99 protein-coding genes, 1 tRNA gene and 1 pseudogene are annotated in these 114,787 nt (G+C 70.0%); 42 read left to right on the top strand and 59 right to left on the bottom strand.

The window, feature by feature from the left end; genetic code table 11:
• Positions 1–85 precede the first annotated feature (85 nt).
• From ACFV6E_RS14575 to ACFV6E_RS14475, 21 genes are all read right to left on the bottom strand, one after another.
• Positions 86–901, bottom strand: a complete 816-nt coding sequence (locus ACFV6E_RS14575; RefSeq protein WP_385173714.1) for a F0F1 ATP synthase subunit delta — start codon at positions 899–901, stop codon at positions 86–88.
• Positions 898–1,446: a F0F1 ATP synthase subunit B gene (locus tag ACFV6E_RS14570; RefSeq protein ID WP_385173711.1), complete on the bottom strand. Its 549-nt coding sequence runs from the start codon at positions 1,444–1,446 to the stop codon at positions 898–900. Before ACFV6E_RS14570 ends, ACFV6E_RS14575 begins: the two co-directional genes overlap by 4 nt.
• Before the next feature lie 38 nt (positions 1,447–1,484).
• The gene (atpE, locus tag ACFV6E_RS14565) at positions 1,485–1,727 is read right to left on the bottom strand and encodes an ATP synthase F0 subunit C (protein WP_385173708.1); all 243 of its coding nucleotides are present in this window, start codon (positions 1,725–1,727) and stop codon (positions 1,485–1,487) included.
• A gap of 81 nt (positions 1,728–1,808) precedes the next feature.
• Positions 1,809–2,579: a F0F1 ATP synthase subunit A gene (gene atpB / locus ACFV6E_RS14560; RefSeq protein ID WP_385173735.1), complete on the bottom strand. Its 771-nt coding sequence runs from the start codon at positions 2,577–2,579 to the stop codon at positions 1,809–1,811.
• A gap of 273 nt (positions 2,580–2,852) precedes the next feature.
• A complete protein-coding gene (locus ACFV6E_RS14555; protein WP_385173705.1) occupies positions 2,853–3,296 on the bottom strand; it encodes a hypothetical protein in 444 nt (147 codons plus the stop codon).
• A gap of 285 nt (positions 3,297–3,581) precedes the next feature.
• The gene (locus ACFV6E_RS14550; RefSeq protein ID WP_385173702.1) at positions 3,582–4,931 is read right to left on the bottom strand and encodes an MraY family glycosyltransferase; all 1,350 of its coding nucleotides are present in this window, start codon (positions 4,929–4,931) and stop codon (positions 3,582–3,584) included.
• 119 nt (positions 4,932–5,050) lie between these two features.
• Positions 5,051–6,298 (bottom strand): serine hydroxymethyltransferase, encoded by a 1,248-nt coding sequence (glyA, locus tag ACFV6E_RS14545; RefSeq protein WP_385461777.1) that lies wholly within the window; start codon positions 6,296–6,298, stop codon positions 5,051–5,053.
• Between the two features lie 91 nt (positions 6,299–6,389).
• Positions 6,390–7,064 (bottom strand): protein-tyrosine-phosphatase, encoded by a 675-nt coding sequence (locus tag ACFV6E_RS14540; protein ID WP_385173696.1) that lies wholly within the window; start codon positions 7,062–7,064, stop codon positions 6,390–6,392.
• Positions 7,061–7,708: an L-threonylcarbamoyladenylate synthase gene (locus ACFV6E_RS14535; protein ID WP_385173693.1), complete on the bottom strand. Its 648-nt coding sequence runs from the start codon at positions 7,706–7,708 to the stop codon at positions 7,061–7,063. Before ACFV6E_RS14535 ends, ACFV6E_RS14540 begins: the two co-directional genes overlap by 4 nt.
• Before the next feature lie 56 nt (positions 7,709–7,764).
• Complete coding sequence (prmC, locus tag ACFV6E_RS14530) at positions 7,765–8,610, bottom strand: peptide chain release factor N(5)-glutamine methyltransferase (RefSeq protein WP_385173690.1); 846 nt, start codon at positions 8,608–8,610, stop codon at positions 7,765–7,767.
• A 49-nt stretch (positions 8,611–8,659) separates the two neighbouring features.
• Positions 8,660–9,736, bottom strand: coding sequence for a peptide chain release factor 1 (gene prfA / locus ACFV6E_RS14525; protein ID WP_385173687.1), 1,077 nt, complete (start codon positions 9,734–9,736; stop codon positions 8,660–8,662).
• Between the two features lie 175 nt (positions 9,737–9,911).
• Positions 9,912–10,133, bottom strand: a complete 222-nt coding sequence (gene rpmE / locus ACFV6E_RS14520) for a 50S ribosomal protein L31 (protein WP_385173684.1) — start codon at positions 10,131–10,133, stop codon at positions 9,912–9,914.
• A gap of 158 nt (positions 10,134–10,291) precedes the next feature.
• Positions 10,292–11,413 carry an LCP family protein gene (locus ACFV6E_RS14515; RefSeq protein ID WP_385173681.1) on the bottom strand — a complete coding sequence of 374 codons (1,122 nt, stop codon included), beginning with the start codon at positions 11,411–11,413 and terminating at the stop codon, positions 10,292–10,294.
• A gap of 221 nt (positions 11,414–11,634) precedes the next feature.
• Positions 11,635–13,428, bottom strand: coding sequence for a trypsin-like serine protease (locus ACFV6E_RS14510; protein WP_385461774.1), 1,794 nt, complete (start codon positions 13,426–13,428; stop codon positions 11,635–11,637).
• Positions 13,429–13,670: 242 nt separating this feature from the next.
• The gene (gene rho / locus ACFV6E_RS14505) at positions 13,671–15,710 is read right to left on the bottom strand and encodes a transcription termination factor Rho (RefSeq protein WP_385461771.1); all 2,040 of its coding nucleotides are present in this window, start codon (positions 15,708–15,710) and stop codon (positions 13,671–13,673) included.
• Positions 15,711–16,102: 392 nt separating this feature from the next.
• Positions 16,103–17,035, bottom strand: coding sequence for a homoserine kinase (gene thrB / locus ACFV6E_RS14500; RefSeq protein WP_385461768.1), 933 nt, complete (start codon positions 17,033–17,035; stop codon positions 16,103–16,105).
• Positions 17,036–17,349: 314 nt separating this feature from the next.
• Positions 17,350–18,408: a threonine synthase gene (thrC, locus tag ACFV6E_RS14495; RefSeq protein WP_385165773.1), complete on the bottom strand. Its 1,059-nt coding sequence runs from the start codon at positions 18,406–18,408 to the stop codon at positions 17,350–17,352.
• A gap of 6 nt (positions 18,409–18,414) precedes the next feature.
• Positions 18,415–19,716, bottom strand: coding sequence for a homoserine dehydrogenase (locus ACFV6E_RS14490; RefSeq protein ID WP_385165771.1), 1,302 nt, complete (start codon positions 19,714–19,716; stop codon positions 18,415–18,417).
• A 149-nt stretch (positions 19,717–19,865) separates the two neighbouring features.
• Positions 19,866–21,257 carry a diaminopimelate decarboxylase gene (gene lysA / locus ACFV6E_RS14485; RefSeq protein ID WP_385461765.1) on the bottom strand — a complete coding sequence of 464 codons (1,392 nt, stop codon included), beginning with the start codon at positions 21,255–21,257 and terminating at the stop codon, positions 19,866–19,868.
• A gap of 94 nt (positions 21,258–21,351) precedes the next feature.
• Positions 21,352–22,440, bottom strand: a complete 1,089-nt coding sequence (gene nrtL / locus ACFV6E_RS14480; RefSeq protein ID WP_385461762.1) for an ArgS-related anticodon-binding protein NrtL — start codon at positions 22,438–22,440, stop codon at positions 21,352–21,354.
• 87 nt (positions 22,441–22,527) lie between these two features.
• Complete coding sequence (locus tag ACFV6E_RS14475) at positions 22,528–23,118, bottom strand: response regulator (RefSeq protein WP_385461758.1); 591 nt, start codon at positions 23,116–23,118, stop codon at positions 22,528–22,530.
• A gap of 298 nt (positions 23,119–23,416) precedes the next feature.
• Here ACFV6E_RS14475 and ACFV6E_RS14470 point away from each other — a divergent pair.
• The 3 genes from ACFV6E_RS14470 to ACFV6E_RS14460 all read left to right on the top strand — a co-directional run bounded on the left by ACFV6E_RS14470 (position 23,417) and on the right by ACFV6E_RS14460 (position 28,718).
• Positions 23,417–23,488, top strand: a tRNA-Arg gene (locus ACFV6E_RS14470).
• A gap of 851 nt (positions 23,489–24,339) precedes the next feature.
• Positions 24,340–25,722 (top strand): IS1380 family transposase, encoded by a 1,383-nt coding sequence (locus ACFV6E_RS14465; protein ID WP_385461756.1) that lies wholly within the window; start codon positions 24,340–24,342, stop codon positions 25,720–25,722.
• A gap of 356 nt (positions 25,723–26,078) precedes the next feature.
• Positions 26,079–28,718 carry an NB-ARC domain-containing protein gene (locus ACFV6E_RS14460; RefSeq protein ID WP_385461753.1) on the top strand — a complete coding sequence of 880 codons (2,640 nt, stop codon included), beginning with the start codon at positions 26,079–26,081 and terminating at the stop codon, positions 28,716–28,718.
• A gap of 607 nt (positions 28,719–29,325) precedes the next feature.
• On the opposite strand, the gene ACFV6E_RS14455 is transcribed toward ACFV6E_RS14460, so the two are convergent.
• The 7 genes from ACFV6E_RS14455 to ACFV6E_RS14425 all read right to left on the bottom strand — a co-directional run bounded on the left by ACFV6E_RS14455 (position 29,326) and on the right by ACFV6E_RS14425 (position 36,395).
• Complete coding sequence (locus ACFV6E_RS14455; RefSeq protein ID WP_385461750.1) at positions 29,326–30,351, bottom strand: IS630 family transposase; 1,026 nt, start codon at positions 30,349–30,351, stop codon at positions 29,326–29,328.
• A gap of 494 nt (positions 30,352–30,845) precedes the next feature.
• Positions 30,846–31,802: a BsuBI/PstI family type II restriction endonuclease gene (locus ACFV6E_RS14450; RefSeq protein WP_385461747.1), complete on the bottom strand. Its 957-nt coding sequence runs from the start codon at positions 31,800–31,802 to the stop codon at positions 30,846–30,848.
• Complete coding sequence (locus tag ACFV6E_RS14445) at positions 31,799–33,259, bottom strand: class I SAM-dependent DNA methyltransferase (RefSeq protein ID WP_385461744.1); 1,461 nt, start codon at positions 33,257–33,259, stop codon at positions 31,799–31,801. The genes ACFV6E_RS14450 and ACFV6E_RS14445 overlap by 4 nt, the downstream gene beginning before the upstream one ends.
• Positions 33,260–33,433: 174 nt before the next feature.
• Positions 33,434–34,456 (bottom strand): hypothetical protein, encoded by a 1,023-nt coding sequence (locus ACFV6E_RS14440; RefSeq protein WP_385461741.1) that lies wholly within the window; start codon positions 34,454–34,456, stop codon positions 33,434–33,436.
• A gap of 637 nt (positions 34,457–35,093) precedes the next feature.
• A complete protein-coding gene (locus ACFV6E_RS14435) occupies positions 35,094–35,396 on the bottom strand; it encodes a hypothetical protein (RefSeq protein ID WP_385461738.1) in 303 nt (100 codons plus the stop codon).
• A complete protein-coding gene (locus tag ACFV6E_RS14430; RefSeq protein ID WP_385461735.1) occupies positions 35,393–35,686 on the bottom strand; it encodes a hypothetical protein in 294 nt (97 codons plus the stop codon). Before ACFV6E_RS14430 ends, ACFV6E_RS14435 begins: the two co-directional genes overlap by 4 nt.
• Positions 35,687–35,762: 76 nt before the next feature.
• Positions 35,763–36,395 (bottom strand): ATP-binding protein, encoded by a 633-nt coding sequence (locus tag ACFV6E_RS14425; RefSeq protein ID WP_385461732.1) that lies wholly within the window; start codon positions 36,393–36,395, stop codon positions 35,763–35,765.
• Positions 36,396–36,583: 188 nt separating this feature from the next.
• Between ACFV6E_RS14425 and ACFV6E_RS14420 the strand changes: the two genes are divergently transcribed.
• From ACFV6E_RS14420 to ACFV6E_RS14405, 4 genes are all read left to right on the top strand, one after another.
• Entirely contained in the window at positions 36,584–37,456 is an 873-nt protein-coding gene (locus tag ACFV6E_RS14420; protein ID WP_385461729.1) for a helix-turn-helix domain-containing protein, read from the top strand.
• Positions 37,453–37,674 (top strand): DUF397 domain-containing protein, encoded by a 222-nt coding sequence (locus ACFV6E_RS14415; protein WP_385461726.1) that lies wholly within the window; start codon positions 37,453–37,455, stop codon positions 37,672–37,674. Before ACFV6E_RS14420 ends, ACFV6E_RS14415 begins: the two co-directional genes overlap by 4 nt.
• A 106-nt stretch (positions 37,675–37,780) precedes the next feature.
• Positions 37,781–37,969, top strand: a complete 189-nt coding sequence (locus ACFV6E_RS14410) for a hypothetical protein (protein ID WP_385461723.1) — start codon at positions 37,781–37,783, stop codon at positions 37,967–37,969.
• A 47-nt stretch (positions 37,970–38,016) separates the two neighbouring features.
• Positions 38,017–38,715, top strand: a complete 699-nt coding sequence (locus tag ACFV6E_RS14405) for a hypothetical protein (RefSeq protein ID WP_385461720.1) — start codon at positions 38,017–38,019, stop codon at positions 38,713–38,715.
• A 148-nt stretch (positions 38,716–38,863) separates the two neighbouring features.
• On the opposite strand, the gene ACFV6E_RS14400 is transcribed toward ACFV6E_RS14405, so the two are convergent.
• Positions 38,864–39,220: a hypothetical protein gene (locus ACFV6E_RS14400; protein WP_385461717.1), complete on the bottom strand. Its 357-nt coding sequence runs from the start codon at positions 39,218–39,220 to the stop codon at positions 38,864–38,866.
• A 482-nt stretch (positions 39,221–39,702) separates the two neighbouring features.
• On the opposite strand from ACFV6E_RS14400, the gene ACFV6E_RS14395 reads away from it, so the two are divergent.
• From ACFV6E_RS14395 to ACFV6E_RS14370, 6 genes are read left to right on the top strand one after another with little or no spacing between them, the layout of a single operon-like run.
• A complete protein-coding gene (locus ACFV6E_RS14395) occupies positions 39,703–40,152 on the top strand; it encodes a DUF6507 family protein (RefSeq protein ID WP_385461714.1) in 450 nt (149 codons plus the stop codon).
• The gene (locus ACFV6E_RS14390; protein WP_385461711.1) at positions 40,149–42,530 is read left to right on the top strand and encodes a hypothetical protein; all 2,382 of its coding nucleotides are present in this window, start codon (positions 40,149–40,151) and stop codon (positions 42,528–42,530) included. The genes ACFV6E_RS14395 and ACFV6E_RS14390 overlap by 4 nt, the downstream gene beginning before the upstream one ends.
• Positions 42,527–43,543, top strand: a complete 1,017-nt coding sequence (locus ACFV6E_RS14385; RefSeq protein ID WP_385461708.1) for a hypothetical protein — start codon at positions 42,527–42,529, stop codon at positions 43,541–43,543. Before ACFV6E_RS14390 ends, ACFV6E_RS14385 begins: the two co-directional genes overlap by 4 nt.
• Positions 43,544–43,558: 15 nt before the next feature.
• A complete protein-coding gene (locus tag ACFV6E_RS14380; protein ID WP_385461705.1) occupies positions 43,559–44,437 on the top strand; it encodes a pentapeptide repeat-containing protein in 879 nt (292 codons plus the stop codon).
• 10 nt (positions 44,438–44,447) lie between these two features.
• Positions 44,448–45,863, top strand: coding sequence for a DUF6177 family protein (locus tag ACFV6E_RS14375; RefSeq protein ID WP_385461839.1), 1,416 nt, complete (start codon positions 44,448–44,450; stop codon positions 45,861–45,863).
• 34 nt (positions 45,864–45,897) lie between these two features.
• The gene (locus ACFV6E_RS14370) at positions 45,898–46,278 is read left to right on the top strand and encodes a VOC family protein (protein WP_385461702.1); all 381 of its coding nucleotides are present in this window, start codon (positions 45,898–45,900) and stop codon (positions 46,276–46,278) included.
• 35 nt (positions 46,279–46,313) lie between these two features.
• Here the strand turns inward: ACFV6E_RS14370 and ACFV6E_RS14365 are convergent, their stop codons facing one another.
• On the bottom strand, positions 46,314–46,865 hold the full coding sequence (locus ACFV6E_RS14365; protein ID WP_385461699.1) for a VOC family protein: 552 nt from the start codon (positions 46,863–46,865) through the stop codon (positions 46,314–46,316).
• Between the two features lie 91 nt (positions 46,866–46,956).
• A complete protein-coding gene (locus tag ACFV6E_RS14360; protein WP_385461696.1) occupies positions 46,957–48,009 on the bottom strand; it encodes a Ku protein in 1,053 nt (350 codons plus the stop codon).
• Between the two features lie 102 nt (positions 48,010–48,111).
• Here ACFV6E_RS14360 and ligD point away from each other — a divergent pair, with 102 nt between their 5' ends.
• Positions 48,112–48,993, top strand: coding sequence for a non-homologous end-joining DNA ligase (ligD, locus tag ACFV6E_RS14355; protein WP_385165740.1), 882 nt, complete (start codon positions 48,112–48,114; stop codon positions 48,991–48,993).
• 45 nt (positions 48,994–49,038) lie between these two features.
• On the opposite strand, the gene ACFV6E_RS14350 is transcribed toward ligD, so the two are convergent.
• Positions 49,039–49,842, bottom strand: coding sequence for a nuclease-related domain-containing protein (locus tag ACFV6E_RS14350; RefSeq protein ID WP_385461693.1), 804 nt, complete (start codon positions 49,840–49,842; stop codon positions 49,039–49,041).
• A gap of 116 nt (positions 49,843–49,958) precedes the next feature.
• On the opposite strand from ACFV6E_RS14350, the gene ACFV6E_RS14345 reads away from it, so the two are divergent.
• The 5 genes from ACFV6E_RS14345 (at position 49,959) to ACFV6E_RS14325 (ending at position 54,957) form a co-directional block, all read left to right on the top strand.
• Positions 49,959–50,465: a protein phosphatase gene (locus tag ACFV6E_RS14345; RefSeq protein ID WP_385461690.1), complete on the top strand. Its 507-nt coding sequence runs from the start codon at positions 49,959–49,961 to the stop codon at positions 50,463–50,465.
• A 204-nt stretch (positions 50,466–50,669) separates the two neighbouring features.
• Positions 50,670–51,143, top strand: a complete 474-nt coding sequence (locus tag ACFV6E_RS14340) for an SH3 domain-containing protein (protein WP_385165735.1) — start codon at positions 50,670–50,672, stop codon at positions 51,141–51,143.
• Between the two features lie 119 nt (positions 51,144–51,262).
• Entirely contained in the window at positions 51,263–52,648 is a 1,386-nt protein-coding gene (locus ACFV6E_RS14335; RefSeq protein ID WP_385461687.1) for an FtsW/RodA/SpoVE family cell cycle protein, read from the top strand.
• Between the two features lie 139 nt (positions 52,649–52,787).
• Positions 52,788–54,257 (top strand): penicillin-binding transpeptidase domain-containing protein, encoded by a 1,470-nt coding sequence (locus tag ACFV6E_RS14330; protein ID WP_385461684.1) that lies wholly within the window; start codon positions 52,788–52,790, stop codon positions 54,255–54,257.
• Positions 54,258–54,423: 166 nt separating this feature from the next.
• A complete protein-coding gene (locus ACFV6E_RS14325) occupies positions 54,424–54,957 on the top strand; it encodes a DUF3291 domain-containing protein (protein ID WP_385461681.1) in 534 nt (177 codons plus the stop codon).
• A 122-nt stretch (positions 54,958–55,079) separates the two neighbouring features.
• On the opposite strand, the gene ACFV6E_RS14320 is transcribed toward ACFV6E_RS14325, so the two are convergent.
• Positions 55,080–56,186 (bottom strand): ferritin-like domain-containing protein, encoded by a 1,107-nt coding sequence (locus ACFV6E_RS14320; RefSeq protein ID WP_385461678.1) that lies wholly within the window; start codon positions 56,184–56,186, stop codon positions 55,080–55,082.
• A gap of 137 nt (positions 56,187–56,323) precedes the next feature.
• Here ACFV6E_RS14320 and ACFV6E_RS14315 point away from each other — a divergent pair, with 137 nt between their 5' ends.
• The 4 genes and pseudogenes from ACFV6E_RS14315 to ACFV6E_RS14300 all read left to right on the top strand — a co-directional run bounded on the left by ACFV6E_RS14315 (position 56,324) and on the right by ACFV6E_RS14300 (position 59,931).
• Positions 56,324–57,253, top strand: a complete 930-nt coding sequence (locus tag ACFV6E_RS14315; RefSeq protein ID WP_385165727.1) for a diiron oxygenase — start codon at positions 56,324–56,326, stop codon at positions 57,251–57,253.
• A 76-nt stretch (positions 57,254–57,329) separates the two neighbouring features.
• Complete coding sequence (locus ACFV6E_RS14310) at positions 57,330–58,055, top strand: TetR/AcrR family transcriptional regulator (RefSeq protein ID WP_385165726.1); 726 nt, start codon at positions 57,330–57,332, stop codon at positions 58,053–58,055.
• Between the two features lie 50 nt (positions 58,056–58,105).
• Positions 58,106–58,396: pseudogene (locus ACFV6E_RS14305) on the top strand (hypothetical protein); the annotation flags it as partial.
• A 245-nt stretch (positions 58,397–58,641) separates the two neighbouring features.
• Positions 58,642–59,931: a C40 family peptidase gene (locus tag ACFV6E_RS14300; RefSeq protein ID WP_385461836.1), complete on the top strand. Its 1,290-nt coding sequence runs from the start codon at positions 58,642–58,644 to the stop codon at positions 59,929–59,931.
• Here the strand turns inward: ACFV6E_RS14300 and ACFV6E_RS14295 are convergent.
• The 5 genes from ACFV6E_RS14295 to ACFV6E_RS14275 all read right to left on the bottom strand — a co-directional run bounded on the left by ACFV6E_RS14295 (position 59,841) and on the right by ACFV6E_RS14275 (position 66,304).
• Positions 59,841–61,139 carry a styrene monooxygenase/indole monooxygenase family protein gene (locus ACFV6E_RS14295; RefSeq protein WP_385461675.1) on the bottom strand — a complete coding sequence of 433 codons (1,299 nt, stop codon included), beginning with the start codon at positions 61,137–61,139 and terminating at the stop codon, positions 59,841–59,843. The genes ACFV6E_RS14300 and ACFV6E_RS14295 overlap by 91 nt on opposite strands.
• A gap of 72 nt (positions 61,140–61,211) precedes the next feature.
• On the bottom strand, positions 61,212–61,835 hold the full coding sequence (locus ACFV6E_RS14290; protein ID WP_385461833.1) for an ATP/GTP-binding protein: 624 nt from the start codon (positions 61,833–61,835) through the stop codon (positions 61,212–61,214).
• A 70-nt stretch (positions 61,836–61,905) separates the two neighbouring features.
• The gene (locus tag ACFV6E_RS14285; RefSeq protein WP_385165722.1) at positions 61,906–62,334 is read right to left on the bottom strand and encodes a DUF742 domain-containing protein; all 429 of its coding nucleotides are present in this window, start codon (positions 62,332–62,334) and stop codon (positions 61,906–61,908) included.
• Positions 62,331–62,828: a roadblock/LC7 domain-containing protein gene (locus tag ACFV6E_RS14280; protein WP_385165720.1), complete on the bottom strand. Its 498-nt coding sequence runs from the start codon at positions 62,826–62,828 to the stop codon at positions 62,331–62,333. The genes ACFV6E_RS14285 and ACFV6E_RS14280 overlap by 4 nt, the downstream gene beginning before the upstream one ends.
• Positions 62,825–66,304 carry a nitrate- and nitrite sensing domain-containing protein gene (locus tag ACFV6E_RS14275; RefSeq protein ID WP_385461672.1) on the bottom strand — a complete coding sequence of 1,160 codons (3,480 nt, stop codon included), beginning with the start codon at positions 66,302–66,304 and terminating at the stop codon, positions 62,825–62,827. Before ACFV6E_RS14275 ends, ACFV6E_RS14280 begins: the two co-directional genes overlap by 4 nt.
• A gap of 377 nt (positions 66,305–66,681) precedes the next feature.
• On the opposite strand from ACFV6E_RS14275, the gene ACFV6E_RS14270 reads away from it, so the two are divergent.
• Complete coding sequence (locus ACFV6E_RS14270) at positions 66,682–67,470, top strand: protein phosphatase 2C domain-containing protein (RefSeq protein ID WP_385461669.1); 789 nt, start codon at positions 66,682–66,684, stop codon at positions 67,468–67,470.
• 26 nt (positions 67,471–67,496) lie between these two features.
• Here the strand turns inward: ACFV6E_RS14270 and ACFV6E_RS14265 are convergent, their stop codons facing one another.
• Entirely contained in the window at positions 67,497–67,991 is a 495-nt protein-coding gene (locus ACFV6E_RS14265) for a MarR family winged helix-turn-helix transcriptional regulator (RefSeq protein WP_385165714.1), read from the bottom strand.
• 252 nt (positions 67,992–68,243) lie between these two features.
• Here ACFV6E_RS14265 and ACFV6E_RS14260 point away from each other — a divergent pair, with 252 nt between their 5' ends.
• Positions 68,244–69,083, top strand: a complete 840-nt coding sequence (locus tag ACFV6E_RS14260; RefSeq protein WP_385461666.1) for a lysozyme — start codon at positions 68,244–68,246, stop codon at positions 69,081–69,083.
• Between the two features lie 117 nt (positions 69,084–69,200).
• Here the strand turns inward: ACFV6E_RS14260 and lon are convergent, their stop codons facing one another.
• Positions 69,201–71,645, bottom strand: a complete 2,445-nt coding sequence (lon, locus tag ACFV6E_RS14255) for an endopeptidase La (protein WP_385165711.1) — start codon at positions 71,643–71,645, stop codon at positions 69,201–69,203.
• 202 nt (positions 71,646–71,847) lie between these two features.
• Here lon and ACFV6E_RS14250 point away from each other — a divergent pair, with 202 nt between their 5' ends.
• The 4 genes from ACFV6E_RS14250 to ACFV6E_RS14235 are packed head-to-tail and all read left to right on the top strand — an operon-like array spanning position 71,848 to position 76,838.
• Positions 71,848–72,615 carry a TnsA-like heteromeric transposase endonuclease subunit gene (locus tag ACFV6E_RS14250; protein ID WP_385461663.1) on the top strand — a complete coding sequence of 256 codons (768 nt, stop codon included), beginning with the start codon at positions 71,848–71,850 and terminating at the stop codon, positions 72,613–72,615.
• A complete protein-coding gene (locus ACFV6E_RS14245) occupies positions 72,605–74,632 on the top strand; it encodes an integrase (protein ID WP_385461660.1) in 2,028 nt (675 codons plus the stop codon). Before ACFV6E_RS14250 ends, ACFV6E_RS14245 begins: the two co-directional genes overlap by 11 nt.
• On the top strand, positions 74,629–75,699 hold the full coding sequence (locus ACFV6E_RS14240) for a TniB family NTP-binding protein (RefSeq protein ID WP_385461656.1): 1,071 nt from the start codon (positions 74,629–74,631) through the stop codon (positions 75,697–75,699). The genes ACFV6E_RS14245 and ACFV6E_RS14240 overlap by 4 nt, the downstream gene beginning before the upstream one ends.
• Positions 75,699–76,838 carry a hypothetical protein gene (locus ACFV6E_RS14235; RefSeq protein WP_385461654.1) on the top strand — a complete coding sequence of 380 codons (1,140 nt, stop codon included), beginning with the start codon at positions 75,699–75,701 and terminating at the stop codon, positions 76,836–76,838. Before ACFV6E_RS14240 ends, ACFV6E_RS14235 begins: the two co-directional genes overlap by 1 nt.
• A gap of 259 nt (positions 76,839–77,097) precedes the next feature.
• On the opposite strand, the gene ACFV6E_RS14230 is transcribed toward ACFV6E_RS14235, so the two are convergent.
• From ACFV6E_RS14230 to ACFV6E_RS14190, 9 genes are all read right to left on the bottom strand, one after another.
• Positions 77,098–78,003 carry a pyrophosphatase gene (locus ACFV6E_RS14230; RefSeq protein WP_385461651.1) on the bottom strand — a complete coding sequence of 302 codons (906 nt, stop codon included), beginning with the start codon at positions 78,001–78,003 and terminating at the stop codon, positions 77,098–77,100.
• A 40-nt stretch (positions 78,004–78,043) separates the two neighbouring features.
• A complete protein-coding gene (locus ACFV6E_RS14225) occupies positions 78,044–78,643 on the bottom strand; it encodes a C1 family peptidase (RefSeq protein ID WP_385461648.1) in 600 nt (199 codons plus the stop codon).
• Between the two features lie 146 nt (positions 78,644–78,789).
• Positions 78,790–80,031, bottom strand: a complete 1,242-nt coding sequence (locus tag ACFV6E_RS14220) for an ImmA/IrrE family metallo-endopeptidase (protein ID WP_385461645.1) — start codon at positions 80,029–80,031, stop codon at positions 78,790–78,792.
• Positions 80,028–80,474 carry a helix-turn-helix domain-containing protein gene (locus ACFV6E_RS14215; RefSeq protein WP_351562842.1) on the bottom strand — a complete coding sequence of 149 codons (447 nt, stop codon included), beginning with the start codon at positions 80,472–80,474 and terminating at the stop codon, positions 80,028–80,030. The genes ACFV6E_RS14220 and ACFV6E_RS14215 overlap by 4 nt, the downstream gene beginning before the upstream one ends.
• Complete coding sequence (locus ACFV6E_RS14210) at positions 80,467–80,856, bottom strand: holo-ACP synthase (protein ID WP_385461642.1); 390 nt, start codon at positions 80,854–80,856, stop codon at positions 80,467–80,469. The genes ACFV6E_RS14215 and ACFV6E_RS14210 overlap by 8 nt, the downstream gene beginning before the upstream one ends.
• 1 nt (position 80,857) lies before the next feature.
• A complete protein-coding gene (locus ACFV6E_RS14205) occupies positions 80,858–81,733 on the bottom strand; it encodes a hypothetical protein (protein WP_385461639.1) in 876 nt (291 codons plus the stop codon).
• The gene (locus ACFV6E_RS14200) at positions 81,730–82,008 is read right to left on the bottom strand and encodes a hypothetical protein (protein WP_280855225.1); all 279 of its coding nucleotides are present in this window, start codon (positions 82,006–82,008) and stop codon (positions 81,730–81,732) included. The genes ACFV6E_RS14205 and ACFV6E_RS14200 overlap by 4 nt, the downstream gene beginning before the upstream one ends.
• 237 nt (positions 82,009–82,245) lie before the next feature.
• Positions 82,246–82,812, bottom strand: coding sequence for a dTMP kinase (locus tag ACFV6E_RS14195; protein WP_385461636.1), 567 nt, complete (start codon positions 82,810–82,812; stop codon positions 82,246–82,248).
• A gap of 65 nt (positions 82,813–82,877) precedes the next feature.
• Entirely contained in the window at positions 82,878–83,948 is a 1,071-nt protein-coding gene (locus ACFV6E_RS14190) for a nucleotide kinase domain-containing protein (RefSeq protein ID WP_385461633.1), read from the bottom strand.
• 59 nt (positions 83,949–84,007) lie between these two features.
• On the opposite strand from ACFV6E_RS14190, the gene ACFV6E_RS14185 reads away from it, so the two are divergent.
• Positions 84,008–84,391, top strand: coding sequence for a hypothetical protein (locus ACFV6E_RS14185; protein WP_385461630.1), 384 nt, complete (start codon positions 84,008–84,010; stop codon positions 84,389–84,391).
• 296 nt (positions 84,392–84,687) lie between these two features.
• On the opposite strand, the gene ACFV6E_RS14180 is transcribed toward ACFV6E_RS14185, so the two are convergent.
• A complete protein-coding gene (locus tag ACFV6E_RS14180) occupies positions 84,688–85,383 on the bottom strand; it encodes a TetR/AcrR family transcriptional regulator (RefSeq protein WP_385165709.1) in 696 nt (231 codons plus the stop codon).
• A 338-nt stretch (positions 85,384–85,721) separates the two neighbouring features.
• Between ACFV6E_RS14180 and ACFV6E_RS14175 the strand changes: the two genes are divergently transcribed.
• The 6 genes from ACFV6E_RS14175 to ACFV6E_RS14150 all read left to right on the top strand — a co-directional run bounded on the left by ACFV6E_RS14175 (position 85,722) and on the right by ACFV6E_RS14150 (position 95,888).
• On the top strand, positions 85,722–87,035 hold the full coding sequence (locus ACFV6E_RS14175) for an MFS transporter (RefSeq protein ID WP_385165707.1): 1,314 nt from the start codon (positions 85,722–85,724) through the stop codon (positions 87,033–87,035).
• A 54-nt stretch (positions 87,036–87,089) separates the two neighbouring features.
• Positions 87,090–88,862, top strand: a complete 1,773-nt coding sequence (locus ACFV6E_RS14170) for a glycoside hydrolase family 3 protein (protein ID WP_385461627.1) — start codon at positions 87,090–87,092, stop codon at positions 88,860–88,862.
• A 199-nt stretch (positions 88,863–89,061) separates the two neighbouring features.
• Positions 89,062–89,748, top strand: coding sequence for a spermidine synthase (locus ACFV6E_RS14165; RefSeq protein WP_385461624.1), 687 nt, complete (start codon positions 89,062–89,064; stop codon positions 89,746–89,748).
• Between the two features lie 112 nt (positions 89,749–89,860).
• Positions 89,861–90,598, top strand: a complete 738-nt coding sequence (locus tag ACFV6E_RS14160; protein WP_385461621.1) for a response regulator transcription factor — start codon at positions 89,861–89,863, stop codon at positions 90,596–90,598.
• 96 nt (positions 90,599–90,694) lie between these two features.
• Entirely contained in the window at positions 90,695–91,798 is a 1,104-nt protein-coding gene (locus tag ACFV6E_RS14155; protein WP_385172247.1) for an ATP-binding protein, read from the top strand.
• A 280-nt stretch (positions 91,799–92,078) separates the two neighbouring features.
• Positions 92,079–95,888: a multifunctional oxoglutarate decarboxylase/oxoglutarate dehydrogenase thiamine pyrophosphate-binding subunit/dihydrolipoyllysine-residue succinyltransferase subunit gene (locus tag ACFV6E_RS14150; protein WP_385172245.1), complete on the top strand. Its 3,810-nt coding sequence runs from the start codon at positions 92,079–92,081 to the stop codon at positions 95,886–95,888.
• A gap of 69 nt (positions 95,889–95,957) precedes the next feature.
• On the opposite strand, the gene ACFV6E_RS14145 is transcribed toward ACFV6E_RS14150, so the two are convergent.
• From ACFV6E_RS14145 to ACFV6E_RS14130, 4 genes are read right to left on the bottom strand one after another with little or no spacing between them, the layout of a single operon-like run.
• Positions 95,958–100,274 (bottom strand): SAV_2336 N-terminal domain-related protein, encoded by a 4,317-nt coding sequence (locus ACFV6E_RS14145; protein ID WP_385461618.1) that lies wholly within the window; start codon positions 100,272–100,274, stop codon positions 95,958–95,960.
• On the bottom strand, positions 100,274–101,329 hold the full coding sequence (locus tag ACFV6E_RS14140) for an AAA family ATPase (RefSeq protein ID WP_385172240.1): 1,056 nt from the start codon (positions 101,327–101,329) through the stop codon (positions 100,274–100,276). Before ACFV6E_RS14140 ends, ACFV6E_RS14145 begins: the two co-directional genes overlap by 1 nt.
• Positions 101,326–103,281, bottom strand: coding sequence for a trypsin-like peptidase domain-containing protein (locus ACFV6E_RS14135; RefSeq protein WP_385461615.1), 1,956 nt, complete (start codon positions 103,279–103,281; stop codon positions 101,326–101,328). The genes ACFV6E_RS14140 and ACFV6E_RS14135 overlap by 4 nt, the downstream gene beginning before the upstream one ends.
• Entirely contained in the window at positions 103,278–103,679 is a 402-nt protein-coding gene (locus tag ACFV6E_RS14130) for a CU044_2847 family protein (RefSeq protein WP_385461612.1), read from the bottom strand. Before ACFV6E_RS14130 ends, ACFV6E_RS14135 begins: the two co-directional genes overlap by 4 nt.
• A gap of 216 nt (positions 103,680–103,895) precedes the next feature.
• Here ACFV6E_RS14130 and ACFV6E_RS14125 point away from each other — a divergent pair, with 216 nt between their 5' ends.
• Entirely contained in the window at positions 103,896–104,078 is a 183-nt protein-coding gene (locus ACFV6E_RS14125) for a DUF6104 family protein (protein ID WP_003961784.1), read from the top strand.
• A 90-nt stretch (positions 104,079–104,168) separates the two neighbouring features.
• Here the strand turns inward: ACFV6E_RS14125 and ACFV6E_RS14120 are convergent, their stop codons facing one another.
• Positions 104,169–105,125: a hypothetical protein gene (locus ACFV6E_RS14120; protein ID WP_385461609.1), complete on the bottom strand. Its 957-nt coding sequence runs from the start codon at positions 105,123–105,125 to the stop codon at positions 104,169–104,171.
• Positions 105,126–105,421: 296 nt separating this feature from the next.
• Here ACFV6E_RS14120 and ACFV6E_RS14115 point away from each other — a divergent pair, with 296 nt between their 5' ends.
• Together ACFV6E_RS14115 and ACFV6E_RS14110 are read left to right on the top strand one after the other, a co-directional pair.
• The gene (locus ACFV6E_RS14115; RefSeq protein ID WP_385461606.1) at positions 105,422–106,414 is read left to right on the top strand and encodes a DUF4097 family beta strand repeat-containing protein; all 993 of its coding nucleotides are present in this window, start codon (positions 105,422–105,424) and stop codon (positions 106,412–106,414) included.
• A gap of 1 nt (position 106,415) precedes the next feature.
• The gene (locus ACFV6E_RS14110) at positions 106,416–107,507 is read left to right on the top strand and encodes a helix-turn-helix transcriptional regulator (protein WP_385461603.1); all 1,092 of its coding nucleotides are present in this window, start codon (positions 106,416–106,418) and stop codon (positions 107,505–107,507) included.
• A 178-nt stretch (positions 107,508–107,685) separates the two neighbouring features.
• On the opposite strand, the gene ACFV6E_RS14105 is transcribed toward ACFV6E_RS14110, so the two are convergent.
• The 4 genes from ACFV6E_RS14105 to ACFV6E_RS14090 all read right to left on the bottom strand — a co-directional run bounded on the left by ACFV6E_RS14105 (position 107,686) and on the right by ACFV6E_RS14090 (position 111,481).
• Entirely contained in the window at positions 107,686–108,276 is a 591-nt protein-coding gene (locus ACFV6E_RS14105) for a Clp protease N-terminal domain-containing protein (RefSeq protein ID WP_385461600.1), read from the bottom strand.
• Entirely contained in the window at positions 108,276–108,485 is a 210-nt protein-coding gene (locus tag ACFV6E_RS14100; protein WP_010984411.1) for a helix-turn-helix domain-containing protein, read from the bottom strand. Before ACFV6E_RS14100 ends, ACFV6E_RS14105 begins: the two co-directional genes overlap by 1 nt.
• 140 nt (positions 108,486–108,625) lie before the next feature.
• Positions 108,626–109,591 (bottom strand): zinc-binding dehydrogenase, encoded by a 966-nt coding sequence (locus ACFV6E_RS14095; RefSeq protein WP_385461597.1) that lies wholly within the window; start codon positions 109,589–109,591, stop codon positions 108,626–108,628.
• 666 nt (positions 109,592–110,257) lie between these two features.
• A complete protein-coding gene (locus tag ACFV6E_RS14090; RefSeq protein WP_385461594.1) occupies positions 110,258–111,481 on the bottom strand; it encodes an NADP-dependent malic enzyme in 1,224 nt (407 codons plus the stop codon).
• A 544-nt stretch (positions 111,482–112,025) separates the two neighbouring features.
• Between ACFV6E_RS14090 and ACFV6E_RS14085 the strand changes: the two genes are divergently transcribed.
• The 3 genes from ACFV6E_RS14085 to ACFV6E_RS14075 are packed head-to-tail and all read left to right on the top strand — an operon-like array spanning position 112,026 to position 114,736.
• Positions 112,026–112,988, top strand: a complete 963-nt coding sequence (locus ACFV6E_RS14085; protein ID WP_385172220.1) for an ABC transporter substrate-binding protein — start codon at positions 112,026–112,028, stop codon at positions 112,986–112,988.
• Positions 112,989–113,021: 33 nt separating this feature from the next.
• Entirely contained in the window at positions 113,022–113,978 is a 957-nt protein-coding gene (locus tag ACFV6E_RS14080) for an amino acid ABC transporter permease (RefSeq protein WP_385172217.1), read from the top strand.
• Positions 113,975–114,736, top strand: coding sequence for an amino acid ABC transporter ATP-binding protein (locus ACFV6E_RS14075; RefSeq protein ID WP_385172216.1), 762 nt, complete (start codon positions 113,975–113,977; stop codon positions 114,734–114,736). The genes ACFV6E_RS14080 and ACFV6E_RS14075 overlap by 4 nt, the downstream gene beginning before the upstream one ends.
• The last annotated feature ends 51 nt before the right edge of the window (positions 114,737–114,787 follow it).

The following is a 114,787-nucleotide window of genomic DNA, read 5'->3' as shown; positions in this document are numbered from 1 at the left end:
GCGGCTTCGCCGCGGGCCCCCAGGAATCCTCTGCACGGCCCAACCAGGGCCGTAGGTACTAGGTGTTACGCGTATTGAGTTGCTGCTAGCCGGCCATGCGGCGGGCGGCCTCGTCGAGCCGGTCCGCGATGGAGCCGTTGATGACCTCTTCGCCCACCTGCACCCGGATCCCGCCGACGACGTCGGGGTCCACGTCCAGGTTGAGGTGCATGCGGCGGCCGTAGAGCTTCGCCAGAGCGTCGCCGAGGCGCTGCTTCTGTCCGTCGCTCAGCGGCACCGCCGAGGTGACGACGGCGACCATGCGGTCCCGGCGGTCGGCGGCGAGCTTGGACAGGGACTCGAGTCCCGTCTCCAGGCTACGACCACGCGGCGCGGTCACAAGGCGCGTCACCAGGCGCTCGGTCGTCACGTCGGCCCGGCCGCCGAGCAGGCGGTGGACCAGCGCGGCCTTGACCGTCGCGTCGGCCGTGCGGCTGGTCAGCGCGGCGCGCAGCTCGGTGGAGGAGGAGATGATTCGGCCGAGCCGGAACAGTTCGTCCTCGACGTCGTCGAGCTTGCCGGACTTCTGCGCGGCGGTGAGGTCCGCCACGTTCGCCAGCACCTCGAGGGCGTCCACCAGGTCACGCGGCTGCGACCAGCGGGAGCGGACCAGGCCCGCCACCAGGTCGGTGCTCTCGCCGCCGACCTGTCCGCCGAGCAGGCGCCTGGCCAGCTCGGCCTTGGCCTCGCCGGGCTGCGCCGGGTCGGTGAGGACCCGACGCAACGACACCTCGCGGTCGAGCAGCGCGGTGACGGCGGCCAGCTCGTCGGCGAGCTGCGCCGCGTTCACGGACGTGGCGTCCGTCAGCGCGTCGAGACGCTCACGTGCGGCTGCCAGGGCCTCGCGGCTCGCTCCGTTCATCGCGCGGCCTCGGCCTTCTCCTCGAGCTCATCGAGGAAACGGTCGATCGTGCGGCTCTGCCGGGCGTGGTCCTCGAGGGACTCGCCGACGAGCTTGCCGGCCAGGTCGGTGGCGAGCTTGCCGACGTCCTGACGCAGCGCGGACGCGGCGGCCTTGCGGTCGGCCTCGAGCTGCGAGTGGCCGGCGGCGATGATCTCCTCGCGCTGCCGCTGGCCTTCCGCACGCATCTCGGCGATCAGCGCGGCACCCTGCTCCTGCGCCTCCTGGCGCAGACGCGCGGCCTCGTGCCGGGCCTCGGCGAGCTGAGCCTTGTACTGCTCGAGCACGCTCTGGGCCTCGACCTTCATGGCGTCGGCCTCTTCGATACCGCCCTCGATCGCCGCGCGCCGCTCGTCCAGAACCTTGTTGATGTTCGGGAGGAGCTTCTTCCAGAAGAAGAAGAACACGATGGCGAAGGCGATGGTGCCGACGAGCAGCTCGGGACCCGGCGGGATGAGCGGGTTCTGCTCTTCCTCGGCCGCCAGCTGTACCAGGTTGGCGATCACATCAGTGCCTTTCGTCGTTTCGTGTCAGTAAGGAGTGACTACTTACCGAACACGAACGGCATAACGATGCCGATGAGGGCGAGCGCCTCACAGAAGGCGAAGCCCAGGATCTGGTTGGCGCGGATCAGACCGGCGGCCTCGGGCTGACGGGCCAGGGCCTGGGTGCCGTTGCCGAAGATGATGCCGACGCCGATGCCGGGGCCGATGGCCGCGAGGCCGTAACCGATGGAGCCGACGGAGCCGTGGACGGTCTCAGCAGCGAGGGTCTGGAGAGCGGACATGCCGGTTCTTCCTTCTCTTTCATGGACCGGTGGGGGTTGGCCACCGGACGTCTCGGGGTGTGCGGGCGGGTGGTACTCGGCTCAGTGGTGCTCGGCGATAGCACCCTGAATGTAGGTGCAGGCCAGCAGTACGAAGACGTACGCCTGGACGGCCTGCACGAAAAGCTCGAAGAGGATCATGGCCATCGTCATGACGAACGAGACACCGGCCGCCGGGATCATCCAGCTGTTCAGCAGGTACCAGGAGGCGACAGTGAACATCACCAGCATCAGGTGACCGGCGAACATGTTGGCGAAGAGCCGCACCGCGTGCGTGAAGGGGCGGACGAACAGGTTCGAGAAGAACTCGATGACCATGACGAGCGGCAGCACGGCGCCGAGCGACTTGTCGTAGCCGGTGATGTTCTTGAAGAAGCCGACGAAGCCCTGGCGCTTGAAGGTGAGGCCGACCCAGAGGATCCAGACGAGTGCGGCGAGCACGGCCGGGAAGGCGATGACCGAGGACACCGGGAACTGGGCCAGCGGGATCACGGACCAGATGTTCATGATCCAGATGAAGAAGAAGAGGGAGACCATGAGCGGCACCCACTTCTCGCCCTCGCGCTTGCCGAGCGTCTCGTAGACGATGCCGCGGCGTACGAAGTCGTAGCCGGCCTCGCCGACCATCTGGAGCTTGCCCGGGATCACCTTGGCCTTGCCGAAGGCCGCCCAGAAGAAGGCGATGACGAGGACAGTGGTGATGAGCGCGAGCAGCATCACCTTGTTGAACTCGAATCCCCCCACCGTGGCCATCGGCTTGAAGAGGAACGAGTGCAGGCCCGGAGCCGGAAAGCCACACCCGTTGTCGGCCATGATCCGACAGCTCCAGTCAAAGGCGAGCTGGGTCTGGTCAGCACTCACCGCGGGCTCCTTCGGCGTGACGCATAGGTACGGCAACCTCGTTGTGTCGGCGCGGCGCGCAGCCGCGGGTCGGCACCGGACTGGTGTTTCGGATGTGGGGGCGGCTGTCGGGCATCAAGCCTCGCGATTGAGCAGGCGTCAGCTCAGATGCCCGCGCCCGCGATGCCGCAGTTGGCACCGGACGATAGCAGGATCTCTCACACGTCTTTATCCCGGCCCTACCCCTCACGACGAGGACCCGGACTTCTCGGACTTCTCGCTCTTGCCGGAGCCGGGTTCGGGATCGACGTAGAAGAGTTTTCGCTTCATGTGCGCCCGGGCCTGCGCCGCCATCCACACGACGGTCGCGATGACCAGCGAGAGGGCGAACGCCTTCGGGTTGAAGAACGAGGTGTTCTTGAAGAGCGCAACGAAGATCAGGAGCAGCAGGAGCTGGGCGACGTAGAGCAGCAGCCCCATGGCCTGGAACAGGTGCGGGAGCGACCTGGCCGTCCACTGCAGGACGTAGAGGCCGATTCCCATGAAGAGGATGGCCAGCACCGCGCCGACGGCCGCGCCGATCGCGCCCTTGCCACCCGCGACCCCGGCGCTGACGGCGGTGACGAGCACGCCGACAGCCGCTGTGGGGACAGCGGTCTGCAAGAGGTTCCGGGCGTCAGAGGACGGCATGGCGGCAACTCCGCTTACTCAAGGGGGCAGGGTGTCGTCATGGACGAGCGTAGTCCCGGGTCGAGAGAGAACCTCACGCCAAGGAACGTCCGTAGCACGGTCCTTCGGCTCTGTCCCGGGGTTCTCGTGAACCGTATCACAAACTATTTGATGCGGTCTTTACCTAGTTGGTGTGCTCGCTGTCACACATGAGAGTTAATCCGCGCGTCTGTGCAAGAACCGCGCCCGTTTGTCTGGTATTAGGGCGCTTTGCGGTCGCGGCTCTTGCCGCTTTCTTACTTTGGATCAGTGCGGGCTGCGCGCACCGCGGCGACCCGTCGGCCGCGCGCCGGAGCCAACTGCCGTGGCCCCGTTGGCTCCTGAGACGCCTGAGACTCCTGCGGCGACAGGGGTGCGGCGCTCCGCTTCGCTCTCCGCGTACGCCTCGGACGACGGCGCCTCCTCCCCGGCCGGACCGGAGACGACCGCGCGCCGGCGGTAGCGCGGCGGCACGAAGCGTTCGGCCCAGCGCGGGGCGCGCGGCGTGAAGCGCGGCAGCAGGAGCAGTACGAGGCCGACCGCGCTGAGCGCCGCGACGCCGAGCACGATCCACATGGACGCCGAGTTCACCGAGTAGGCGAGCGCGCCGAAGGCGATCAGCGCCGACCAGAAGTACATGATCAGCACGGACCTGCTGTGCGAGTGGCCGATCTCCAGCAGCCGGTGGTGCAGATGGCCGCGGTCGGCGGCGAACGGCGACTGGCCGCGCCAGGTGCGCCGCACGATGGCGAGGACCAGGTCGGCGGCCGGGATGGCGATGATGGTCAGCGGCATCAGCAGCGGGATGTACACGGGCACCATCTGGTGCACGGTGTTGCGCTCGGACCCGGAGAACAGCTGCATCGCGTCGGGGTCGATCTGCCCCGTGACGGAGATCGCGCCCGCGGCCAGCACCAGGCCGATCAGCATCGACCCGGAGTCACCCATGAAGATCCGCGCGGGGTGCATGTTGTGCGGCAGGAAGCCCAGGCACATGCCCATCAGGACGGCCGCGAACAGCGTGGCCGGGGCGGCCGCCTCGATGCCGTAGCTGAACCAGATGCGGTACGTGTACAGGAAGAACGCCGCGGACGCGATGCACACCATGCCGGCGGCCAGACCGTCGAGACCGTCGACGAAGTTCACCGCGTTGATGGTGATGACGACCAGCGCGACCGTCAGCAGGGTGCCCTGCCACTGGGTCAGCGCCACATTGCCCACGCCCGGGATCGGCAGCCACAGGATCGTCAGACCCTGCATGACCATGACGCCGGCGGCGATCATCTGCCCGCCCAGCTTGATCAGCGCGTCGATCTCGAACTTGTCGTCGAGGACACCGATCAGCCAGATCAGCGCCGCTCCGGAGAGCAGGGCTCTGGGCTCGTTGGAGTCGACGAAGACCTCGTTCAGGTTCTCCAGGTGGTCGGCGGTCAGCAGACCCGCGCACAGACCGAAGAACATCGCGATCCCGCCGAGCCGCGGAGTGGGTTCCCGGTGCACGTCGCGCGCCCGGATCTCCGGCATGGCTCCGGCCACGATCGCGAATTTCCGTACCGGCCCTGTCAGCAGATACGTCACCGCGGCCGTGATGCAGAGCGTCAGCAGGTATTCACGCACGGGCTTCCCCACAGGTCTCGCTGGCCATCACAGCCCCACACACTAGCTTCGCGCGCATACGAGTGGAGACTGCCGGGTAGCGACGATGGTTGCACGTGTGCCTGTACACGCGTCCCCGCCTACCCCTGTCTAGCCGGGTAGGGCGGAAATCTGCCGGTCAGCTCCCGCACATCTTCACGCACCTGCTTCGTCTGACTCCCCTGCGCCAGAACCTCCGCGAGCAGCGCGGCGATCCGCTCCATCTCCGGCTCGCCCATGCCCTGCGTGGTGACGGCGGCCGTGCCCAGGCGCAGCCCGCGGGCGTCCCCGTGCGGCAGCGCGCAGGCGTCCATGACCAGGCCCGCGGCGGCCAGCCGGCCCCGGGCGGCGCGGCCCTCGACGCCGAACGGCGCCGGATCGACGGTCAGCAGATGGGTGTCGGTGCCGCCCGTGGTGACGACGAGCCCGCGCGCCCGCAGCTGTGCGGCCAGCGCCCTGGCGTTGGCGACCACCTGACGGGCGTACGCGCGAAAGCCCGGTGTCGCCGCCTCGCCGAACGCGACGGCCTTCGCGGCGATGGTGTGCATCTGGGCGCCGCCCTGGGTGAACGGGAAGACCGCCCGGTCGACGCGCTCGGCCAGTTCGCTCCCGCACAGCAGCATCCCGCCGCGCGGCCCGCGCAGCACCTTGTGGGTGGTGGCGCAGACGACGTCGGCGTACGGCACCGGGCTGGGCGCCGCTCCCCCGGCGACCAGGCCGATCGGATGGGCGGCGTCGGCGATGAGGTACGCGCCCACCTCGTCGGCGATCTCCCGGAAGGCCGCGTGGTCGATGTGGCGCGGATAGGAGATGGAACCGCACACCACGGCCTTCGGACGGTGCGTACGGGCCAGGGTGCGGACCTGGTCGTAATCGATGAGCCCGGTCTCCGCGTCCACCCCGTAGCCGACGAAGTCGAACCAGCGGCCGGAGAAGTTCGCGGGCGAGCCGTGCGTGAGGTGGCCGCCGAACGGCAGGCCCATGGCGAGCACGGTGTCGCCGGGCCGCAGCAGCGCGGCGTACGCGGCGAGGACCGCGGAGGAGCCCGAGTGGGACTGCACATTGGCGTGCTCGGCGCCGAAGAGGGCCCTGGCGCGGTCGACGGCGGCGCGCTCGGCGAGGTCGACCAGTTCGCAGCCGCCGTGGTGGCGGGCGCCGGGATAGCCCTCGGCGTACTTGTTGGCGAGCGGTGAGCCGAGGGCGGCGAGCACGGCGGGCGAGGTGAAGTTCTCGGCGGCGATGAGCTGGAGCGTCGTCGACTGCCGGTCGAGCTCCCCGAACAGGATCTCGGCGAGCTCGGGGTCCTGGCGCCGCAGGACGTCCGCTTCGCGGGTGGATGTGACCGGCATGGTGGACTCCGGACCTCGGCGGGTGCGCTGAGTCCAATGTAGGACCGGGGCCGGTGGGGCGCCCGGTGCCGGGTCCGGGCGTGCAGCCCGGTCAGGTGCGGGCGGGAACCCCCGTGAGCGCCGTGACGACCGGGTCCAGGGCCTGGTGGATCTCGTCGCCCACCGAGCGGAAGAACGGCAGCGGGGCGCCGTAGGGGTCGTACACCTCGTCCGCCTCGGCGGTGGGCGCGAGGAGCCAGCCACGCAGCGCGGCCGCGGCGCGCACCAGGGCCCGGGCGCGGGCGACCACCCCGTCCTCCAGCGGCGGCAGCGTCGCCGGGTCTATGGCCCGCACCAGCCGGGTGAACTCCTTCAGCGTGAAGGTGCGCAGGCCCGCCGAGTGGCCCATGGAGATGACCTGGGCGCGGTGGTCACGGGTGGCGGTCAGCACCAGGTCGGCCCGGATGACGTGCTCGTCGAGCAGTTCGCGCCCGGTGAAGCCCGAGGGGTCCGCGCCGAAGTCCGCGAGCACGGTCTCGGCGTTGGTCTCCATGGGGGCGCCCTCGTGGCCCCAGGTGCCCGCGCTCTCCACGATCAGTCCGCCCCACAGGGGGTCGCCGAGCCGGTCCGCCACGGCATGGCGGGTCAGCCGCTCGGTGATCGGCGAGCGGCACACGTTGCCGGTGCTGACGTGGAGGATGCGGAAGGATCCCGGAGGCTCCTCGGAGAAGTCGTCGGCGCCCGTGATCCCCGTACCTATGCCACGCCCCGCGTTGGGGGCTGTCAATTCGCCACCTCGAGGTCGGGTACGACCTTGCGGAGCTCCTCGGCGGACAGGGCGCCCTGGCGCAGCAGCACGGGCACCTTGCCGGTCACGTCGACGATCGAGGAGGGGACGATGCCCGGGGTGGGGCCGCCGTCCAGGTAGACCGAGATGGAGTCGCCGAGCATCTGCTGGGCGGCGTCGCAGGTCTCGGGCGAGGGGTGGCCCGTGAGGTTCGCCGAGGAGACGGCCATCGGCCCGACCTCGGTGAGCAGCTCGATGGCGACCGGGTGCAGCGGCATGCGCACGGCGACGGTGCCCCGGGTGTCGCCCAGATCCCACTGGAGGGACGGCTGGTGCTTGGCGACGAGCGTCAGGGCGCCCGGCCAGAACGCGTCGACCAGCTCCCAGGCCATCTCGGAGAAGTCCGTGACCAGGCCGTGCAGCGTGTTCGGGGAGCCGATGAGGACGGGGCTCGGCATGTTGCGGCCCCGGCCCTTGGCTTCGAGGAGGTCGCCGACGGCCTCCGAGCTGAAGGCGTCGGCGCCGATGCCGTAGACGGTGTCGGTGGGCAGCACCACGAGCTCGCCACGGCGGACGGCGGACGCGGCCTCACGCAGACCGGTCGTGCGGTCGGTCGCGTCGTTGGTGTCGTATCGCCGTGCCATTTAGCGAGCCTCCTCGTACACGTACTGCTGGATTGAAGTGCCCTGGATGCGCGCGGTCACGGCATCGCCTTGCGGGCGGTCGCGAAGCGCGGCCGGTTGTTGAGGTCGGGGTGGTCGGCAGCGTCCGCCCAGCCCCGTTCCTCGGTGAAGATCCACGGCACCTGGCCGCCCTGCGTGTCGGCGTGCTCGATGACGACGACGCCGCCGGGCCGCAGCAGCCGGTGCGCGGTGCGTTCTATGCCGCGGATGAGGTCGAGTCCGTCCTCGCCGGAGAACAGGGCGAGTTCCGGATCGTAGTCCCGGGCCTCCGGAGCGACGTACTCCCATTCGGTGAGCGGGATGTACGGCGGGTTGGAGATGACCAGATCGACCTGGCCGTCGAGGTCCGGGAAGGCCGCCAGGGCGTCTCCCTGGCGCAGCTCCACCCTGGACCCCTCGACGTTCTTGCGCGTCCACCTCAGGGCGTCCTCGGACAGCTCCACGGCGTGCACGCGGGAGCGCGGGACCTCCTGGGCGAGGGCGAGCGCGATGGCGCCCGAGCCGGTGCACAGGTCGACGATCAGGGGTTCCACGACGTCCATGGCGCGCACGGCGTCTATGGCCCAGCCGACGACGGACTCGGTCTCCGGACGGGGCACGAAGACGCCGGGACCGACCTGGAGCTCCAGGTAGCGGAAGTAGGCGTGCCCGGTGATGTGCTGGAGCGGTTCGCGGGCCTCGCGGCGCGCGGTCACCTCCCAGTAGCGGGCGTCGAAGTCCGAGTCCTTGACCGTGTGCAGCTGACCCCGTTTCACGCCGTGCACGAAGGCGGCGAGCTCCTCCGCGTCGTTGCGCGGCGAGGGCACGCCGGCGTCGGCCAGCCGCTGGGTGGCCTGGGCCACTTCCGCGAGCAGCAGGTTCACGCTGGTCCTCCGGGGCTGAGCTGGGTCGGGAGCCTTCGGGGTACGGGCTTTACGCCGCGGCGAGCTTCGCGGCCGAGTCGGCGTCCACGCAGGCCTGGATCACGGCGTCGAGGTCGCCGTCGAGCACCTGGTCCAGGTTGTACGCCTTGAAGCCGACGCGGTGGTCCGAGATGCGGTTCTCCGGGAAGTTGTACGTGCGGATCTTCTCGGAGCGGTCGACGGTGCGGACCTGGCTGCGGCGGGCGTCCGCGGCCTCCCGCTCCGCCTCCTCCTGGGCCGCCGCGAGCAGCCTGGAGCGCAGGATACGCATCGCCTGCTCCTTGTTCTGGAGCTGGCTCTTCTCGTTCTGGCAGGAGGCGACGACACCGGTCGGGAGGTGCGTGATGCGCACCGCGGAGTCGGTGGTGTTCACCGACTGGCCGCCGGGTCCGCTGGAGCGGTAGACGTCGATGCGCAGGTCGTTGGCGTGGATCTCGACGTCGACCTCCTCGGCCTCGGGCGTGACGAGCACACCGGCCGCGGAGGTGTGGATGCGGCCCTGCGACTCGGTGGAGGGCACCCGCTGCACGCGGTGCACGCCGCCCTCGTACTTCATCCGCGCCCAGACGCCCTGCCCGGGTTCGGTGGCGCCCTGGCCGCCCTTGGTCTTCACGGCGACCTGGACGTCCTTGTAGCCGCCGAGCTCGGACTCGGTGGAGTCGATGATCTCGGTCTTCCAGCCGACGCGCTCGGCGTAGCGCAGGTACATGCGCAGCAGGTCGCCGGCGAACAGGGCGGACTCGTCGCCGCCCGCGCCCGCCTTGATCTCCAGGATCACGTCCTTGTCGTCGCTGGGGTCGCGCGGGACCAGCAGCAGGCGCAGCTTCTCGGTGAGCTCGTCCCGCTGGATCTCCAGGTCCTTGACCTCGGCGGCGAAGTCGGGCTCTTCGGCGGCGAGCTCCTTCGCCGTCTCGATGTCGTCCCCGGTCTGCTTCCAGGTGCGGTACGTCGCGACGATCGGGGTCAGCTCCGCGTAGCGCTTGTTCAGCTTGCGCGCGTTGGCCTGGTCGGCGTGGACCGACGGGTCGGCGAGCTTCTTCTCCAGGTCGGCGTGCTCGCCGATGAGTTCCTCGACCGCCTCGAACATCTCCGGCTCCAATGGGCTGTCCCCCGCTCGGCCCGAGCGCGGGGACGTAGGTACGGCATAGGGGGTCCCCCTGCCCGCGGGGGTACCGGGGACCTGGGGGGTAGGGGCTGCACCGCAAAGCGCCGGTCCCGGTGCCCCCGTGCTCGGGGGACCGGAGACCGGCGCTCGGGGCTCGCTACTTGTTGGCAGCGGCAGCCTTGCCGAAGCGGGCCTCGAAGCGGGCCACACGGCCACCGGTGTCGAGGATCTTCTGCTTGCCCGTGTAGAACGGGTGGCACTCGGAGCAGACCTCGGCACGGATGGTGCCGCTGTTGATCGTGCTACGGGTGGTGAACGACGCGCCACAGGTGCAGCTGACCTGCGTCTCGACGTACTCGGGGTGGATGTCGCGCTTCAAGGTGTCTCCTAGTTCCGGGAGGGCGCCGGGTCGCCGCCGCGGGATGCGGGAGCGTGAACCGGAGCCGACGTACCAGTCTGCCAGGACTGGGCGCATCCCCCAAAACCGGGGGGCGGGACGATCTATTCCCGGCTCTTTCCGACGTGCGCCCCGGCCGGTCAGCCGGAGCCGACGACGCCCTTGGCGTCACCGCTCGCGGTGCCCTCGGTGGCCGACTTCGGGACCGCCCGGTCGTTCTTCAGGGCGTCCCAGACCTGCTGCGCCTTGGTCTCGTCGACGAGGACTCTGTTGGCGTTCGCGGAGTCGTACTGCACCGGCATCGTCACCATCGTCATCTTCGAGGAGCTGATGCCCTTCAGGCCGCTCGCGAAGGAGGCGAGGGACTTGACCGAGCCCAGCTCGGAGTCGGTGGTGACGGTCCTGGTGGCGGTGTCGGCGAGGTCGTACAGCTTCTTCGGGCTGGTCAGCACGCCGATGTCCTTGACCTGGTCGACCAGGGCCTTCATGAACGCCTGCTGGAGCTGGATGCGGCCGAGGTCGGAGCCGTCGCCGACGCCGTGCCGGGTGCGCACCAGGCCGAGCGCCTGCTCGCCGTCGAGGGTGTGCGGGCCGGCCTTCAGGTTCAGGTGGCTGTCGGGGTCGGAGATGTCCTCGGTGGTGGTGACGTCGACGCCGCCGAGGTCGTCGATGAGCTTCTGGAAGCCGCTGAAGTCGACCTCGATGTAGTGGTCCATGCGCACGCCGCTCATGGTCTCGACCGTCTTCACGGCGCAGGCGGCGCCGCCGGTGGAGTACGCGGAGTTGAACATGACACCGGAGGCGGCGTCGTGCACGGTGCCGTCGGTGTCGGTGCACTCGGGCCGGTCCACGAGGGTGTCGCGCGGTATGGAGACCACGCTCGCCTTCTTGTGGCCCTTGTATATGTGCAGCACCATCGCCGTGTCCGAGCGGGCGGAGCCGTCGTCGCTGCCGCCGCCGAGCTTCTTGTTGCCGCCCGAGCGGGAGTCGGAGCCGAGGACCAGGATGTCCTGGGAGCCGTTGTCGACGTTCAGGGGCCGGTCGTCGCCGAGCGCCTGGTTGATGTCGACGCTGCTGATGTTGCCGTTGAGCTTCAGGTACAGGTATCCGACGCCCGTACCGCCCAGGACGACGATGCCCGCCGCCGTCCAGGCCGCGACGAGCAGGCCCTTGCGTCCCTTGCCGCGGGCCTTGCGGCGGCGTCCCTTGCCGCGGTGGCGCGGGCCGGTGGTGCCGGGGTCCGGCGTGCTCTCGGCAGGCATGTGCTCCTCAGTCCTCGTACGGTCTGTTACCCCCTGTTTTCAGGGCCAGGCCCGTTCCCCCGCGACGGCCGACCGAAGGAGAGTGCATCTCTTCATGGTCGCTCGTACCGTCAGACGGGGAAACCCGGGAAAGGGTTGCACAACGCAGCGTGCCCACCGCGTACGGCGGTGGGCACGCTGCGTGACGGCCGAGGCGCGGTCGCCCGCGCCCACCTGCGTCTTTAGCCGAGAATGTCGTACTGCTGGTAACCCGTACCGATCTTGACCGGTGTGGCGAAGATCTCGCTGGTCGCCTTGCCGGTGCCCTTGTACAGGTAGAGCGTGCCGCCGGGGGTGCGGGCCAGGAAGTCGGCCTTGCCGTCGCCGGTCACGTCGCCCGGGGCGTCGAAGGCGTTGTAGCCGCTCCAGGTGCGGACCTTGACGCGCTTGGCGAAGGCCCCGCTGCCGGCTTTGCCGGTGCCCTTGTACAGGTAGATGTACGAGCCGCTCTTGCTGCGGGCGATGAGGTCGGCGCGGCCGTCCCCGGTGAAGTCGCCGTGGCCGCGCAGCGAGTTGTACGTGTTCCAGCCCGAGCCGACCTTGACCCGGGACGAGAAGGAACCGGTGCCCTTGCCGGGGTAGATCCACAGCACGCCGGACTTGTCGACCGAGAGCAGATCGGGCAGGGCGTCGCCGGTGACATCACCGGGGGTGACGATGCGCGTGCGGGTCTTCCAGTCGTCGAAGATCTTCTTGGTCGCCCAGGAGCCGCTCGCGGGCACGTAGTGCGTCCAGAAGACGTCGCCGTCGGAGCTGCGCCGGTACACCAGGTCCTGGTAGCCGTCACGGTTCAGGTCGGTCTGGAGGACGGAGTTGACGCCCTTCCAGCTTCCCCAGGACTGCCGCGTGGCGAACGAGGTGCCCTTGGAGTCCATCGAGTAGCCGATGTCGTTGCTGTCCTTGCGCAGCCACAGGTCGGCCTTGCCGTCACCGCTGATGTCGGTGTCGTCGACGCGCGGGTAGGTCACGCCCGCGTAGCTGGTGACCTTCGAGAAGACGCTGTACGTGCCCGCCTCGACGCAGTCCTCGACGCCCCAGGAGACGACGCCGACGATGCGGTTGCCGACGATCAGCGGGCCGCCGGAGTCGCCGTTGCAGGTCGCGGTGGTGCCGCTGTCGCTGCCGGACGCCGGGTCGCCCGCGCACACCATGTGCCCCTTGACGAAGTACGAGCCCCACGCACCGGAGCAGGTGCTGTCCGACTGGATCGGAAGGGTGGCCTTCTTCAGCGTCTCGGAGATGTCCTCGCTGGTGGAGCTGGTGCGGCCCCAGCCGTACACGGTGGCCTTGGTACCGGCCTTGTACGAGGTGGTGTCGCCCGACGCCGTCATCGCGATGGGCTTGGCGGTGACGGGGTTCGGCAGCGTCAGGACGGCGATGTCGTTGTCGATCGTCGACGCCTTGTACGACGGGTTGTCCCACTGGCGCCAGACGCCGGAGACGGTGCCGCCGTGCAGGTCGTCACCGGTCGCGAGGATCGACGTGCCGGTGACGACGGCGCCGTTGGCGTACCAGTCGTAGCCGTCGACGCAGTGCGCGGCGGTGAGGATCTTCGTCGGTGAGATGACCGCGCCGCCGCAGAAGAAGCCGGTGTCGTCGGTCTCGGCGCTGGTGCCCTTGTCGTCGTAGTACCAGAGCTGGGCCATCCACGGTGCCGTGGAGATGGTGGTCGTCGTACCACCGATGATCTTCGGGTCGATGCGCGAGGCGGCCGTGGTGCCCGTCGCACCTGTCGTACCCGCCGTACCCGTCGTACCCGTCGTGGCGGCGCTGAGCGAGGCCTTCTTGCCCGTCGTCCGCCCCGCGGTGTCGTCACCGGCGGCGGCGCCCGCGACGCGCGCCTTCAGCTCGGCGAGCGTCGGCGCGGTCTTGGCCGGCTGCCGGGTCGGTGTCGGCAGCGCGGTGGCCGCGTCCGCGGTCGACACCAGCAGCGCCCCGGCGACGGCGGCCGCCAGCGAGGCCGCGGCGACGGGCACGGCTATGCGTATCCGGCGTCTGTGCCGGCCGCTGCCAGACAGTTCGGTACCCACTCAAGTCCCCCCACGAGTCAAGAGTCGAGAGGCCGAGGGCGCGCGCCGGTCACAGAACGAACACGGGGCATCCATACCCTCGGCACAGATCAGAGGCCGTGATCGTACCCTGCTTTGTACACAACAAAGGGCCGCCCCCGTCACTCGCGTGTCGGGGGCGGCCCTCAGTGGTGCCTGTGGTACTGACCTCAGTCGTTGCCGTTGCCCGGCGACGGCGTCGTCTTCTGGATCTGGAGCAGGAACTCGGCGTTCGACTTCGTCTGCTTCATCTTGTCGAGCAGCAGCTCGATGGCCTGCTGCTGGTCGAGCGCGTGCAGCACCCGGCGCAGCTTCCAGACGATGGCCAGCTCCTCGCCGCCGAGCAGGATCTCCTCCTTGCGCGTACCGGACGCGTCGACGTCGACGGCCGGGAAGATGCGCTTGTCGGCGAGCTTGCGGTCGAGCTTGAGCTCCATGTTGCCGGTGCCCTTGAACTCCTCGAAGATCACCTCGTCCATGCGGGACCCGGTGTCGACGAGCGCGGTGGCGAGAATGGTCAGCGAACCGCCGTCCTCGATGTTGCGCGCGGCGCCGAAGAAGCGCTTGGGCGGGTACAGCGCCGTGGAGTCGACACCACCGGACAGGATGCGGCCGGAGGCCGGGGCGGCGAGGTTGTACGCACGGCCCAGACGCGTGATCGAGTCGAGCAGCACGACCACGTCGTGGCCCAGCTCCACCAGGCGCTTCGCGCGCTCGATGGCCAGCTCGGCGACGGTGGTGTGGTCCTCGGCCGGGCGGTCGAAGGTCGAGGAGATGACCTCGCCCTTGACCGACCGCTGCATGTCGGTGACCTCTTCCGGACGCTCGTCGACCAGGACGACCATCAGGTGGCACTCGGGGTTGTTGTGCGTGATCGCGTTGGCGACCGCCTGCATGATCATGGTCTTGCCGGTCTTCGGCGGGGCCACGATCAGACCGCGCTGGCCCTTGCCGATCGGCGACACGAGGTCGATGATCCGCGTGGTCAGCACGCCCGGGTCGGTCTCCAGACGGAGCCGGTCCTGCGGGTACAGCGGCGTCAGCTTGTTGAACTCCGGGCGGCCGCGGCCGTGTTCGGGCGCCATGCCGTTGACGGAGTCCAGCCGCACCAGCGCGTTGAACTTCTCGCGGCGCTCGCCCTCCTTGGGCTGGCGCACCGCACCGGTGACGTGGTCGCCCTTGCGCAGGCCGTTCTTGCGGACCTGGGCGAGCGAGACGTACACGTCGTTCGGGCCCGGGAGGTAGCCCGAGGTGCGGATGAACGCGTAGTTGTCGAGGATGTCGAGGATGCCCGCGACGGGGATCAGGACATCGTCGTCGGCGAGCTGCGGCTCGTTCGCGAAGTCCTCGCGGCCACGGCGGCCACGGCGGTCGCGGTAGCGCCCGCGGCGGCCACGACGGCCGCCCGACTCGTCGTCGAAGTCGTCCTGCGGGCCGTTGTCGCGCTGCCGGTCCTGCCGGTCCTGCCGGCCGCCGCCCTGCTGCTGACGGTCCTGACGGTCCTGCCGCTGCTGGCCACCGCCCTGGCCGCCCTGCTGGTCGTCGCCCTTGCCGCGGCCACCACGGTCACCGCGGTCACCGCGGTCGCGTCCGCCGCGGTCCCGGTCGCGGTCACGCCGGTCACGCCGGCCCTGACGGCCCTCGGAGGAGCCGTCGCCGTCGCCGCGCGACTCGACCAACGCCTCGGCCTTGGGCTCGCCCTTCGCCTCGGCTGCGACCGTCTCGGGGCTGCCCGCCTCGGCGGTGGCCCGGCGCCGGCGACGCTCGCCCGCGGGCGCCTCGTCGTTGGCCGGCTGGCCGGGGATGTCGATCTGCTGCTGGGCGACGGCCTTCTCGGCGGCCTTCTCGGCCTTGTCAGCGGGCTTCTCGGCGGCCTTCGCGGCCGGCGCGGCCTCCTCGCCCGTACGGGCCTTGGAGGTGGCCCGGCGCTTGGGCTTGGTCTCGGCGGCGTCGGCGGTCTTCGCCGGGGCACCCCCTCCGGCCTGCGCCTCCTTGATGACCTCGATCAGCTGGCTCTTGCGCATACGCGCGGTGCCCCTGATTCCGAGGCCGGATGCGACCTGCTGCAGCTCGGCCAGCACCATGCCCTCGAGGCCGGTACCACGGCGCCGCCGGGAGCCGGCACCGGTGGCAGGCGCGGAGGCGTCCGTGGCGGGCGCGGCAGCGGTCTCCTCGACACGTGCGCCCATCAGATCGGTGGTGTCGCTCACGAAGGGTCCTTCCCTGGAGCGGACGTCGGCCTGTCTGGCTCGGCGACCGGTTGTGCTGTCCGGCTTTGGTCCTGTCTTGAGTGGACCGTGCCGGGGCGGTGGTCCGCCAAAGCGGCGGAAGAGATTTCTGGTGATGGCGCTGCCCCGAACCCGCGGCACTGTCGTGCCTGTGTCACTCGGCTCGGTCACGCCGGTTCCGGAGCGTGCTCGGCAAACCGCTCAGTGCCGTCGCACGGGGTGCGATACACAGGGTGGCTTGGGAGGCTCCCGGAAGAATGGTTGTCCCGGACGGGGACACGAAGCACCTCGCCATGGCGGGGTCGGGTGCAGACTTGAGGTTAACACTACCGGATCCAACAAACATTCCCCCTCTCGAAATCCGGCAACCGTGGCTACTGATCGACGCTCACCGGCGCGAGCGGCAGCACGCAGGCCCCCTGTGCGTCGAGGTCGAGCCGGTTGGCGGCCCAGCCCTCGCCCGCCAGGTGGGCGACCTTGTCCGCGCTGGCCTCGTCGGCCAGCGCCAGCACCGTCGGTCCGGCGCCGGAGATCACCGCGGACACGCCGTCGGCCCGCAGCCGCTCCACCAGGGCCGCGCTCTCCGGCATCGCCGGCGCGCGGTAGTCCTGGTGCAGACGGTCCTCGGTGGCGGGCAGCAGCAGCTCGGGGCGCCTGGTCAGGGCCTCGACGAGCAGTGCGGCGCGGCCCGCGTTGGCGGCGGCGTCGACGTGCGGCACGGTGCGCGGCAGCAGGCCGCGCGCGGTCTCGGTGAGGACCGGCCTGCCCGGCACGAAGACCACCGGAACGACGGAATCGGCGGGATCCATCCTGATCGCCCGCGCGGCGCCGCTCTCCATCCAGGACAGGGTGAAACCGCCGAGGAGACAGGCGGCGACGTTGTCGGGGTGGCCCTCGATCTCGGTGGCGAGCTCCAGCAGCGCCGTGTCGTCGAGCCGGGTGTCACCGCCTATGGTCACCGCGCGCGCCGCGACGATGCCGGCGCAGATGGCGGCGGAGGAGGAGCCGAGGCCGCGGCCGTGCGGGATGCGGTTGGCGCAGACGATCTCGAGGCCGCGCGGCTGTCCGCCCAGCAGGTCGAAGGCGGTGCGCAGGGAGCGTACGAGCAGGTGGTTCTCGTCGCGCGGAAGGGTCTCGCTGCCCTCGCCCGCGATGTCGATGTGCAGCCCTGAGTCGGCCACCCGGACGACCACGTCGTCGTAAAGCCCCAGTGACAGGCCGAGGGCGTCGAAGCCCGGGCCGAGGTTGGCACTGGTGGCGGGGACGCGCACCCGGACGGCGGCGGCACGGAACGCTGGACCGGCCATCGCTTGATGACTCTCCTTGAGCTGCGATTTCTGCGAGATTTCCAAGAACTGCGAGGTTTCCGAGAACTGCAAGACCTGCCCGACGTATCTGCTCGACGTGCGGAATGCCCGCAGGTCGCTACGACGGCGCAGCACCGCGGCATATGCGGCGGGCGGGTTCACTACAGCCTATCGAAGGAAGGTTCTGTGGCGACATAGGGCGCACAGGAGGCGCACGATGCGTGTCGTAGGCCCCCTGTGCACCCACTGTCGGGTGCGCCCGCGGTTGACCGCGTCCGACCGGATCCGCCCAGGTGACGGGCGGATCCGACGGCTTACGCCAGGCCCAGCCGCTCGGCGGCGGTGACCGCGTCCACCGGGACGGTGACCGGCTGCGGGGCGCCGGCGACGGCCCAGTCGGGGTCCTTGAGCCCGTTTCCGGTCACCGTGCACACGATCCGCTGGCCGGGGTCGACCTTGCCCTGCTCGGCGGCCTTCAGCAGTCCGGCCACGGACGCGGCCGACGCGGGCTCGACGAAGACACCCTCCTGCGAGGCCAACAGCCGGTAGGCGCGCAGGATCTCACGGTCCGTCACCTCGTCGATGAAGCCGCCCGACTCGTCCCGCGCGGCCAGCGCGTAGTTCCAGGACGCCGGGTTGCCGATGCGGATCGCGGTGGCGATGGTCGAGGGGTCCTTGACGACCTCGCCGCGCACGATGGGCGCGGACCCGGACGCCTGGAAACCCCACATCCGGGGCGTCTTCCCCGCGATCCCGTCGGCGGCGTACTCCTTGTAGCCCTTCCAGTACGCCGTGATGTTGCCCGCGTTGCCCACCGGCAGGACGTGGATGTCGGGCGCGTCGCCGAGCATGTCCACGATCTCGAACGCGGCCGTCTTCTGGCCCTCGATGCGCACCGGGTTAACGGAATTGACCAGCGCGACCGGGTAGTTGTCCGACAGCGAGCGGGCGAGCGTCAGGCAGTCGTCGAAGTTGCCGTCGACCTGGAGGATCTTCGCCCCGTGCACCAGGGCCTGGCCCATCTTGCCGAGCGCGATCTTGCCCTGCGGGACCAGGACGGCGGAGACCATCCCGGCGCGTACGGCGTAGGCCGCCGCGGAGGCGGAGGTGTTGCCGGTGGAGGCGCAGATGACGGCCTTGGCGCCCTCCTCCTTGGCCCGCGTGATCGCCATGGTCATGCCGCGGTCCTTGAAGGAGCCGGTCGGGTTGGCCCCCTCCACCTTGAGGTGGACCTCGCAGCCGGTGCGCTCGGAGAGCACCTGCGCGGGCACGAGCGGCGTACCGCCCTCACGGAGCGTCACGACCTGCGTGCTGTCGGAGACCGGAAGCCGGTCCCGGTACTCCTCGATGATTCCGCGCCACTGGTGGGTCATTGCTCGTTACTCTCCTTCAACCCGCATGATGCTGGCGACACCCCGCACGGTGTCGAGGCTGCGCAACGCCTCGACGACCCCGCTCAGGGAGGCGTCGGACGCACGATGGGTGACGACGACGAGGGCGGCCTCGCCGTCTCCGTCTTGCCTGCTCTGCTGGCGCACGGTGTCGATCGACACGTCGTGCTCCGCGAAGACGGTGGCGACCTGGGCGAGCACACCCGGTTTGTCGGCCACGTCGAGGCTGATGTGGTAGCGCGTGACGACCTCGCCCATGGGCGAGACGGGCAGCTGCGCGTACGCGGACTCGCCGGGGCCCTTGGCACCGCCGATCGCGTTGCGGCAGACGGCGACGAGGTCGCCGAGGACGGCGGAGGCGGTCGGCGCGCCGCCCGCGCCGGGCCCGTAGAACATGAGCTGCCCGGCCGCGTCCGACTCGACGAAGACGGCGTTGTACGCGCCCCGTACCGAGGCCAGCGGATGAGTCAGCGGGATCATCGCGGGGTGCACGCGCGCGGTGACGGACCCGCCGTCCGCGGCCCGCTCGCAGATGGCGAGCAGCTTGATGGTGCAGCCCATCGCCTTCGCCGAGGCGAAGTCGGCGGCGGTGACCTCGGTCATGCCCTCGCGGTAGACGTCGTCGAGGCGCACGCGCGTGTGGAAGGCGATCCCGGCGAGGATGGCGGCCTTGGCGGCGGCGTCGAACCCTTCGACGTCGGCGGTGGGATCGGCCTCCGCGTACCCGAGCGCGGTGGCCTCGTCGAGCGCTTCCTGATACCCGGCACCCGTGGTGTCCATCGCATCGAGAATGAAATTGGTCGTGCCGTTGACGATCCCCAGGACCCTATTGACCTTGTCGCCGGCGAGGGACTCGCGCAGCGGCCGGATCAGCGGGATGGCACCGGCGACGGCCGCCTCGTAGTACAGGTCGCGGCCGTGCTCCTCGGCGGCGGCGTGCAGCGCGGCCCCGTCCTGGGCGAGCAGCGCCTTGTTGGCGGAGACGACGGACGCGCCGTGCTCGAACGCGGTGGTGATGAGCGTACGGGCGGGCTCGATGCCGCCGATGACCTCGACGACCACGTCGATGTCACCGCGTTTGACCAGCGCGGTCGCGTCGGTGGTGACGAGCGCGGGGTCGATGCCCTCGCGCACCTTGGACGGCCGCCGCACCGCGACGCCCGCCAGTTCGACGGGCGCCCCGATCCTGGCCGCGAGGTCGTCGGCGTGCGTCGTCATGATGCGCGCCACCTCTGAGCCGACGACCCCACAGCCCAGCAGCGCCACCTTCAGCGGACGCGTACGCATCATCCGACCTCGTTTCCTCATACCGTCTACGGTGCAACCAGTCTCACCCACCGGTCCGCCGTTTCTGCCCGTCGTCCGGATCGTGAGACATCTATTTCATTTCTATGGTGGCGCTGTACAGGAAGATCTTCACAGCCCCCGGGTTTGCCGGTTCAGCCGACGTCGAGCCGGAGCAGGTCCTCCTCCGTCTCGCGCCGCACGATCACGCGGGCCTCGCCGTCGGCCACCGCGACGACGGGCGGGCGCAGCGCGTGGTTGTAGTTACTGGCCATGGAACGGCAGTACGCGCCGGTCGCCGGAACCGCGATGAGGTCACCGGGCGCCAGGTCGGAGGGCAGAAAGGCGTCCTTGACGACGATGTCCCCGCTTTCGCAGTGCTTGCCGACGACGCGGGCCAGCATGGGTTCGGCGTCGCTCGCGCGCGAGGCGAGGGTGACGCTGTACTCGGCGTCGTAGAGCGCGGTGCGGATGTTGTCGGACATACCGCCGTCGACGGAGACGTACGTCCGCAGCCCTTCGAGCGGCTTGATCGTGCCGACCTCGTACAGCGTGAAGACCGTGGGCCCGACGATGGCGCGCCCCGGCTCCACGGAGAGGCGCGGCGTCCGCAGCCCGGCGGCCTCGCACTCCCGCGTCACGATCTCCCCGAGCGCCTTGGCGATCTCGTGCGGCTCACGGGGGTCGTCGTCGCTGGTGTAGGCGATACCGAGCCCGCCACCGAGGTCAATTTCAGGCAGTTCAACCCCGTGCTCGTCCCGGATTTCGGCGAGCAGCTTCACCACACGCCGCGCGGCGACCTCGAACCCGGCCATGTCGAAGATCTGCGACCCGATGTGGCTGTGGATGCCGATGAGTTCGAGCCCGTCGAGGGTGAGCGCGCGCCGTACGGCCTCGGCGGCCTGCCCGTCCGCGAGCGCGATGCCGAACTTCTGGTCCTCGTGCGCGGTGGCGATGAACTCGTGCGTGTGCGCCTCGACGCCGACCGTGACCCGGATCTGCACCCGCTGCCGCGTGCCCAGCTCCTGCGCGATGTGGGCGACGCGCACGATCTCCTGGAAGGAGTCGAGCACGATCCGCCCGACCCCGGCCTCGACGGCCCGGCGGATCTCCCCGGTGGACTTGTTGTTCCCGTGGAAGGCGATCCGCTCGGCGGGCATACCAGCGGAAAGGGCGGTGGCCAGCTCGCCCCCGGAACAGACATCCAGATTGAGCCCCTCCTCCTTGAGCCACCGCACGACGGCCCGGGAGAGGAACGCCTTGCCGGCGTAGAACACGTCGGCGTCGTACCCGAAGGCGTCGCGCCAGGCCCGCGCACGGGCCCGGAAGTCGGCCTCGTCGAGGAAATAAGCGGGCGTGCCGAACTCCTCGGCGAGCCGCGCGACGTCGACACCGCCGACGCGCACGGCTCCGTCCTCGCTGCGGCTGACGGTATGGGCCCAGACCTTCGGATCGAGGGCGTTGAGGTCGGCGGGCGGCGCGCTGTAGTGCCCCTCGGGGAGGACGTCGGCGTGACGGGGCCCGGCGGGGTGTGCGGAACGGCTCATGTCGGAAGGACTTTCTCGCAGAAGATCGAGGATTCAAAAATGGGAGATCAGAGATCAGAGATCGGAATCAGGGATCGGAATCAGAGATCGGAGATCAGAGGTGGTCGGGTGCGCTGATGCCGAGCAGGGACAGGCCGTCGGCGAGCACCGTCCCGGCGGCTTCGGCGAGCGCGAGCCGGGCACGGTGGACGGCCGAGGGTTTCTCCTCGCCCATGGGCAGCACGGTGTGCTGGAAGGCGAGCAACGCGTCGGCGACGGTGACGAGCTGCCGCGCGAGCCGGTCGGGCGCGCGGTGCGTGGCGGCGGCGCGGAGGGCCGGGGGGTGGGCGGCGAGGGCGCGGAGGAGGCCGTCGGCGGGGGCGTCGGTGGCGCCCACGGAACCGGGGACGGCGGAGAAGCCGAGCTGAGCGGCGTTACGGGTGAGCGCGCGGGCTCGGGCGTGCGCGTAACGGACCCGGAAGAGGGGGTTGGCGGCGCGCTGGAGCAGATGATCGGCGGTGACGCGGGGCCGGTCGTGCGCGGCGGGATGCAGCAGTGCCCAGCGGGCGGCGTCGGGGCCGAGGGGGGTGGGGTCTTCGGGGGCGGGGGTGGGGCGGAGGGTGACGACTTGGGGGGTGAGGCCGGTGCCGGTGCTGCCTGAGTGGTGGGCGTCGGCGTCGGTGGCGGTGCCGCCCCTTTCGCTGTACCCGCCGTGCTGGATGTGCTGGATGTGCTGGATGTGCTGGATCTCACCGCGGGCGCCTTGGGTGGCGAGGATGCGTACGAGCGCGTCGGCGACGACCTCGGCACGGACCTCGTACGGAATCCGGAGCCGTACGACGTCTCCCGCGAGGGCGTCGCCGTGCCCGTAGGCCCCGGCGCGGATCTCGCGGACGAGGGCGGCGGCGCGGTCGGAGGCCCGCTGGTCGAGGCTGATGTTGAGGAAGCCGGGCCCGGTGATCTCGACGCCGGCGACCCCTTCGGCAGGGGTGAGCCGGGGCCGCAGGATCTCGGCGACCTGCAACGGGGGCCGTCCGGCGGGCCGCGCGAGCTGGAGGGCGATGTTGGTGGCGTAGTCCCCGCACCCGCCGGGCCCGGGCTCCGTCACGACGGCCCGTGCGGGCACGGCCACGCTCAGCTCCCCGTCGTCCACAGCACGACGCACCGCGCTCAGCACGGTGCGGGAGAGCTCGACGGGTGTCACGGGACAAGCGTATGGGAGGAGGGGGGTGGGTAGGCGAGCCGGTTTACCGGCGGGTCCGGTATGTGGACGGGGACCGGGGGTCACTCTCTATGCGAGAGGCGGGCCGGCGTTGGTGGTGCTGTGCCCTGGATGCTCGGGCCGCTCGGGACGGTCGGGTCGATCGGGGCGTTGATTCCGGCCGAAGGCGTGGCTGCCGTTGATCGGGAGAGAGCCGTCCTCCGCGTCACCACCGAGGCTCCTGTCCCGCTCCGTATCGCGCTGGTGCTGGCGCTGGCGCTCGCGCTCGCGCTCCATCAAGTTCCGTACCAGGTCGACGAGTTCGGCGGGCTCGAAGGGCTTGGCGAGGAAGGCGTCGACCCCGACGTCGAGACCGCTCTCGACCTCGTACGCGGTGCAGGCGCTGACGATGACGAGGGGAAGGTCCCGGGTCCGGGCGTCGGCACGGAGGCGGGCGGCGGTCCGCAGACCGTCGAGACGGGGCATGACCACGTCGAGGGTGACGACATCGGGTCGAACCTGATGCACGACATCCAGACACTCGGCACCGTCGGCCGCGGTCACGACCTCGATGCCCTCCAGCTCGAGATTGACCCTGATCAGCTGCCGGATGACCTTGTTGTCGTCCACAACAAGAACCCGGCCGGACGCGCCTGGCACAACTCGAGAGTAGGTCGGCACCGGTGGCCGCGTCCGGGTTTTCCCTACTTCTGCCACGTACGGGGGGCGGGGGGCTGGCGGGGGGCGGGGCGACGGCGGGGTGGGGCCTGTGTCGGGGTCGCGTCGGGACCGTCTGGGGACCGTCCCGGCGACCACCTGAGGACCGCCCCAGCGACCGCCTGGGGACGGTTCCGGCGACCGCCTGGGCAACCATGGACCCCCCACGGTCGCCCTCGCGGCGGCCCCACGGAAACCCGTTCATGGCACCCCCTCATGAGCTGGTAGTGTTCTACCCGTCGCCGCGCAAACCGGCCGACACGCCCCCGTAGCTCAGGGGATAGAGCAACGGCCTCCGGAGCCGTGTGCGCAGGTTCGAATCCTGCCGGGGGCACCCAATGTGAGGTGCCCAAAGACCCCGTCACCAGCGGAAAACGCTGAGGCCGGGGTCTTCGCGTATGTGTAGGCGTATGCCACTTCGAGCGAGCGCATATCGGGCGCTATGGACTATGCGTGGACTGGCCGCGGGGCAGGAAACCGCAGGTCAGGGCGAGTAAACGCCGAAGTCCCCGGACTGGAGTCCAGGGGCCATCATGCCTCGTGGGGGTGCGCCGCGGGTGTATCCGGATCAATTTTCGTCAAGGTGCCCGTCCTCCTGGTCGTCGTCCTCCCCGAGAAGTTTGGCGACCCGGTGATTAGCGATGTCCTGGCGGCCGTCAGGGCGGCTCGCTTCGCTCCCCGCGCGCGGCCCGGGCGCACGTCAACGAGCTGAATGCCATAAGCCGAATGCCGCATGGGAGCGGGCACGGTCAGAACGATGCCTCCGGCGGGGGCTCGGCCGGCACCGGGGCGGAAGGGGCACCGTTCCCGACCGCGGGTCCGTACTGGCACGCGTCGTGCTCCCAACCCGTACGCCGTCGACCCAAGCATAGCCGAGCAGGCGTGTGGGTCGACGGCGTACGGGATGGGAGCTCGGGTGAGTGGTGAGTGAAACAGGTAGGTCTACAGACCGCCCAACGCGCAAAAATCTCACGGGGCCACGGCCATCCCTCCAAGCCGCTACGCCAACCACTGTCAGTGACTGCCGGTAGCCTGCAAGGTTCACAGTTATCCCCATATCTAGCCTCGCGCTTTCACGAGGCGGGCTGTCCGGCTGGTGATCAGGAAAGCAGAAAGTGCCTCTGACCAGCGAGAATGAGGATTGTCGAGGTCCTTGTTCCCGCCACCGCCGGAGGCACTTTCCAGGTGAAGAAGCGTATCGGGTCCTACCCGCACGTCCGCGTCGGGGGCGGCGGTCGCGGGGTCGTCTCGCAGGCCGGCGCGGTGCTGCTGGTCGAGACGGTCCGCAAGGCCGGTCTGGACGCGGCGGTATCGACGGCGCTCGAGCCGTGGCGCAAAGCCCGGGCGGTGCACGACCCGGGCAAGGTCCTGCTGGATGTGGCGCTCGCGGTCGCGCTGGGCGGGGACTGCCTGGCCGATGTCGGACTGCTGCGGGCCGAGCCGGCCGTGTTCGGACCGGTGGCCTCCGACCCCACGGTCTCCCGCCTCATCAGCACGCTCGCGGCAGGCGGCAAGCGGGCCCTGGCCGCGCTCCGCACCGCCCGCGCCGAGGTGCGCGAACGCGTCTGGCGGCTGGCCGGGGAGGCGGCGCCGGATGCGGGCGGGCAGGTGATCGTGGACATCGACGGGGTCCTGGTCCTGGCGCACTCCGAGAAGCAGGACGCCGCCGCGACCTGGAAGAAGACCTTCGGGCATCACCCGTTGATGGGGTTCGTCGACCACGGCCGCGGCGGGTCCGGCGAGCCGGTCGTGGGCCTGCTGCGGCCCGGCAACGCGGGCTCCAACACCGCCGCCGACCACATCGAGGCCACCAGGCTGGCCCTGGCCCAGCTGCCGAAACGGCTCCGGCGGGGGCGCCGGACGCTGATCCGCACCGACTCCGGCGGCGGCACTCACGAGTTCGTCGCCTGGCTCGCCCGGCGCGGGCGGTGGCTGTCGTACTCGGTCGGCATGACCATCACCGACGCCATCCACCAGGCCGTCTTGAAGATCCCGGCCTCGGCCTGGACGCCGGCCGTGGAACCCGACGGCGAGATCCGTGACGGCGCCTGGATCGCCGAGATCGACGCCGGCAGCGACTGCCTGGCCGGCTGGCCCACGGGCATGCGGTTGATCGTCCGGAAGGAACGGCCGCACCCCGGCGCCCAGTTGCGCTTCACCGACGCCGACGGGATGCGGCTGACCTGCTTCGCCACCAACACAAGCAACCATCCGATCGCCGAGCTGGAGCTGCGGCACCGCCAGCGGGCCCGCGCCGAGGACCGCATCCGCGCCGCCCGCGCCACCGGCCTGCGCAACCTGCCCCTGCACGGCACCGCCCAGAACCAGATCTGGCTGGAGATCGTACAGATCGCCCTGGACCTGCTGGCCGGGATGCCGATGCTCGCGCTGACCGGTGCCGCCCGGCGGTGGGAGCCCCGCCGCCTGCGACTGCGGCTGTTCTCCGCCGCCGCCCAGCTCGTCACCACCGGCCGCCGCCGCTTCCTCCATCTCGCGGCGCACTGGCCGTGGACGGATCTGATCGAGAACGCTCTGACACGGCTCGACGCATTGCCGAACCCCGGCTGACCAGCAGCGTCCCGTCCCTACGAGCAGGACCCTTCCGGCCGGTGACGTGGAACCCGGCGCACACCCGGCGCGACAGTCGGGCGCTCAACCTGCCCGGACTTCGAAAACTTCCACCAGCACTCACCACAAAGGACCCGTCAGCAAGCTGACGGCCCCTCATGAAGGATCGAGGCTAGTGGTTGGATGACCTGACACAACCACAAGTTGCGGTTTAGTCACCCCATTTAGGCCACAAGAGGCGCTATTCTTCTCGACGGCGCGAACGACCCAGTTCAGGTCACAAACCTGCTGACACGATGGGTCATTTTGACGGGTTCTCAATACTTTGACCCGGTTTCTTCACGTTGGGGGGACACATGACCACGTTCGACTCCAAGATCCTCGATCGCATGTGGCAACGCGTTGAGCAAAGCAAGCTCGATTCAGATATCGCTTACTTCCATGATCTCATGCTACTAGGCGAACTCGCGGTAAAGCTGATGACCGTGGCTACATTGGCATGCGTTGAGAGCGATCGCGATCGACAGCGCTATAAAATTGAATACCAGCTATCTCGCGCAGACGGAATTGGCGAGTGGAGTCGCGCCTTCAGTGAGGTTCTCGTTGGACCTGCTAGCGCTTTTATTGCCGCTGATACCCGCCCATTCGTACGCGAGTTCACAGAAAACTTCTCCCAGGGATCAGATTCATGGCAACGTACCGCAATTGACGCACTAAGCGCTGCAGTGAAATCCATCGATGGCATCCTGGAGGAAGCCCCACGGAAATCCAGCATTCAATGGTGGGCCACCGCGTTTGCCGCACTGCGCAATAGGACGCGAGGGCATGGCGCAATCACTGGAGTTAAGTGCTCTGCCGCTGCACCGTCACTAGAAAAGTCGATAACAGCACTTCTGATTGGCTGCTCAATATTTTCTACACCGTGGCTCTATCTCCATCGGAATATTTCTGGCAAATATCGAGTCTCCGTGATTGCCGGAAACGTTGAGAGATATTCATACCTTAAAAGCGAAAGGGATCACGCCTACCAGGATGGCGTCTACATTGGAATAGCTGATCGCCTACTGGCAGTTCCACTGATTTCAAGCGACGTGGACGTCCAAGATGTATTTGTTGCCAACGGCGGGTACAAGTCGAAATCTGCCCAGGTTCCCACTGCAAGCTATGAATTGCTCTCCTATATTTCCGACACTCGGCATCGGCAAAGCGCAGAAGCCTACCAAACGCCACCTGAGTCGCTCCCCCCAAGCGAGACCGAGGGGAAGCCGAATCTCGATGTCGACGGCAACTCATTTGCCAATATTCCCCCAGGTCTGCCGGATTACATCAGGCGACCTGACATAGAAAATGAGGTAATCGCTCTCCTCAAAGAGGCTGACCGCTACCCAATTGTTACTCTAGTCGGACGAGGCGGGATCGGCAAAACTTCGCTCGCACTCGAGGTTCTTCATAAGTTGGCCGATTCCGGCGACTACTTCGCCATTCTTTGGTTCAGTTCTCGCGATATTGACCTGCTATCTACGGGGCCCAAGCCGGTTCGCCCTGCGGTTCTCTCCAAGGAAGATATTGCAAAGCAGTTCGCCGCATTGATGCATCCCAGCGCGTCCAAGGAGAAGGGATTTAAAGCAACCGAGTATCTCGCCAGTAGTCTCTCTGATCGCGATCCGAATCGACGTCTCTTGCTAGTATTCGACAACTTCGAGACAGCTACGCACCCGATCGAGCTTTACCAATTCATCGATTCCTATGTGCGGAGCCCCAACAAGGTTCTCATAACCACGCGCATGCGAGATTTTAAAGCGGACTTTCCGGTGGAGATCCGCGGACTCAAACGCGAAGAATTTGAAGACCTCGTGGTGAACACCGCCCGAAAATTGGGAATAGAAGGCCTACTAAATCACGCCTACATTGAGTCGCTTTACGACGAGACAGATGGGCATCCATACTTTGCCAAAATACTCCTAGGTGATGCCCAGCGAGAAGGTAAGGCCGTACCCGTTAAGCATCTTTTCCTAAATAAGGAGGATTCACTCAGGGCTCTATTTGAACGATCTTACGGGCTTTTGACGCCGGCTGCGCAGCGCGTCTTTCTGACCCTCAGTAACTGGCGGTCGCTTGTCCCACGTATGGCCCTAGAAGCAGCTCTACTCAGGCCGCAGAATGACACAATCGATGTAAGCGATGCGCTGAGCCAGCTTGAACGTTACTCGATGATTGAAGTTGTCACGGACCAACAAGGGGACGAGTTTCTCCGCACGCCTGTCACGGCCAGCGTCTTTGGTCAGAGCAAGCTTAAGCTCAGCCCTTTTAGAGCTGCAGTTCTCGCTGATACAGCCCTCGTTCAACAATTCGGCCCAATGCAAATCATCGATGTTGCCCGTGGCATGGCCCCTCGTGTCGAGCGAATGATTAGGGTCATCGATGCGCTCCGCTTGCGCGGTGAAAACTATGAGACTCAGATGCGGGCACTGCAGTACGTTGCTGACCAGTATCCTGGTGCTTGGTTGCGGATTGCAGAGTTCTATATGGAGAGCTCGAAAGAAGAAGACTGGGTAAGCGCCAGAACATCAATTGAACGATTTCTGGAGAAGGACAGCGAAAGCGTTAGAGCTCTTCGAAAGTTGATCGCGATTAATCGGCGATTGTCGGATGTTTCCGGCGAGTTGAATGCGCGCACTCTCTTGGCTGAGATTCCCGGGGTTGAGTATTCGGAGATCGCTAATGCGGCTAGCTGTTTTGCTCATGCGCAAAGCAATCAACTGATTCAGATGGACCCTGACGCCCGCCATCTCGCCATTACGAACCTCATCAGCTTGATGGAGGACCGAATTGACGAGGCTACCCCCTCGGAACTCGGGTTCCTAGCATGGCTCTTCATCTATGCGAAGGATGCGACGCGAGCGAGCGAAATCGTGAGGAAGGGACTGGATCGCGATCCGTCGAACCCTCACCTCGTCAAGCTGAGTCGCACTCTGAACGATCAAGGAGAGGTTTAGGCCCATTCGAGGCGCAGTCCCAGGTGTCCGCCGAAGATGACGGCAGCTACGGGAACGCGCGGCGTTTGCTGGTGTGACGCCACACTGAGATCGCCAGCCCATAGGCCGGGCACCCGACATCCACGGCTGACATCAACAGCACCGGACGCCAGCAACTCCGGGCGGCTTAAGGCATCAGCCTAGACATCACGGCAACCGTCTGCCGAGGACGTCGGACCAAACTCCTAAAGCGGTGCTCACCCTCTACACCGCTCAGGAGGAGGGCGTGAAGCCGACGGACTGGTCGAGGTGGAACGCGGAGCCAGAAGCCGTCGGAGTCCACCCCATGTGCAGGGCAAGCTGAACGGCCGCGGCAACACTGGACGGTAGTACAGGCTCAACCTCGCGACCGATCCAGTTGCTCGGATGCGGCTGGTCGGTGGTGACCACGAGCGTCATGCCCCGGGTGTCCGCAGGGGTCGACCGCGTACGTGCACGGCAACCAGGCCAGACCCTGAAAGTGCGTTGGCCGACCGCGCAAGCGCCAGCAGTAGGCTGGCCGTCGACGACGATCTGTCGTGAGCCCTTGCGGGTCAGTGCCATGGCTCCTCCTTCAACAGTGAAGATGCTAACCGCCATTCCAGAAGTTCTGTCGGTAACTGCTTGGGAACCAGGGGCTGGTCCAGGGGGCTGCGGTGGTCAGGAGCTGGCCGGGTGAGCGGGTGCGGAAGAAGGCGTGGATCTGTCGTCGGCGGCCCGGCCAGGTGGTGGCGGCGTTCGCGATGAACGTCTTCAGTGCGCCCCAGATCCGCTCGATGGGGTTGTCGTGCGGGCTGTAGCGGGCTCCGTACCACAGGTGCAGTCCGGGGCGGGCGGCGACGAAGTCGCGGACCGAGCGGGCGTGGTGGATGGAGTCGTTGTCACACAGCACCACCACGGCCGGGGCGGCCGGGAAGGCCGCCACCAGCTGCTGGAGCAGTGCCAGGACGTCGGCCGCACGGCGGCGGCCGAGCCGGTAGAGGAAGGCGCCGGTGGTCACCTCCAGCGCGCCCAGCTGCCGGTTCTTGCTCGGGGTGGCGATGGGCGGACGGTGGGCGAACGTGGTCCAGGTGGACCGCAGGCGCGGCAGCAGGTGCACATGAGTCTCGTCGGCCGCCCACACCACCGTTCCGGCCGGCAGCAGCCGCAACCGGCGGGTGATGGCGGCGATCACAGCCGGGCGCCGCGGATCGCCGCGGGCGACGAGCTTGGGCCGCCGCCAGACGGCCACCTGTCGCATCCGCCGGTACAGCGTGCGCCGGCTCATCGCCGGCCGGTGCAGGTAACGATGCAGCCGCCGGACAGTCCAGGGGCCCGGCCGCGCCAACAGCGCGGCGATCCGCGTGGGCAGCCGCCGGCCGCCCAGCTTCGGCCGTCCGCTGCGGGGCCGGTCGGCCAGGCCCGCTGCCCCGCAGGCGTTGAAGCGGCTGATCCAGCGGCGCACCGTGGCCGGGTCGTACTCCACCAGCACGGCAATCTGCGCAGGTGACAGACCGTGCAAAGACAGCAGGACCATCACCGCCCGCACCACCCTCCGGCCCCGGCCGCGCAGCAAGTCCCGTAATCGCTCACGCTCGGCGTCAGACGCATCGGCGAACACGGCGGGCGGGCGCACACTGACAACAACCTCGCCGGGTGGGCGGACGATGCCGGCGCTTCGATCGAACACCCGGCGAGGGCCATGTCAACATCTGCCGCCCCGCACGGCCTTGCCCTCCAACAAGCGCAAGACTTCTGGATACACGCTTAGCGAGCTGGTGCCGCCCTCCGTCTCAGTTTCCGTCTCGTGCAGCGCCGTTCACGGCCGTTCAGAGCAGACCGAAGCCCGTAGCCGCTCGAGCAACCGGCCGTCCATGAACGCGGGTGAACGGCCCCGTACGTGGCCCCACAAGACACCAACACAGTTGGAAAGCGTGTTGGGGTAGGTCCTCACCAGTTCGAATCTCGATAGGCCTGCCTCGAACCGGCTGAGGAACGGGTCGGCAGTTACGTCCGCCGACCGCCAAGACTCCGATAAAGGAGGAGCTCTGTGCACCACTGGCCACCAAGTCGTCCTCGGGGTGCACCGCGACCTGGGCATTACCCGATCAGAGCGCGAGCTGAAAAGGCTCACTCATAGGGGCCGAGGAACCGTGAGCCGTTCAGGTGGATGAGGTGGTCAGGCGCGTCAGCCACCCAGGCTTCGGTCTCCCATGCAAGGTCGACCAGCCACTTGCGCATCGTGGCGCGGTCCGGAAAGCAGTTCACGAACACCAGCCCTGCCTTGTCCGTCACGTAGAGGTTCTTCAGGTGCTCACGCCGTCCGAAGTCGATCGGTCCGTGAGAAGTGACGGCCTCCATCAGGAAGAGCCAACCGCGCTGCTCGTCGTAGACAACAAGGTCCGGGTTCTTGCCGTGCTCGTCAAAGGTCAGCCCGAGACGTGCGAAGTCGTCGTCTTGGCGGATGTCGTAGCGGTGATCTCTAGCGTCCCCCAGGTATAGCACCTGTCCGCCGGGGGCGAAACGGGGGCAAAACTCCTCGACCATGTCCCGGATCAGGGGGTTCTGGCCACCGGGAGAGAGGCGGAATACAGAGCCATCGGGCAGCATGACCGGGAGCATCTGCATCTCGCGGGTGGCCTTGTAAGCGGCCTGCTGAGTAGGAGCTCCGGCTAGCCAATCGTCTAGGGCGTCTTGGAATCCCCCGGTGCCGAAGAGGCGCACTACGGACAGAGCAGCTGGAGCGATCCGGTAATTATTCTTGGAGGAGTTAACCGCGCGCCCTTCGGGAGCATCGGAGTTGTGCTCAGCGAACCCCGCATCGACAAACTGGTGAAGCGTTTGCTTGCGGAAGGTCTCGCGCGAGTTCGGGGCGTACTCCTTGCCCCACCTTTCCGCTATGACGCCCATAACTTCCGTGACGCCGAGACGCGGGTTGGTAGCCGTCTCCCACGGCTCGCCGGGATCCAGGCCGAGTAGGGCGAGGGCTGTAAGGGCGGACCTGCTATTGCAGCGGACCTTGTCAAAGCCGAAAGCTTGCAGGAGGGCACTGGCATTGTCGACGGTTGCTCGTGAAGTACTGATCACCCTGAGGAGCCTACGACAGCTGGGAACAAGTCAGCCACGAGGGCATCGAGCTTCGTCTGTTCCGGGAGCCATTCCGGCGCGTTCTGTGCCAAGCGCACCAGGTCGTCACGGGAGGGGAAGGGGAGCGTCTTGACGTCTCCAGCGTTCACCTGGGTGTGCCCGGAGAAAGTGCGGAAGATCGCGTCGAGCGTCGAGGAGTTCAGCCAGAGCATCAGCCCGTGCGCGAGCTGAGGGTCGAGAGGCCCCTTCTTCTGGTGCAGGTAGTTGGTCTTGTTGTCCAGGGCAACCGGGCCCTCGTGCTTCCAAACGCCCGCGGCCACGCGCCGCTTCTCCTCCTTTGCGGAGAAGCGCTTGATGACGACGTAGTGCCCTTCGGGCAGGAGCAGTTTGCGGGCAGCCTCGGTGCTGGGGGAGAAGCCCTGCGGCTTCTTCGCGCGGCGCTGTGGCCACTCGATCTCTCCGCCGCGAACGTTGGCCTGGTAGACCATCGGCACGACACCGTCGGCGCCGAGGTCTTCGGTCAAGTGCTCGCGATTGCGAAAGTCGACGACCTTGCCCGTGCTGACGCCCAGGCCCAGGTCGGCCAAGGTGAATGAGACGGCCGGCGGCACGACGGCGGAATCATCGAAGCGGACAAACCGCTCGCGGTCCCCGGGCAGGACTACGGCGTCGAACGGGACGGTGCGGCGGAGCGGGGCATCATCGTGCGCAATCGACGCCGACAGGACGACATGTGGCTGCTGGTCGCCCCGTGTGCCAACCACGATGACGTTTTCCTGGAGGACGCCGGTGTCGGCGAACACGGTGTTGCGGCTCTCGAAGACATGTAGAAGGTCGAGGCTGGTGCGGTCGAGTACCCACTGACGAAAGGCGCGGTGGTAGGTGCCGTTGGCCCACGAGCGGGGCACGATGATCGCGATCTGGCCGCCGGGGGCGAGGGCGGCTGTCGCCCTGGCCCAGAAGGCTGTGTAGATGTTGCTGGTATCGACCAGGTGCTGCGCAATGCGCGTACGGTGCAGGCTGCCTGCGGCGAGCTTTCCATAGGGCGGGTTGGCGACGACAAGGTCGAACGGCCCATCGATGAGTGCGTCATCGTCGGTAAGGTAGTCGCCCTGCACGAGGTCGAAAGTGGTGCCGTAGGTGTCCCTGCATTCCTTGAGCGTGATCCGCAGGTAGGGCACGACCTGTGGGTCGGTCTCCACAGCAACCACGTGAACGTCCACGCCGGGACGCTCTTCGTGCAGTCGGGCCACCAGTGCGGCGGTCAGCGAGCCGACCCCGGCGCCGGGGTCCAGAACACGCACAGTGTTACTCAGCGCGTCCAGGCGAGGCATTGAGGCGATCAGGGCGGCGGCTGGTGCAGGGGTGAAGAACTGCCCCAGTGCGGCCTGAGTCTCAGGGGCAAGGACACTGAGCGCCTCCACCCGTCGCGCCTCGGTGTTCTCGATCAGTTTCACGGCGGTGATTCTCTCACGGGGCACCCCCCGATGAGGTCGTTGGGGGAAATCTATGCGGCGTCACTGGACGAACCCGAGCTCGCTCGGACGGCTGATGACCTGCGACAGCTTCTGAGCTGCGGGGGTAGTTCACCAACCAGCGAGCCAGGACACTGAGGCCGTGCGTCACTCAAGTCAGCGCCGGTATAGGACAGGAAAACCATCGCGTTGTATGGATTCCAAATCAGAAGGAAATTCATTCTTCACATAAGCAGGAAACTGTGTGAAGGGTCGGAAAATAGCGGTCCTGAAGTAAGCAGCGTCTCTCGTTTCGCGCGGACGTCTTCGTACGGATTCGCAGTGCTGAAGCATGTCCCAAGGTCGGGCGAACCACAACCCCACTCCTACATACCGTTCTGTCGGTGCATGCGCTCGACCGATGACCTGGGCGTGGACCAAGAAAATTGGGGCGTTCAACGCTACCGCGGCTGCCGTTATGTCATCGCAGTCGGTTGTGTCGAGTTGGAACTGGGACATGGGACTCCCTATGCCGCCTCCAGCAAGTGCACTGCGGCCGCTTTTCAGTTCGATCCCCAGCGCGACTTCACCTGACACGTAATTGGCCACAAAATCGGCTGTCGCCACCCGATCCGCGTCTGACCGCTGCCCCCGAGGGCGCAACTCGACCGGATCAATTTCCCGAAGTGACAACTCCGGCGCCTCCCGGAAGTTATCCGCCCACTGCGATTCGACAAATTTGACGGATGCAATGCCCCGCCCAATCGACCGCACGACACGATCACAGGTACCGCAAAGAAACCACTGCGAGAGGCGCACTTCTCGAAATGCATTACAGTGGCCGCAGTATCCGTCGATCTGCTCCCTTGAAACCCACTCCGGTCCCCGATCGCCGAAGGCGCGATGGACGTAAGCATCTCTACACGAGTTACACAAGAAGTAGGCCCGTAGTTCGACGTCTCGGGCAACCTCTGAATGGCGGGCGCATTCATACGCCGCATATGGGTCGGTAGCCAGAGATAGTCCCGCCTCCTCCAGTACCGAGACGATGTGCGATACGGTGCTCGGCCCGATCCCGGGCAACGACCGAAGCTGGCGCTCGTTCAGCGCAAGCAGCTGCTCAACATTTACAACCTCGACCCCCAGCAACTTCTTCTCGACTGCGCGCGCAAATGGCACCTCTGAACCGTGGAACTCCACGGGCCCCCCTCCATGTTGACCCGAACTGGCGATCAACCTAACAGGGAGCATGCACTGAGGCATCAGGGGTTGTGGACTATCTGTGGACAGGAAGGCAACTTCGGGGCCTGGAACTGCCGTGACCAGGGTGAACGCAGACAGCCGAACCGCTCTCCGGAGCCGTGTGCGCAGGTACTAGTCCTGCCGGGGGTGCCCCGAAAAAGGTGTCGTCAGGCTCCGTCGCCAGTGAGAACGCTGGGTGCGGGGTTTGTAGCTGTTGCTGCCTCTTACCGCCTCGCGGGGCAGTCACGCGCTGTTTATGGTCACGCGCCGGCGAGGCCGGGTACGGGCTCGCTATATCGGACGGTTGAGGACAGTGAGCAGGAGAGGTCATGTCACGAGAGGCGTGCCGGGTGATTACCAGGCCAGGCACAACCGGGGGCACCAATGGTGGGGGGACCTTCACTCGAGTCGCCCTGGCGATCTCCTGGCCGAGCCTAATGACCAGGTGATCACGCGCGGATCGCTGCTCTTGTGAAGCGGTATCGGGCGCTGAAGCGGTAGGCCCGCGGGAGGTTCGGACGCATTCGCACCGTCACAGGCAAGGTGGCCTTCAGCCCGGCACGTAAGGAGCAGCCTCGCTGTGAGGATGGACCCGTCAGGCTTCCGGGTCGTCTTCGTTGTCGTCGGGTGCGACGGTGATGATGGCGACCGCTGGTGGGTGTGGCTGTGGTGCGTACACGTAGACCACGGTCAGGCCCGGCATCTCAGTGCGGGGTTCCAGTCGGGTTCGGTACACGACCGTGTCGCTTCTGCCCTGTACCGGGCCTCGGCGTATGCCGAGCTTCGGGTTGTCCTCCAGCTCTCGCCGCAGTTCTTCTACGGCTCGCTGGGCGGTCACACCGAGCGTCTGTAGTCGTTTCGCCGCCGAACCCGTGATCACGGCGATGGCTCGGCTCACTCCTGGTGGCCCTTCTTGATCTCTGCGATGACGTCCAGCCCTTCATGCACCGCATCCTCGAACTCAGGGTCGCTGTAAGCGCGGATGCTGCCGGCATACGTCTTGATGACGTCGGCGACCAGGTGGAGATCGGTGGCCGTGGAACTGTCCAGGGCGCGAGCTAGGTCGGCCTCGAAGCTCTCTGAGTCGCCCGGGAAGCCCCGCCCGTCCCGCAGCGCGGCACGGATGTCGGCCACCGTCCTGAGGTTCGGCAGTGACCCGTGCGGTGTCTCGGCGTGCTGCGCGCTCATCAGTTCTCCTCGGGGCAGGTATGCGCTCACGACCATAGTCGCGCTCCCAGGTCGAAGAGGAGGTGGTCGTCCAGGCTCATACGTCGTCCCCGCACCGCACCACCAGCGGTTCGGTCGTCCGTACGCGCAGTGCCGGGCCCTCGGTCAGTCCCAGCACCACATGCGGGTCACCTGCGTCGTCGCGCTGTTCGCTGCGTACGCTCACGACCACGTGCCACCCGCCCCACATCCTCACGTGCTGGCCAGGGCGCACCACTGCCGCCGCGATCTCCTCACCGGCGGGCTCGGCGACGATGTCCGGGGCCTTCAGCTCCGCCCATACCGTCTTTCCGATTCCGGCCTCGCGCTCCTCGACGCCCCAACGGTGGGCCAACGCCTCCACGAGCAGCAGCCCGCGTCCGCCTGTCTCCTCCGCTCCTGGCGCTCGAACCTCGGGCCTGCCCGCGCCGGCGTCGCTGACCTCCAGCCGTAGCAGCCCGTCCGTCGGTGATCGCGCGATCCGGACGCCCACCTGTCGGTCGCTCGGTACGGGTACGCGCAGCGCGTTGGTCAGCAGTTCGGAGAGCACCAGCTCCGCGGCGTCCTGTACGTCTTGGCTTACGCCCCATGCGCTGAGTACGGCGTGCGCCAGTGCCCTGGATCTGGGCACGCTGCGGCGGGAACGGGACAGGCGGAACGTGACTTCGTTCGAGCGCGTGCTCTCTGCCATGACGCTCCCTAAGAGTCGGCAGCCGGTGACAAGACCTCGCGCTGCGGGGCCAGTTGTTGGATCCGAGTCCCGCGAGCACTGTCCGCAGGATATGTACTGGCGCAATGTTGCATGGAGCTTGCTGGCACTGTTTCACTCGTTCGTGCGCCCTCGCTTCTCCCGCGCCTGACCTCTGGTAGGAGTCGCACATGCCGACTGTCAAACCATCCACCCTGCTCGGACGCCAACTCGGCGACGAACTGCGCAAGCTCCGTGACGCCGCGGGTGTGTCCATGGCGGAAGCTGCCGCGGTACTCGACTGCACCAAAGGGAAGATCAGCCGGATGGAGAACGGGCACGTTCCGGTCCGTGTCCCGGACTTGAACGCGCTGCTGCACGCTTACCGCGTCGAAGAGCCTGAGACTCGCGACCGTCTCAGCGCCCTGGCGCAACGCGCCAACAGACGTCGTCGCGAGGGATGGTGGCACCAGTACGGCGCCGTTCTGGGTGATTCCTACCGCGATCAGATCGAACTGGAGGCCATCTGCGACAGTGTCCGCACGTACGAGGTGCAGCTGATTCCCGGACTCCTCCAGACCGCGGAGTACGGCCGTGCCGTGACAGTCGCTTCGCGGGCCTGGGAAACGCCTGAGGAGATCGATCAGTTCGTCCAAGTACGACTTGCCCGGCAGCGACGACTCACTGACGAGAACCCCATGTCCCTGTGGGCGGTGCTGGCAGAGGGGGCGCTCCGCCAGCACGTGGGTGGACCCGCCGTGATGCGTGCACAACTGGAACACCTCGCCGCAATGGCTGAGCTCTCCAACATCACCGTCCAGGTGCTGCCGTTCTCGCGAGGTGCGCACTCGGGTATGTTCGGCCCGTACCTACTGCTGAGTTTTCCGCAGGTGACTTCACTCGACCTTGTATTGACGGAGATCCCAACCGGCAACGTCTGGATGGAGCGCGAGCCAGCAGTCGCGTATTACCGCACCCTCTTCGATGACGCCCGTACTACAGCGCTGCCGCCCACCGAGTCGCTTACGCTGATCCGCCGTATCGCCAAGGAGTACCAGGCATGAGCCAGGACCATCACATACGACTCGTACTCGCGGACGCTGCATGGCGCGCCAGCAGTTATAGCGGTGGCCAGGGCAACTGCGTCGAAATCGCCGACGACCACCTCCCCGCCCTCATACCCGTCCGCGACAGCAAGCGTCCCGCCGGCCCCGCGCTCGCCTTCTCGCCCCGTGCGTGGACCGCCTTCGTCGGGCACTTGCGGGCAACGGCGAGGAATTGAGCAGCCCTGTCATCAATTGCCTCGCGCGGCCATCGGACGCTGTGTACGGTCGGGCGCTGATGAGGCGGGGGAACGGGCCCGCCTGTGACCGGTGACCGGGGGGATGGTGAGCAGGAGGCGTTACGTCGCCAGGGGTGTGCCGGGTGGGTATCGGATCTGGGACAACCGGGGGCGCCGCTGGTGGGGCGACCTCTACGAGATGTGCCCTGACGACCTGCTGGCCGAGCTGAACGGCCAGGCGGACCAGGCGCGGGTCACTGCGCTCATGAAGCGGTATCGCGCGCTGAAGCGGTAGGCGCGGGCATGGTGTGCGTGCACGGTGCGGGTGCATGGTGTGCGTGCATGCGGTCGTCGCGCCGTAGCGACGGGGGGCTCATGGGGAACGTTCTCTCTACCGTCTGGGGACTGATCACCTTCGCCGGGTTCGTGGTCGCGCTGATCATTCCCAAGACCGACGAACACATCACCGCGTACTGGGAGTCAGCGAAGGAAGGTGCGCGGGCTCGTGCCCGTAAGTGGTCTTCCGCAGTGCGGACCGCGCCCCTGGTCACCTGCGTGGCCGTGGCCCTCGTTTCCGTGGTGTCCGCACTGGCTCTGCGGGGCGACGACCGGCCGAACGGCGTCGATATCGGGATGCTCGCGGTCGCCGAACTCACGCAGGTGGCCTTCGCCGTCGCCGTGCTGTACCTGGTGACACGCGTGCCGAGTTCGATGCCGGTCGTGCGGCCCACCCCCGCCCCCACCGACGCGGACCTGGCCGCGCTCCGCTCCGTCGACGGTCCTCGCACCGCGCTGCGTTTCATCAACGAAAGCCGTACGCCGCTGCGATTGGCGTGGATCGATCACGGCGGGAATCGGCACGACCAGGGCGTGATCGAGCCGGGCAGCGCGCACGTCCGGCTGACCTACGTCGGGCATCCGTTCGTGGTCTCGTCCGCCGATGACGGCCGGGTCGTCGCCACGTACGCGCCCTTGCGGTTTCCGGGCGTCGCGGCGATCACCGACCCGATGACCGAAGCGAATCGTCCGGCCGCGCAGTAACGCCTGCGCCTGCGCCCGTGCCACCGCAACCGCCGTCGTTGTCGCTGTCGCCGTGTGCGGAGGCACGGGCTTCTCGCTACCTCATCTCACTGCTGCTTCGTCACTGTCACTACCGTCGAGCCCGGTCGGGCCTCGCTCAGGCCTCCGGTCAGACCTTCGTGAAGCACATCGTGTAGTCGATGCCCCGGCTCTGCTGGACCTGGATGCCGTAGTCGTACGCCGACCCGCATTCCTTGCCCGCGCCTATCAGCCGCTCGCCCATCTTGTACTCGGCCTTCGGGTCGTCGCAGTCGATGACCGTCGGTACCGGCTCGCCCTCGGGGTCCTCGACCGTCACGCAGTCGCCGATCTCCGGATCGTGCGTCGCATCCTCCTTCGCCTGGGCCGACTGCGAAGCCTCCGCCTTCGCTTTTCCGCCGGTGGGGCTGGTGTTGTAGTCCCAGACCCAGTAACCGACGGCGCCGAACACGGCTATGACGACGACCACTCCTATGAGGCGCTGCATCAACCCGGGCTGCTGGGGTCGCTGGGGTCCGCGCGGGGGCTGCGGCTGCGGTGGCTGCGGGTGTCCGTACGGGGCCTGGGGCTGTCCATATGGGGCCTGCGGCTGACCGTACGGGGCCTGCGGCTGACCGTACGGCGGTTGATTCTGGGCAGGAGGAGGCTGCATCGACATGTCTGGAATTCCCCGTTGATATGTGAGCGAATGGAAATGCGCGTACGGGCTGGCCCGCACGCTGTAAGGGCGCCGATCGGGTTGCCGTCGGGGGCATTTCGCGTCGCGGCGCCTTGGCGGAGGAGTGTACCTATCTGGAGGAACACCGCTCCACTGCGGACAAGGGCGGGTAGGCCGCCCGTACTTGGACCCTCCGTCGGTGCCGACCCGGAGTGGTCGTCCGGATCGCGCCACTTCAGTTGCTATTGCGTTGTGTCAGGGATGTGCGATGCGAGACAGTGTCTGACAGGCTGTGAGGTCCGCCTAGCACGGTGTGGTCGTCGTGGCGCGCGGCAGGAGCAGTGCGGGGAGAGGAACGGGGGCGGCGCGTGAAGGGCTGGGATGTCTCTCCGTCCGGGGTCGGGGCTGTGGTCTCGAACGTGGGGGACGTGATGACGGTCCTGGGCGAGATCGTCCAGGCGTACTCGGACGACGTGCAGGGTGCGGCCACCGTGGCCGGGACGCTTGCGCCGGGTGGGGCGAGCGGGGAGCACAAGGGGCATGGCGGGTTGGTGGCCGCCGCGCTCGCGGAGTTCGTCGAGGGCACGGCGGAGGAGTTGCGGTTCGTCGGCGAGCGCGTCGGGAAGTCCGTGAACGGGGCGGTGGAGGCCACCGTGGCGTACCGGGACGGTGACCTGGAGATGGCGGCCGAGGTGCAGCGGCGGGCGGCCGGTGTCGTGCGGCCGGACATGCCGGACGGCTGGCGGGCGGGCCGGTTGTGATCGAGCCGGAGTCCATACCGCTGTTCACCGGTGATCTGGGGCAGTTGGAGCAGCACGTCGACGCTCTGGGGCTCCAGGCGGACGGCATCCGCCAGGCCGGCGGCGCGGCGCACCGGCGGTTTCAGGGGCTGTCGGCCTTCTACCGGGCGCCGGAGGCCGAGGACCTCTTCGCCTCCACCGCGCCGGCCCGGGATGCCGCCGACGGCTTCGCGGACAAGGTCGCGGTGGTGGCCGAGGCGCTGCGGACGTACGCGGCCGAGGTCGCGCCGATCGCCGCGAAGCTGGAGCACCTGAAGGAGCGGGCGACCGTCTTCGTCGCCGGGCTGAGGACCAGTGGCGGGGCGTTCGACGAGGACTGGACCGACGACGCCGACAAGGTCCAGCAGCACCAGGCGCTGATGCATGAGGTGAATGTCGCGAAGGAGGCGTTCACCGCCGCGGAGATCGCCTGCCACAACAGGATCACGGCGCTGGTCGGTGGCACGCAGTACGTGATGAACACCGGGGCGAAGCAGCTCAGGCCGCTGGACGCGGAGTTCTACGGGTACAGCGCCGATGTGCTGGACCAGGCGGAGGAGCTGCCCTGGGGCACGCCGGTCAGCCAGTCCCACGACTGGTGGGACCCGGACGACTACGGCTACTACGCCAAGAGCTTCCTGTGGGACGGGCTGATCATCGACAACGTCGTGGGCACCGTCGACGGCCTGGCCACCCTGGCGGGCGTCAAGGGCTGGGCTCAGTCCAAGCAGTCCTGGGAGGGGCTGGCCCGGGTGGTGGTCGGCGCCGTGGCGTACTCCGTGGAGGCCGACACCGACGAACCGGCCGCTGTCTTCTCCTCCGACTACGTGCAGGGCAGCAAGGTCTACGCGAAGGAGTTCGCCAAGTCCTTCGTCGCCTGGGACATGTGGCAGGAGAATCCGGCTCGCGCCGCGGCCACGGTCGTCTTCAACGGGCTCACCCTCGGCGCCGGTCCGCTCAGGATCGCGGCCGCGGGGCGGGCCGGCACCGGCGCCAAGGTCGCCACCGCGATCGCGAACGTCGGCGACGCCATCGACCCGATCGCCGCCTCGGTCAGGGTGACGAGCCATGGCATACCGAAGATCGCCCAGATCACGGAGAGCCTGCGGGGCGTGGGGCGTCTGCCCGAACTGAGCGCCCCGCACAGCGTTTTGGAGTTCTCCGACGGGGCCGGGCGCTCCGTGCTGGTCGTGGAGGACGGCCGGTTCGTCGTGGTCAGGGACGGGGAGGTCGTTGCCGGTACGCCGATCCGGGAACGCTCACTGGCCGAGGACTTGTCACAGGCGCGGCAGCGGGAGCCGACTGGGGTTGGTGCGAGTTCGCATGCGCCTGAAGTGCGGGCCCACGTCGATGACGGCGCCACGCCTCGGTCGGGCCACGAGACCGCGGGATCGGGTGACACCCCTTCCGGAACCAACCGTGACATCCCCGGTGGCACGGAATCTGCGTACTCGCACGGGTCCGGCCGGAGCGGCAGTGAGTCGACCACACCCGGCGGGAATGGGCACCCTCGCGGATCCGGTGGTTCCGGAGAAGTCCACGCCGCCGAGCACCAGGGCGCTGACGGCGGAGAGATCCAAGCCGATGACGGCGCGAGGCACGACGCTGTTCACGGACAGGGATCCGACGGCAACCATGGCCACGCGGACGGTGACCCGCCTGCTCCGCATGGATCCTCACCCGGTGGCGAGGGCCTGCCCATGGTGCGCGGCGGAGAGACGGAGCAGCGGATCCGTGAAGCCATCAAGGGCGTCCCGGGCAAGCAACGTCCGACTCCCAACGTCCTCGACAGGGTCTTGGCAAGGCTCGCCACGGAATCCGACGGTCAGCGCATCGCTGAGATTATCGGCTCTGGGCGGTTCAATCAGAGCGACGGTTACGGGCAGGTCGTGTCGTCCCTGTCCGCGAAGAGAACGCAGATGTTCCGGCCGGGGGCCGACCAGTTGATGTTCGCGGACGATCTGGTCAAGAGCGGAGTTCCCGGGCACACCATAGATTTCGAGCAGAAGTACCCGCCCGGCGCCGACATGGACATCCGCATCGCGGACGAGTCCGGCGACGTCTACGCCTACCAGATGAAACGTCTGAACGACCCCCAGGATCCTGTGAGCGAGATTACGAGAGGCAAGTACTTGCTTCAGTTGGCGAAGTCCGAAGCCGACCATCACGTGATGCTTGTGGACGGAGGCCGGGGGACGCTCGCCGATTGGATGGCCAACGGCTCCTACGATGCTCTTATGGACATTCACGGCGGTGCGCGCGGGCCGAAGGGCGAAGGCATCACCTTCGTCATTCGCCTCGAGGACGGGAACCTCGTAGTGCCGCCAGGTAGCAAGCTCGACCCCAAGGACATGCTGTGATCACCTCTGCGCCCATCGGTGACTGGACCTGGGAAGTCACAATGGGTGGCCGCGCGCTCCGGCCTGTTCACGCAGCCAAATACGCACTGGCGGTCTGGGACGTCCTCGCCGTGCATCAACTGGCGGATCCCGTCGGGAGGGTAAGCCTTTCGGTGCGGGCTGCGGGTGACGTTCGCGACGTGCGGGTCCGGGCCGACGGTCTGCGACTGGAACCGGAACCGCTGTCCTCTGCTACGGCCCTGGGGCAGGCGCTGGCCGAGGCCGATTCCCTCGACGGCGACTTCGTCGTAGAAGTACGAATCGATTGTCCCGGATACTGGCTGGAATCAGGGGTCAAGCACCGGGCAGAGAAGCTGTTCGTCATCCAGGTGGACATCTGGAAGGGCAGCCTGCTCACGGTAACGCTGGAAACGTACTCCGACGCATGGTTGACGATGGACACCCGCGACCGGGAGCAACTCGGGGTGTACACCGAGAACGCGCCCCGTCTCGCGGCCGCTCTGGCCGGTATCGCGAAAGTGCTCGGTACCGATCAGACGCCGGGTGACCCGAACCGCTACGCGACTCCCACTGCGACCGGTTTCGAGGATCCCAGGGCCGAGGGGCCCGCCTACGACGATTCCTGGGGGACCTTCGAGGTCGCGGACCGATCCGAACGGCTCCGGTCCAAGATTCCGGCTTCCGAGAACGAGTACGAGGAAATCACTGATCACCCGGTGCGCTACTTCACGGTACGGCGTGGCGAACAAACGATGGGCTACGTCTGGGCTTCGGTCGGCGAGGAGGCCGCGGGTTACGAACCCCGCACCGCCGCCGGAGAGGAAGCCTTTGATGTGGGTGCTGCGTGGCTGCTGCGCCTGCGAGATGCCCATGGCCGAGGCCTAAGCGCGCTTGCCGCACTGAGTTGGGTGGCGCAGAACCCACTGCAACCGGAGATGGGACAGATTGTTGAGGGCGTTCCTCAGGAGGTTGATTCTTTGGACGTCCTTGAGGAACGCTCAGCCCGGTACTGAAGACAGGTCCGGAGTGTGACGTTCAAAATCCGTGACGTGAGCCGGAGGGTCCGGGTGATGCCTCCTGACGCGGGAGCCGCTGCCGTTCTGCGGGAGTGGGTCGGGCAGACGGACTCGCTCCTGGACGTCTCGGGGCTCGATCTGTCCGGGGCCGACTTGTCCGGAGCCGACCTCGCCATGGCTCTCCTGACGCAAACCGTTCTTCGAGGCGCGAGGCTCATCGGCGCCGACCTCTATCGCGCCCATATGCAGGGCGCTGTACTCGACGAGGCCGACCTCTCCGGTGCCTCGCTGGTCAAGGCCGAGCTCGATGAGGCGTCATTGCGCGGTGCCACTTTGGACCACGTAGACCTGGGCAGTGCAGAACTCTGGGCGGTTGATGCACGGGCGGCGCGCCTCCGTGGAGCGAAACTCGATGGCGCTTCCCTGATCGATGTCAAGCTGCTGGGCGCCGACCTCACCAACGCGTCGGTGCACGAGACTTTTCTGAAGGCAGCGCTCGACGAACACACCGTCGTGCAGGGGCTGTCCGGCACGCTTTTCGGCCCTGTGGTCATCGACCAGGCAGGCTCGCGATGCGAGTTCAGCGGAATGCAGCTCGAACGATGGCTCAACGACCGTGGCGCGAACGTGCGTGTTCTCGCACCGCGGTCCACCACCATCGCTTACTACGCAAAGTTCGGCGAGGGCTATTCGCGGAGCGATCCCCAGGGCGTCGTCAGGCGTCGCACGATAAATGGCGTGACGCACGACGAGGCTTTCACCCGGAACCTGCGCTGGGAGCCCACCGAGTACCTGCGGCTGTACGAACTGGGGCACAACGAGGTCGATCACGAGGAGATCAGTGAGGCGGAAGCGGTCTCCTTCATCGCAACTCACCAGCCGAACCGATGAAGAGACCCTCATGACCAAAGACGTCATCGCCCTCACGCCGGAGATGCCTGATCTGCGCGCGCTTCTCGCGGGTTTCTACGCCGGTGGCCCCGACGTCGGCGTGAGCAGTGTGGCCGATGGGGCTGTCGTGCAGCTCTGTGCTCCTGACGAGCGGGCGCTCGTTTCCGTGGAGGCGCCCGTTCTTGTTCAGGTGCCGGGGGAGGCCGCGCGTCTGTTGGAGGGCGAGGTCGGGGAAGGGGCGGTGTGGTGGACCGAGGCGCGGGCGTCAACCGCCGTGGCCGAGGCCGGGCGGCTCGCCGGTTCCTTCGCCGGGCGGCTGGCCACGGTGTCGGGCGGCGAGGTCTGGCCGGCGGAGGCTGCCACTACCGACGTCGTCCCCCTTAACACCGACGTCTCGGCCAACCCGGCTCCCGACGGCGGTCCCGCCGTGGACGTACTGACCGACACTACGGCCGTCGTCATGCAGGACCGGCCGCTGGTTCCCATGAGCAGCTGGCTCGGCGACGCCATGCGCACCGCCGCCGAGGCGGGCCGCGCGCTGCAGATCGTCACGCCGCCCGCCACTCGGCTCACCCTGCCCACCCGGACGGCGCTGCGCGGGCTGCCCAATCGGTGGGTCGTGAGGGACGCCGAGCACGGCTACTACGACGGTCTGTCCGGTGCCTTGCTCCAGTGGGAGAACGGCACCTTCGCGCCCGTACGTGATGAGCGCGGCGCCACGCGAGTCGCCGAGGGGTTCAGGGCTTCGGACCCGGTCGACGCCGGTGAGCGGCAGCTCGTTCTCAGTCTGCGTGTCCGGCATCCCGCCGTCGAAGGGCTCGTGCTGGGGTCTGCCGTGGAGAGCGTGTTCCGGCATCTGACCGGGGGTCCGCCGGCGGGGTGGAGTACCGCCGAGCCGGTCAATCTGCCGTGGTCCACCCGCACATTGACCGAGTTCGCCCGGGCGCGTGCGCCTCGTCCGACTCTGCTGGTCGTCGTCGGGCGGCCCGGTCGGCCCGCCCTCGCCACCGTCCGCGTACTCCGTACCCCGGCAGGTGTCGAGGAGGACGTCACCCTGGCGTTCGGGTACGGCAGCGGCGAAACGCCTCCCCTGAGCGCCGTGGAGGGACTGGCAGCCGAGCTTGACGCCTCGCACCCTCTTGTCAGCATGCTCACAGCAGTGCGCGCCGGGCGTCGGGATCTGACCGTCCCCGCGCGTCTTGAGGCGTCACCGGTTCCTGTCTCGTTCACGCTCGGCCGCCAGGAGGTCGAGCGTGTCGGCCTGACCGACCTCACCTCTGATGTTCGTCCTCCGATCCCGCCCGTCAGGCTCGGCGACTCAGCGCAGGTCGCCCTGCACTTCCCACTGAGCGACGGGACCGATCCCCGGGCCTGGTCCGTGTTCCAGCAGCTCACCCGACAGCTGAAAGCCTGTCGCGAGCGTTGACGGCCGAGCCGCAAGCCGACTTGACTTGCCGCCCATGCACAGGAGTCGGACGTACGCGCTGATCATCGACACGCCACGGGACGACGCCGACGGGGCCGTGGGGTTCTGGGCCGCGGCGCTCGGCGTCACGGCCTCGCCGTTCGCGCCCGCGCCGCAGTTCACCACGCTGCACGAGGCCCTGCCGGGGCTGATCACCGCCGTGCAGGCGGTCGACGACGCGCCGCGTATGCACCTCGACATCGAGACCGACGACATCGAGGCGGAAGTCGCCCGCCTGGTCGGGCTCGGCGCCGAGCCCGTCTCGCAGTGGCTGGAGTGCCATGTGCTGCGCGCGCCGGGCGGTCACCTCTTGTGCGTGCTGCCCGTGGAGAGCGACCCCGAGGTCTTCCGGGCCCAGGCCAACGTCTGGCCCTGACATCTATCCCCGTCGCGTCCCGCCCACGCCTCGCTTCAGCGGCGCGGTGCGCTGCTGCGGCCCCGGCTGCGGCCGCTCAGTTCCGCGTCCAGGGTTTCCTGCGCTACACGCATCGTCTCCGCGTACACCGGGTCCTTCAGGCGCTTCCACATCTCGTCCTCCGCGACGTCCTCCACGCGGCCGGTCACCCACCAGATGTTTCCGAAGGGGTCTTTGACGCGGCCGCCACGCCCGCCGAACGCGTCGTTCGCCAAAGGGGTCACCACTTGGCCGCCGGCCGCTACGGCCCGAGCGAAGGCGTCGTCCGCGTTCGTGACGAACACTCGCAGCAAGCTGGGCATGACCGGCCAGTCGGTGCGGCGGTCGAAGGCCAGCACGACCGTGTCGCCCACCCGGATCTCACCGTGGCCGATCATGCCGTCCTCGGTCCTGATCCGCGCGAGTTCCTCGCCCTCGAACGCCTCGCTCACGAAGTCGAGGAACGCACCCGTGTCGTCCGTGACCACCCACGGTGCGACGGTGGTGTAACCCGGCGGCGCGGGGACGGGCGTCGCGGTCGTCGTCGGCTTGTCGAACGTCTGCGGCATCGGGGCTCCTTCGGCGGTGGTGTGGTGTCGTCGACGCCGAAGGTAGGTGCGCAATAGGTCAATTGGCGTCCTAGTCGCGCTGGTCTCTTCGTCACGCCGACGTCTTCTTCTTCGCCGCCGCCTTCTTCGTTCCCGGCTTCTGCGTTACTGACTTCCGCGTCCCCGACTTTTCCGTCGTCTGCTTCTTCGCCGCTGTCTTCTTGTTCCCCGACCCAGACCCCGTCGCCTTCTTGGCATCCGTCGTCTTCTTGCCGGAAGCTGTCTTCGCGGCAGCCGTCTTCTTCGCGGGAGTCGTCTTCTTCGCCGGTGCCCGCTTTCGTTCCCTCCCCCGCAGCTCCGTCACCTCCGCCCCCTTCCCGCCCCCGCCCTTCGACTCCCTCGCCGCCTCCACGCTTCGTTCCAGTGCCGCCATCAGGTCGATGACCTTGCCGCCGGTCCCGGTGTCCCCGCCCGGTTCCGGGAGGTTCTCGCCCGCGATCTTCGCCTCGATGAGCTGGGACAGGGCCTCGCGGTAGTCGTCGTGGAGGTCGTCCAGGTCGACTTCGCCGAGGGTGTTCATCAGGGCGTCGGCCAGGTCGAGTTCCTTGTCACGGACGGTGACGTTCGTGTCGGGGGCCACGTTGTCCGCGGGGCGGATCTCGTCCGGCCAGAGGAGGGCGTGCATGGCGATGACGTCGTCGACGACGCGCAGCATGCCCAGGCGTTCGCGGCCACGCAGGGCGAAGCGGGCCACGGCCACCTTGTCGCTGTCCTTCAGCGCCTCGCGCAGCACCGTGTACGGCTTGGTGGCGGGGGCGCCGTTCGCCGAGAGGTAGTACGGGGTGGTCATCTGGATGGGGTCGATCCGGTCGGCCGGTACGAAGGCCACGATCTCGATGGTCTTCGTCGTCGGCAGCGGGAGCTGGGCCAGATCCTCGTCCGTGACCTCGATGACCGTGCCGTCCGCGTCCTCGTACCCCTTGCCGATCTCGTCCGTCGTGACCTCCGCGTCCTCCAGGTCGCAGAACTTGCGGTAGCGGATGCGGCCGCCGTCCTCCATATGGATCTGGCGGAACGAGATCGAGTGGTTCTCCGTGGCGTTCATCAGCTTCACCGGGATGCTGACCAAACCGAAGGACACAGCGCCATTCCAGATGGATCTCATCATTCCCTCGTGGACCTCTCGGGCTTCGGGCTCACGGGCCGCATCCCTTACATGACAATGACAATCACCCGTTATCTACCGATTGCGTGAGATTGTCATTCTATGACGCCGATCACCGAAGTGGAGGGGCGACGGCTCTCGCTCAGCAATCTGGAGAAGGTCCTGTATCCGGCGACCGGCTTCACCAAGGGCGAGCTGCTGCACTACTACGCGGTCAACGCGGCGCCCGTCCTCGCGCATCTCCGCGACCGGCCGGTGTCCTTCCTGCGGTATCCGGACGGGCCCGACGGGCAGGTCTTCTTCGCCAAGAACGTGCCGCCGGGTACGCCCGACTGGGTCACGACGGCCGAGGTCCCCCGGCTGGCCGGGCCCTCCCGGATGGTCCTCGTACAGGATCTGCCCAGCCTGATGTGGGCCGCGAACCTCGTCGCCGAGTTCCATACGCACCAGTGGGTGGTCGAGAAGCCGGGGATGGCCGACCGGATGGTTCTCGATCTCGATCCCGGTGCGCCCGCGTCCGTCGTCGAGTGCTGCGAGGTCGCGCTGTGGCTGCGCGAGCGGCTCGCCGCCGACGGGATCGAGGCTTACGCCAAGACCTCCGGGTCCAAGGGGCTGCATCTGCTGGCGGCGCTGGAGCCGACGCCCTCCGACGACGTCAGCGCGTACGCGAAGGACCTCGCGGTCGAGGCCGAGCGGGCGATGTCCGGGCTCGTCACCCACCGGATGACCCGGAGCCTGCGGCCCGGCCGGGTGTTCGTCGACTTCAGCCAGAACGCCGCCCGGAAGACGACCGCCAGCCCCTACACCGTCCGGGCCCGGCCCCTTCCCACCGTCTCCACCCCCGTCACCTGGGACGAGGTGGCGGGCTGTACGGGCCCTGAGGAGTTGATCTTCTCCGCGGGCGATGTCGCCGCCCGCGTCGAACGCCACGGGGACCTGCTGGCCCCGCTCCTCGACCCCGCCCGCGCCCGTCCGCTGCCGTGACGCCGGGACGGACACCAGCTCCGGGACGCACAGCGGCGCCTGCCCTCACACCCGTAGCCACGTGTGCCGGTCCCGCGCCATCGCGTGCAGGGCCTCCACGTCCGCCGGTTTCAGGACGCCGCCCAGGCGGGTCAGCGACGACAGGTTGCTGTCCTCGAACACCCGGACCCTGCGTAAGGGTGCCGTGACCAGCACCTCCGCGGGGCCCGCCAGCGCAAGCACCGGGTGCACCTCCGCCGTCAGCGCGTACGCGGCGCGGTCGGCGTCGGCGCGCAGCCGGCGCAGCAGCGGGTACGGCTCCCGGCGGCCGACCGTGACCATCGGGTCGGCGACCAGGACCCGCTGCTTACGGGCGTACAGGGGGAGCACCGAGAAGAGGCCGCCGGGGCCGATCACCAGGTGGTGCAGGCGGTCGCCGCCGGGGAGCGGGACCGAGTGCAGGGTGTGCCAGCCGGCGCCTTCGAGGCCGTCGAGCGCCTCCCCGATCGCCTGCTCGGTGGCCAGCGCGCGCCGCCGCGGGTCGGGGCGCAGCCGGCGCGGCGGGCCCGGATCGCGGTCGAGGTCGACGAGCAGCGCCTCGCCGGGGCGGTTCGGTGCCAGGTCGTCGTCCGGGTGGAGGGTGAGGCGGGCCAGCTCCGCCGGGGTCGGGACGGGGGGCGGGCCCACCGTCACGGGTCCGGTCAGGAACGGCTGGAGCACGTTCAGCACGTCCGCCCGCTGATCCTCGCTGAGGAGATTGACCCGGGCTGTCTCACGGTCGTACCAGGCGACGTTCCTCCCGTCCGTGCGACAGACGTACAGCCGCTCCTGGCCCTGCCGCCAGGCCGGTATGACGCGCAGTCCGCTCATGCCCCATCACCCCATGACCATGGGAACAGGCGGGGTGCCCCAGGGCAAGAAGGCGGTTACCTTTGGGGGGAGTTGGGCAGGGCTCAAGGTTGCGCAGGCCGTAGGGGGAGGCGCCGTTGCGGACCCGTGGGAGACACTCCGACGTCCCGGCTCCGGACAGCCCGTGGAGCGAGATAGTGCCCGGTCTGTGGATGGGCGGGCACGAGTTCCGCAGCAGTTCGGGGCGGCATGAGTTCGCTGTCGTGCACGACGAGTTCGACCTGGTCCTGACCCTGCTCCGATTACCCGGGCACGGTCCGGACCCGGGGGTCGAGCACCATGTGTGGCCGATCCCGGACGGACCCCTGGACGGTACGCAGCTCGCGGGCGTGATGCGGCTCGCGCAGGCCGCCGGTGACGCGCTCGCGGAGGGGCGCCGGGTACTGGTCCGCTGCTACCACGGCTACAACCGCTCGGGGCTCGTCGTGGCGCACGCCCTCGTCCGCTCCGGACGCGCCCCCGACGACGTGATCCGGCTCATCCGTACCCGCAGATCGCCGTGGGCGCTGCACAACGAACTGTTCGTGGAGTACCTGCGGGCGGGGCTCCCGACGGCCCGACTGCTGGAGGAGCTCACCGAGTGAGCGAGTAAACGCTTCCTCGGGTGTTCTCCCTGATGGCTCAGCGTGGCGGGCGGATCACTCGTACCGCTCCTAGTGTGGCGATAAGTCAGCGCAGCGAGCTTCGCGTCTCGCGGCCCTCAGCGCTTTGCGCCGTTCAGCGCTTTGCGCCGTTCAGCGCTTCGCGCCTCGCGCCCCCAGCGCTCTGCACCGTTCAGGAGGAGCACCATGGACCTGCGGTCCGCACTCACCCGTCTCGGCATAGCCACCGCCGGCGGCGCCCTCGTCGCGCTCGCCGCCGCCTCCCCCGTCCTCGCCGACGAGGGCTGGGAGACCGACTCCGGCTCAGGACACGGCCAGGACTGGAGTCACGAGAACCAAGGCGGCTACGAGAACCAAGGCGGTCACGAAAGCCAAGGCGGTCACGAGAACCAAGGCGGTTACGAGAACCAAGGCGGTCACGACCGCCTCTACACGGGCCGGATCAACGCCCGCGGCGGTCTGACGCTGCGTGACGCGCCGACCCGCGGCAGTGCGGTCGTCCGCGTCGAGCCGCACGGCGCGATCGTGCACATCTTCTGCAAGACGCAGGGCGAGAAGGTCGGCCACAACAACCTCTGGTACCTCCTGACGGACGGCACCTGGGCCTGGGGCGCGGCCGAGTACATCGACAACGTCGGCCCGGCCCCGCGCTGGTGCTGAGAGCCTGTGCCGGTCCCGAGTCGCCCGCGCCTCGCCGCCGCCCGCTCCGGCTCCACCCCCATGGCCCGATTGTCCGCACATAACGGGACATCACGCCCCGAGCTTGCTACGTTCCGGACATGATCAGGGCCGGAACGGCGAAGGCCGGAACCACGGTGGCGGCGGACCCGTCCGCGACCGCCGTGCGCCTGCCCCGCCGCCGCGGCGTCGAGTTCACCCTCATCGTGGTGGCCGTCCTGCTGTCGGTCTTCGGCTACTGCGCCGTCGGGCTTGCGAAGCACGGCACCGTCCCGCCCGGCGCCGCCGGTTACGGCGCCGGGCTCGGCGTACTCGCGCTCCTCGCGCACTGCGCGGTGCGCCTGCGCGCCCCGTACGCCGATCCGCTGCTGCTGCCCATCGCCGTGCTGCTCAACGGTCTGGGCCTGGTGCTGATCTACCGGCTCGACCTGGAAACGCCCGCCGACCGGGCGGCGCCCGCGCAGCTCGTCTGGTCGACGCTGGGCGTGGCGCTCTTCGCGGTGGCCGTCGTCCTGCTGCGCGACCACCGGGTGCTCCAGCGCTACGCGTACGTCTGTGTCGTCGCGGCCCTCGCCCTGCTCACCCTGCCGATCTTCTTCCCGTCGGTGAACGGCGCCCGGATCTGGATCAGGGTCGCCGGACTCTCCTTCCAGCCGGGCGAGTTCGCCAAGGTGCTGCTCGGGATCTTCTTCGCCGGGTACCTGGCCGTGAACCGGCACGCGCTCGCGTACTCCGGGCGGCAGATCTGGCGGTTCCGCCGGCTCCAGCTGCCCGCCGGGCGGGTGCTCGGGCCGATCGTCGCGATCTGGCTGCTGAGCGTCGGGGTGCTCGTCCTGGAGCGGGACCTCGGCACCTCGCTGCTCTTCTTCGGCCTGTTCGTCGTCCTGCTGTACGTCGCCACCGGCCGCACCGGCTGGATCGCGGTGGGCCTGCTGCTCGCCCTCGTCGGCGCGATGGCCGTGGGCCGGCTCGAACCGCATGTGCACAGCAGGGTCGAGGACTGGCTCGACCCCTTCGCCTCCATCGAGGCGGGCGAGGGCGCGGGCCAGCTCGCGCAGTCGCTCTTCGCGTTCGCCGCGGGCGGCATGCTCGGCACCGGCCTCGGGCGCGGTCACTCGACGCTGATCGGGTTCGCGACGAAGTCCGACTTCATCCTGGCGACCGCGGGCGAGGAGCTGGGCCTGGCCGGGCTCTGCGCGATCTTCCTGCTCTACGCCCTGCTGGTGGAGCGCGGGTACCGGGCCGGGCTCGGCGTCCGCGACCCCTTCGGACGGCTGCTGGCGATCGGGCTGGCCTCGATCGTGGCCCTCCAGGTCTTCGTGATCGCGGGCGGGGTGACCGGGCTGATCCCGCTCACCGGCATGGCGATGCCGTTCCTCGCCCAGGGCGGCTCGTCCGTGGTCACCAACTGGATCATCGTGGCCCTGCTCATCCGGATCAGCGACTCGGCCCGCGCACAGCAGCACGAAGGACCGGCGATCCCGTGACACTCACAGCAGCACGAAGGACCGGCGATCCCGTGACACTCACAGCAGCACGAAGGACCGGCCATCCCGTGACACTCCGCAAGACGCCCCACGACCGTACGGCGGCCCCATGACCCGGTACGACGGGAGCGCGGCCCCCATGACCCGGTACATCCGCAGGGCGATCACGCTGTGCGCCGTGCTGCTGGTCGCCCTGGTGCTCAACGCCTTCCGCGTGCAGGTGTTCCACGCCTCCTCCTACGACGGCAACCCCGCCAACCGGCGCCCCACGATCGCCCGTTACGGCCAGCCCCGCGGGGACATCCTCGTCGGCGGGCAGGCGGTCACCGGCTCCCGGGACACCCGCGAGCTGCTCCGCTACGAGCGGACCTACCGCGACGGGCCGCTGTACGCGCCGGTCACCGGCTTCGCCTCGCAGCGGTACGGCACCTCGCTCCTGGAGCGGACGGAGGACGGCGTCCTGTCGGGCGCCGACCCGCTGCTCGCCCCGCTCCCCCTGTGGAACGACGTCACCCGGGCCCGCAACCCCGGCGGCCAGGTGGTCACCACCATCGACGCGGGCGCGCAACGGGCCGCCTACGAGGGGCTCGGCGCACGGCGGGGCGCGGTCGCGGCCGTCGAACCGGCGACGGGCCGCATCCTGGCGCTGGTCTCCGCCCCGTCGTACGACCCGGGGACGCTGTCCGGTACGGGTCCCGCGGTGGCGCGGGAGTGGGCGCGGCTGAACGCGGACGACGCGAAGCCGATGCTCAACCGGGCGATCGGCCAGACCTATCCGCCCGGTTCGACGTTCAAGGTGGTGACGGCCGCGGCGGCGCTCGACGCGGGCGTGGTGAAGGACCTGGACGCGCCGACGGACTCCCCCGACCCGTACACCCTGCCCGGCACCACGACCCGGCTGGGCAACGAAGTGAAGGGCTGCGCGAACGCCTCCCTGCGGTACGCCTTCCAGTGGTCCTGCAACACGGTCTTCGCCAAGCTCGGGGGGGACGTCGGGCTGCGCGGCATGACGGGCTCGGCGGCGCGGATCGGCTTCAACGACCGGGGGCTGCGGATCCCGTTCGCCGTCGCGCCGAGCAACTTCGACGCCCGCCTGGACCGGGCGCAGCTCGCGCTGTCCTCGATCGGGCAGTTCGACACCCGTGCCACGCCGCTCCAGATGGCGATGGCCGCGGGTGCCGTGGCGGGCGGCGGCTCCGTCAAGTCGCCCTATCTGGTGGAGCGGACGACCACCCGGACCGGTGCGACGGTGCGCACGAAGGGCGCCCGTACGCTGCGCCAGGCGATGCGGCCCGGGACCGCCGCGAAGGTGCGGGAGCTCATGACGGACGTGGTGGCCAAGGGCACCGGCGGGAACGCGGCGATCCCGGGCGCCACGGTCGGCGGCAAGACCGGCACCGCCCAGCACGGCATCGGCAACTCCGGCACCCCGTACGCCTGGTTCGTCTCCTGGGCGCAGGCGGACGACGCGATGCAGCCTGCGGTGGCGGTCGCGGTGGTCGTGGAGGACGCCTCGGCGGTGCGCGGCGACATCAGCGGCGGCGGCGACGCGGCTCCGATCGCCAAGGCGGTGATGAAGGCGGTGCTCAGATCGGCGGACCGGTCCTGAATGTCCGCCAGTCCGCCGGACGCCGGACGCCGGACGCCGGACGCCGGTCAGCCGACCACTCGGTCAGCCGGTCGCCGGTCAGCCGGTCCAGGTCTTCCACCTGGCGCTTCCCGGTCCGTGAGACGGGTATGGAATCCAGCCACCCCACCGACCTAACGTTCGGTACATGACACAGCCGACAGCGCACGACCCCGCCCGCGGTGCCGCGTACGACCTCGCCCAGGTCAACATCGCCCGCCTCAAGGCCCCGCTGGACTCACCGCAGTTGAAGGACTTCGTCGACGCGCTCGAACCCGTGAACGCGGTCGCGGACGCCGCGGACGGGTTCGTCTGGCGGTTGCAGGACGACTCGGGCGACGCGACGGACATCCCCGTGTTCGGCGACCGCTGGTTGATCATCAATCTGACCACCTGGCGCGACGCCGACGCGCTGACCGCCTTCATGTACCAGGGGCTCCACCGGGAGCTGCTGGCCCGCAGGCGGGAGTGGTTCGAGCGGCTCCAGGAGGCGGTCACCGCGCTGTGGTGGGTCCCCGCCGGGCACCGGCCCACGGTCGCGGAGGCCGAGGCCCGGCTCGCGCACCTGCGCGCCCACGGCCCGACCGGGTACGCGTTCACCTTGCGGACGGTGCACCCGGCGGGGGCCGCGGAGCCGTCGGCGACGCCGGTCCCGGCGGAGGCCGCCGGGCCGGCGCGGTAAGCGCAGGAGGTCGACGTACCAGGGGTGCGGTAAGCGCACGAGGCCGACGTACCGGGGGCGCTACGCGGCGCCCCCCCTCCTCGATCGGGGCGCTACACGGCGCCCCCTCCTCGATCGGGGCGCTACGCGGCGCCCCCTTCCTCGATCGCGTCCGTCACCTCCGCCACCCGCGCCTTCTCCTCCGCCGCGAAGCGTTCGGCGTCCAGTCGCTCCGCGATCTCCTCGTCCTGGGCCATCAGCAGGTCGAGGCTGGAGTCGCCCATCTCCAGGACGCCCATGTCGACGTACGCCTGCTGGAGGCGTTTGCCCCACAGGCCGATGTCCTTGACGCAGGGCACGATGCGGCTGAAGAGCAGTTTGCGGAAGAGGTGGAGGTACTCGGAGCGTTCGCTCAGCTCGTCCGCCTCCGCCGCGGGGATGCCGAAGTTCTCCAGGACCTCGACGCCGCGCAGCCGGTCGCGCATCAGGTAGCAGCCCTCGATGACGAACTCCTCGCGTTCGCGCAGTTCGGCGTCGGTGAGCTGCTTGTAGTAGTCGCGCAGGGCCATCCGGCCGAAGGCGACGTGGCGGGCCTCGTCCTGCATGACGTACGCCAGGATCTGCTTCGGCAGGGGCTTGTCGGTGGTGTCGCGGATCATGCCGAAGGCGGCCAGGGCGAGTCCCTCGATGAGCACCTGCATGCCCAGGTAGGGCATGTCCCAGCGGGAGTCGCGGAGGGTGTCGCCCAGCAGCGACTGGAGGTTGTCGTTGATCGGGTAGAGCATCCCGATCTTGTCGTGCAGGAAGCGGCCGTAGATCTCCGCGTGCCGGGCCTCGTCCATGGTCTGGGTCGCCGAGTAGAACTTGGCGTCCAGGTCGGGGACGGACTCCACGATCCGGGCCGCGCAGACCATGGCGCCCTGTTCCCCGTGCAGGAACTGGCTGAACTGCCAGGAGGCGTAGTGCTTGCGCAGCTCGCCCTTGTCCCGGTCGGTCATCTTGTCCCAGTACGGCGTGCCGTAGAGGTTCATGGCCTCGTCAGGCGTGCCGAGGGCGTCGTACGGATCGACCTCGAGGTCCCAGTCGATCCGCCGCGAGCCGTCCCACTGCTTGTCCTTGCCCTTCTGGTACAGGGCCAGCAGGCGGTCTCTTCCGTCGTCGTATTCCCAGCTGAAGCGCGCCGCGCCGCCGGCCGGCACCGCCCAGAGGGGATCTCCCGCGTCCTTGGCGTACAGCTCATACGTCGGCATACCTCGCAGGCTCACACGGGGTAGACCAGCCGTCAACAAGTCACGCGCAAGGGATTGACGCTCTTGCTGACGAGCAGTCTCATAAGACGTGACCGCCGGTAACTCCGGGCTGCGCGGACTGTGGGGACGGAACAGCGATGACGACCGTGACGGAGGCCGAGGTGCTGCGCGACGCCCTGGGCCTGCTCAAGGACCGGGAGCAGGTGGCCGAGCGGCTGCTCGACTCCTCCGCCAAGCACTCCTTCGACCCGGACCGGGAACTGGACTGGGACGCCCCCTTCGAGCCGGGCAAATGGTTCTGGCCGCCCGAGCTGGTCTCGCTCTACGGCACCCCGATGTGGCGGCGGATGAGCGAGGAGCAGCGCATCGCGCTGTCGCAGCACGAGGCCGCCGCGCTCGCCTCGCTGGGCATCTGGTTCGAGATCATCCTGATGCAGCTCCTGGTCCGCCACATCTACGACAAGAAGGCGACCAGCGCCCATGTGCGGTACGCGCTGACCGAGATAGAGGACGAGTGCCGCCACTCCAAGATGTTCGCCCGGCTGATCAGCAAGGGTGACACCCCGTACTACCCGGTCAGCCGGGTCCACCAGAACCTGGGCCGGCTGTTCAAGACCGTCTCCACCACGCCCGGCTCCTTCACCGCCACGCTGCTCGGCGAGGAGGTGCTCGACTGGATGCAGCGGCTGACCTTCCCCGACGAGCGGGTGCAGACCCTGGTCCGGGGCGTCACCCGGATCCACGTCGTGGAGGAGGCCCGCCACGTCCGCTACGCGCGCGAGGAGCTGCGCCGCCAGATGGTGTCGGCGCCGCGCTGGTCCCAGGGGTTCACCCGGCTCACCTCGGGAGAGTTCGCCCGCGTCTTCTCGCTCGCCTTCATCAACCCGGAGGTCTACACGAACGTCGGACTCGACCGGCGCGAGGCGGTCGCCCAGGTCCAGGCGAGCGGCCACCGCCGGGAGGTCATGCAGAGCGGCGCCCGGCGGCTGACGGACTTCCTCGACGAGATAGGGGTGCTGCGCGGCGCCGGACGGCGGCTGTGGAAGTCCTCGGGGCTGCTCGCCTGAAGCGCGTGTCCACGTGACCTTGGGTAACCCGGCAGCGGCGCCATTCGGCCGGGAGAACACGGTTACGCTGCAAAACATGACCTCGCAGGCTCCCACCCCCGCGTACCGCCGGCTCAGCGTCGAAGAGCGGCGCAGCCAGCTCCTGGAGGCGGCGCTGTCCCTCTTCGCCCACCGGGCGCCGGAGGAGGTGTCGCTCGACGACGTCGCCGAGGCGGCGGGGGTGTCCAGGCCCCTGGTCTACCGCTACTTCCCCGGCGGCAAGCAGCAGCTCTACGAGGCCGCGCTGCGGTCGGCGGCCGAGGAGCTGCGGCAGTGCTTCGCGGAACCGGCGGAGGGCCCGCTGACCCGGCGGCTGTCGCGGGCCCTCGACCGGTACCTGGCCTTCGTCGACCAGCACGACGCCGGGTTCAGTGCCCTGCTGCACGGCGGCAGCGTGGTCGAGACCTCGCGGACCACGGCCACCGTGGACGGGGTGCGGCGGGCCGCCGCCGAGCACATCCTCAGCCATCTCGACGTGGCCGAGCCGGGGCCCCGGCTGCGGATGACCGTCCGGATGTGGATCACCTCGGTCGAGGCCGCCTCGCTGATCTGGCTCGACGAGGACAAGGAACCGCCGCTGGACGAGGTGCGGGACTGGCTCGTGGGGCAGTTCATAGCGGTACTGGTGGCGACCGCGGGCCGGGACCCGCAGACCGCCGCGGTGGTACAGGCCGCGCTGGCCATGGAGCCCGCGGACGGACCCGTCGGCATGCTAGTCCGCGGCGTGCTCCCCGTGGTCGGCGACGCGGCCCACCTGCTCTGACCCCGGCACACCTGCCATGCCCCCGGCCCGCCTGCTGTGACACTGGTGGGGTGAAGAGCCAAGACACCCCCTTCGAGGGCGGCCCCCTGGACGGCCGGGTGCTGCCCGTCCTGCTCGGCATGACCGGACACCCCCCGAAGGTCTACCGGGTCCCCGTCCCGGACGCCGCCGGCGGCCCGCCGACCGTGCTCGTCTACCGCCGGGTCCAGGCCGGGCAGAGCCGGCTCGGACTGCCCCGGGGCTGGAAGTACGCGTACGACCCCGACGGCGGCAGGGGAAGCGGCCCGCGCCGGCCGTGGTCCCGGCCCGGCACCCCGAGCGGTACGGAGCCCGGCACCCCGGGCGGTACGGAGCCCGGCACCCCGAAAGGCACGGAGCCGGGCGCCCCGAAGGGCACGGAGTCCGGCACCCCGGAAGGAACGGAGCACGACGCCACGCCGACCGGCAGGCCGGACGACGCCGACGGGTGACGTGCTTGGGCCGAACCGCCCACCTTCCGCGCGCGGACCGCGCGCGGTCGTCTGATCCTCACGGTGCGGGACGGAAGGTCCGTCTCACGCCCGGAGGTGATGGTGTGTCAGGACGTCTGTCGGCAAGGCTTCTCCGTCTGGTCTGCACGGCGGCGGTGACGGCCGGGGCCCTGGTCCCCGCGCCCGCGCTGGCCGCCCCCCAGTACGACGACACCGGCTCCCCCGTGTCGGCCACGGAGGCCGCCGGACCCGGCACCGGCTCCCCGGGCCCCGAGGAGGATTCGGAGCCCTCCGCTCCCGACGGCCGTTCCGTCGCCACGCTGCTGACGGACCTTCAGAAGCTGTACCGGCAGGCCGAGCAGGCCACCGAGGCGTACAACACCGCCGAGGAACGGTTCAAGGAGAAGCGCGCCGAGGCCGTCCGGCTGGCACGGCGGCTGGCCGCGGCGCGGCACTCCCTGCACGACAGCCGCGGCGCCGCGGGCCGCCTGGCCCGGCAGCAGTACCAGAACAGCACCGGGATCTCCCCGTACGTACGGCTGCTGCTCGCGCGGGATCCGCAGCACGCGCTGGACCAGGCCCATGTGATCGGGCAGGTGGCGCGGCAGCGGGCCGAGACCGTCGACCGGCTGACCGGGAACGAGCTGCGGACCGAGGCCCTGGCGCGGGCCGCCCGCAAGGCGCTGGCCGACCGGTTCGCCCTCGCCGTGCGGCAGCGGGACGAGCGGGACGCCGTACGGGAACGGCTCTCGGAGGTCGAGGAGCTGCTCGCCTCGCTCAGCGAGGACGAGCTGACGCGGATGGCCGGCCTCGAACGGGCCGGGGTCACCAGGGCCCAGCGGAGCCTCGTGGCCTCGGGCGCGCTCGGCAGCCCGGACGCGCGGCGCACGCCCACCGGGGAGGGCGGCAGGGCGGTGCGGTACGCCGTGCGGCAGCTCGGCAAGCCCTACGAGTGGGGTGCGGAGGGCCCGCGGTCGTACGACTGCTCGGGGCTGACCTCGACGGCGTGGGGGAAGGCGGGGCGGCCGATCCCGCGCACCAGCCAGGAGCAGTGGGCGCGGCTGCCGCGGGTGCCGCTGGACGAGCTGCGCCCCGGTGACCTGGTGATCTACTTCCCGGAGGCGACGCACGTCGCGCTCTATCTGGGCGAGGGCCTGGTCGTGCAGGCACCGCGGCCCGGCGCTCGGATCAAGGTGTCCCCGATCGCGGCGAACCCGGTGCTCGGGGCGGTCCGGCCCGACGCCGGCGGGGAACCCCTGCGGCACTACACGCCGCCGGTCCTCCCGCCGGACGCGGCGGACGGCTCCGACGACGGTTACGCGTACGAGTCCGTACCCGCCGCCGAGGGGACGGCGGCCTCGTCCGAAGAGACCGGCGCGGCGGCCTCCGCCGCCGAGGAGAGGTAGGAGCGGGCCTTCTCGGGCTCGTAGAAGAAGTGCTCGAAGTCGGCGGGGTCGTCGAAGCCGTTGGCGAACCGGTCGGCGACGGGCTGGAGGCTGTCGGCCGCGCCGATCAGGTGCAGGACGTGCTCCGGCGGGACGCCGAGCATCGCGTTGGTCCACTTGGTGGCGTGCCGGGCGGTGTCCCAGTAGCGGTCGAAGGTGGCCCGCATCCACTCCTCGTCGAACGGCCCGTCACCGTGTTCCACGATGGCGTCGAGGTAGGAGGCGGCGCACTTGGCCGCCGAGTTGGCGCCCTGCCCGGTGATCGGGTCGTTCGCGACGACGACGTCCGCGACGCCGAGGGCGAGACCGCCGCCGGGCAGCCGGCCGACGGGGTTGCGGACGGTCGGGGTGTACCGGCCCGACAGCGTGCCGTTCGCGTCGGTGAGCTCGACCCTGGTGGCACGCGCGTACTCCCAGGGCGTGTGCTTCTCCATCAGCTCCAGCGTCAGGGAGAGGTGCTCGGCCGGGTCGGTGACGCCCTGGAAGACGTCCAGCGGGCCGCCGGGCAGGCCCTCCCAGAAGAGGATGTCGGCGCGGCCCGAGAGGGTGAAGGTGGGCGAGACGAGGAGTTCGCCGACGCCGGGGACCAGGTTGCAGCGGACCGCCTCAAAGCCGGGGTGCTCGGGGCGCGGGCCGAGACCGTGCACGTAGGCCACCGCGAGCACGCGCTGCGGCTCGGTGAAGGGCGAACGGGCGGTGTCGCGGCCGAACATCGACACCAGTTCGCCCTTGCCCGCGGCGACGAGCACGAGGTCGTAGGCGCGGGCGAAGTAGTCGAGGTCGGAGACGGCCGCGCCGTGGATGACCAGCTGGCCGCCGCGCTGCGCGAACGTCTCCATCCAGCCGGCCATCTTCACGCGCTGGTCGACGGACTGCGCGTAGCCGTCGAGCCGGCCCACCCAGTCGACGACGCGCTGGGGGCCGGGGCCCGCGACGGAGATGCCCACGCCCTCGGCCTTCGGGGCCTGGGACTCCCAGAAGTTGAGCCCGAGGTCGCGCTCGTGCTGGAGCGCGGTGTGGAACATGCACTGGGTGGACATGACCCGCCCGGACCTGATCTCGTCCGCCGTCCGGTTGGACATCAGGGTGATCTCGTACCCGCGCGACTGGAGGCCGAGTGCGAGCTGGAGACCGGACTGCCCGGCTCCGACGACGAGTATCTTCCGCATACGGGGTCCTTAACTGTGCAGATGCGGGTACGGCCGGGCGCCGGGTTCAGCGGCCCGGCCGGTGCCCGGCCGTCATTCGGAGCTGATGGAGAGGGCGTGGCCGACCAGGGCGAGCAGCGTCTCCAGGACCGGTATCCGGCGCCGCGCGTCCATGATCATCACGGGTATCTCCGGCGGCACCGACAGCGCCTCCCGCACGTCCTCCGGCTCGAACGGCTCGCTGCCGTCGAAGTGGTTCACGGCGACGACGTACGGCAGTCCGCTGCTCTCGAAGTAGTCGAGGGCGGGGAAGCAGTCCGCCAGCCTGCGGGTGTCGGCGAGGACCACCGCGCCGATCGCCCCGCGCACCAGGTCGTCCCACATGAACCAGAACCGCTCCTGGCCCGGCGTGCCGAAGAGGTAGAGCACGAGGTCGTCGGCGAGGGTGATGCGGCCGTAGTCCATGGCGACCGTGGTGGTCGTCTTGTCCGGCGTCGCGCTCAGATCGTCGATGTCCTCGCCGGCCCGCGTCATCAGCGCCTCCGTCTGGAGGGGCGGGATCTCGGAGACCGCGTTGACCAGCGTGGTCTTGCCGACGCCGAAGCCGCCCGCCACGACGATCTTCGTGGCGACCGGGGCGCGGGTGCGGTCCGTCTGCCAGGGCTTCAGCTCCTCGTCGGTTTCGCCGAAGGCGACGGCGAGGGCCGCGGAGTTCAGGGAGTCGGCGTCGGAGACGAGGGAGTCGGAGACCACCGGGCCGTCGGCGACGAGGTCGGAGGCAACGGAGTCAGAGGCGACGGAGTCCACTCAGCACCCTTTCCAGCAGAGCGCGGTCCGGCTGTCCCGGGCCGTGACCGGTTCCGTACACACGGATCTTTCCCTGGTCCGCGAGATCACTCAGCAGTACGCGGACCACGCCGAGCGGCATCCTCAGCAGCGCGGCGATCTCGGCCACCGTGCGCATCCGGCGGCACACCTCGACGATGGCCCGCATCTCCGGCATGAGCCGGGCGGCGAGCGGTCCCGCCCCGAGGCCGGCGGTCCCGGAGGTGCCCCCGGTCAGCTCCTGGCGCTCCTCCGGACCTTCGAGCGCCGCGACGAACGTCTCGACGAGCAGCACGTGCCCGAAGCGGGTACGGCCGCCGGTGAGCGAGTACGGGCGGACGCGGGCGGGTTTGCGGTCACCGCCGCGGACCGGGAGCCTGCCGGTACTCATCGGGTACCTTCCGCCGACTCGGCCTCCAGGGATTTTCGCAGCTCGCTGCGGAGCTCCGGGGTGAGCACGTGGCCGGCCCGGCCGACGAAGAGCGCCATGTGGTACGCCACCACGCTCATGTCGCAGTCGGCGGAGCCGTGCACGCCGAGCAGCGAGCCGTCGCTGATCGCCATCACGAAGAGGCTGCCCTCGTCCATGGCGACCATCGTCTGCTTGACCCGTCCGCCGTCCATCAGCCCGGCGGCGCCGACCGTGAGGCTGCCGATGCCGGAGACGACCGTGGCGAGGTCGGCGGGCGAACCCTTGGGGCCGCGCGTGCCCGTCGCCTCGCGCGCCGCGGCGTTCCTGCCGGGGTCGGAGGAGAGCAGCAGCAGGCCGTCGGAGGAGACCACCGCGACCGACTGGAGGCCGGGGACCTCCTCCACGAGGTTCGTCAGCAGCCAGTGCAGGTTCCGGGCCTCCCTGCTCAGCCCGTACGTACTGGACGCGGTCAACTGCTTGCCTCCTCGACTGTGCCCCCCGTGACTGGACCGTCAGCCGCCGTGGACGGGGCGTCCGCCGCCGTCCGTGACGTCTGCCCGGCGATTTCCGCCTCGACCTCGCGGCGGCCTTCCTCGGCACCGCGGTGGAATCCGCCGAGCCTGCGGCGCAGCGCCTCCGCGTCCACGCCGCCGGTGCGCGGCCTGGGGGCCTCGTCCGGTGCCGAGATCTTCGGGGTCCGCTTGGGCAGGCCCTTGGCGGTGACCTGCTGCGGTTCCTCCTCGGCGCGTTCGTGGGTGTCGGGGCCGATGGCGTAGGGGTCGGCGGCGGTCTGGGCGGGGAGGCCGGCACCCGTGGGGGGGTGAGGGGCGGCCTCGGGGGAGGTTGCGTGTTCGGGTACGACCTCCGTGGCACCGACCGCCGGGGGCTCCGGCAGCAGCAGTTCCATGGTGGTCTCGGGGGACGGGGCGCCGTTTCCGGCTTCGCCGTCCACCTCGCCGTCCGCCGGGGGTACGGCGTCGGTGGCGGCGTCGGGCGTCGGGTCTTCGGCGGGGGTGTCGGCGGACGCGTCGGCGGACGGGGCGTCGACTGCGGGTTCGGCGGCGGGTTCCGCGGCGGCGGATCCGGTCGCCGCCGGGGTGTCGGCCGCGGCTTCGTTCGCCACCGGGGCGCCAGCCGCCGCAGCGCCGACCGCGGACTCGTCCACCGCCGGGGCGTCGGCGGCCGGGGCGTCGGTGGTGGCTCCACCAGCCGTAGCTTCGCCCGCCGCCGATTCGTCCGCCGCCGGAGCGTCGGTCGCGGTCCCGTCCGCCATCAGGGCGTCGGCCACCTGAGCTCGGTCGGCCGTCGGGGCGTCGGCTTCGGGTCCGCCGGCCACCGGGTCGTCAGCCGCAGGTTCGTCCGCCGCCGGGGCGTCCGCCGCCGGGGCGTCGGCGCTGGCTCCACCAGCCGGAGCTTCGTCCGTCGGAGCTTCGTTCGTCGCCGGGGCCTCGGCGACGGTCTCGCCCTCCCTTTCCTGTACGTCCGGCTCGCCCGGCTCGGCCGACGTCAGTCGGTCGTCACGCTCGGCGCGCTCGGCCTGCGTCGGCCGTCCGGTCCCGGTTTCCTCGCCGGCGGCGCCGTGCTCACGTACCGCCTGTTCCGCGGCGGCGATCAGCGGGTCCTCGGCCGAGTCGGCGACGGCACCCTCGTGCTCGTCCCGCTGCTTGCCCTGCGGTGCAACCGCGTCCTCGTCCTCGTCGTCCGCCGAAGCCACCGTCGTGCGGCCGTGCAGGACGTTCGAGTTGGCCTCCGCGTCCACCCCGGGCAGGGTCAGCGCGGGGGCACCGCCGACGACGTGGGCGGCGGCGGGGCCGGTGACGCCGGGCCCGGCGGCCAGGAGGCTGCGGGGCAGTACGGCGACGGCGGCCACCCCGCCCTGCTTCTGGTCGCGGAGCTGCACCCGTACGCCGTGCCGGTGGGCGAGCCGGGCGACCACGTACAGGCCGAGCCCGAGCCCCTCGCCGCTCTCCTCGTCGTAGGCGTCCTCGGGGTCGAAGTCGGTGAGCCGCGCGTTGAGCTGTTCGAGGCGCTCCGTGTCCATGCCGATGCCCTCGTCCTGGACGGAGAGCATCACCTCGCCGCTCTCCAGCAGCCAGCCGGAGACCTCGACGGGTGTGTCCGGCGGCGAGAACGAGGTGGCGTTCTCCAGCAGTTCGGCGACCAGGTGGCTCAGATCGTCGGCGGCGAACCCGGCGATGTGCGCGTGCGGCGGCAGCGAGTCGATCCGTACCCGCTCGTACCGCTCGATCTCGCTGACCGCGGCGCGTACGACGTCGACGAGCGGGACCGGGCCCGCGTGGTGCTGCACCTGCTCGGAACCGGCGAGGACCAGCAGGTTCTCGCTGTGCCTGCGCATGACCGTGGCGAAGTGGTCGAGCTTGAAGAGGGTGGAAAGGCGGTCCGGGTCCTGCTCGCGGTCCTCCATCTGCTCGATGACGGCGAGCTGCCGCTCGACGAGGCCGAGGGTGCGCAGCGCGAGGCTGACGAAGGTGCCGTGGATGCTGTGCCGCACCTGCTCCAGGTGGGCGCCGGCCGCGTCGAGTTCGGTGCGCAGCCGGTCCCGCTCCTCGGCCATGGTCTGCCGCTGTCCGATGAGGTGCTTGCGGTCGGACTCCAGGGTGGTCAGCCGCTCCTGGAGTGCGGCGGCGTGCGCGTGCAGCGCGTTCACGGAGCGGACTACCTGGGCGAACTCGTCGTTGCGGCCGGTGAACTTGACCGGCTCCTCCGCGGCCGGGTCACCGGCGACGCGAGCCGAGCCGATCCGCAGGACGGCCAGCGGGCGGGTCAGGGTGCGGGCCATGGCGGTGGCGATGCCGACGGCGACCAGCAGCAGCACGCCGAGCGCGGCGACCCGGATCTCCAGCGCGGTGACGTCGTCGTCCCGGAGCTGTTCGAGGCTCTTGGTGCGCCGGTCGTTCAGCGACGCCTCGGCGCCGCGCATCAGCTCCACCCGGGCGGTGAGGGCCGCCTCGACCTTCTTCGCGCTGGTCTCCAGGTCGGAGTCGGAGAGCGTCGGCTGGTCGGTGAGGGTGGCGAGGTATTTCTCCGCCGCCGTCACGTCGGGCCCGTTGACGGTGGAGTCGTACGAGGCGCGCGCGGCCTTCGGCGCGGTGTCGCGGAAGTCGGCGAGGGCCGCCTCGGAGCGGACCGACGCCTGCTGGGCGGCGGCGCTGAGCGCGTCGCGCTGCTCGGTGTCGGCGGACGAGGAGCCGCTGCTCGTGGTCGGCAGGCCGGTGACCGGGTCGATGCCGGTCCGGGTCGAGCGCGGCACGCTGAACGCGGCGAGCAGCAGCCCGCGGGCGGCGGCGGCCTGCTGCACCGCGGTGTCGAGGTCGGCGAGCGCGTACGCGCCGGAGCCCGCGCGGGGCGGCAGCTGCTCGGCCAGCCGGGCGGCGAGGGCGTGCAGTTCCGTGATGGCGTCGGAGTACGCCTGGTGCGCTTCGAGGGCGGTGCTCTTGCCGGTGAGCGCGGCCCGGCGCAGGGCCGCGACGGCGTCGAGGTCGTCCCGCAGGGAGGCGGGGATGTCCTCGTCCGCGCGCAACTCCTCGACCTGCCGGTCCACGCGGGCGCTGCGCTGCTCGGAGGGCGCCTCGGACTTGGTCCGGCCGGCGGCGATGTAGGAGGTGACCTCGTCGCGTTCGTCGGCCAGCGAGTGGGCGAGGGTCAGCGCCTGCTGGGTCTGCGCGGAGAGCGTGACCAGGTTCTGTGAGTCGTTGAGCTGCGTGGACGCGGCCAGGACGGTCGGGGCGCCGGCTCCGGCGATGGCGGCCGCGACGACGGCCACGGCGACGAAGAGCCGGTTGCGCACATGGGCCGGACGGCCACGCCCCGCGGGGACCGCAGGGGGCTTGCCGCCCGCGCCCTCCTCAACGCTCGCACCCCCCTTGGCGCTCGCGCCCTCCTTGGCGGTCGTCTTCTTGCCTGTGCGCCGAGGCCGCGTTTTCTGCACCGGTGCTCGCATTCCTGACTCGTGTACCCATGGGCCCGGGTGAGGTTCCGTCAAATGAGGCGTTTGAGGCGATCGCCCGGTACGGCTCCCGACCCTCCCAGTGCGGGTGGGCAGTGTTCCCGCATCGTCCGAGCCGCCACCCGAAGGAGTGAACATCGCCGGGGAGTTGGCGGGCAAGTTCCTTCGGCGCTTGCCGTGGCCGTGCGTAGCGGGCCGGTTGGACGTCGGCGGCGGGCTTTGGCACTATTCGCCGCCACGGTTCACCGGAGCCGTTCAATCCGCCCCAAACCCGGCGTCCGAGCCGCGGGGCCGCACCCTTTCGGCAACCGATGCCAGCCTTTCGCGGACAATGTGAAGGGCTCGTGCAGACTGGCCGGATGCGCACCGAACTCGCCACCCGGCCCGGCGACCCCTCCCGCCCCAACGAGGACTTCGCCTCCGTCGGACTTCCGGCCTCAGGACAGGGCGGCGCCCTCGTCGTGCTCGACGGCGTGACACCTCCGGCGGCGCGCACCGGCTGTCTGCATCCGGTCCCGTGGTTCACCGCGCGGCTGGGCGGAGCACTGACCGAACTGTCCGTTTCACAACCAGATCTGACGCTGACCGAGGTGCTGGCGCGGGCCATCGCGCGTACAGCCGAGGCACACGCCGCCACCTGTGACCTTTCTCACCCGCGCACACCGCAGGCAACCGTGGCCCTCGCCCGCTGGTCCGCCGACGCGGTGGAGTACCTGGTGCTCTGCGACTCGGCCCTGCTGATCGAGTCGCCCGCCGGCGAGGTGACCCCGGTGCTGGACGACCGCCTGTCCCGGATACCCCGGCGGTCGCTGGTCTCGGACGCCGTCGCGGACGCGACCGTGCGCAACAAGGAGGGCGGTTTCTTCACCGCCGCGGCGGATCCGGCGGTGGCCGGGCGCGCGGTGACGGGCACGCTGCCCCGCGCGGATGTCCGCGCCCTGGCCGCGCTCACGGACGGGGCGACCCGCTGGACGGAGAGGTTCCACCGGGGCGGCTGGGCGGAGCTGTTCACCGTGGTGCGCAAGGAGGGCGCCGAGTGTCTGATCGACCGGGTACGGGCACTGGAGTCCGCGGACGCCCGGGACCGTACGCAACCGCGGCGCGGCAAGGCCCACGACGACGCGACGGTGGCGTACGCGGAGCTGTGAGGCACTGACCCGGGCGGCCCGGGGGGTCAGCCGTTCTCCACCCCGCGGTTCAACTGGTGCAGCAGCCGGGCCAGTTCGGCTACTTCGCGCGGATTCCACCCGGCGAGCTGGCGCACGTAGCGGGCGCGCCGTGCCGCCCGCACCGTGCGGAAGCGGTGCCGGCCCTCGTCTGTCAGATGGACCAGCCAGGCCCGCCCGTCGGCCGGGTCGGGCTCGCGGGCGACGAGCCCCAGCGTCTCCAGGGCGCGGAGCTGCCGGGACATGGTGGCCTTGCCGACGCCGATGTACGCGGCGAGATCGGTGGCCCGCTGCCTGCCGCACTCGTCGAGGCGTACGAGCAGCCCGTACGCGGACGATTCGAGGTCGGGATGGACCTCGCGCGCCATCTCCCCGGAGTTGGCCCGGGCGCGGCGCAGGAACACGGTCAATTCGCGTTCGAGGGCCAGATACTCCTGGTCCACACCACTTTCCGACGCTTCGGATTCGACACGATGTGCGCCGTCGTTTCCGTCCTCGTGCACGTCAGCACCCCTGCCCGATTTCCCGATCCTGAAAGTTTCCGCCATGTGAGGCCGTTGCCGCAGCTCCGCCAGTATTTCGCAGGAGTAGACCAACGGCAGCCTCCAACCCCCCTTCCCAGCCGGTGGTCTACGTGCGTAGCTTCTTCAGCGGGCGGCTACTGGCATGCCCACGCCATGCCCGGTCGTCGGCGCTCCGGCGTGCCCTGCCACAGGTTCTCCCCCCACCGACCCGCCGATCCTTCGGAGGCACGCATGTCCGTGCACAGATCCGGAACCGCCGGCCCACGACGCTCCACCGGACGGCTCCCCACGGCCGCGACCCTGCTCGCCGCGTTCGCCGTGTTCCTCGCCGCCTTCGCCGTACCGGCCGCGGCGGCCGACACGCCCGCCCGCGGCTCCGCCCGCCTCGGCATGGGCGTCCTCGCGCACGACGGCCAGGACGGCACGCCCATCACCAGCCAGGCCACCCAGACGGAAGGCGTCGACGTCAGCAGCCACCAGGGCAATGTCGCCTGGTCGACCCTGTGGAGCAGCGGGGTCAAGTGGGCCTACAGCAAGGCGACCGAGGGGACGTACTACACGAACCCCTACTTCGCCCAGCAGTACAACGGCTCCTACAACGTGGGCATGATCCGCGGCGCGTACCACTTCGCCACGCCCGACACCACGAGCGGTGCGACGCAGGCCAACTACTTCGTCGACAACGGCGGCGGCTGGTCGAAGGACGGCAAGACGCTGCCGGGTGTCCTGGACATCGAGTGGAACCCGTACGGGGCGAGCTGCTACGGCAAGACGCAGAGCGCGATGGTGAGCTGGATCAGCAGCTTCCTGACCCAGTACAAGGCGCGCACCGGCCGGGACGCCGTGATCTACACGGCGACCACGTGGTGGACCGAATGCACCGGCAACTACAGCGGCTTCGCCACGAGCAACCCGCTGTGGATAGCCCGCTACGCCAGCTCCGTGGGCACGCTGCCCGCGGGCTGGGACTTCTACACGATGTGGCAGTACACGTCGTCCGGCCCGACGGTCGGCGACCACGACGTGTTCAACGGGGCCCTCGACCGGGTCGTCGCGCTGGCCAACGGCTGACGCGGACACCGACCCGCACCTGCGCCGCCGCCGGCCCGGACCCCGCCGGCGGCGGCCCCACCGCGAAGGCCCGGACCTTGGGAGAGGTCCGGGCCTTCCGCGTCGCACGACCGCCGGTCACGCCGCGGCGACGGCCTCCGCGCCCTCGTCCGCACCCGTGACGTTCGTCGCCGGGGCGAGCGCCAGCTCCAGGACCTGGCGGACGTCGGTGACGGCGTGCACGTCGAGCTTGTCCAGGACCTCGGCCGGGACGTCGTCCAGGTCGGGCTCGTTGCGCTTGGGGATGACGACCGTGGTGACCCCCGCCCGGTGCGCGGCGAGCAGCTTCTGCTTCACCCCGCCGATCGGCAGCACCCGCCCGGTCAGCGAGACCTCACCGGTCATCGCCACGTCCGTACGGACCAGCCGCCCGCTGAGCAGCGAGGCCAGTGCCGTCGTCATGGTGACGCCCGCGCTGGGCCCGTCCTTGGGGACCGCGCCGGCCGGGAAGTGGATGTGCACGCCCCGGTCCTTCAGATCACCGACGGGCAGCTCCAGCTCCGCACCGTGGCTGCGCAGGAAGCTCAGCGCGATCTGCGCGGACTCCTTCATCACATCGCCGAGCTGGCCGGTGAGCGTCAGCCCTGCCGCGCCCGTCTCGGGATCGGCCAGCGACGCCTCCACGAAGAGCACGTCGCCGCCCGCACCCGTGACCGCGAGTCCGGTCGCGACACCCGGCACCGCGGTCCGCCGCTCGGCCGGGTCCTGGGCGGACTCGGGCACGTGGTGCGGCCGCCCGATGAGCGCGCGCAGATCGGCGTCGGTCACCGTGAACGGCAGCTCCCGCTCGCCCAGTTCGTGCTGGGCGGCGACCTTGCGCAGCAGCCGCGCGACGGCCCGCTCCAGATTGCGCACCCCCGCTTCCCGCGTGTACTCCCCCGCGAGCCTGCGGAGCGCGCCTTCGTCGATCGTCAGCTCACCGTCCCCCAGCCCGGCCCTTTCGAGCTGGCGCGGAAGCAGGTGGTCACGGGCGATGACGACCTTCTCGTCCTCGGTGTACCCGTCGAGCCGGACCAGCTCCATACGGTCGAGCAGAGCCTCCGGAATGGCTTCGAGCACATTGGCGGTGGCCAGGAAGACGACATCCGAAAGATCGAGCTCGACCTCCAGGTAGTGATCCCGGAAGGTGTGGTTCTGCGCCGGGTCGAGCACTTCCAGCAGCGCGGCCGCGGGATCCCCCCGGAAATCGGACCCCACCTTGTCGATCTCGTCGAGCAGCACGACCGGGTTCATGGACCCGGCCTCCTTGATGGCGCGGACGATCCGGCCGGGCAGCGCGCCGACGTACGTACGCCGGTGGCCGCGGATCTCGGCCTCGTCCCGCACACCGCCGAGGGCGACCCGGACGAACTTGCGCCCCATGGCGTGCGCGACCGACTCGCCGAGCGAGGTCTTGCCGACTCCGGGCGGTCCGACCAGCGCGAGCACGGCACCGCCGCGCCGCCCGCCGACCACACCGAGCCCGCGGTCGGACCGCCGCTTGCGCACCGCGAGGTACTCGGTGATGCGCTCCTTCACATCCTCGAGCCCCGCGTGCTCGGCGTCGAGCACGGCCTGAGCACCCCGGATGTCATAGGCGTCCTCGGTCCGCTCGTTCCACGGAAGCTCCAGCACTGTGTCGAGCCAGGTACGGATCCAGGACCCCTCGGGGGACTGGTCACTGGCCCGCTCCAGCTTCTCGACCTCCTTGAGCGCGGCCTCGCGGACGTTCTCGGGAAGGTCGGCGGCTTCCACGCGCGCCCGGTAGTCGTCGGACTCCTCCCCGTCCTTCTCCCCGTTCAGCTCGCGCAGTTCCTTGCGGACGGCTTCGAGCTGACGCCGCAGCAGGAACTCCCGCTGCTGCTTGTCCACGCCCTCCTGCACGTCCTTGGCGATGGACTCGGCGACGTCCTGCTCGGCGAGGTGCTCCCGCAGTTGCTCGGTGGCGAGCTTCAGCCGGGCCACCGGGTCGGCGGTCTCCAGCAGCGCCACCTTCTGCTCGGTGGTGAGGAAGGGCGAGTAACCGGAATTGTCGGCGAGGGCGGACACGTCCTCGATGGCCTGTACGCGGTCCACGACCTGCCAGGCCCCGCGCTTGCGCAGCCAGCTGGTGGCCAGCGCCTTGTACTCCTTCACCAGGTCGGCGACCTGCCCGGGCAGGGGGTCCGGCACGGTCTCGACGACCCTGGTCCCCTCCACCCACAGCGCGGCGCCCGGCCCGGTGGTCCCCGCGCCGATCCTCACGCGCCCGCGCCCGCGGATCAGCGCCCCCGGGTCCCCGTCGGCCAGCCGCCCGACCTGCTCGACGGTACCGAGCACACCCGTACCGGCGTACGCCCCGTCGATCCGGGGCACCAGCAGCACCCTCGGCTTACCGGCATCGGCCCGAGCGGCGGCCTGCGCCCCTTCGACGGCCGCACGCACATCCGCGTCGTTCAGATCCAGCGGCACCACCATCCCGGGCAGCACGACCTCGTCATCGAGCGGCAGCACGGGCAGAGCGAACGGCGTGGCTTCCGTGAACTGTCCAGACTCAGCAGCCATGATCTCCCCTTCGGCAGTCAAGTTGAGCTATGCAGACTCAATGCACCTGAGCCACTCAGTGTTCCCGAAGCGGTGTTCGCCGTGAGCGATCACGGGGTGCTGCTGTCCTGTAGCCCTTGACCTTGCAAAGGTCAGATTGATCCTGCATGTGATCTCGCACAGGTCAGCGTGACCTTGCATCGGGGGCCAGCGTTAGCTGGTCGTGGTGCATGCGTTGAAGGTGCTGTCGGGCGGGTCCGCCGGACCACCGATCGAGGGGTTCGAGGTCGCCTACGCCGACCGGGACGGGTCAAAGTTCCGTCTGCCGCTGGTGGATGCGTGGGCCGTACGGTTCGAGGACGTCGCTCCGGTGCGCGCGTTCAAGTCGTACAAGGGACAGCGTCACCTGCCCGGTCTGTGGTGGTCGGCGACGGCCGGTGGGCACGTCGGGTACGAGTCCTGGCTGGAGCGCGATCACGTGATGCTGATGGACTTTGACCCGTCGGTGGTGGGGATCTCCTCGCAGCCGTTCTGGCTGTTCTGGCGGTCGGAGGCGGGCAAGGCCGTCTCGCACGCCCCGGACTACTTCGCCCGCCAGGAAGACGGCACGGCGGTGGTGGTCGACTGCCGTCCGGCGGATCGCCGCAAGCCTCGGGACGTGGCGAAATTCGAGGCGACTCGGTCGGCCTGTGCTCAGGTGGGTTGGGAGTTCCGGCTGGTGGGGACGCCGGACGCCATCGTGGTGCGCAATGTGCGCTGGCTGGCTGGTTACCGCCATCCCCGGCACCGGCTGGAGCCGGTCGCCTCCGAGTTGCTGGCGGCGTTCGCCGAGCCGCGGCCGCTACTAGACGGGGCGGCTTCGGTGGGGGATGAGATCACGGTGTTGCCAGTGCTGTTCCACCTGCTGTGGATGCACGAGCTGGCTGTGGACGTGTCCGTTCCTCTGCACACGGAAGCTGCGGTGTCGGCGGGGGTGGCCGGTGACTGCTGAGCACAGGGCGGTGCTGCGGCCCGGTGACTGGATTACTTACGGCGATGAGGACCACCAGGTGGTGGCGCTCGCCGGTACGGCGGTGCGGCTGCGGTCACAGTCTGGGACGGAATCGGTGGTGCTGGCCGCGCATCTGATGGCGGCGCCGGACTTCTCCGTCACCGGCACGGAGCCGTTGCCCGCGCTGGAGCCGTCCGGGCTGCTGACGGCGCTTCCGGAGGCGGTGCTGAGGGCGGCAAAGGAGTGGGAACGGCACATTGCCGAAGTCAACACGGGGCTGCCCGCCGACGCCAGGCCGGGCACGTCTCCTCGGCCGGAGTACGACCCGGCGGTGCACCCGTTGAGCGAGCGGGCCAGGGCGAAGGCGGTCGAGCTGGGGGTGGGCCTGCGCACAGTGAACGAGAAGCGGGCCCGTTATGCCCGGCAGGGGCTGTGGGGCCTGGTCGATCAGCGTCTGGTGCGGGTGTCGGAGCCGACCGGGCGCGCGGATGCCCGTCTGGTGGCGACGATCCGGGAGGTTGTGGACGCGGAGACGTCCGGCTCGACGGGGACGCGCTCGCGGCTGATCCGCCGGGTGGTGAAGCGAGTGGAGGCCACCCACGGCGAGGGGGTGGTTCCGCTGCCGAGCAAGAACACCTTCTACAGGCTGATCGACGCGTTGTCGGCCGGGCGGCATACATTCGGTTCGGCGGTCACGCGGCGGCAGACGGTGAACCGGCCGCAGGGGCCGTTCACGCCGACGTTCGCGGACCGGCCGGGGGAACAAGTACAGATCGACTCCACCCCGCTGGATGTGATGGTGGTGCTCGATTCGGGGCTGACGGCCCGCGCGGATCTGACGATCGCGGTCGACGTCGCGACCCGCACGATCTGCGCCGCGGTGCTGCGGCCGGTGGGCACCAAGGCGGTGGACGCCTCCCTGCTGCTGGCCCGGATGCTGGTGCCCGAGCCGATGCGGCCTGGCTGGCCTGCGTCGCTGCGGATGGCGGCCTCACGGATGCCCCACATGCGGCTGTTGGACGTGGACGCGCGGATGGAACAGGCTGCGGCGAAACCGGTGATCGTGCCGGACTCCGTCGTCATCGACGGCGGCAAGGTGTTCATCTCCGACACGTTCCTGCGGGCCTGCGAACGGCTCGGCGTCTCGGTGCAGCGGGCGCGTCCGCGCACGCCGACCGACAAGGCGATCGTGGAGGCCACGTTCTCCTCGATCAACACACTGTTCACCCAGCACCTGGCCGGCTACACCGGCCGGGATGTCTCCCGCCGTGGCGAGCGGGTCGAGGACCGGGCCGTCTGGACGGTCCCGGAACTTCAGGACCTGCTCGACGAATGGCTGCTGGCCGGGTGGCAGGCCAGGCCGCACAGCGCTCTACGCGACCCCTTCCGCCCTAAGAGGGCGATGTCGCCGAACGACAAATACGCCTCGCTGGTGGCGGCCTGCGGCTATCTGCCGCTGGTGCTGCGCGGCGAGGACTACCTGGAACTGCTGCCAGTGGCCTGGCGGGCGATCAACGACTACGGCATCCAGATCAGCTACCGCACCTACGACAGCCCCGACCTGGGGCCGCACCGGCGCGAGCACTCCGGGATCACCGCCAAACGCGGTCTGTGGGAAGTGCACTACGACCCCTACGACCCGTCCCAGGTCTTCGTCCGCACGCCGGACGGTTGGGTCACCGCGCCCTGGACGCAGTGGCCGCTGGTCAACGCGCCGTTCGCGGACTTCACCTGGCAGCACGCGCGCCGTCTGGCGGCCGAAGCCGGACTGGACGACACCAACGAGACGGCCGTCGCCCGCATCCTGGACGGCCTACTCACTCGTGCTGAGCACGGTCCGGACACCCGGTCGGCCAAGGTGGCCGCCCGCACCCGCACCGCCCGCGCCGTCCCGGCGCCCGCTGCGGCACCCGAGACCGAGCACCGGACGGAGCCGGAGCCCAAGGTCCAGCCGCCCGCGGCGGCGGTGGAGTTCGGGATCTTCGACGCGCACGCAGAAGCCGAGAGGTGGCTATGAACACGCCCTCCCCATCCGCCTCGGACACGGAGGCTCCGCCGGACAACCCACTGACCAGCAAGGAGGGCTGGCGTCACTTCGTCGACCACGAGTCGGTTCCGCCCCGGCCGCTGACCGCCGGGGAACGGGCGGCGCTGAGTCCTCGGGAACTGGTGCGTGAGGACGAACGGCGTCGCGAGTATCACGCCGATCTTCCGATGGTGCACACCCCGGTCATCCGCAAGGTCACCGCCACTTCCCGGTTGCTGATCCAGCTCAACCGATACCAGATCTCCGCCCGCCGCGGCGTGATCCTCTCCGGCGCCTCCGGCACCGGGAAGACGACCTCCCTGACCCAACTCGGCCGGGCCCACGAGCTCGCCGTCCGCAAGCGGCACCCCCATGACCGCAACCGGCTCCCGGTCCTCTACGTCACCGTCCCGCCCGCGGCGACACCGAAGATGCTCGCGATGGAGTTCGCCCGCTTCTTCGGGCTGACCTTCCCCTCCCGGGCCAACGTGACCGACATCGTCGACGCTGTCTGCGCAACGGCCGCCCACGTCCGTGTCGACCTGGTGCTCGTCGACGAGATCCACAACCTGACCCTCGCCACCCGGTCCGGAGCCGAAGCCTCCGACCAGCTGAAGTACTTCGCCGAACGGCTGCCCGCGACATTCGCCTACGCCGGCATCGACGTCGAGTCCAAGGGTCTGTTCAGGGGCACCCGGGGAGGGCAGATCGCCGGACGCTTCGTCGTCATCCCCGCCGCCGCCTTCTCGCACGCCACTACCGAGGACCAGGACGCCTGGCGGGCCCTGGTGGGCACCCTGGAATCCACACTCCGACTGCACCATCACACGCCCGGCATGCTGACCGGGCTGAGCGAGTACCTCTTCCACCGCACCGGCGGCATGATCGGCAGCCTCTCCCAGGTCGTCCGCGGCGCCGCCGTCCTCGCCATCGAGGACGGGAGCGAGCGCATCACCGAGGACCTCCTGGAGGCCGTTCCTGTCGACTACGCAGCCGAGCAGTCCGAGAAGCGCACCGCCCCCGCCAGACCCGCAAGGAAGCGGAGGCGCGTGGCCTGATGCACATCCGCCGACTGCCCGATCCCGTTCCGCCCGCACAGCACGAGATCCCCGCCTCCTACATCGGGCGCCTGGCTACCCTCCACGGCCTCGACATCAACGACCTCTGGACACAGGTCACCGAGCGCGAGAAGTCCGGCGGCATGCGCCGCGTCGTCGTCCCCGAACACCTCGCCGCGCTCACCGGTCGCACCGTCCACGCCCTTGCCGGAGCCCTGCCCGAACTGCGCAGGCCACGGCCCGACTGGACGATGTTCCGGCACCAGCCACAGACCGGCTGCCACCGCTGCGACGCCCGGCACCCCGGCGGCAAAGTGACCCGGCTCCTGCCCCACCACCGCTACGTCTGTCTGCGTCACCGCACCTGGATCGGCCCGCCCGACATCGACCACCCCGCCGTCGGCCTCACCCAACTGCCCGAAATCGTCGACGCCCAGCGCAAACACCTGCGCATCCTCAGCCGCTACGGCTGGACCGCTACCTACGACGCCGTGCTCAGCGGCCTCATGCTCTGCGCACACATCTGGTCCGTCGACGGCTACCCGGTCCCATTCGGAACCTGGGACGCCTGGGACGACCGCATCGACCTCCTCATCCCGTTCGACCAGGACAAGCAGGACTACATCGACTACAGCACCTCGCGAATGTTCGCAGCGGTCTATCCCGAGGCCGTTGCCCTGGCACCCCTGATCGCCTCACCCCACTGGCGACAGCTGGCCGACGGCACCAAGGCCGAACAAGCCCGCTTCTTCACGGAGATCAGCAACCGCGTCACCTACCCCTACAACTCACCCGACCGCAAGGGCGACGCCGTCGCGCACTGGTCCCTCGCCGACTCCTGGCGCCCGCCCAGCCAACCACTGACCACCTACACACCTGGCCGGATGCGCGGCAAGCTCCCCGGGCTCGCAGCGAACCGGCTCGCACGCCACGAAAAAGGCGCGATGTGGTTCAGCCGCACCCGCAAGGACCAGGGCCGGACACTCCTCTTCCACAGCCACCTCAAACCGGTTCTCCTGCGTGACCGCGAACACCGGTACGAGAAGTGGGAAGGAACCATCTGGCACAGCGCACGCACCGACGACCTCATGCGCGAAGAGGTCGCTAAGAAGCGTCGATCCCTCAGAGAACGTCCGTGAGCCTGGGCGAGGGCGAACAGGCTGGACTCAGGACTCGGTGAGCTGTGCGACACCCGCGACTTCCCCGGCTGGGGCTTTGTTGTGGTGTGGGATGGGAGGGCTCGTCGGGGACGAGGCGGGACCTTCGTCAAGGTCGCGGGCCGTCCCAGATGACGCCGTAACCAGGGGAATGGGCTGACCAGCGGGATGCCTGCAGGCATCAAGATCACTTCTCGGGACCTTCAAGATCCTTTCCCAGTACCCTGGCGAGGCATGCCGCTCACTCGTCGTCCGCGTCGCCCGACCGCCGCCCGCTGTAGGTGATGGTGCGGGCGTGCAGGTTCAGATGCACGGTTCCGCCCTTGTTGGCCGTGAGCTCCTCGAACATGCGATAACCGGCCAGAATGGCGTATTCCCAATCCTGAGCCGAGCGACGGGACACCTCTAGGTGCGCTGTCATCGCCTGGCATGCCTTGACGATCTCGGCCGGTACGGAAGCGGCAGTACTGAAGAAACTGTGGGCCCGAGCCATGGAGAATACGTAGGCCGTCATGCCCTCCTCCACAGCAATTGCACGACCGCCGTCTTGAATTCGATCGACATCTCGATCGGCATTGCGCTTCATTTTCAGAAGACTTCGCATGACGGGCGACCAACCGAGTACGGCCATGTGTGCGAGATGAAATACGTCGTGATATCGATAATTATCATCATCGTCACTGTTGTCGTCCAGCGGGTCACCGACAGCATCATTTCCACGATATATCCGGACCGTCTGGACTGGCAATTTTCCTTTACCCTCGACCAGGGTGTCAGTAAAGGTGATGTCGAGGCTTCGCGGAAGCTGCTGACCGGCGGAGACATTCTCGTCGAAGAGTGGGTTCGGAGGAGGAGTCGCAGGTCGCAGGAACCGTTCACGTGTTTTACGCACGTTGTCGGAGAGTATTTCTTCCAGGCTCAGGTTGCAGCGGCGAGCCAGAGCGGTGGCGTACCAGAACAGGTCACCGAGTTCTTCTCGGACTTCATCCGTGAAGGCGCGATACCCTGTGTGGTCTCGCTGGATTTTCTTGTACTGAGCCGCCAGGCTGCCGATCTCCCCGGCGAGGCCTAGCATGGGGAGGACGAGATCCTCAGAGTCCAGGATGTCGGTCTCAGCAACGGCACGCTCATATTCTGCGAATTTCACGAACCTTGCCCTCTCGTCGGTGCGGCGCTAAAGGACCTGGTTACTCTGAGATGGGGTAAATGACTGCCGCCTGCGGAGCGAAGGCGACGAGATACTGCAGCGGGAGCCAGCAGTAGCCTCCGAGCCCCCAGTACTCGCCCCAACTGTTGCGGATCAGCAGGCGCCTGCCATGTGTGGGATGCGTGGCGGCGCCTACGCATACCACCGCGTGGTAGTCGCCCATGGCGGACGCTACGTCGGGCACCGCGACGTGTCCGTCATCGTCCGGTTCCATGAACTCGTCCGTGACTTCCAGGACCAGCAGCACTGCGGACCCTGCTGCCAACGCGTCTTCCAGCGCGTCTTCCACACCGTCGTGAGCCAGGTCGAGCGGGGACAATGTACCTGTGTGCCACGGGGGTTGTGCCGTGTTCGCGGGCGGCTGCTCGGTGCTGATACCGAGGCCGACGTTGAAAGGCCAGCTTTCGATCGGCGGCTGACCAACCTTGGTCAGGGCTTCGGCCGCGTCGGTCACGAGCATGCCCTGTGGTCCTGTCTGGCCACGCGCGCTGCAGTACCACCAGATGGACTCGGGGGCGAGGGCGCCTGGAGGCGATCCAGCACGGCTACGGGCGGCTTCGTGGCTGACGGAGACCGCCATGGGAACGCACACCGGCCGGGGCCCCTGAGAGATGGGGTCGGCTGCGAGGAGCGGCCGCAGGTCCACCGGGGGGCGGGGGGTGGGCGCTGGTAGGGCTGGGCCTGTTCGGGTCCCAGGGGCGGGTTCGGGCGTCATGAAGGTAGGGCTCACCGCGGTGATCCATCGTCTGTGTCATCAAGGAGTGCGCGGACCAGGTGGCGGCTGTGCCAAACGTGGGGCGCTGGCTGGACGGTCGCCTCGACCGTGAAAGTGGCTGCCGGCGGTGTCCGTGGCTCGAATGGAGCGGCATAGTGCAGTTGGAAGGTGGAGGTGCCCTCTGCCCGTGCCTTCAACGCCATCCATCGTCGGCCTGTCGCGCCCACACCAGGGGTTGAGGGGACCGGTGCGTCTGCGGCGGATAGTTCGAGAGGTGTGCCTTCGGTGTGGTCTGCGGCGGCTAGGTGGCGTCGAACGGCCGGAGCGTTGCGCGAGGTCACTGGTGCCCAGCCTGGCTCGTAGGCGTCGAAGACGACCTGCAGAGAATCGTCCCCCGCAGTGCGCTCTGTCCGAGCACGTGCTGCAGTCGATGCCGTCTGACCGTCCGCAGGCGCCCTTGTGCCGCTTTCGGCAAGAAGCGGGGGTGGGGCAGGGTGGGCTCTGCGGGCAGCGCGCTGAGCGTTGAGGTTGTCGTCCAGCCAGCAGTATCCGGTGGAGCGGTTCTCCGGCAGTGCGATCACGATTTCGTCGTCGATGAGGACGTCGACCTGCTGGCGAGGGGAACGCACGTCCAGCGTCCACACATCGGCGTTGCCCGTTTCCGGCCGGTGGCCGTATGCCAGTTCCTGCTTCGCCCGCAGCGGCGGCGTTTGCAGCAGGGTGTCGCGCTGGCGTTCGGTGATCACCTGCAAGTTGTTCATCTGCCGCAGGGCGGCCTCGTAGCTGACGCGCATGTCTCGGGCGGCGAGATACGCCTGGGCCGGGGAGACGGTCTCGCTCCGGCGGATGCCGTGACGGCTTGCCACGGCGTGAACCAGCGGCGGTGGCATGAGGAAGTACGAGGCGAAGTATTGGGCGAGCCGTTCGCGCTCGTTGCCGCTGACCCTGAAAACGTCGTCGTCCGTATCGAATACCGGCTGGTTGTGGTCCAGCTCCCAGTGGCCGATTTCGTGAGCGGCGGTGTAGCGCTGGATCGTCGACCGCCGTTCGGTGGTGATCACAATGCCGCCGTTGCCCCGGGGCAGTACGGCGCCGAGCAGGGCGTCCAAGGGCTGGAAGACGAGCCACAGCCCGAGTTCCTCAATCACCTGGAAGACGTCCACCGGCTTTTCCTGATCGACGTTGAGTTCATCGAGGAGGCTGGCGGCAGCCTGAAGGGCGCGGCGGCTGCGGCCCAGGAACGGGCTGTTCATTGCTGGCCCGGCGGTTGGATCGGCGGAATGGGCGTGCCGAACGGCGCGGGTGCGCTGCGTCGCTTCCGGGGAGTGGGGGGCGAGCCCGCGGCCGCGAGGAACTGAGCGAAACGCAGAACCTGCTCCTTGTCGTTCTCGGAGAGCTCGGCGGTGGCCCGGTACAAGGCGCTGTCGACGGCGGCGTCTTCTTCCTCCTCGCCGAGCAGCCAGTGGACGGTGCGGCGGTACAAGCGGGCCAGCCGCCTCAACTCCAGGGCGGTCACATTGCGCTGCCCCGATTCCATGGCGGTGACGCTGGTACGAGGAACACCGAGGGCGCCGGCGACATCGTCCTGGGTCAGCCCCAAGGTCTCGCGGGCGGTGCGTAGCCGCCGGCCGACTTGCTGCTGCTCGGTTGGCTGCTGTTCGCCGTCCGGCTGCCGGTGCGGCTTGCTCTTATCCATGGCCTGTATTCCCTAGTCCGACGACGAATGCGAGGGCCCAGCGGCCCTCGTGCGTAAGTGATACTGACCAGGTGTTCAGGTGAAGCTGGCGCGCGCGGGCCGCGGCGTTGCCGCTCAGCAGCAGGGTTGGCATCTGTCCTTCGGCGGCCTCTACCTCGACCTCCAGAGGGCTGATCTGTCCCACTCCTTGCCCTAACGCCTTCATCGTTGCCTCTTTGGCGGCCCACCGCGATGCCAGGCGTTCAGGGCGGTTGGCACAGTACAGGCGCTCTGCGGGCGTCCATGAATTCTCGAGGAAAGCGTCCCCCGACAGGGTGACCATTCGGGCCAGCTTCTCCACGTCGACCATGTCGACACCGGTCTGCAGCACTATCCCGATCATGCTAACCGCCCTTGTTCCGAGCAGAGTCGATGAGGGCCTTGATCCCCTTGCGTCCTCCGAAATGGCCTTGCTGGGTGTCCGCCATGGTCGCCTGCACGGCGAGCTCGCCGACCTCGAAGCCTGTCTGCTGCGCGAGGAACGCCAGCAGTCGTGCCAGGCCGACCAGGTTCCCGTACGCCTTGGTGACGAGGTACTGATGACGGTAGACGGCGAGCATGCTGAGCTGGCCGTCGAGCAAGGTCAGGTCGATGTGCACCAGGCAGGGAAAGCCGCGCTGACGCTCGTCGGTCGGTGCGTAGACTTGAACCCCTACGTCCTGCAGGGCCGCAGTGTGGTCCTCGGGCGGCTCCGCCTCGCCGCCAACCGCTATGTCGGACAGATTATGCCTGCGACGTCCCGCGCGGTGCTCGTTGCGCAAGTACCTTACGCGGGCGGCTAGTTGGTTGTACCCTCCCGCTTCCTTGCCAGGCCAGCTGACCATGCGGCCGAAGTAGGTGCCGCGGGGATTGCCGTCGGCGGTGCGCAGCAGCGGGAGCATGCCGGTGTACGCCGCGTAGAGATCGTCGGCCGCCTGGTCCAGGCGCCCCTTCTGCTCATCGGGCAGTGCCGGATCCCAGGCCACCTCAGGAGCCCGGTAGAGATCCTGGGGGAAGATGGTGCTCGCGACCGTCTGCACCGAGTGGATCGTGCCGCTTTTGTGTGGGCCGGGCACCAGGACGGCATCGATCGCCGCCCGCACAGCCGGGTCCTCCGGCGCGAGCGGATCAGTGATCGTCGTGAGCACGTTGACTCGCCGGCCGCCGCGGGCGTGCACGAGTTCCAGCGTGCGCAGCCACGCCTCGCCCAGGTCTTCGGCCGGCTCGACGTAGTCGCTCATGCCGCACCGATCACCAGTTGACCGGGAATGGACTGCCGGATGAGCGTGGCCACGCCGCCGACGCTGCGCAGGCTCTCTCGCCGGACGTTCGACAGCCGCACGAGGGGCCGGTCGAAGGCCTTGCCGACGGTGGAGACGACCCACACCGCGGTCATGCTGTCGATCTCCGGGGTGCCGTCCGCGTGGATGGGACTGTTCACGATGTCCTGCAGGCTCTGGCGGCGCAGGCACATCAGCATCTCCAGGACCTGCTGCTCCATCTCCGCCTCGGTCATGGCCTGCAGCGCGTGGCGGTCCAGGCGGATCTCCGAGGGCCCTCGGCTCGGGTCACAGCCGTCGGCCCACCCGGGCGCCGATAGCTGGGGTCTGGGCGTCGCGGCGGGCACGGGGAAGAACAGCGGTGCGCCTGACGCACTGTGCATGTCCTCTGTCATGACATCGATAGTCGGATATTCCGACATCCCTGTCAAGGGGCGTCTGCCCGTGGGCCTGGGCCGCAGGAAGGTAGCAGGTCAGGAGAGCGTCACCAAGCCCCGCTCGCGCAGGGTGGCGAGAAGGAAGTCGGTAGTGGCAGCCGGGTCGGCCGTCGGGACCTCCACGGTGATGGCGCTGTGCTCGGCCGCGAGGCGGCGGTAGCCAGCGCGGACCGGTTCGCGGTTGAGGGCGTCGGCTTCGTGCGGAGTCGTGAAGAGAAAGATTACGTCGGCCGACTGGCCGGACCAGACAAGATCGATCATGCCGAGGAAGGCGTCCTCATCTAGCCCCTGCTCCGCCAGGTGTGCGCCGTACCAGCCATAGGCCACGGTCGACCACCACCAGCGGTCGAGGACGGCTCCTCCGCCGGCCCGCGCTTCGCTCAAGGTATCGATGTTCTCGGCGTGGCAGGCCAGGTGCATCAGTTGGCGTGCCAGTGCCGAGGAGATCGGCGCCTGTTCGGTCAGTCGGTAGACACCTTCGGTAAAACGGCTTTGCCCGGAGGGCAGATGCATGAATAGGGGCTTGGGATCGGCCCATGGCAAGCGGTCCAGGGCGGCGAGCTGCGTGCTCTTGCCACTGCGGTCCAGGCCTTCCAGAACCACCAGGGTCCCCGGAACAAGGTGCACGAGACTCGGTGGGGTTATTGCCAAGTCCGCCTCCGGGTAGGTCAGACCGACAGGTTCCACTTCGGCGGGAACCAGGCACCAACCGGCTCGGCCACCGGCTGGAACAGCTGCTTGATCCTGCTGCGGCCGCTGTGTCCGGCTACCTCAGGGTGGGCCACGCGGGCGTACTTGTCGACCTCGCAGAACAAGTTCTGGCAGTCGATGAGCTGCAGTGGCCGGCCGGCCAGGCCGGTGAACGAAAGGTCCAGGCGGGCGAAGTGCTCCTGCTGATGGTCGGCCATATAGCGAATGACGTCTGCTTCAATGCCGTCGGCCGAGGGGCCGAAACACTTGCGGATCCCGTCGCGTGCTCCCGGGCCAGCCACGACGAACTCCATCTCATCGAAGTCGAAGACGGCGGAGTAGTTCAAATCGATGGCAAACTGATAGGCGAGGAAGTCACCCATCGCTGGATATGACCTCAGCACCTCGAAGGCCGCGCGCAGTGACCCGCCACGCGCGATGCGTCCCCCCACGTCCGTGGTCATCATCAACTCCAGCAGCCGCAAGTGATTGCTGTGCTTGCGGCCTGCTCCCAGCCGCGGCGGAGGAATCACATAAGCCGCTGAGTACAGCTTGCGACCCGCGTCAAAGGAACGGGTCAGCACTTCGTCGTAGGTGCTACGGCTGAAGTCCTTCCAGGAGAGCTCCCCGATCTCCCCGCTCAACAGTTCCCAGGTTGAGACGCGGTTGAACATTTTGAACAGCAAGGTCCGGAACACCACTTCCGGCACGTCCTGCACTCCGGTGTAGGAGACATGACGGATGAGGAACTGGCTAACCCGGTCCGCAGCCCGATAGCAGTTGGTGAACCGGTGGCGCAGCAGGATTGGATCATCAGTCCAGGGACCTGGTCTGCCTTCAAGCCGAGCCTGATAGACCGCATGCCGGCGCGCAGCGAAGCGCCAATACGTGTCGAAGACAGGCGTCGGATGGAGGCGACGTCCGGCAACCCGGATGAGGGGCGGCGCTGACCGCTCGTCCTGTGGCGTCACACGCCCCGCAGGCAGCGCCAGATCCAGCTCGCCCTGAAGTCCGTCGAGGGTGTCACCAGAAGCCATCGCAGTACCCATCGCAGAACGCCTCCGCATCCAAGCGTGACGCGATTCATGTAACGCGTCACACTATACGCATGAACGAAGACGCCCGGGAGGCGTTGCGCAGGCGGTCATCAGCACTGTTCGGGAACCGCTATATGGCCGAGGTGGTAGTCGCCGTCGTCGATCTCACGTCCGCCACCGGCGACATGCCTGTCACCGTGCGCATGGTCGCCTCGCGTACAGATCTGACCGACAGCCTTGTCCGCCCCGTCGTCAAACGCCTAGTGGATGCCGGTCTCCTGGAGCCCCAACCACAGGAACGGCCGCGCGGGACCTATTTTCACGAGGTCCGCCGTGACGACGGGATGTGGGACATGCTCGTCAGCGCATGCCGACTACTCCACACGGAAAGTGCAGAGTCAACCTGCACACAGCCACGCCCTGCCGATCAATCCGGTCGCTCATCTTCCAGGTAAGGCACCGGCCCTGATGCAGCATCGAACGTGACAGGACAGCTGCCGACGGACGGGACCACGACCCGCAGGCCGCCGACGCACGGAAGGGGCCGTGCCGGTACATCAAATGCCCGTCGACTGCGTGGTCGTACCGAGAGGGCACCCTGCTCACCGAGTCAGGCGACCACGCAAGCGACGGGCGGATGTACCGGCACGGCCCCGACCCGAAACCCGGCACGGCGGCCTGGACCCGCGGCCCGCGACCCGCGGCCCCCGCCCAGCCGAGAGCTCACGCCCCGACGCGACCCGCCGAGAGCTCACCCCTCGACAGCAACCACGCCCAGCCCAGCCCCCGAAACCGACACGGTCCGCAGCAGCCGATCGAGATAGGCCCGCATCCGCCCGGCCATGTCGACCCCCCGGGGATTCAGCGCCCACTGGAGCTGGATCCCGTCCATGACCGCGGCGATCTCGCCGGCCAGCGCCTCGCAGTCGGTGTCCGGGCGGAGCTCACCGGTGGTGACACCGTGCCGCAGCGGCCGGGCGGTGTGCTCGACGACGTCCGCGTACCGCCGGGCGAAGTACGCGTGGGCGGGATGCCCCGGATCACCCGCCTCGGCGGCGAGGACGTTGAACATCTTGGTGCGGCCGGGCCGTTCGCCGTTCAGGCGGGCCAGTTCGACCAGGGTCGCGAAGCAGTCGGCGGCCGAGTCGAACTCGACGGAGAAGAACCGCTCCACGTCACGCTCGTCGGTCCGCCTCAGCACCGAGACGAGCAGATCCTCCTTGCTGCGGAAGTGGTGCAGCAGCCCGCCCTGGGTGATCCCGACGTCCTTGGCGATGCGCGCGAGGGACGAGGCGTGGAACCCCCACTGGGCGAAGTGCCCGACGGCGGTGTCGAGGATGCGCAGCCGCCGCTCGTCGCCCACGGCGTACGTGCCGCGCCCGCCGCCGCCTCCCGGACCTTTCCTGGGCCGGGCGTCGCGGGTCGTCGAGCTCTGCTTCTGCGCCATGCCGGTCACCCTAGCCCGCACACAGCCGCCCCCTGCCCACGCGCAGAAGCCCCTCACCCGGCACCACCCGCGATCAAAGCTCACCCCGCCCGCACAGCCACCCGCCACCCGCACTCACCCGCCTCCACTCCGCACCCACAGGCACCCGCAGCCCCACTCACAGCCCGCTCAAAGCGCCCCCGCAGACCCTCGGTTACACGAGTAACCACTCCTGTTTTTCAAGCCACGTGCCAGGTGATTCTGGCCACGCGAACAAAACCTAGTACCTACTCGGTTTTGATGCTTCTCTGATCGGGCCGGTGGCAAGGAAGCCGCCCTCGTCCCCATGGAGAGCCGCCATGGCCGTCACCCCAGACGCCTCGCTCGGTGCCCGCTCGCCCGAGCTCATCCCGTCGGACGCCTCATCCCGAGAGGCCCCCGCGACCGCACCTCCGAACGCCCCCGCCAAACTCGTCCTCGCCCTGGCCCTGGCCCAGTTCGGCGCCTACCTGGCGGTCCTCACGCCCGTGATGGTCACCCTCGCCCTGCGGGTGAACCAGATCGTCCCGGAGGCCGACCGCTCCACCGCGCTCGGCCAGGTGCTCTCCGTCGGCGCGATCCTCGCGATGATCGGCAACCCGGTCTTCGGCGCCCTCTCCGACCGCACGACCAGCCGCTTCGGCCGCCGCCGCCCCTGGCTGCTCGGTGGCATGGCGGCCGGCTTCGCCGGTCTGCTCGTCGTCGCCGTCGGCGGCAGCGTGCTGACGCTCATGCTCGGCTGGGCGCTCGCGCAGCTCGGCATCAACGCGGCCCTCTCGGCCCTCACGTCCTGCATCCCGGACCTGATCCCCGAGCACCAGCAGGCCCGCGTCTCCGGCATGGTCGGCATGACGCTCTCGCTCTCGATGGTCGCAGGATCGGCGCTCGCCCAGGTCTTCACCGACTCCATCGCTCTCGCCTTCGTCGTCCCGGGCGTCATCGGTGTGGCCTGCGTCGGCTTCCTGGCCGCCGTGATGAAGGACCGCCCGGCCCGCGCCGGCGCCTTCGAGCCGTACAGCGTGAAGGAGTTCGCGCGCAGCTTCTGGGTCAGCCCGCGCCGGCACCCGGACTTCGCGTGGAACTTCGCCGGCCGCTTCCTGGTCTTCACCGGCGCCGCCTGCGTCACGAGCTACCAGGTGTACTTCCTGATGGACCGGCTCGGATACACCGACGGCCAGGTCACCGACAAGGTGTTCGTCGGCACGCTGGTCATGGTCGTCGCCACCGTCGCGGGCTCGCTGCTCGGCGGTCAGCTCTCCGACCGCACCGGCCGCCGCAAGCCGTACGTGCTCGGCGCCGCCCTCGTGATGGGCGTCAGCCTGGCGATGCTGGCCGCGGCCCAGTCGTTCGGCATGTACCTGGCCGCCCTGGTCGTCTTCGGCTTCGGCGAGGGCCTGTACCTCTCGGTCGACATGGCGCTGGCCGCCGCGGTGCTGCCGAACCCCGACGAGTCCGCCAAGGACATGGGCGTGCTGAACATCGGCAACGCCCTGCCCCAGTCCCTGGTCCCGATCATCGCCCCGGCGCTCCTCGCGATCGGCTCGGGCGGCAACTACGGCGCGCTGTTCCTGTTCGGCGCGATCGCCGCGGCCCTGGGCGCGCTCGCGGTCCAGCTGGTCCGCTCGGTCAAGTAGCCCCCGCCTCCCCTCCTCTCCCCGCCCTCCCCTCGTACGTACAAGGAAGCCGGAATGACCACCCTCGCGTCCGGAATGACCACCCCCGCATACCGCGACCCCACCCGCCCGGTCGACGAACGCGTCGAGGACCTCCTGTCCCGGATGACGCTGGAGGAGAAGGCGGGCCAGGTCTTCCACTCCATGGTGGCGATGAACCCGGACGGCTCGCTCGTCACGGAGACGGACGGCTCGACGCTGCCGTTCACCACCCCGGAGCTGGTCGAGGGCCGCCATCTGACCCACTTCAACCTGCTCGGCCAGTACGGCGTGCGGGAGATGGCCGAGTGGGTCAACCGGATCCAGGAGCTGGCGGCAGGCACCCGGCTCGGCATCCCGGTCACCCTGTCCACCGACCCGCGGCACGCGTTCACCGACAACCCGGGGGCGTCGTTCAACTCCGGCGCCTTCTCGGCCTGGCCCGAACCGCTGGGCCTGGCCGCGACCGGCGACGCCGAACTCGTACGGCGCTTCGCCGACACCGTCCGCCGCGAGTACCTGGCGGTCGGCTTCCGCGTCGCGCTGCACCCGCAGATCGACCTCGCCACCGAGCCGCGCTGGTCCCGCCAGAACGGCACGTTCGGCTCCAGCGCGGAGATGACGGGCGAGCTGGTCAGGGCGTACGTACGCGGTCTCCAGGGCGACCGGCTCGGCCCCGCGTCCGTCTCCGCCATGGTCAAGCACTTCCCCGGCGGCGGCCCGCAGAAGGACGGCGAGGACCCGCACTTCCCGCACGGCAAGGAGCAGGTCTATCCGGGCGGGATGCGCGAGTACCACCTGGCGCCGTTCCGGGCGGCCGTGGCGGCGGGCTGCTCGCAGATGATGCCGTACTACGGCCAGCCGGTCGGCACCGACTGGGAGGAGGTCGGCTTCGGCTTCAACCGCGACGTGCTCACCGGTCTGCTGCGCGGCCGGCTCGGCTTCACCGGGATCATCTGCACCGACTGGGGTCTGCTCACCGACGCGCCGATCTTCGGCGAACAGCACGTGGCGCGGGCCTGGGGCGCCGAGCACCTGACCGTCGCCGAGCGCGCGGCGAAGGCGCTGGACGCCGGGTCCGACCAGTTCGGCGGTGAGCAGTGCCCCGAGGTGATCGCGGAGCTGGTCCGCTCGGGCCGGATCACCGAGACCCGTCTCGACGCCTCGGTGCGCCGGCTGCTGCGCGAGAAGTTCGTCCTCGGCCTCTTCGAGCAGCGTTACGTGGATCCGGACCGGGCCGAGGAGACGGTCGGGGCGAGCGAGTTCACCGCGCTCGGCGAGCAGGCCCAGCGCCGTTCGCTCACCGTCCTGGCCAACCGCTCGCTGCTGCCGCTCACCGGCCGCCCGAACCTGTACGTCGAGGGCGTGGCCGAGCGGACGGCGGCGGCGTACGGGAATGTCGTGGCCGATCCGGCCGACGCGGACCTCGCGGTGCTGCGGCTGCGCACGCCGTACGAGCGGCGGCCCGGGAAGTTCGAGTCGTTCTTCCACTCGGGTTCGCTCGCCTTCCCCGAGGACGAGCTGAAGGAGATCCTGCGGCTGCTGGAGAGTGTGCCGACCCTGGTCTGCGTGAATCTGGAGCGTCCGGCGGTGCTGCCGGAGATCGCGGAGCGGGCCGCCGCGCTGATCGCCGACTTCGGGGCGAGCGACGCGGCCCTGCTGGACGTGGCCTTCGGGCGGGCGCGCGCCGAGGGGCGGCTGCCGTTCGAGCTGCCGCGCTCGATGGCGGCGGTCGAGGCGTCCCGGCCCGACGTGCCGAACGACACGCAGGACCCGGTGTTCGCGTACGGGCACGGTCTGGAGCTGTGACGCCGGAGCCGTACGCCGAGGCTGTGCCGCTGAAGCCGCGACGCCCGAGCCGTGACGGGCGCGCGGTGACTCCGATGGCGCCCGGCATCCACAGGGCGCCCTCGCAACCCGCCCCGCACACCCGGGGCCGGGCCCGTGGGGGCCCGGGCCCCGGAAAACCCCGCGTCCCCGCCCACCGGTACCTGCCAGGATGAGGGGCATGACTGCCTCGTACGACGCTCCTGTGGTCCCTGAGGTCATCGACCGGCGGGACGGCCCGTACGGCGAGGTCGTGCTGCGGCGCCACGGCGAGCTGCTACAGATCATCGCCAACGGCTGTTTCCTGATGGACACCTCCGACGGCCGCTCGGAGCGGCTGCTCGTCGACGCCGCGTACGCCGCCCTGGACGGGCGGGCCGGCCCCGCCGTGCTGATCGGCGGCCTCGGCGTCGGCTTCTCGCTCGCGCACGCCGCAGCCGACCCCCGCTGGGGCCGCATCACGGTCGTCGAGCGGGAGCCCGCCGTGATCGGCTGGCACCGCGCGGGCCCGCTCTCCGAGATCTCCGCCGGAGCCCTCGCCGACCCGCGCACGGAGGTCGTCGAGGCGGACCTGGTCCGCCACGTCCATGAGACTTCCGCCACGTACGACGCGCTGTGCCTGGACATCGACAACGGGCCCGGCTGGACGGTCACCGAGGGCAACGACGACCTCTACTCGACGGCCGGACTGGCAGGCTGCGCAAGGGTGTTGAAGCCCGGCGGGGTTCTCGCGGTATGGTCCGCGCAGCCCTCTCCGGAATTTGAAGGAACCTTGCGGAATGCCGGGTTCCAGCGGGTGCGTACCAAAGAGATCCCGGTTGCCCGGGGCGTTCCGGACGTCGTGCACCTCGCGGTCAGACCTGGATAGCCGAGGCGCGGTGACTGCCCGTACTCTGCTTTCCTGGCGCCGATCATTCAAGCGTCAAGCGCAGTCATGGGATCACCCCACGGATTCCGGAAAGCACACTCAGGGGCGGGCGATGGAGCAGACACACACCTCCCACAGCGGCACGACGGCTACGCCCGGCGCTCAGCGCCGCGTACTGGTGGTCGAGGACGACCCGACGATCGTCGACGCCATCGCGGCCCGGCTGCGCGCCGAGGGATTTCTCGTGCAAACCGCGGGCGACGGCCCTGCCGCCGTCGACACCGCCGAGGCGTGGCAGCCCGACCTGCTGATCCTCGACATCATGCTGCCCGGCTTCGACGGCCTGGAGGTCTGCCGCCGGGTGCAGGCCGCGCGCCCGGTGCCGGTGCTGATGCTCACCGCGCGCGACGACGAGACGGACATGCTCGTCGGCCTCGGCGTCGGCGCCGACGACTACATGACCAAGCCGTTCTCCATGCGCGAGCTGGCCGCCCGGGTGCATGTGCTGCTGCGCCGGGTCGAGCGCGCCGCGCTGGCCGCCTCCACGCCGCGCAGCGGCATCCTGCGCCTCGGCGAACTGGAGATCGACCACGCGCAGCGCCGGGTCCGGGTCCGCTCGGAGGACGTGCACCTGACGCCCACCGAGTTCGACCTGCTGGTCTGCCTGGCGAACACCCCGCGGGCGGTCCTCTCCCGCGAGCAGCTCCTCGCCGAGGTCTGGGACTGGGCGGACGCCTCCGGAACTCGTACGGTGGACAGCCACATCAAGGCCCTGCGCCGGAAGATCGGCGCCGAGCGCATCCGCACGGTGCACGGTGTGGGCTACGCGCTGGAGACCCCGACTCCCTGACGGCTCGCGTCCGGGCTCCGGCCGGACACAAGCTCCGCGCGGGCCCGGACACGGGCCGCGCGCGGGCCGGCGAAGGACCTCCTGGGGGCTGAAGTGATGAGCGGGTACGGGGATCGCAAGGGCGCGGCCCCCTGGGGCAGCGGGGTGCGGCCCTTCTCCATCAAGACGAAACTCGGCACGCTGGTCGTCGTCTCGGTGCTCATCACCACCGGACTGCTGATGATCGCGGTGCACACCAAGACCGAGCTGCGCTTCATCACGGTCTTCTCGATGATCGCCACCCTGCTGATCACCCAGTTCGTGGCGCACTCGCTGACGGCGCCGCTGGACGAGATGAACACCGTCGCCCGTTCCATCTCGCACGGCGACTACACGCGCCGGGTCAGCGACAGCCGCCGGGACGAGCTGGGCGACCTGGCCCAGACGATCAACCTGATGGCGGACGAGCTGGAGGCCCAGGACCGCCAGCGCAAGGAACTCGTGGCGAATGTCTCACACGAGCTGCGCACCCCCATCGCGGGACTGCGCGCGGTCCTGGAGAACGTGGTCGACGGTGTCTCGGCCGCCGACCCCGAGACCATGCGCACGGCCCTGAAGCAGACGGAGCGGCTCGGGCGCCTGGTGGAGACGCTGCTCGACCTGTCCCGCCTGGACAACGGCGTGGTGCCGCTGCACCGGCGCCGCTTCGAGGTGTGGCCGTACCTGTCCGGGGTGCTGAAGGAGGCCAACATGGTGTCCACCGCGCGCGCGGGCATCGCCTCCGGCTCCGGCAGCCACACCCGTACGGACGTCCATCTGCACCTCGACGTCTCGCCGCCCGAGCTGACCGCGCACGCGGACCCGGAGCGGATCCACCAGGTGGTCGCCAACCTGATCGACAACGCGGTCAAGCACAGCCCGGCGCACGGCCGGGTGACCGTCAAGGCACGCCGCGGCGAGCAGCCCGAGTCGCTGGACCTGGAGGTCCTGGACGAGGGTCCGGGCATCCCGAAGTCGGAGTGGCACCGGGTGTTCGAGCGGTTCAACCGCGGCGGCGTCCCCTCCCCGCACGGCCCCGGCAGCGACGGCGGTACGGGCCTCGGGCTCGCCATCGCCCGCTGGGCGGTGGATCTGCACGGCGGCCGGATCGCGGTGGCCGAATCCGAGCGCGGATGCCGGATCCGGATCACTCTTCCGGGGCTACCTTCGATGCCGAGTTGACGTAGGGTTCGAACCGGAGCCACAAGATCCATCTCGCTTCGCGCCGGTGGACACGTGTGAGCAGGCAGATGCCCGCGCCCGGCAGGGACGTGCGGCGGTATCGGCGTACCTGAGTGAAGCGGAACCACGCTTGTTTCCCGCCATATCCACCCCCGAAACCCGCTTCTCGATGTGACTTACACGACGATGAGCAGCCCGGTCTGACCTTCTCGGCCACGGAGGCGTAGCCTTTATTTCCGCTGTCCATCACCTTGTGAAGCGGAAGAGGGCGGTTGCCGCCGTGTCGCCACAGTCCCCCAGTAACTCGAGCACCTCGACCGAGACCGACCAAGCGGGCAAGAATCCCGCGGCGGCCTTCGGTGCCAACGAGTGGCTCGTCGACGAGATCTATCAGCAGTACCTCCAGGACCCGAATTCGGTAGACCGAGCCTGGTGGGACTTCTTCGCCGACTACAAGCCGGGTGCCGCCACCGCCCCGGCTGCGTCGGGTGCTGCGGCCGCGGGGGCCGCCGGCACCACGACGGCGGCGGCCCCCGCCGCTCCGGCCCAGCCCGCCGCTCCGGCGGCTCCGGCCCAGGCCGCTCCGGCCGCGCCCACCGCTCCGGCCAAGGCGGCCCCGGCCGCTCCCGCGGCGCCGAAGCCCGCCGCCGCCGCGCCGGCTCCCGCGAAGGCCGCCCCGGCCGCCGCGAAGCCCAAGGCGCAGCCGGCCGCCGAGGCCGCCGACGGTCCCGAGTACGTGGCGCTGCGCGGCCCCGCCGGTGCCGTCGCGAAGAACATGAACGCCTCCCTGGAGGTGCCCACGGCCACGTCCGTGCGCGCCGTCCCGGTGAAGCTGCTCTTCGACAACCGCATCGTCATCAACAACCACCTGAAGCGCGCCCGGGGCGGGAAGATCTCCTTCACCCACCTCATCGGCTACGCGATGGTGCAGGCCATCAAGGCCATGCCGTCGATGAACCACTCCTTCGCGGAGAAGGACGGCAAGCCGACCCTCGTCAAGCCGGCCCACGTGAACTTCGGCCTGGCCATCGACCTGGTGAAGCCGAACGGCGACCGCCAGCTCGTCGTCGCCGGCATCAAGAAGGCCGAGACGCTGAACTTCTTCGAGTTCTGGCAGGCCTACGAGGACATCGTCCGCCGCGCCCGCGACGGCAAGCTGACGATGGACGACTTCTCCGGCGTCACGGTCTCCCTGACCAACCCCGGCGGCCTCGGCACCGTCCACTCGGTCCCGCGCCTGATGCCCGGCCAGTCCGTGATCATGGGCGTCGGCTCCATGGACTACCCGGCGGAGTTCCAGGGCACCTCCCAGGACACCCTGAACAAGCTCGGCATCTCGAAGGTCATGACGCTCACGTCGACCTACGACCACCGGGTCATCCAGGGCGCCGCCTCCGGCGAGTTCCTGCGGATCGTCGCCAACCTGCTGCTCGGCGAGAACGGCTTCTTCGACGAGATCTTCGAGGCGCTGCGCATCCCCTACGAGCCGGTCCGCTGGCTGAGGGACATCGACGCCAGCCACGACGACGACGTCACCAAGGCCGCCCGCGTCTTCGAGCTGATCCACTCCTACCGGGTCCGCGGCCACGTCATGGCCGACACCGACCCGCTGGAGTACCAGCAGCGCAAGCACCCCGACCTCGACATCACCGAGCACGGCCTCACCCTGTGGGACCTGGAGCGCGAGTTCGCCGTCGGCGGCTTCTCAGGCAAGTCGATGATGAAGCTGCGCGACATCCTCGGCGTGCTGCGCGACTCGTACTGCCGCACCACCGGCGTCGAGTTCATGCACATCCAGGACCCCAAGCAGCGCAAGTGGATCCAGGACCGCATCGAGCGCCCGCACTCCAAGCCGGAGCGCGAGGAGCAGCTGCGCATCCTGCGCCGCCTCAACGCGGCGGAAGCCTTCGAGACCTTCCTGCAGACGAAGTACGTCGGCCAGAAGCGCTTCTCCCTGGAGGGCGGCGAGTCCGTCATCCCGCTGCTCGACGCGGTCATCGACTCGGCCGCCGAGTCGCGCCTGGACGAGGTCGTCATCGGCATGGCCCACCGCGGCCGGCTGAACGTGCTCGCCAACATCGTCGGCAAGTCGTACGCGCAGATCTTCCGCGAGTTCGAGGGCAACCTCGACCCGAAGTCGATGCACGGCTCCGGCGACGTGAAGTACCACCTGGGCGCCGAGGGCACCTTCACGGGCCTCGACGGCGAGCAGATCAAGGTCTCGCTGGCCGCCAACCCCTCGCACCTGGAGGCGGTCGACCCGGTCCTGGAGGGCGTCGCCCGCGCCAAGCAGGACATCATCAACAAGGGCGGCACGGACTTCACCGTCCTGCCGGTGGCGATCCACGGCGACGCGGCCTTCGCGGGCCAGGGCGTCGTCGCCGAGACCCTGAACATGTCGCAGCTGCGCGGCTACCGCACCGGCGGCACCGTGCACGTCGTCATCAACAACCAGGTCGGCTTCACCGCCGCCCCGGAGTCCTCGCGCTCCTCGATGTACGCCACCGACGTGGCCCGCATGATCGAGGCGCCGATCTTCCACGTGAACGGCGACGACCCCGAGGCCGTCGTCCGCGTCGCTCGCCTGGCCTTCGAGTTCCGCCAGGCGTTCAACAAGGACGTCGTCATCGACCTCATCTGCTACCGCCGCCGCGGTCACAACGAGTCGGACAACCCGGCCTTCACCCAGCCGCTGATGTACGACCTGATCGACAAGAAGCGCTCGGTGCGCAAGCTCTACACCGAGTCCCTCATCGGCCGTGGCGACATCACCCTGGAAGAGGCCGAGCAGGCGCTCCAGGACTACCAGGGCCAGCTGGAGAAGGTCTTCACCGAGGTTCGCGAGGCCACCTCGCAGCCCGGCGAGGCGCCCGTCTCCGACCCGCAGGCCCAGTTCCCGGTCGCCGTGAACACCGCGGTCACCGCGGAGGTCGTCAAGCGGATCGCCGAGTCCCAGGTCAACGTGCCCGACCACATCACCGTGCACCCGCGGCTGCTCCCGCAGCTCCAGCGGCGCGCGTCCATGGTCGAGGACGGCACGATCGACTGGGGCATGGGCGAGACCCTGGCCATCGGCTCGCTGCTCCTGGAGGGCACCCCGGTCCGCCTGTCGGGCCAGGACTCCCGCCGCGGCACCTTCGGCCAGCGCCACGCGGTCCTCATCGACCGGGAGACCGGCGAGGACTTCACGCCGCTGCTGTACCTCTCCGAGGACCAGGCCCGGTACAACGTCTACGACTCGCTGCTCTCCGAGTACGCGGCGATGGGCTTCGAGTACGGCTACTCGCTGGCGCGTCCCGAGTCCCTGGTGATGTGGGAGGCCCAGTTCGGCGACTTCGTCAACGGCGCCCAGACGGTCGTGGACGAGTTCATCTCCTCCGCCGAGCAGAAGTGGGGCCAGACCTCCGGCGTCACGCTGCTGCTGCCGCACGGCTACGAGGGCCAGGGCCCGGACCACTCGTCCGCCCGCCCGGAGCGGTTCCTCCAGCTCTGCGCGCAGAACAACATGACGGTCGCGATGCCGACCTCGCCGTCGAACTACTTCCACCTCCTGCGGTGGCAGGTGCACAACCCGCACCACAAGCCGCTGGTGGTCTTCACGCCGAAGTCGATGCTGCGCCTGAAGGCCGCCGCGTCGAAGGCGGAGGAGTTCACGACCGGTCAGTTCCGTCCGGTCATCGGCGACGCCTCGGTCGACCCGGCCGCCGTCAAGAAGGTCGTCTTCACCGCGGGCAAGGTCTACTACGACCTGGAGGCCGAGCGGCAGAAGCGCGGTGTCACCGATACGGCGATCATCCGGATCGAGCGCCTGTACCCGCTGCCGGGTGCCGAGCTCCAGGCCGAGATCGCCAAGTACCCGAACGCCGCGAAGTACCTGTGGGCGCAGGAGGAGCCGGCGAACCAGGGCGCTTGGCCCTTCATCGCTCTCAACCTGATCGACCACCTGGACCTGGCGGTCGGCGCGGACGTCCCGCACGGCGAGCGGCTGCGGCGCATCTCGCGCCCGCACTCCTCGTCCCCGGCGGTGGGTTCGGCCAAGCGCCACCAGGCCGAGCAGGAGCAGCTCGTACGCGACGTCTTCGAGGCGTAAGCGCCTTCAGGGCAGCACAGGGCCCGTCCCCGAGTTCCGGCTCGGGGGCGGGCCCTTCGCCGTACGGTCTCAGAGCGGGGAGTCGGCGGGGCGGGTGCCGTCCGGCGGGTCGTAGTACACGGCGAGGTCGCGGGCCCAGGCGGCCGACCGGTCGTCGCGGAAGACGTCGGTGCGCAGCCGCAGGCCGCGGACCCGGGCGAGGAGTTCGCGGACGCTGTCGCAGCGGCGCAGCTCCCGCTCGGCCCGTTTGTAGAACTCGGCGCAGTGCCGGTGCTCCGCCGCTCGGCTCCAGAGGATCAGCGGGTACCCCAGGGAGCGTGCCTCGTCGAGGACGGCCGTGCCGGGGACGTCGCCCGCGTGGCGGCACCACAGGGGTACGGCGTTGGCCGGTGCGTCGCTGAGCACGCGGCGCAGCTCGTGCCGGGAGGGGTCCGGCGTCTGCGGGTCCGGCGGGCGCAGACCGGTCAGGGGTCCGCGCGAGACCGCCTCCCAGCGCTGCGCCCACTGGCTGGCCGCTCCGGCCGGCGCCCGGTCCCGGCCGCGGACGAAGACGTTGCACTCGGTGCGCAGGGCGGCGCCCGGCGTCCAGCGCTCCACGTCGAGGTCCCAGAGCAGTGCGTCCGGCAGCCGGTACTCGACCGTCGCCCTGAGCATGCCGGTGTCGGCGCCCGCGAGCGCGCGGGTGAGCTGCTGTCCGAGGGCCGGCGCGGGCCGGTCGGGGCGCACCGGCGCGGGGCCCGAGGTCACGTGGTGGGTCCGGCGGCCCTCCTGGACCGCCTGGACGCTCCAGGTGCAGCCGCCCGCGGGGTCCGGCCTGACGTCGACGGTGATGTGGCAGCCGCCGGCCGTGGCGCCCGTGCGGGACAGCGCGGCGGTGACGTCCCGCACCTGCGCGCGGGTCAGCCCGTCCCGGGCGGTCTGCTCGATCCAGGCCCGCAGCGGCGCGAGACCCTGGGTGCTGCGACGGTCGCTGAGGTGGGCCCAGATCCGGGCCGCGTACACCACGACCGGGCCGACGGCGCCGGCCGCGTAGAGCTGTCCGGCGCCGTCGCGCCAGCTCCGGGCGGTGTGGCCGGGCGCGGCCGGTGGCCGACCGCCGCCCTCCCGCTGGAGCCGCAGCACGGTCCGGGCCTCGGCGGGCGGCTCCAGACCGGCCAGCAGACCGTACAGCTCGGCCCGGTCGGCGGGCGGTGGTCCGGCCTCGTCCCGGCGGCGGGCCGCGTGGTGCAGGTCGTGCGCGCGGACGGTCCGGTGCCACAGCTCCGCGTTGCGCCGGCCCAGCAGGCAGAGGTTGCGCAGGAGCTCGATGCGCAGCGCCCCGCAGACCCGGCCGCCGCCGAGCGCCGCGGTGTCCGTGACGACGCCGACGACCGCCCCGTCGGACCGGCTCAGCACGGGACCGCCGAGGTGTCCGGGCGGCAGCACGGCGCCCACCAGACGTACCGACTCCGCGTTCCGGCCCTCCGCGCGCGCGGGTACGGCGACCGGCGCGACGGGGTTCCCCGCGCGCGGGACGCCCTGCACCAGCACGTCCACGGGCCGTGTGTCCGGTGCGTCCGTGAGCCACAGACAGCGGTGCGCGCCGACGCCGGGCACTTCGAGGACCGTCAGCTCCCTGATCCGGGCGACCGCGCGGGCGGGGTGGCTGCGGCCGTCCGCCGTGGTCACGGTGATCTGGGCGGGCCGCCCGCGGTCGGCGAACGGCCGCTCGTGGAGCACGGCGCCGCAGGTGACGAGGGTGCCCGGCGCGATGAAGAAGCCGCTGCCGGTCGCCGTGCCGCCCGCGTCGACGCGGGCCACCGCCCCGGCCACGGGATCCGCGCGGGTCCGCCGCACGGGCGGGGCCGGGGTATCCGCGCCGGGGCCGAGCCGTACGGTGCCGAGCCCGGCCCGTTCGTGCCAGTGGCCGTCGCGGGAGGTGACCAGGACGTGGCCGCCGCCGGGCAGCAGCTCCTCGACGTCCTCCGCGTCGCCCGTGGTGTCCCAGCCGTCGAGGACGATCAGCCAGCGCAGTGCCGTGTCGCGCAGCACGTCCCGCAGTGCCCCCAGCCGGTTGGTGCCGCCGCCGTCGGCCGGCAGTCCGAACTCGGCGCCGAGCCGGGCCAGTTGTCCGCGGCGGTGGGCCGCGTCCCCCGGCGGGATCCACCGGACGAGGTCGTAGGCGGAGCCGTAGCGGTGCGTGTACGCGGCGGCCAGCGCCGTCTTGCCCGAACCCGCGGGGCCCGTCACGGCGCACACCCCGGAGCGGCGGTCCGGCTCCAGGTGCCGCCGTACCAGGGTCAGCCGGTCGTCGGGCACGGTCACCGCGGGGTCCGGCTCCGGCACGCCGTCCCTGGCGGGCAGCGTGGGCCCGGGGAACTCCGCTCCCCCGGCCCCGGCCCCCGGCTCGCCCGGGCCGATGTCCAGACGGGCCAGCAGCCGCCGTACGGCCTCGGTCTCCGTGGTGTCCCACAGGGCCGTCAGGGGGCCCAGGTCCCGGACCCAGGAGGACGGTGCCGTGCGGGCCACCGTGACCGGCACGAGCCGGTCGTCACCGTGGCCGGGCAGCGGCCGGAGCGGGTCGGCCGGGCGTCGGCGGCTGTGCCAGTCGCCGACGAGGAGGACCACACGCCGCTCTGGGCCCGGACGCCTCACCAGGTCGGCGAGGACGTCGGCCAACGCGCCCGCGCCGCCGCGCACCGGCCGCAGCGACACCTCCTGCCCCCGGGCCGCCAGCACCTGCGCCGCCCACACCGCCCACGGCTCGTCCTGCCCGGCGTACACGAGGTCGACCGTACGCCGCCGCGTTCTCGGTGCGGGTGCCCCGAAACGGCCCGCCACCAGCGCGGACACCTCGGCGAACGCCGCCGGTACGGCGTCGGCGTCGCCCTGCTCCGCACCGGTGTCCGTCCCGCTGAGCCGGGCGAGGGCGAGGGCCGGGAAGTTGCGCGCCCGGCGCCCGAAGTGGCGGTCGACGTACTCGCCGCAGTGCTTGAGCACCAGCAGGGCGTCGCCCCGGGGCAGCAGCCGCAGCAGCGTCTCGCGCACCCCGGGCCCGAACTCGTACCCGTCCTCCTCGTCGCCGCGCCGCAGCAGGCCGCTGAGCAGGACCTCCGCCAGCACCGTCGGCCCGGAGCGCGGCTGCATGGCGCGCTGGACGAGCTGCATCACCGGCAGGGTGAGCGGGACCGCCGAGAAGGCGACCGCCAGGTGCACGGCCGCACGGGAGGCCGTGCGGCGGAAGGCGCGCACGGCGGCCTCGGGGTCGGCGGCGGGCCGCTGCCGCCGGGCCGGTGCGGGCGGGTGGTCGGCGCGCACCCAGGCGGCCGGGCCGGGCAGCGCGAGGCCGGTGCCGCCCGCCAGCAGCCGGGCCCAGGAGCCGAGCGCGCCGCGCGTCGGCGAGAGCACCGGCACGGGCAGGGCGCCCGGCGGCGGTTCGCCCTCGGCGGGGGTGAACTCCAGGCGCGCGCCGAGCCCTTCGCGGCGGCGCAGGGTGCCGGGCAGTACGGGCAGGTGCGTGCGCTGCCACATGCGCTGCGGCAGTGGCTGGACGACCGCGACGGGTGCCGCCCGTCCCCAGTGGTGCAGCAGCCGCTGGAGCCGCCCGGAGCGCCACAGCGGTCCGGCGCAGTCGCTGAGCACCAGCGTGAGCTGCCGTCCGGTGGGGTCGCGCAGCTGCTCGGCGGCGCGCAGCCCGCGGTCGCCGCGGCGCCCGGTGGCGGCGAGCAGCGTCCCGTCGTCGCCCTCGCGCAGGTAGTGCACCGTCACCTCGCGGAACGCGCCGAGGCCCGCGCAGAGCCGGCCCAGCTCCTCCAGCGCCGTGTCCCACACGCCGGTCGACGTGGAGGCGTCCATGAGCAGCCGCAGCCGGGACTCGCGGCGGGCGGTCGCGTGCAGCACGGGTTGCAGCAGCCGGGTCTCGGCGGCCTGTTCCGCCGTGGCCTGTTCGTCGAGGTGGAGCGCCGGGGTGCGCACGGGCGGCCGGTACTGCTGCAAGGGGCGCAGGGCGCGCTGGAGGGTGAGCGGGTCCGGCAGCGCGGTGGCCACCGGCACCCGGACGCGGAGGGGGCCGGGCCCCGCGGCCTTGACGGTCCGCCCGGCGGGCGCCGCGCGGTCCGGGTGGAGCAGCACGCGCCCCGGGTGCCCGCCGGGCGCGGGCACCGGGTCCGCGCCGTCGCCGTCGTCGTCGCCGGTGGTCCGGCCGGGTGCGACGGGGCCGGGCGGCGGGCCCCCGGAGGGATCGGCGGGCTCGGCGGGGCCGGGCGCACCGGTGTCCGTCCGCGCCGGTCCCACGTGCCGCGCCAGCCAGAGCGCCTCCGCGAGCTCCCGCGCGGACGGCTCGGCGCCGAGCGCGCGCAGCCGTGCCGTGAGCCCGCCCAGCCGCCCGTCTCCGTCCGGTGGTGTCATCAGCGCGGTCCCGGCCCGTGCTCGCCGTGGTCGAGCGGCCGCATCAGCAGCTCGGCGAGCCGCCGCCGGTCGGGCTCGCTGTCGCGGACCGCCTCCTGGGTGAGGTAGATGGCGTTGAGGAGCTGGTCGGCGGCGCGCAGCGCGCCGGGTGCCGAGTGCAGGAAGGAACGGATCAGCTCGTCGTTGCGGCCGGGGTCCTCGTCGCCGAAGTGGGCGCCGACCATGGCGCCGAGGCGGGCCTCGCCCCACGCGTCGTCGCGCGGCGAGGGCAGGTCGAGGTGGAGACAACGGCGCAGCAGTGGGGCCGGGAAGTCGCGTTCGCCGTTGCTCGTCATGACGACCACGGGGAAGGCGCGGCACCGTACGCGGCCGCCGGTGACCACGGCGCGCTCGTCGTCGTCGGTGAGCACCTCGACGTCGCTCTGCCGGCCCGCGATGCGCTGGAGCTCGGCGATCCTGAACTCGCCCTCCTCCAGGGCGTTCAGCAGGTCGTTGGGCAGGTCGATGTCGCTCTTGTCGAGTTCGTCGACGAGCAGGACGCGGGGGCGCTCCGCGGGCAGCAGCGCCGTGCCGAGCGGGCCGAGCCGCAGGTAGTCGCCGATGTGCTCGGTGTGCGCCGCGCCGCGCACCCCGGCCATCTGGGTGTCCTGGAGGCGGGCGATGGCGTCGTACGTGTAGAGCCCGTCGCGCAGGGTCGTACGGCTGACGACGGGCCATTGCAGGACCCGGCCGAGGCCGAGTTCGTGCGCGAGGGCGTGGGCGAGGGTGGACTTGCCCGAGCCGGGGTCGCCGGTGACGAGCAGCGGCCGGCGCAGGTACAGCGCGGCGTTGATGAGCTCCAGCTCCTCGGGCCGCCAGGCCGGGGCGCGGCCGCCGCGGGTGCCGAGCCGCCGGACCGACTCGGTGCCGAGCGGCGGTACGCGGACGGTGACGGGGCCGCCGTCGAAGTCGCGCCAGGGCGGCGGGGGCGGCAGCCGGGTGATCCCGTCGTGCGGCGCACCGGTGCCCCGGAAGATGTACCAGTCGGTGTCGGGGGCGTCGGGGAGGTCGGTCACGGGGACTCCAGCAGGTCGTCGCAGAGCGGGATGGGGCGCCGCGGGTCGTCGTAGAGGAGGGCGAGGTGTTCGGCCCAGTCCGCGTCCGCGTCGGCGAGGCTGACCCGTTCGCGCAGGGCCCGCAGTCGCTCCGGCAGTGCGGTGGCGCGGCCGGTGGAGCCGAGCAGTTCGGCGGCCCTGCCCTGGAGTTCGCCGCAGTCCTCGCCGCAGCCGTGCGGGTGCTCGGCCCGGCCGTTCCACAGCACGACGCCGTACCCGGCGGCGACCGCCTCGGCGAGCGGTCCGGTGCTCTGCGCCGGCGGCCGGCACAGGACGGGGACGGCGCCCGGCGGCGCGGAGTCCAGGGCGTGTGCGGCGTAGGCGTCGGAGGAGACGGGCAGGGCCTTGGGCACGCCGCCGGCGAAGCCGTGCCAGCGCTCGCGCCACACGGCGGCCGGTTCGCCGCGCCGTTTCAGACAGCGCAGGACGACCTGGCGGTGCACCCCGAAGGGCCGCTCGGCGGGGTGCGGGCGCAGGCTGCGGACCACCGGGCCCGGCCGCCACAGGTGGGCGTCCACCCCGAAGTGCTCGACGGGCAGCGCCACTTCGAGGCGGGCGCGCCGCTCGCTGTCGAGCCGCCCGAAGGTACGGGTGAGCGGTTCGTTGAGCAGGTACGGCAGCTCCGCGAGCGAGGCGCCCTCGCCGTCGGTGCCCTCGTCCACGGCGCGTACGGTGTCGGGGCCGCCGATCCAGGTCCAGATCCGCCAGTGGAAGCGGTCGTGCGGGCGGAAGAGGTCCGGCTCCAGTTCGACCGCCACGACGGGGCCCTCGTCGTCGTCCTCGTCATGGGCTCCGGCCCGCGGTCCTGCGGCCGTGCCGTGTGTCTCGTCCGGTCCGGCGGAGGCCCACGCGGCGACGCCCATCAGCAGGGCCCGCAGGTGGTCGGGCAGGTCCGCGGCGCGCCGGCCGACCCAGCGCTCCAGGTCGGCGGCGGCGTCCGGCGCCCGGTCGGCGCAGGCGCGGGCCACCGCCCGCAGATAGTGCAGGGACACCAGGTCGGCGCCCTCGGGATGGTCGTAGAGCCAGCCGTGTCCGTCGCGCCAGTCCCGCGGGGCGAGTTCGTCCTCCCACAGCGGTTCGTCCCCCAGGACACGCTCGACCAGGCCCTGTAACTCGGCCGCGGACCGGGGCCTGGGCAGCACGGCGAGCAGCGCGGAGGCGTCGGCGCTGTCCCGGGGACCCCACCGGCGCGCCTCGCCCCGGCAGAGTTCGTCCTGCGCCCGCACCCAGGACAGCCCGCCGCCGGCCCGCTGGTGCCAGGTGTCGTGGGCGCGGATCAGCCCCGCGTACGGGTCGGCGCCGAGGCCGTGCTCCCCGCCCACCGGGACGGCGTGCCGGAAGCCGCGCAGCGCGGTGGCCGCGACGGCGAGGCCGCCGTCCCGCTGTGCGCGGCGCGCCTTGACGACGCCCGCGACCAGGCCGCGCGTCCGGTCCAGGAGCGGTCCGCCTGAGGCGCCGTGCGGGATCTCCACCTGCGGCGCGAGCGTCAGCCCGTACGCGCCGTCCTTGCCGTTGCACTCGGTCTGGCCGCTCCAGCGCTGCGGGGCGCCGCCCTGCGGAACGCGCCAGCCGTGGGCGGTGACGGCGAGCGGCGGGTCGTAGCGGTCCGTGAGCCGCACGCACGCGTGGTCGACGTCTTCGGCCAGTCTGAGCAGGACGAGGTCCTGCTCCGGGTCGGTGCCGCCGCCGAGCCGGTACGCGGGGCGGGCCCGGGTGTCGAGCCCGCCGTGCCCCTGCACCCGGAGCGTCACCGGATACTCCGGGTCGGGTCCGGGCGGCAGGATGTGGGCGCAGGTCAGCACCCAGCCGGGCGCCACGAAGAAGCCGCTGCCCCACAGCTTTGCCGGGTCCTCGCCGGGACCGATCCGGACGGTCGCCCGGACGACGAGCGCGTCGAGTTTGGCTGCGGTCATGCGGTCGCGGCGCCCTGCCCGCCGGCGATCGGGGTGACCTGCGCGGCCCCGGTCTCGTCGGCCCGCCAGGTGAGCGTGATGGACAGCGCCGCCTTGGTCCCGCCGTCGGCGAGCAGGGCGACGGCCTTGCCGGGCTTGACCGCGAGCTCGACCCCGAAGGTGGCGCTGACCTCGTCGGGGCGGACGCCGCGGGCCGCCTCGACCACGGCACCGCCGACACCCCGCACCAGCTCGTTGAGCTGATCGATACGGGCCGCCATGTGGTCGAACGCGCCCACGTCCTCGTACGCGAACTCGTCGCCGCCGCCCGGGATCTCGCGCGGGTCGAGCACACTGACCCGCGCCAGCACCGTCCCGCCCCCGGGAAGCTCGATCTCCTGGATCCTGCGGTCTGCCATGGCGTCCCCCGTGGTGGACCCGGGACAACTCCCGTCGTCTCGCGTCCTCGCTGAGCATCGTGACGATTGGTGATGCCATTGTGCCCGGCTGTGCACGCCGATGCGAGGAGGTTCCGGCGGCCCCGCACCGCCGGCCCGCTGCGTAACCTTGAGGGGTTCGACCCGTACCACCGGTACGACCCGTGCGGCCGCAGGCCCAGCCCCAGGAGAGCATCCGTGTACTTCACCGACCGTGGCATCGAGGAACTGGAGAAGCGGCGCGGCGAGGAAGAGGTCACCTTCGAGTGGCTCGCCGAGCAGTTGCGTACGTTCGTCGACCTCAATCCGGACTTCGAGGTGCCGGTCGAGCGGCTCGCGACGTGGCTGGCACGGCTGGACGACGAGGACGAGGACGAGTAGCCGTCGCCGGGGCGGGGCCGTCCGGTCGGGGCGGGGCCGTCCGGTCGGGCCGGGTCAGCCGGGCGGGCCGGGTCAGCCGGGCGGGCCGGGTCAGCCGGGCGCGCGGATGCTGTCGCGGGCGCGGATGCTGTCGCGGGCGCCGGCGCGGTCGTGGGCGCGGGCCCGGTCGTGGGCGAGGTCGAGGGCCCCGGCGGCCAGCAGCAGGGTCCCCGCGGCGATCCGGCCGCCGCTGTGGTGCCGTACGCCCGAGACGGTCAGCGGGAGGCCGAGGGCCAGTTGCGCGGCGGCCAGGGCGCGCGCCTTGGGGCCGTGCATCCAGGGACCCAGAGGGCCCGCCTCGACGGCGTCGCGCTCCGCGCGGACCGCGTCCCTCCACCCCGTCCGGCGGATCTCGCGGGCGTCGGGCAGGGCGCGGGCGGCGGAACCGAGCCGGTCGGTCGACGCACCCGGGACGAGTCCCGCCGGCAGCAGCACACCCGCGCGCGTGAGGACGGCCAGCAGCCCGCGCACGCGCGCGTGGGCGTCGCTCTCGGGGTCCGGCCGGGCCAGCCGGTCGAGCGCCTGCACGTCGAGGACGGGATCGAGGCCGAGCCGGGCGGCGAACGTGCGCATCGCCTCGTCCTGGCCGACCGGGGTGCCGTCGGCCAGCCATTCGTAGCCGACGGGGCGGCGGAAACCGGCGGCCAGGGTGAACCCGCTGTGGTCGGCGTCCCACCACAGGGCCAGTACGGGCCAGGGGGCGCCGACGGCGAGAGCCGCCGCCCAGCCGGTCACCACGCGGTCGACCGGCTCTTTCCCGAGCAGCCAGGGCTTCCCCTCGGGGACGAGCACGCTCCAGTCGCCGCCCGCGTCCGCGAGCACCGTCCGCTCCGCGAGCAGCCGCGCGACGGAACCGGCGGCCTCGGGGGCGGCCCGGCAGAGCAGCAGGGCGCCGGGGGCCGCCGTGCGGGGCGCGCCGGGTCGTGCGACGGGCTCGCGGGGGCCGGGCGGCTCGTCGGGGACCGGCGGCTCGTCGGGGACCGGCGGCTCGTCGGGGCTGGTCGGCATGGTTCCACGGTAGGGCGGACGCGCGACGGAGTGCCCGTTTTGTTCCGCCCCGTACTCCGCGTCGCGCCTGCCCGACGCCCCACGTCGCGCTCAGCCCCGCATCCCGCGTCGTGCCCAGCCCCGCATCCCACGCCGTGCCCAGCCCAGCCCGGCACCGGACCGCACCGCCCGCCGTCCGGCCCGGCGTCCCGTCGCCGGAACAAGTGCCTTGACTTTCCGGATCCGCGATATATCGTGTTGTTCGGAAGACGCGATATGGCGTGTCGCGTGCCGTCCGGTCCGAGGAGGTCCGCATCATGTCCGAGTGGTCCGTCGCAGAGCCGAGCAAGCTGACCTTCGACGATCCCGTGACGACGCTCCACGTCCGCGTCGTGAACGGAACGGTCAACGTGGTGGGCACCGACGAGGGTTCCGCCCGGCTCGAGGTGTCCGAACTCGACGGGCCTCCCCTGATCGTGACGCAGAAGCGCGGCACCCTGACGGTCGCGTACGAGGACGTGCCCTGGAAGGGCTTCCTCAAGTGGCGCGAGCCCAAGCACTGGCGCCGTACGGCCGTGGTCTCGCTGGCCGTTCCGGCGAGCACGCGGATAGAGGTCGGCGTCGTCGGCGCCGGCGCGGTGGTCTCGGGCACGGAGGGCCGCGTGGAGGTCAGGGGTGTCACGGGCGACACGACGCTCGTCGGACTCTCCGGCCCGGCGCAGGTGAGCACGGTCTCGGGGAGCCTGGAGACCCAGGCCGTCACCGGCGACATCCGGTTCAACTCCGTCTCCGGCGACCTGACCGTGGTCGAGGGCGCCGGCTCCTCGGTGCGGGCCGAGTCGGTGAGCGGTTCGATGATCGTCGACCTGGACGCCACGGGGACCCGGACGGACGTCCAGTTGTCGAACGTCTCGGGCGAGATCGCCGTCCGGCTGCCGCACCCGGCGGACGCCGAGGTGGAGGCCAACACGGCGAGCGGCTCCGTCTCCAACGCCTTCGAGGACCTGCGGGTCGCCGGGCAGTGGGGCGCCAAGAAGATCACCGGCCGGCTGGGCGCGGGCAACGGCAGGCTGAAGGCGGTGACCGTCTCCGGCTCCATCGCCCTGCTCCGGCGCCCTCCCGCGGAGGAGGAGCCACCGTCGCACGGGACGACCGCGCCCGAAGGCCCGGCCGACGGTGCGCCCGAAGGCCCGGCCGACGGCACCCCCGACAGCCCGGCCGAGGGCATTTCAGGCAGCCCGACCGCCGGACCGACCGCCGGACCGACCGGCAGCCCGACCGGCAGCCCGACCGACAAGAAGGTGCTCTGACATGGCTCCCGTCTTCGCCCACGGCCGTCTGCGGCTGTATCTGCTGAAGCTGCTGGACGAGGCCCCGCGCCACGGGTACGAGGTGATCCGGCTCCTGGAGGAGCGCTTCCAGGGGCTCTACGCGCCCTCGGCCGGCACCGTCTACCCACGGCTGGCGAAGCTGGAAGCGGAGGGCCTGGTCACCCACACCACCGAGGGCGGCCGGAAGGTCTACGCGATCACGGACGCGGGCCGTGCCGAACTGGCCGACCGCAGCGGCGAGCTGGCCGACCTGGAGCTGGAGATCCGCGAGTCGGTCGCGGAGCTGGCGGCCGAGATCCGCGCGGACGTGCGGGGCGCCGCCGGTGATCTGCGGCGCGAGATGCGCGCGGCGGCCAACGACGCCCGGCAGGGCGGCAAGGGCCCCGGCGTCAAGGGAGGGCACGGCTCACCGGGAGGCGGGTCCGGCGATCCCGGGTCCTTCGGGGAGTTCTCGGAGAAGGAGTCGTGGCGGGCCGCGAAGGAGGAGATGCGGCGCGTCAAGCAGGAGTGGAAGGAACAGGCCCGCCGCGCCAAGGACGAGAGCCGGCGCGCCCGCGACGAGGCCCAGCGGGCCCGGCGCCAGGCCAAGGAGGCGCAGGAGCACGCCCGCGCCCAGGCGCAGGAGGAGTTCCAGCGGATGGCCAAGCGGGTGCAGGAGCAGGTCCAGGACCACTTCGCGCGGGGCGACTGGCCCACCGGCGTCCGCGAGGGCCTGAGCGAACTCGCCAGGGAATTCGGCGACCTGGGCAAGGAGTTCGGCAGGGACTTCGGCAGGGACTTCGGTTTCGGGCGCACGGAGAAGCCGGCCGACCGGCCGGAGCCCGGGTTCGAGCCCGAGTACACGGTCGCGCGGGACGACTTCCCCGCCGCGTACGAGCCGTCCTGGGCCCACCAGGAGTCCACGGGCGACCCGGCCCGCGACCTCGACCGCCTCCTGGACCGCTTCCGCGACGACATCCGCGACGCGGCCCGCGACCAGGGCGTGACGGAGGATCAGCTCCGTGACATACGGCGTCATCTGTCGACGGCGGCCGCGCACATCGGGGCGGCGCTGCGGACACCGAAGAGCTGACGCCGGGACCATGTCCTGGCCCTATCTCAGCCTGCCGTGGCCGTACCCCAGCTCGCCCTGGCGGAGCGTCAGCTCCCCCGCCGCCACGTCAGCCCGCCCCCTGAGCCCCGCGCCAGCCCGCCCTCTGGGCCCCGCTCCAGCCCGCCCCGCTCCTGCCTCAGCCCGTCCCGTCCCTGCCTCAGCTCGCCCTGGCCGTGCCTCCGCCCCACAGGACGCGCCGTACGCCGTCGTGCGTCACGCCGTGGTCGGCGAGGACCTCGGCCGGGACGCCGGGGCGCGCGGTGAGGGCGAGGAGGAGGTGCTCGTCGCCGATGTGCCGGTCGCGGTGGGCGACGGCGATCCGCAGGGACTCGGTGAGCAGGTTCCGGGCGGCGCGGCTGAAGGCGTGGCGCCCGGACCACCGGCCCCCGCTCCCGCTCCCATTCCCGCTGCCGTTCCCCCCGCCCGCCAGCGCCCCCGCGCCGTGCGCCTCCTCCACCCGGGAGACGATCTCCGTGAGGTCGATGCCGAGTCCGGAGAGCGCGTCGGCGTCGGCGCGGGACAGGCCCCCGCGGCGGCGGGCGTCCGCGAGCCCCCGCGCCACCGACTCGCGCCGGCCCTGGTCGGCGAGTCCCAGCGAGGACAGGGCGAAGGACCCGCGGCTGCCCTCCCGGTCCAGGAGGGCGAGCAGCATGTGCGCGTCCTCGACCCGGCTCTCACCCGACCGTTCACAGTGCTCGACGGCGCCGGTGACCACGGCGCGGGCGTCCTTGGTGAACCGTTCGAACATCACTGCCTCCCGTACTTCTTGTGAACTGCCTGCCTGCTCACACCGAGTTCCGCGGCGATCTCCTGCCACGACCAGCCCTGATTGCGCGCACTGCGCACCTGCACGGCTTCGAGTTGTTCCAGCAGCCTGCGCAGTGCGGAGACCGCGCGCAGCCCGATCCGGGGATCGCGGTCACCCGCCCGCTCGGCGAGATCCGTAGCTTCGGTCATGACGTCAACTTACATTGACACCTGGCGCCCGTCAACTGAAGTTGACATACGGGAGGCGTGGGGCGCCCAGGCATCGATATCCAGGCGTACGGTCAGGCGTGCTGTCAGACGTGTCGTCAGGCGTACGGTCAGGCGTGCTGTCAGGCCGTGGCCAGGACGATCTTCCCGAACAGGCCGCCCGCCTCCATCCGCTCGAAGCCCTCGCGGGCGCGGTCGAGCGGCAGCACCTCGTCGATGACGGGCCGCACACCGGTCGCGGCGCAGAAGGACAGCAGGTCCTCCAGCTCGTCCTTGGTGCCCATGGTGGAGCCGACGACCTTGAGCTCCAGGAAGAAGATGCGGGTCAGTTCGGCGTGCGAGGGACGGTCGCCGCTGGTCGCGCCCGAGATGACGAGGGTGCCGCCGGGACGCAGGGACTTGACGGAGTGGGACCAGGTGGCGGCCCCGACCGTCTCGATGACGGCGTCGACGCGCTGCGGCAGCCGCGCCCCCGGCTCCAGCGCCTCCACGGCGCCCAGCTCCACGGCGCGCTTGCGCTTGGCCTCGTCACGGCTGGTGGCGAAGACGCGCAGCCCCGCGGCCTTGCCGAGGACGATCGCGGCGGTCGCGACACCGCCGCCGGCGCCCTGCACCAGGACGGAGTCGCCGGGCCGTACGCCCGCGTTGGTGAAGAGCATGCGGTACGCCGTCAGCCAGGCCGTCGGCAGACAGGCGGCCTCCGCGAAGGACAGCTCCCTGGGCTTGGGCAGGACGTTCCAGGCCGGTACGGAGACCTGCTCGGCGAAGGTGCCCTGGTAGCGCTCGGTGAGGATGGAGCGGGGTTCGTCCGGGCCGATGCCGTGGCCGGACTGGCCGATGACGGAGTGCAGGACGACCTCGTTGCCCTCGGCGTCGATCCCCGCGGCGTCACAGCCGAGGATCATCGGGAGCGCGGCCTCGGACAGGCCGACCCCGCGCAGGGACCACAGGTCGTGGTGGTTGAGGGAGGCGGCCTTGACGGTCACGGTGGTCCAGCCGGGCCTGTCCTCGGGGGCCGGCCGCTCCCCCACCTCCAGTCCGTCGAGCGGCTGGTCACGGTCGATTCGGGCGGCGTAGGCAGCGAACATGACCTTGACGATAGGTTCTGCCCCCGCCCGGCGGAACCAGGTCCCCCTGTGACACGCGTCCCGCCGCCCAGGGGACCCACCTCACACGGCCCCCAACGCGGACCCACCCCCTCAAGCAACCGCCCACACCGCACCCCGGACCGACCCCACCGCACCACCAGGCCGCCCACACCGCACCCCGGACCGACCCCACCGCACCACCAGGCCGCCCACACCGCACCCCGGACCGACCTCACCCCCTCAAGCAACCGCACCCCGGACCGACCTCACCGCATCACCGGGCCGCCCGCACCCATCCGCCCCACCGCGCCTCCATGCAGCCCCACCACACGCCCAGAAGCCCCCACCGCACCCCGGACCGACCTCACCGCACCACCAGGCCGCCCGCACCGCACCCATCCGCCCCACCGCGCCTCCATGCAGCCCCACCACACGCCCAGAAGCCCCCACCGCACCCCGGGCCGGCCTCACCGCACCACCGGGCCGCCCCGAACACACTCATCCACCCCCGCCACACGCCCAAGCGGCCCCACCGCACAACAACCAGAAGCCCGCCCCCGGCCCCGCCCGGCCCCCCGAACAGGCCTCCCGCCTCGCACGACAGCGGCCCCGCCGGGAAACCCCGGCGGGGCCGCGAGAACCGGTCACGCCCCGCGCGTCAGCGGATCAGCGGCGCGCCACGCCCTCCGCCCGGGCCGCCGCGGCCACCGCCGCGGTCACCGCCGGGGCCACCCGCTCGTCGAACGGCGAGGGGATAACGTAGTCCGCGGCGAGGTCGTCCCCGACGACCGCGGCCAGCGCCTCGGCCGCGGCGATCTTCATCGTCTCGGTGATCCGGGAGGCCCGGACCTGGAGCGCGCCGGCGAAGATGCCGGGGAACGCGAGGACGTTGTTGATCTGGTTCGGGAAGTCGGAGCGCCCGGTCGCGACGACCGCCGCGTACTTGTGGGCGACCTCCGGGTGCACCTCGGGGTTGGGGTTGGCCATCGCGAAGACGAAGGCGTTCTCCGCCATCGAGGCGACGGCCTCCTCCGGCACCGTGCCGCCGGAGACGCCGATGAAGACGTCCGCGCCGGCCAGCGCCGACTCCAGCGAGCCGGAGATGCCGGCCTTGTTGGTCAGCTCCGCGAGCTCGCGCTTGACCGGGGTGAGGTCCTCCCGGTCCGTGGAGACGATGCCCTTGCGGTCCGCGACCGCGACGTCGCCGAGCCCCGCCTCCAGCAGGAACTTGGCGATGGCGACCCCGGCCGCGCCGGCGCCCGAGATCACCGCGCGCAGTTCGCCGAGCGTCCGCCCGGTCAGCCGCGCGGCGTTGCGCAGGGCCGCCAGCGTGACGACCGCGGTGCCGTGCTGGTCGTCGTGGAAGACCGGGATGTCAAGGCGCTCCTGGAGCTTGCGCTCGATCTCGAAGCAGCGCGGCGCCGAGATGTCCTCGAGGTTGACGCCGCCGAAGGAGGGCGCCATCCGGGCCACGGTGTCGACGATCTCGTCGACACCGGTGCAGTCGAGCGCGATGGGCACCGCGTCGACGCCGCCGAACTGCTTGAAGAGGATCGCCTTGCCCTCCATCACGGGGAGCGAGGCCTCGGGGCCGATGTCGCCGAGGCCGAGCACGGCGGTGCCGTCGGTCACGACGGCGACGACGGACGACTTCCAGGTGTAGTCGTGGACCAGTTCCGGCTGTTCGGCGATGGCGCTGCACACCTTCGCGACGCCGGGCGTGTACGCCAGGGACAGGTCGTCCTTGTCGCGGACCGGCACGGTGGCCTGCACGGCCATCTTGCCGCCGCGGTGCAGCGCGAACGCGGGGTCGAAGGAATCGAGGGGCTCCGCCCCGCCGTCCTGGTCCGTATTGCTGTCGCTGCGAGGATTGACGATCTCCGCTGCCACTTGTTTACCCCTTAGGTCTGCAGGTTGAGGGTGTCCACTCCTGATTGAGAAGTGGGCGGGCACCGCGCAGGCCCAGCCGCCGTGATTGCGTACGGACCGATACGCGACGGGCGCGCCGCACACGCGCCCAGAGCCCCGGATGAGGGGTGTAAAGAACCTTCTTACCGGACGGACCGCGTCTGGGACGAGTCCGTGGCGCGAAGCTCACATGCCGGTGGATGCCGGTGACATGACTCATAGCCGAATATGTGGACAAGTCAGCGATTGATCTTCAAGCGCCCCGCTCGTACCGAAGTGGGCGTTCACATCCTGAGATGCGCCGGAGATCCTCCGGCCGGGTGCGGGAAATGCCGCACAAGATCCGGCTTTGCCAAGGCGGCAAGCCGCGGTTCGGGGGTCGCCCGTTATCCGATTTTGACATGGCGGGTCACCTGAATGCGCGAGTCCAAATGGCAAGATGCCGTCATCACTCAAGGTCGCGACACCCGAAGGTGTGTGTTCACGTCGACCCATCGGCAACTCCCTCACCCGCCGGAGGAACCAAATGACCGCAAGTTTCACCCGTCGTACGACCGCCGCGCAGTCCCGGATAGCCGCGGTCGGTGCGATCGCGGTCGCCGGCGCCCTGCTGCTCACCGGCTGCGGTGACCAGACCAAGGACAAGGACAAGAGCGAGGGCGGCACCGGGTCGTCGAGCTCGGCCCCGCTGGCGGACAAGCTCCCCAAGGAGATCCGCGACAAGGGCGTCATCAAGGTCGGTTCGGACATCGCGTACGCGCCGGTCGAGTTCAAGGACGACTCCGGGAAGACCGTGGGCATCGACCCCGATCTCGCGGAGGCCATGGGCAAGCAGCTCGGCGTGACCTTCGAGTTCGAGAACGGCACCTTCGACACCCTGCTGACGGGCCTGCGCTCCAAGCGCTACGACATGGCGATGTCGGCGATGACGGACACCAAGGACCGGCAGGAGGGCGTCGACTCCGACACCGGCAAGAAGGTCGGCGAGGGCGTCGACTTCGTCGACTACTTCACCGCGGGCGTCTCGATCTACACGCCCAAGGGCAAGACCCAGTCCATCAAGACCTGGGACGACCTGTGCGGCAAGAAGCTCGTGGTGCAGCGCGGCACGGTCTCGCACGACCTGGCCAAGGACCAGGCCAAGAAGTGTCCGAGCGGCAAGAAGCTCACCATCGAGGCGTACGACAACGACCAGCAGGCCCAGACCCGGCTGCGGGCCGGCGGCGCCGACGCCGGTTCCTCCGACTTCCCGGTGGCCGCGTACGCGGTGAAGACCTCGGGCGGCGGCAAGGACTTCGAGATCGTCGGCGACCAGGTCGAGGCCGCCCCGTACGGCATCGCCGTCGCCAAGTCCAACACCCAGCTCCGGGACGCCCTCCAGGCCGCGCTGAACGCGGTCATCAAGGACGGCACGTACGACAAGATCGTCGCCGAGTGGGGTGTGGACGCGGGCGCCGTCAAGGAAGCCACGATCAACGGAGGCGAGTGACCGCGGGTCCCGCGGCGCTGAAAGGCAACATCCGTGACTCCTGACATAGACAAGACGCCGGAACCGGATCCGGGTCCGGGCCCCGAGAGCGCTCCCCCGGCCGGACCCGAGGCCATCCGCGCCATCCCGGTCCGGCACTACGGGCGCTACGTCTCCGCGGTCGCCGCGATCGCGATCCTGGTCTCGATCATCTACGCGTTCGGCCAGGGCAAGATCAACTGGCATGCCGTACCGGACTACTTCTTCGACGACCGCATCATCAAGGGCGTCGGCCAGACGCTGCTGCTGACGGTGCTCTCGATGCTGATCGGCATCGCGGGCGGCATCCTGCTCGCGGTGATGCGTCTGTCGAAGAACCCGGTGACGTCGTCCATCGCGTGGTTCTACATCTGGTTCTTCCGCGGTACGCCGGTCCTGGTGCAGCTCGTGGTCTGGTTCAACCTGGGCCTGGTCTTCGAGTACATCAACCTCGGCCCGATCTACAAGGACTACTGGTCCAGCTTCATGACGCCGCTGCTGACGGCGCTGCTGGGCCTGGGCCTGAACGAGGCCGCGTACATGGCCGAGATCTGCCGGGCCGGTCTGCTCTCGGTCGACGAGGGCCAGACCGAGGCGAGCCACGCGCTCGGCATGAGCCACTCCAAGACGCTGCGCCGCATCGTCATCCCGCAGGCCATGCGCGTCATCGTGCCCCCGACGGGCAACGAGGTCATCAACATGCTCAAGACGACCTCGCTGGTGTCGGTGGTCCAGTTCTACGAACTGTTCCGCTACGCCCAGGACATCGGCCAGACCTCGGGCGCCCCGGTGGAGATGTACTTCCTCGCCGCCGCCTGGTACCTGATCCTCACCTCGGTCCTGAGCGTCGGGCAGTACTACGTGGAGCGGTACTACGCGCGCGGTTCCAGCCGCCAGCTGCCGCCCACCCCGTGGCAGAAGGTGAGGGCGAACATGCTCTCGCTCGGCCGCCCGAAGGGAGGCATGGCATGACCGCCATGGTCAAGGCCGAGGGCGTGCACAAGTCCTTCGGCCCCGTCGAGGTCCTCAAGGGCATCGACCTGGAGGTGAGGTCGGGCGAGGTGTTCTGCCTGATCGGCCCGTCCGGCTCCGGCAAGTCCACCTTCCTGAGGTGTATCAACCACCTCGAGAAGATCAACGCCGGACGTCTGTACGTCGACGGGGAGCTGGTCGGCTACCGCCAGAAGGGCGACAAGCTGTACGAGCTCAAGGACAGCGAAGTGGCCTTGAAGCGCAGGGACATCGGCATGGTCTTCCAGCGCTTCAACCTCTTCCCGCACATGACGGCGATCGAGAACGTCATGGAGGCGCCGGTCCAGGTCAAGGGCGTGGCCAAGGCCGCGGCCAGGGAGCGCGCGGGGCAGCTCCTGGAGCGGGTCGGCCTAGCCGACAAGGCGGGCAACTACCCCTCGCAGCTCTCCGGCGGCCAGCAGCAGCGCGTGGCGATCGCCCGCGCTCTGGCCATGGACCCGAAGCTGATGCTCTTCGACGAGCCGACCTCGGCGCTCGACCCGGAGCTGGTCGGCGACGTCCTCGACGTCATGCGCGACCTCGCCGAGTCCGGCATGACGATGGTCGTCGTCACCCACGAGATGGGCTTCGCCCGCGAGGTCGGCGACTCCCTGGTCTTCATGGACGGCGGCGTGGTCGTCGAGTCGGGCAACCCGCGCGAGGTCCTGACCAACCCGCGGCACGAGCGCACACAGTCGTTCCTGTCGAAGGTGCTGTAGGCGTCCGGCGCAGGCGAGCGGCGAGGGCGGTACGGGATCCCCGTACCGCCC

This window comes from Streptomyces sp. NPDC059785, assembly GCF_042732375.1.
Taxonomy (GTDB): Bacteria; Actinomycetota; Actinomycetes; order Streptomycetales; family Streptomycetaceae; genus Streptomyces.
Note: the sequence above shows the minus strand (reverse complement) of the source record. Positions and strands in the feature narration are given on the sequence as shown.

What these genes read in the sequence shown, in the direction of transcription:
- ACFV6E_RS14575 (WP_385173714.1), bottom strand. Translation starts at nt 901, where the DNA reads ATGAACGGAGCGAGCCGCGAGGCCCTGGCAGCCGCACGTGAGCGTCTC.
- atpE (WP_385173708.1), bottom strand. Translation starts at nt 1,727, where the DNA reads ATGTCCGCTCTCCAGACCCTCGCTGCTGAGACCGTCCACGGCTCCGTC.
- atpB (WP_385173735.1), bottom strand. Translation starts at nt 2,579, where the DNA reads ATGGCCGACAACGGGTGTGGCTTTCCGGCTCCGGGCCTGCACTCGTTC.
- ACFV6E_RS14555 (WP_385173705.1), bottom strand. Translation starts at nt 3,296, where the DNA reads ATGCCGTCCTCTGACGCCCGGAACCTCTTGCAGACCGCTGTCCCCACA.
- glyA (WP_385461777.1), bottom strand. Translation starts at nt 6,298, where the DNA reads ATGCCGGTCACATCCACCCGCGAAGCGGACGTCCTGCGGCGCCAGGAC.
- ACFV6E_RS14535 (WP_385173693.1), bottom strand. Translation starts at nt 7,708, where the DNA reads ATGGCACGGCGATACGACACCAACGACGCGACCGACCGCACGACCGGT.
- prfA (WP_385173687.1), bottom strand. Translation starts at nt 9,736, where the DNA reads ATGTTCGAGGCGGTCGAGGAACTCATCGGCGAGCACGCCGACCTGGAG.
- ACFV6E_RS14515 (WP_385173681.1), bottom strand. Translation starts at nt 11,413, where the DNA reads ATGCCTGCCGAGAGCACGCCGGACCCCGGCACCACCGGCCCGCGCCAC.
- thrB (WP_385461768.1), bottom strand. Translation starts at nt 17,035, where the DNA reads ATGGCCGGTCCAGCGTTCCGTGCCGCCGCCGTCCGGGTGCGCGTCCCC.
- thrC (WP_385165773.1), bottom strand. Translation starts at nt 18,408, where the DNA reads ATGACCCACCAGTGGCGCGGAATCATCGAGGAGTACCGGGACCGGCTT.
- ACFV6E_RS14490 (WP_385165771.1), bottom strand. Translation starts at nt 19,716, where the DNA reads ATGATGCGTACGCGTCCGCTGAAGGTGGCGCTGCTGGGCTGTGGGGTC.
- lysA (WP_385461765.1), bottom strand. Translation starts at nt 21,257, where the DNA reads ATGAGCCGTTCCGCACACCCCGCCGGGCCCCGTCACGCCGACGTCCTC.
- ACFV6E_RS14460 (WP_385461753.1), top strand. Translation starts at nt 26,079, where the DNA reads ATGACCACGTTCGACTCCAAGATCCTCGATCGCATGTGGCAACGCGTT.
- ACFV6E_RS14430 (WP_385461735.1), bottom strand. Translation starts at nt 35,686, where the DNA reads ATGAGCGCGCAGCACGCCGAGACACCGCACGGGTCACTGCCGAACCTC.
- ACFV6E_RS14425 (WP_385461732.1), bottom strand. Translation starts at nt 36,395, where the DNA reads ATGGCAGAGAGCACGCGCTCGAACGAAGTCACGTTCCGCCTGTCCCGT.
- ACFV6E_RS14420 (WP_385461729.1), top strand. Translation starts at nt 36,584, where the DNA reads ATGCCGACTGTCAAACCATCCACCCTGCTCGGACGCCAACTCGGCGAC.
- ACFV6E_RS14415 (WP_385461726.1), top strand. Translation starts at nt 37,453, where the DNA reads ATGAGCCAGGACCATCACATACGACTCGTACTCGCGGACGCTGCATGG.
- ACFV6E_RS14405 (WP_385461720.1), top strand. Translation starts at nt 38,017, where the DNA reads ATGCGGTCGTCGCGCCGTAGCGACGGGGGGCTCATGGGGAACGTTCTC.
- ACFV6E_RS14400 (WP_385461717.1), bottom strand. Translation starts at nt 39,220, where the DNA reads ATGCAGCGCCTCATAGGAGTGGTCGTCGTCATAGCCGTGTTCGGCGCC.
- ACFV6E_RS14375 (WP_385461839.1), top strand. Translation starts at nt 44,448, where the DNA reads ATGACCAAAGACGTCATCGCCCTCACGCCGGAGATGCCTGATCTGCGC.
- ACFV6E_RS14370 (WP_385461702.1), top strand. Translation starts at nt 45,898, where the DNA reads ATGCACAGGAGTCGGACGTACGCGCTGATCATCGACACGCCACGGGAC.
- ACFV6E_RS14365 (WP_385461699.1), bottom strand. Translation starts at nt 46,865, where the DNA reads ATGCCGCAGACGTTCGACAAGCCGACGACGACCGCGACGCCCGTCCCC.
- ACFV6E_RS14360 (WP_385461696.1), bottom strand. Translation starts at nt 48,009, where the DNA reads ATGAGATCCATCTGGAATGGCGCTGTGTCCTTCGGTTTGGTCAGCATC.
- ligD (WP_385165740.1), top strand. Translation starts at nt 48,112, where the DNA reads ATGACGCCGATCACCGAAGTGGAGGGGCGACGGCTCTCGCTCAGCAAT.
- ACFV6E_RS14350 (WP_385461693.1), bottom strand. Translation starts at nt 49,842, where the DNA reads ATGAGCGGACTGCGCGTCATACCGGCCTGGCGGCAGGGCCAGGAGCGG.
- ACFV6E_RS14340 (WP_385165735.1), top strand. Translation starts at nt 50,670, where the DNA reads ATGGACCTGCGGTCCGCACTCACCCGTCTCGGCATAGCCACCGCCGGC.
- ACFV6E_RS14335 (WP_385461687.1), top strand. Translation starts at nt 51,263, where the DNA reads ATGATCAGGGCCGGAACGGCGAAGGCCGGAACCACGGTGGCGGCGGAC.
- ACFV6E_RS14330 (WP_385461684.1), top strand. Translation starts at nt 52,788, where the DNA reads ATGACCCGGTACATCCGCAGGGCGATCACGCTGTGCGCCGTGCTGCTG.
- ACFV6E_RS14325 (WP_385461681.1), top strand. Translation starts at nt 54,424, where the DNA reads ATGACACAGCCGACAGCGCACGACCCCGCCCGCGGTGCCGCGTACGAC.
- ACFV6E_RS14320 (WP_385461678.1), bottom strand. Translation starts at nt 56,186, where the DNA reads ATGCCGACGTATGAGCTGTACGCCAAGGACGCGGGAGATCCCCTCTGG.
- ACFV6E_RS14315 (WP_385165727.1), top strand. Translation starts at nt 56,324, where the DNA reads ATGACGACCGTGACGGAGGCCGAGGTGCTGCGCGACGCCCTGGGCCTG.
- ACFV6E_RS14310 (WP_385165726.1), top strand. Translation starts at nt 57,330, where the DNA reads ATGACCTCGCAGGCTCCCACCCCCGCGTACCGCCGGCTCAGCGTCGAA.
- ACFV6E_RS14295 (WP_385461675.1), bottom strand. Translation starts at nt 61,139, where the DNA reads ATGCGGAAGATACTCGTCGTCGGAGCCGGGCAGTCCGGTCTCCAGCTC.
- ACFV6E_RS14285 (WP_385165722.1), bottom strand. Translation starts at nt 62,334, where the DNA reads ATGAGTACCGGCAGGCTCCCGGTCCGCGGCGGTGACCGCAAACCCGCC.
- ACFV6E_RS14270 (WP_385461669.1), top strand. Translation starts at nt 66,682, where the DNA reads ATGCGCACCGAACTCGCCACCCGGCCCGGCGACCCCTCCCGCCCCAAC.
- ACFV6E_RS14260 (WP_385461666.1), top strand. Translation starts at nt 68,244, where the DNA reads ATGTCCGTGCACAGATCCGGAACCGCCGGCCCACGACGCTCCACCGGA.
- lon (WP_385165711.1), bottom strand. Translation starts at nt 71,645, where the DNA reads ATGGCTGCTGAGTCTGGACAGTTCACGGAAGCCACGCCGTTCGCTCTG.
- ACFV6E_RS14240 (WP_385461656.1), top strand. Translation starts at nt 74,629, where the DNA reads ATGAACACGCCCTCCCCATCCGCCTCGGACACGGAGGCTCCGCCGGAC.
- ACFV6E_RS14235 (WP_385461654.1), top strand. Translation starts at nt 75,699, where the DNA reads ATGCACATCCGCCGACTGCCCGATCCCGTTCCGCCCGCACAGCACGAG.
- ACFV6E_RS14225 (WP_385461648.1), bottom strand. Translation starts at nt 78,643, where the DNA reads ATGGCGGTCTCCGTCAGCCACGAAGCCGCCCGTAGCCGTGCTGGATCG.
- ACFV6E_RS14220 (WP_385461645.1), bottom strand. Translation starts at nt 80,031, where the DNA reads ATGAACAGCCCGTTCCTGGGCCGCAGCCGCCGCGCCCTTCAGGCTGCC.
- ACFV6E_RS14215 (WP_351562842.1), bottom strand. Translation starts at nt 80,474, where the DNA reads ATGGATAAGAGCAAGCCGCACCGGCAGCCGGACGGCGAACAGCAGCCA.
- ACFV6E_RS14210 (WP_385461642.1), bottom strand. Translation starts at nt 80,856, where the DNA reads ATGATCGGGATAGTGCTGCAGACCGGTGTCGACATGGTCGACGTGGAG.
- ACFV6E_RS14205 (WP_385461639.1), bottom strand. Translation starts at nt 81,733, where the DNA reads ATGAGCGACTACGTCGAGCCGGCCGAAGACCTGGGCGAGGCGTGGCTG.
- ACFV6E_RS14200 (WP_280855225.1), bottom strand. Translation starts at nt 82,008, where the DNA reads ATGACCGAGGCGGAGATGGAGCAGCAGGTCCTGGAGATGCTGATGTGC.
- ACFV6E_RS14190 (WP_385461633.1), bottom strand. Translation starts at nt 83,948, where the DNA reads ATGGGTACTGCGATGGCTTCTGGTGACACCCTCGACGGACTTCAGGGC.
- ACFV6E_RS14185 (WP_385461630.1), top strand. Translation starts at nt 84,008, where the DNA reads ATGAACGAAGACGCCCGGGAGGCGTTGCGCAGGCGGTCATCAGCACTG.
- ACFV6E_RS14180 (WP_385165709.1), bottom strand. Translation starts at nt 85,383, where the DNA reads ATGGCGCAGAAGCAGAGCTCGACGACCCGCGACGCCCGGCCCAGGAAA.
- ACFV6E_RS14175 (WP_385165707.1), top strand. Translation starts at nt 85,722, where the DNA reads ATGGCCGTCACCCCAGACGCCTCGCTCGGTGCCCGCTCGCCCGAGCTC.
- ACFV6E_RS14170 (WP_385461627.1), top strand. Translation starts at nt 87,090, where the DNA reads ATGACCACCCTCGCGTCCGGAATGACCACCCCCGCATACCGCGACCCC.
- ACFV6E_RS14165 (WP_385461624.1), top strand. Translation starts at nt 89,062, where the DNA reads ATGACTGCCTCGTACGACGCTCCTGTGGTCCCTGAGGTCATCGACCGG.
- ACFV6E_RS14160 (WP_385461621.1), top strand. Translation starts at nt 89,861, where the DNA reads ATGGAGCAGACACACACCTCCCACAGCGGCACGACGGCTACGCCCGGC.
- ACFV6E_RS14155 (WP_385172247.1), top strand. Translation starts at nt 90,695, where the DNA reads ATGAGCGGGTACGGGGATCGCAAGGGCGCGGCCCCCTGGGGCAGCGGG.
- ACFV6E_RS14145 (WP_385461618.1), bottom strand. Translation starts at nt 100,274, where the DNA reads ATGACACCACCGGACGGAGACGGGCGGCTGGGCGGGCTCACGGCACGG.
- ACFV6E_RS14135 (WP_385461615.1), bottom strand. Translation starts at nt 103,281, where the DNA reads ATGACCGCAGCCAAACTCGACGCGCTCGTCGTCCGGGCGACCGTCCGG.
- ACFV6E_RS14130 (WP_385461612.1), bottom strand. Translation starts at nt 103,679, where the DNA reads ATGGCAGACCGCAGGATCCAGGAGATCGAGCTTCCCGGGGGCGGGACG.
- ACFV6E_RS14120 (WP_385461609.1), bottom strand. Translation starts at nt 105,125, where the DNA reads ATGCCGACCAGCCCCGACGAGCCGCCGGTCCCCGACGAGCCGCCGGTC.
- ACFV6E_RS14115 (WP_385461606.1), top strand. Translation starts at nt 105,422, where the DNA reads ATGTCCGAGTGGTCCGTCGCAGAGCCGAGCAAGCTGACCTTCGACGAT.
- ACFV6E_RS14110 (WP_385461603.1), top strand. Translation starts at nt 106,416, where the DNA reads ATGGCTCCCGTCTTCGCCCACGGCCGTCTGCGGCTGTATCTGCTGAAG.
- ACFV6E_RS14105 (WP_385461600.1), bottom strand. Translation starts at nt 108,276, where the DNA reads ATGTTCGAACGGTTCACCAAGGACGCCCGCGCCGTGGTCACCGGCGCC.
- ACFV6E_RS14100 (WP_010984411.1), bottom strand. Translation starts at nt 108,485, where the DNA reads ATGACCGAAGCTACGGATCTCGCCGAGCGGGCGGGTGACCGCGATCCC.
- ACFV6E_RS14095 (WP_385461597.1), bottom strand. Translation starts at nt 109,591, where the DNA reads ATGTTCGCTGCCTACGCCGCCCGAATCGACCGTGACCAGCCGCTCGAC.
- ACFV6E_RS14085 (WP_385172220.1), top strand. Translation starts at nt 112,026, where the DNA reads ATGACCGCAAGTTTCACCCGTCGTACGACCGCCGCGCAGTCCCGGATA.
- ACFV6E_RS14075 (WP_385172216.1), top strand. Translation starts at nt 113,975, where the DNA reads ATGACCGCCATGGTCAAGGCCGAGGGCGTGCACAAGTCCTTCGGCCCC.